At 29.2% G+C, this 115,343-nt stretch carries 123 protein-coding genes and 3 riboswitches; of the genes, 12 read left to right on the top strand and 111 right to left on the bottom strand.

From position 1 onward, the window contains the following. Positions 1-49: 49 nt before the first annotated feature. The 26 genes from GOQ27_RS10875 to GOQ27_RS10760 form a co-directional block, all read right to left on the bottom strand. Positions 50-472, bottom strand: coding sequence for a VOC family protein (locus GOQ27_RS10875; protein WP_203366891.1), 423 nt, complete (start codon positions 470-472; stop codon positions 50-52). A gap of 71 nt (positions 473-543) precedes the next feature. After that, the gene (locus GOQ27_RS10870) at positions 544-1,197 is read right to left on the bottom strand and encodes an HAD family hydrolase (RefSeq protein WP_203366890.1); all 654 of its coding nucleotides are present in this window, start codon (positions 1,195-1,197) and stop codon (positions 544-546) included. Between the two features lie 122 nt (positions 1,198-1,319). After that, on the bottom strand, positions 1,320-2,075 hold the full coding sequence (locus GOQ27_RS10865) for an alpha/beta hydrolase (RefSeq protein ID WP_203366889.1): 756 nt from the start codon (positions 2,073-2,075) through the stop codon (positions 1,320-1,322). A gap of 234 nt (positions 2,076-2,309) precedes the next feature. Then, positions 2,310-3,110: a lipoprotein gene (locus GOQ27_RS10860; RefSeq protein WP_203366888.1), complete on the bottom strand. Its 801-nt coding sequence runs from the start codon at positions 3,108-3,110 to the stop codon at positions 2,310-2,312. 141 nt (positions 3,111-3,251) lie between these two features. After that, a complete protein-coding gene (gene deoD / locus GOQ27_RS10855) occupies positions 3,252-3,965 on the bottom strand; it encodes a purine-nucleoside phosphorylase (protein WP_203366887.1) in 714 nt (237 codons plus the stop codon). 306 nt (positions 3,966-4,271) lie between these two features. Then, the gene (locus tag GOQ27_RS10850) at positions 4,272-5,618 is read right to left on the bottom strand and encodes a B12-binding domain-containing radical SAM protein (protein ID WP_203366886.1); all 1,347 of its coding nucleotides are present in this window, start codon (positions 5,616-5,618) and stop codon (positions 4,272-4,274) included. A 42-nt stretch (positions 5,619-5,660) separates the two neighbouring features. Further along, on the bottom strand, positions 5,661-5,873 hold the full coding sequence (locus GOQ27_RS10845) for a helix-turn-helix domain-containing protein (protein WP_203366885.1): 213 nt from the start codon (positions 5,871-5,873) through the stop codon (positions 5,661-5,663). Positions 5,874-5,883: 10 nt separating this feature from the next. Further along, positions 5,884-6,363, bottom strand: a complete 480-nt coding sequence (locus tag GOQ27_RS10840; protein ID WP_203366884.1) for a DUF2975 domain-containing protein — start codon at positions 6,361-6,363, stop codon at positions 5,884-5,886. Between the two features lie 250 nt (positions 6,364-6,613). Continuing rightward, positions 6,614-7,252 carry an LbetaH domain-containing protein gene (locus GOQ27_RS10835; protein ID WP_203366883.1) on the bottom strand — a complete coding sequence of 213 codons (639 nt, stop codon included), beginning with the start codon at positions 7,250-7,252 and terminating at the stop codon, positions 6,614-6,616. A gap of 239 nt (positions 7,253-7,491) precedes the next feature. Then, positions 7,492-9,573: an ABC transporter permease gene (locus tag GOQ27_RS10830; RefSeq protein ID WP_203366882.1), complete on the bottom strand. Its 2,082-nt coding sequence runs from the start codon at positions 9,571-9,573 to the stop codon at positions 7,492-7,494. Further along, positions 9,573-10,328: an ABC transporter ATP-binding protein gene (locus GOQ27_RS10825; protein ID WP_203366881.1), complete on the bottom strand. Its 756-nt coding sequence runs from the start codon at positions 10,326-10,328 to the stop codon at positions 9,573-9,575. Before GOQ27_RS10825 ends, GOQ27_RS10830 begins: the two co-directional genes overlap by 1 nt. A 138-nt stretch (positions 10,329-10,466) precedes the next feature. After that, on the bottom strand, positions 10,467-11,480 hold the full coding sequence (locus GOQ27_RS10820; RefSeq protein ID WP_203366880.1) for a sensor histidine kinase: 1,014 nt from the start codon (positions 11,478-11,480) through the stop codon (positions 10,467-10,469). Beyond that, positions 11,455-12,132 carry a response regulator transcription factor gene (locus GOQ27_RS10815; RefSeq protein WP_203366879.1) on the bottom strand — a complete coding sequence of 226 codons (678 nt, stop codon included), beginning with the start codon at positions 12,130-12,132 and terminating at the stop codon, positions 11,455-11,457. Before GOQ27_RS10815 ends, GOQ27_RS10820 begins: the two co-directional genes overlap by 26 nt. 408 nt (positions 12,133-12,540) lie before the next feature. Next, positions 12,541-13,707, bottom strand: coding sequence for a PQQ-dependent sugar dehydrogenase (locus tag GOQ27_RS10810; RefSeq protein WP_203366878.1), 1,167 nt, complete (start codon positions 13,705-13,707; stop codon positions 12,541-12,543). Between the two features lie 259 nt (positions 13,708-13,966). Continuing rightward, complete coding sequence (locus tag GOQ27_RS10805; RefSeq protein WP_203366877.1) at positions 13,967-14,716, bottom strand: nitroreductase family protein; 750 nt, start codon at positions 14,714-14,716, stop codon at positions 13,967-13,969. A gap of 178 nt (positions 14,717-14,894) precedes the next feature. Continuing rightward, positions 14,895-15,164, bottom strand: coding sequence for a CD3324 family protein (locus GOQ27_RS10800; RefSeq protein WP_203366876.1), 270 nt, complete (start codon positions 15,162-15,164; stop codon positions 14,895-14,897). Between the two features lie 349 nt (positions 15,165-15,513). Beyond that, the gene (locus GOQ27_RS10795) at positions 15,514-16,032 is read right to left on the bottom strand and encodes a VanZ family protein (protein WP_203366875.1); all 519 of its coding nucleotides are present in this window, start codon (positions 16,030-16,032) and stop codon (positions 15,514-15,516) included. Between the two features lie 46 nt (positions 16,033-16,078). Then, positions 16,079-16,456: a DUF6262 family protein gene (locus GOQ27_RS10790; RefSeq protein ID WP_203366874.1), complete on the bottom strand. Its 378-nt coding sequence runs from the start codon at positions 16,454-16,456 to the stop codon at positions 16,079-16,081. Beyond that, entirely contained in the window at positions 16,456-18,036 is a 1,581-nt protein-coding gene (locus GOQ27_RS10785; protein ID WP_350445903.1) for a tyrosine-type recombinase/integrase, read from the bottom strand. The genes GOQ27_RS10790 and GOQ27_RS10785 overlap by 1 nt, the downstream gene beginning before the upstream one ends. A 486-nt stretch (positions 18,037-18,522) precedes the next feature. Beyond that, on the bottom strand, positions 18,523-18,684 hold the full coding sequence (locus tag GOQ27_RS17630) for a hypothetical protein (protein ID WP_484477123.1): 162 nt from the start codon (positions 18,682-18,684) through the stop codon (positions 18,523-18,525). Between the two features lie 131 nt (positions 18,685-18,815). Then, the gene (locus tag GOQ27_RS17625; RefSeq protein ID WP_484477122.1) at positions 18,816-19,352 is read right to left on the bottom strand and encodes a tyrosine-type recombinase/integrase; all 537 of its coding nucleotides are present in this window, start codon (positions 19,350-19,352) and stop codon (positions 18,816-18,818) included. A 9-nt stretch (positions 19,353-19,361) separates the two neighbouring features. Continuing rightward, positions 19,362-19,541 (bottom strand): hypothetical protein, encoded by a 180-nt coding sequence (locus GOQ27_RS17620; RefSeq protein ID WP_484477121.1) that lies wholly within the window; start codon positions 19,539-19,541, stop codon positions 19,362-19,364. A gap of 290 nt (positions 19,542-19,831) precedes the next feature. Further along, positions 19,832-20,332, bottom strand: coding sequence for a GNAT family N-acetyltransferase (locus tag GOQ27_RS10775; protein WP_203366873.1), 501 nt, complete (start codon positions 20,330-20,332; stop codon positions 19,832-19,834). Positions 20,333-20,367: 35 nt separating this feature from the next. Continuing rightward, the gene (locus tag GOQ27_RS10770) at positions 20,368-21,189 is read right to left on the bottom strand and encodes a class I SAM-dependent methyltransferase (RefSeq protein WP_203366925.1); all 822 of its coding nucleotides are present in this window, start codon (positions 21,187-21,189) and stop codon (positions 20,368-20,370) included. A gap of 896 nt (positions 21,190-22,085) precedes the next feature. Then, positions 22,086-23,327, bottom strand: a complete 1,242-nt coding sequence (fliB, locus tag GOQ27_RS10765) for a flagellin lysine-N-methylase (RefSeq protein WP_203366872.1) — start codon at positions 23,325-23,327, stop codon at positions 22,086-22,088. 216 nt (positions 23,328-23,543) lie between these two features. Continuing rightward, complete coding sequence (locus GOQ27_RS10760; RefSeq protein ID WP_203366871.1) at positions 23,544-24,740, bottom strand: polysaccharide deacetylase family protein; 1,197 nt, start codon at positions 24,738-24,740, stop codon at positions 23,544-23,546. A gap of 211 nt (positions 24,741-24,951) precedes the next feature. On the opposite strand from GOQ27_RS10760, the gene GOQ27_RS10755 reads away from it, so the two are divergent. Next, a complete protein-coding gene (locus GOQ27_RS10755) occupies positions 24,952-25,401 on the top strand; it encodes a CBO0543 family protein (RefSeq protein ID WP_203366870.1) in 450 nt (149 codons plus the stop codon). Positions 25,402-25,466: 65 nt separating this feature from the next. Here the strand turns inward: GOQ27_RS10755 and GOQ27_RS10750 are convergent, their stop codons facing one another. The 38 genes from GOQ27_RS10750 to GOQ27_RS17510 all read right to left on the bottom strand — a co-directional run bounded on the left by GOQ27_RS10750 (position 25,467) and on the right by GOQ27_RS17510 (position 63,435). Next, entirely contained in the window at positions 25,467-26,126 is a 660-nt protein-coding gene (locus GOQ27_RS10750) for an HAD family hydrolase (RefSeq protein ID WP_203366869.1), read from the bottom strand. A gap of 6 nt (positions 26,127-26,132) precedes the next feature. Next, entirely contained in the window at positions 26,133-26,594 is a 462-nt protein-coding gene (gene ribH / locus GOQ27_RS10745; protein ID WP_203366868.1) for a 6,7-dimethyl-8-ribityllumazine synthase, read from the bottom strand. Continuing rightward, on the bottom strand, positions 26,595-27,806 hold the full coding sequence (locus GOQ27_RS10740) for a bifunctional 3,4-dihydroxy-2-butanone-4-phosphate synthase/GTP cyclohydrolase II (RefSeq protein WP_203366867.1): 1,212 nt from the start codon (positions 27,804-27,806) through the stop codon (positions 26,595-26,597). It lies immediately after the preceding gene. Positions 27,807-27,820: 14 nt separating this feature from the next. After that, positions 27,821-28,471, bottom strand: coding sequence for a riboflavin synthase (gene ribE, locus GOQ27_RS10735; protein ID WP_203366866.1), 651 nt, complete (start codon positions 28,469-28,471; stop codon positions 27,821-27,823). After that, complete coding sequence (gene ribD / locus GOQ27_RS10730; protein WP_203366865.1) at positions 28,472-29,572, bottom strand: bifunctional diaminohydroxyphosphoribosylaminopyrimidine deaminase/5-amino-6-(5-phosphoribosylamino)uracil reductase RibD; 1,101 nt, start codon at positions 29,570-29,572, stop codon at positions 28,472-28,474. It abuts the gene before it with no gap. Positions 29,573-29,756: 184 nt separating this feature from the next. Next, positions 29,757-29,878: riboswitch (FMN riboswitch) on the bottom strand. 89 nt (positions 29,879-29,967) lie between these two features. After that, entirely contained in the window at positions 29,968-30,759 is a 792-nt protein-coding gene (locus GOQ27_RS10725; protein WP_203366864.1) for an ABC transporter ATP-binding protein, read from the bottom strand. 19 nt (positions 30,760-30,778) lie between these two features. Further along, positions 30,779-32,854, bottom strand: a complete 2,076-nt coding sequence (locus GOQ27_RS10720; RefSeq protein WP_203366863.1) for an iron ABC transporter permease — start codon at positions 32,852-32,854, stop codon at positions 30,779-30,781. Further along, positions 32,851-33,834, bottom strand: coding sequence for an ABC transporter substrate-binding protein (locus GOQ27_RS10715; protein WP_203366862.1), 984 nt, complete (start codon positions 33,832-33,834; stop codon positions 32,851-32,853). The genes GOQ27_RS10720 and GOQ27_RS10715 overlap by 4 nt, the downstream gene beginning before the upstream one ends. Positions 33,835-33,974: 140 nt before the next feature. After that, complete coding sequence (locus GOQ27_RS10710) at positions 33,975-36,077, bottom strand: sensor histidine kinase (protein WP_203366861.1); 2,103 nt, start codon at positions 36,075-36,077, stop codon at positions 33,975-33,977. A 22-nt stretch (positions 36,078-36,099) separates the two neighbouring features. Then, on the bottom strand, positions 36,100-38,445 hold the full coding sequence (locus GOQ27_RS10705) for a putative bifunctional diguanylate cyclase/phosphodiesterase (protein ID WP_203366860.1): 2,346 nt from the start codon (positions 38,443-38,445) through the stop codon (positions 36,100-36,102). A gap of 695 nt (positions 38,446-39,140) precedes the next feature. Continuing rightward, the gene (locus GOQ27_RS10700) at positions 39,141-40,382 is read right to left on the bottom strand and encodes an ABC transporter permease (RefSeq protein WP_203366859.1); all 1,242 of its coding nucleotides are present in this window, start codon (positions 40,380-40,382) and stop codon (positions 39,141-39,143) included. After that, entirely contained in the window at positions 40,382-41,296 is a 915-nt protein-coding gene (locus tag GOQ27_RS10695) for an ABC transporter ATP-binding protein (protein WP_203366858.1), read from the bottom strand. The genes GOQ27_RS10700 and GOQ27_RS10695 overlap by 1 nt, the downstream gene beginning before the upstream one ends. Positions 41,297-41,375: 79 nt before the next feature. After that, positions 41,376-42,941 (bottom strand): MutS-related protein, encoded by a 1,566-nt coding sequence (locus GOQ27_RS10690; protein WP_203366857.1) that lies wholly within the window; start codon positions 42,939-42,941, stop codon positions 41,376-41,378. A gap of 142 nt (positions 42,942-43,083) precedes the next feature. Beyond that, complete coding sequence (locus GOQ27_RS10685) at positions 43,084-44,490, bottom strand: HAMP domain-containing sensor histidine kinase (protein WP_203366856.1); 1,407 nt, start codon at positions 44,488-44,490, stop codon at positions 43,084-43,086. 1 nt (position 44,491) lies between these two features. Beyond that, positions 44,492-45,220 (bottom strand): response regulator transcription factor, encoded by a 729-nt coding sequence (locus GOQ27_RS10680; RefSeq protein ID WP_203366855.1) that lies wholly within the window; start codon positions 45,218-45,220, stop codon positions 44,492-44,494. A gap of 54 nt (positions 45,221-45,274) precedes the next feature. After that, a complete protein-coding gene (locus tag GOQ27_RS10675; RefSeq protein ID WP_203366854.1) occupies positions 45,275-46,012 on the bottom strand; it encodes an ABC transporter permease in 738 nt (245 codons plus the stop codon). Positions 46,013-46,023: 11 nt separating this feature from the next. Next, positions 46,024-46,776, bottom strand: coding sequence for an ABC transporter permease (locus GOQ27_RS10670; RefSeq protein WP_203366853.1), 753 nt, complete (start codon positions 46,774-46,776; stop codon positions 46,024-46,026). Continuing rightward, a complete protein-coding gene (locus GOQ27_RS10665) occupies positions 46,754-47,680 on the bottom strand; it encodes an ABC transporter ATP-binding protein (RefSeq protein WP_203366852.1) in 927 nt (308 codons plus the stop codon). The genes GOQ27_RS10670 and GOQ27_RS10665 overlap by 23 nt, the downstream gene beginning before the upstream one ends. A gap of 177 nt (positions 47,681-47,857) precedes the next feature. After that, a complete protein-coding gene (locus GOQ27_RS10660) occupies positions 47,858-48,259 on the bottom strand; it encodes a PH domain-containing protein (protein WP_203366851.1) in 402 nt (133 codons plus the stop codon). 20 nt (positions 48,260-48,279) lie between these two features. Continuing rightward, positions 48,280-49,089, bottom strand: coding sequence for a GNAT family N-acetyltransferase (locus GOQ27_RS10655; RefSeq protein ID WP_203366850.1), 810 nt, complete (start codon positions 49,087-49,089; stop codon positions 48,280-48,282). After that, positions 49,076-49,210, bottom strand: a complete 135-nt coding sequence (locus GOQ27_RS17340) for a hypothetical protein (RefSeq protein WP_286673026.1) — start codon at positions 49,208-49,210, stop codon at positions 49,076-49,078. Before GOQ27_RS17340 ends, GOQ27_RS10655 begins: the two co-directional genes overlap by 14 nt. A gap of 691 nt (positions 49,211-49,901) precedes the next feature. Continuing rightward, positions 49,902-50,816 carry an alpha/beta hydrolase gene (locus GOQ27_RS10650; protein ID WP_203366849.1) on the bottom strand — a complete coding sequence of 305 codons (915 nt, stop codon included), beginning with the start codon at positions 50,814-50,816 and terminating at the stop codon, positions 49,902-49,904. Between the two features lie 50 nt (positions 50,817-50,866). Then, positions 50,867-51,244 carry a GNAT family N-acetyltransferase gene (locus GOQ27_RS10645; RefSeq protein ID WP_203366848.1) on the bottom strand — a complete coding sequence of 126 codons (378 nt, stop codon included), beginning with the start codon at positions 51,242-51,244 and terminating at the stop codon, positions 50,867-50,869. Positions 51,245-51,323: 79 nt separating this feature from the next. After that, entirely contained in the window at positions 51,324-52,289 is a 966-nt protein-coding gene (locus GOQ27_RS10640) for an MBL fold metallo-hydrolase (RefSeq protein WP_203366847.1), read from the bottom strand. A 58-nt stretch (positions 52,290-52,347) separates the two neighbouring features. Continuing rightward, positions 52,348-52,755, bottom strand: a complete 408-nt coding sequence (locus tag GOQ27_RS10635; protein WP_203366846.1) for a hypothetical protein — start codon at positions 52,753-52,755, stop codon at positions 52,348-52,350. Between the two features lie 142 nt (positions 52,756-52,897). After that, a complete protein-coding gene (locus tag GOQ27_RS10630) occupies positions 52,898-53,782 on the bottom strand; it encodes an alpha/beta hydrolase (protein ID WP_203366845.1) in 885 nt (294 codons plus the stop codon). Positions 53,783-53,897: 115 nt separating this feature from the next. Continuing rightward, on the bottom strand, positions 53,898-54,476 hold the full coding sequence (locus GOQ27_RS10625; protein WP_203366844.1) for a hypothetical protein: 579 nt from the start codon (positions 54,474-54,476) through the stop codon (positions 53,898-53,900). 155 nt (positions 54,477-54,631) lie between these two features. Next, complete coding sequence (locus GOQ27_RS10620; protein WP_203366843.1) at positions 54,632-55,219, bottom strand: hypothetical protein; 588 nt, start codon at positions 55,217-55,219, stop codon at positions 54,632-54,634. A 163-nt stretch (positions 55,220-55,382) separates the two neighbouring features. Then, a complete protein-coding gene (locus tag GOQ27_RS10615) occupies positions 55,383-55,922 on the bottom strand; it encodes a hypothetical protein (protein ID WP_203366842.1) in 540 nt (179 codons plus the stop codon). A 67-nt stretch (positions 55,923-55,989) separates the two neighbouring features. Further along, positions 55,990-56,688, bottom strand: a complete 699-nt coding sequence (locus tag GOQ27_RS10610; protein ID WP_203366841.1) for a GNAT family N-acetyltransferase — start codon at positions 56,686-56,688, stop codon at positions 55,990-55,992. 31 nt (positions 56,689-56,719) lie between these two features. Continuing rightward, the gene (locus tag GOQ27_RS10605; RefSeq protein ID WP_203366840.1) at positions 56,720-58,390 is read right to left on the bottom strand and encodes a tetratricopeptide repeat protein; all 1,671 of its coding nucleotides are present in this window, start codon (positions 58,388-58,390) and stop codon (positions 56,720-56,722) included. Between the two features lie 60 nt (positions 58,391-58,450). Next, positions 58,451-58,627 carry a hypothetical protein gene (locus GOQ27_RS10600; protein WP_203366932.1) on the bottom strand — a complete coding sequence of 59 codons (177 nt, stop codon included), beginning with the start codon at positions 58,625-58,627 and terminating at the stop codon, positions 58,451-58,453. Between the two features lie 29 nt (positions 58,628-58,656). Next, positions 58,657-59,367 (bottom strand): hypothetical protein, encoded by a 711-nt coding sequence (locus GOQ27_RS10595; RefSeq protein ID WP_203366839.1) that lies wholly within the window; start codon positions 59,365-59,367, stop codon positions 58,657-58,659. A gap of 120 nt (positions 59,368-59,487) precedes the next feature. Then, positions 59,488-60,075, bottom strand: coding sequence for a histidine phosphatase family protein (locus tag GOQ27_RS10590; protein ID WP_203366838.1), 588 nt, complete (start codon positions 60,073-60,075; stop codon positions 59,488-59,490). 27 nt (positions 60,076-60,102) lie between these two features. Then, on the bottom strand, positions 60,103-60,645 hold the full coding sequence (locus GOQ27_RS10585; protein WP_203366837.1) for a GNAT family N-acetyltransferase: 543 nt from the start codon (positions 60,643-60,645) through the stop codon (positions 60,103-60,105). 224 nt (positions 60,646-60,869) lie between these two features. Beyond that, entirely contained in the window at positions 60,870-61,340 is a 471-nt protein-coding gene (locus tag GOQ27_RS10580; protein ID WP_203366836.1) for a GNAT family N-acetyltransferase, read from the bottom strand. Between the two features lie 3 nt (positions 61,341-61,343). Beyond that, the gene (locus GOQ27_RS10575) at positions 61,344-61,877 is read right to left on the bottom strand and encodes a hypothetical protein (RefSeq protein WP_203366835.1); all 534 of its coding nucleotides are present in this window, start codon (positions 61,875-61,877) and stop codon (positions 61,344-61,346) included. A gap of 271 nt (positions 61,878-62,148) precedes the next feature. Further along, on the bottom strand, positions 62,149-63,435 hold the full coding sequence (locus tag GOQ27_RS17510; protein ID WP_203366834.1) for a murein hydrolase activator EnvC family protein: 1,287 nt from the start codon (positions 63,433-63,435) through the stop codon (positions 62,149-62,151). 534 nt (positions 63,436-63,969) lie between these two features. Here GOQ27_RS17510 and cooS point away from each other — a divergent pair. Next, entirely contained in the window at positions 63,970-66,105 is a 2,136-nt protein-coding gene (cooS, locus tag GOQ27_RS10565) for an anaerobic carbon-monoxide dehydrogenase catalytic subunit (protein WP_203366833.1), read from the top strand. A gap of 35 nt (positions 66,106-66,140) precedes the next feature. On the opposite strand, the gene GOQ27_RS10560 is transcribed toward cooS, so the two are convergent. The 16 genes from GOQ27_RS10560 to GOQ27_RS10485 form a co-directional block, all read right to left on the bottom strand. Further along, the gene (locus GOQ27_RS10560) at positions 66,141-67,541 is read right to left on the bottom strand and encodes a D-alanyl-D-alanine carboxypeptidase family protein (RefSeq protein WP_203366832.1); all 1,401 of its coding nucleotides are present in this window, start codon (positions 67,539-67,541) and stop codon (positions 66,141-66,143) included. 66 nt (positions 67,542-67,607) lie between these two features. Beyond that, positions 67,608-68,165, bottom strand: a complete 558-nt coding sequence (locus GOQ27_RS10555; RefSeq protein ID WP_203366831.1) for a DUF421 domain-containing protein — start codon at positions 68,163-68,165, stop codon at positions 67,608-67,610. Between the two features lie 78 nt (positions 68,166-68,243). After that, on the bottom strand, positions 68,244-68,456 hold the full coding sequence (locus tag GOQ27_RS10550; RefSeq protein WP_203366830.1) for an SHOCT domain-containing protein: 213 nt from the start codon (positions 68,454-68,456) through the stop codon (positions 68,244-68,246). A 49-nt stretch (positions 68,457-68,505) separates the two neighbouring features. Then, the gene (locus tag GOQ27_RS10545) at positions 68,506-69,018 is read right to left on the bottom strand and encodes a hypothetical protein (protein WP_203366829.1); all 513 of its coding nucleotides are present in this window, start codon (positions 69,016-69,018) and stop codon (positions 68,506-68,508) included. A 182-nt stretch (positions 69,019-69,200) separates the two neighbouring features. Continuing rightward, the gene (gene purD / locus GOQ27_RS10540; protein WP_203366828.1) at positions 69,201-70,457 is read right to left on the bottom strand and encodes a phosphoribosylamine--glycine ligase; all 1,257 of its coding nucleotides are present in this window, start codon (positions 70,455-70,457) and stop codon (positions 69,201-69,203) included. Between the two features lie 11 nt (positions 70,458-70,468). Further along, complete coding sequence (purH, locus tag GOQ27_RS10535) at positions 70,469-72,001, bottom strand: bifunctional phosphoribosylaminoimidazolecarboxamide formyltransferase/IMP cyclohydrolase (RefSeq protein WP_203366827.1); 1,533 nt, start codon at positions 71,999-72,001, stop codon at positions 70,469-70,471. 2 nt (positions 72,002-72,003) lie between these two features. Next, a complete protein-coding gene (purN, locus tag GOQ27_RS10530; protein ID WP_203366826.1) occupies positions 72,004-72,630 on the bottom strand; it encodes a phosphoribosylglycinamide formyltransferase in 627 nt (208 codons plus the stop codon). Further along, entirely contained in the window at positions 72,618-73,658 is a 1,041-nt protein-coding gene (gene purM / locus GOQ27_RS10525; protein WP_203366825.1) for a phosphoribosylformylglycinamidine cyclo-ligase, read from the bottom strand. Before purM ends, purN begins: the two co-directional genes overlap by 13 nt. Positions 73,659-73,670: 12 nt before the next feature. Continuing rightward, entirely contained in the window at positions 73,671-75,077 is a 1,407-nt protein-coding gene (gene purF, locus GOQ27_RS10520) for an amidophosphoribosyltransferase (RefSeq protein ID WP_203366824.1), read from the bottom strand. 15 nt (positions 75,078-75,092) lie between these two features. After that, positions 75,093-75,797 (bottom strand): phosphoribosylaminoimidazolesuccinocarboxamide synthase, encoded by a 705-nt coding sequence (gene purC / locus GOQ27_RS10515; protein WP_203366823.1) that lies wholly within the window; start codon positions 75,795-75,797, stop codon positions 75,093-75,095. 13 nt (positions 75,798-75,810) lie between these two features. Next, positions 75,811-76,305 carry a 5-(carboxyamino)imidazole ribonucleotide mutase gene (purE, locus tag GOQ27_RS10510; protein ID WP_203366822.1) on the bottom strand — a complete coding sequence of 165 codons (495 nt, stop codon included), beginning with the start codon at positions 76,303-76,305 and terminating at the stop codon, positions 75,811-75,813. Between the two features lie 13 nt (positions 76,306-76,318). Beyond that, positions 76,319-80,041 carry a phosphoribosylformylglycinamidine synthase gene (locus GOQ27_RS10505; RefSeq protein ID WP_203366821.1) on the bottom strand — a complete coding sequence of 1,241 codons (3,723 nt, stop codon included), beginning with the start codon at positions 80,039-80,041 and terminating at the stop codon, positions 76,319-76,321. Positions 80,042-80,168: 127 nt separating this feature from the next. Next, positions 80,169-80,270: riboswitch (purine riboswitch) on the bottom strand. 149 nt (positions 80,271-80,419) lie between these two features. Continuing rightward, a complete protein-coding gene (locus GOQ27_RS10500) occupies positions 80,420-80,629 on the bottom strand; it encodes a zinc ribbon domain-containing protein (protein WP_203366820.1) in 210 nt (69 codons plus the stop codon). Positions 80,630-80,759: 130 nt separating this feature from the next. After that, positions 80,760-81,536, bottom strand: coding sequence for a patatin-like phospholipase family protein (locus GOQ27_RS10495; RefSeq protein ID WP_203366819.1), 777 nt, complete (start codon positions 81,534-81,536; stop codon positions 80,760-80,762). Between the two features lie 88 nt (positions 81,537-81,624). Next, a complete protein-coding gene (locus GOQ27_RS10490) occupies positions 81,625-82,038 on the bottom strand; it encodes a nucleoside 2-deoxyribosyltransferase (RefSeq protein WP_203366818.1) in 414 nt (137 codons plus the stop codon). A gap of 113 nt (positions 82,039-82,151) precedes the next feature. Continuing rightward, positions 82,152-82,661: a GNAT family N-acetyltransferase gene (locus tag GOQ27_RS10485; protein ID WP_203366817.1), complete on the bottom strand. Its 510-nt coding sequence runs from the start codon at positions 82,659-82,661 to the stop codon at positions 82,152-82,154. 252 nt (positions 82,662-82,913) lie between these two features. On the opposite strand from GOQ27_RS10485, the gene GOQ27_RS10480 reads away from it, so the two are divergent. After that, positions 82,914-83,639: a phosphatase PAP2 family protein gene (locus GOQ27_RS10480; RefSeq protein WP_203366816.1), complete on the top strand. Its 726-nt coding sequence runs from the start codon at positions 82,914-82,916 to the stop codon at positions 83,637-83,639. 81 nt (positions 83,640-83,720) lie between these two features. On the opposite strand, the gene GOQ27_RS10475 is transcribed toward GOQ27_RS10480, so the two are convergent. From GOQ27_RS10475 to GOQ27_RS10460, 4 genes are all read right to left on the bottom strand, one after another. Beyond that, positions 83,721-83,987 carry an SHOCT domain-containing protein gene (locus GOQ27_RS10475; protein WP_203366815.1) on the bottom strand — a complete coding sequence of 89 codons (267 nt, stop codon included), beginning with the start codon at positions 83,985-83,987 and terminating at the stop codon, positions 83,721-83,723. A 15-nt stretch (positions 83,988-84,002) separates the two neighbouring features. Continuing rightward, positions 84,003-84,227, bottom strand: a complete 225-nt coding sequence (locus GOQ27_RS10470) for an SHOCT domain-containing protein (RefSeq protein WP_203366814.1) — start codon at positions 84,225-84,227, stop codon at positions 84,003-84,005. 63 nt (positions 84,228-84,290) lie between these two features. Continuing rightward, the gene (locus tag GOQ27_RS10465) at positions 84,291-84,920 is read right to left on the bottom strand and encodes a class I SAM-dependent methyltransferase (protein WP_203366813.1); all 630 of its coding nucleotides are present in this window, start codon (positions 84,918-84,920) and stop codon (positions 84,291-84,293) included. Positions 84,921-85,039: 119 nt separating this feature from the next. Continuing rightward, positions 85,040-85,975 carry a hypothetical protein gene (locus tag GOQ27_RS10460; protein ID WP_203366812.1) on the bottom strand — a complete coding sequence of 312 codons (936 nt, stop codon included), beginning with the start codon at positions 85,973-85,975 and terminating at the stop codon, positions 85,040-85,042. A gap of 284 nt (positions 85,976-86,259) precedes the next feature. Here GOQ27_RS10460 and msrA point away from each other — a divergent pair, with 284 nt between their 5' ends. Next, complete coding sequence (gene msrA, locus GOQ27_RS10455; RefSeq protein ID WP_203366811.1) at positions 86,260-86,736, top strand: peptide-methionine (S)-S-oxide reductase MsrA; 477 nt, start codon at positions 86,260-86,262, stop codon at positions 86,734-86,736. Between the two features lie 29 nt (positions 86,737-86,765). Here msrA and wrbA read toward each other — a convergent pair whose 3' ends face one another. From wrbA to GOQ27_RS10405, 10 genes are all read right to left on the bottom strand, one after another. Beyond that, positions 86,766-87,380, bottom strand: coding sequence for an NAD(P)H:quinone oxidoreductase (wrbA, locus tag GOQ27_RS10450; RefSeq protein ID WP_207751299.1), 615 nt, complete (start codon positions 87,378-87,380; stop codon positions 86,766-86,768). 44 nt (positions 87,381-87,424) lie between these two features. Continuing rightward, entirely contained in the window at positions 87,425-88,120 is a 696-nt protein-coding gene (locus GOQ27_RS10445) for a pirin family protein (RefSeq protein ID WP_203366810.1), read from the bottom strand. A gap of 116 nt (positions 88,121-88,236) precedes the next feature. Further along, positions 88,237-88,680: a MarR family winged helix-turn-helix transcriptional regulator gene (locus tag GOQ27_RS10440; protein ID WP_203366809.1), complete on the bottom strand. Its 444-nt coding sequence runs from the start codon at positions 88,678-88,680 to the stop codon at positions 88,237-88,239. Positions 88,681-88,725: 45 nt separating this feature from the next. Further along, complete coding sequence (locus GOQ27_RS10435) at positions 88,726-90,141, bottom strand: sensor histidine kinase (protein WP_203366808.1); 1,416 nt, start codon at positions 90,139-90,141, stop codon at positions 88,726-88,728. Between the two features lies 1 nt (position 90,142). Then, positions 90,143-90,826, bottom strand: coding sequence for a response regulator transcription factor (locus tag GOQ27_RS10430; protein WP_203366807.1), 684 nt, complete (start codon positions 90,824-90,826; stop codon positions 90,143-90,145). Positions 90,827-90,926: 100 nt separating this feature from the next. Next, positions 90,927-91,172 (bottom strand): SHOCT domain-containing protein, encoded by a 246-nt coding sequence (locus tag GOQ27_RS10425; protein WP_203366806.1) that lies wholly within the window; start codon positions 91,170-91,172, stop codon positions 90,927-90,929. A 169-nt stretch (positions 91,173-91,341) separates the two neighbouring features. Then, a complete protein-coding gene (locus tag GOQ27_RS10420) occupies positions 91,342-92,307 on the bottom strand; it encodes a polyprenyl synthetase family protein (protein WP_203366805.1) in 966 nt (321 codons plus the stop codon). A 32-nt stretch (positions 92,308-92,339) separates the two neighbouring features. After that, positions 92,340-92,855 carry a Gx transporter family protein gene (locus tag GOQ27_RS10415; protein WP_203366804.1) on the bottom strand — a complete coding sequence of 172 codons (516 nt, stop codon included), beginning with the start codon at positions 92,853-92,855 and terminating at the stop codon, positions 92,340-92,342. A gap of 11 nt (positions 92,856-92,866) precedes the next feature. Continuing rightward, complete coding sequence (locus tag GOQ27_RS10410; protein WP_203366803.1) at positions 92,867-93,244, bottom strand: NusG domain II-containing protein; 378 nt, start codon at positions 93,242-93,244, stop codon at positions 92,867-92,869. A gap of 132 nt (positions 93,245-93,376) precedes the next feature. Then, positions 93,377-95,206 carry an FAD-dependent oxidoreductase gene (locus tag GOQ27_RS10405; protein ID WP_203366802.1) on the bottom strand — a complete coding sequence of 610 codons (1,830 nt, stop codon included), beginning with the start codon at positions 95,204-95,206 and terminating at the stop codon, positions 93,377-93,379. Between the two features lie 376 nt (positions 95,207-95,582). Here GOQ27_RS10405 and GOQ27_RS10400 point away from each other — a divergent pair, with 376 nt between their 5' ends. Next, the gene (locus GOQ27_RS10400; protein WP_203366801.1) at positions 95,583-96,644 is read left to right on the top strand and encodes an FAD:protein FMN transferase; all 1,062 of its coding nucleotides are present in this window, start codon (positions 95,583-95,585) and stop codon (positions 96,642-96,644) included. A 35-nt stretch (positions 96,645-96,679) separates the two neighbouring features. Here GOQ27_RS10400 and GOQ27_RS10395 read toward each other — a convergent pair whose 3' ends face one another. The 3 genes from GOQ27_RS10395 to GOQ27_RS10385 form a co-directional block, all read right to left on the bottom strand. Then, entirely contained in the window at positions 96,680-97,045 is a 366-nt protein-coding gene (locus GOQ27_RS10395) for a DUF2680 domain-containing protein (RefSeq protein ID WP_203366800.1), read from the bottom strand. 98 nt (positions 97,046-97,143) lie between these two features. Further along, positions 97,144-98,250: a mechanosensitive ion channel family protein gene (locus tag GOQ27_RS10390; RefSeq protein ID WP_203366799.1), complete on the bottom strand. Its 1,107-nt coding sequence runs from the start codon at positions 98,248-98,250 to the stop codon at positions 97,144-97,146. Between the two features lie 117 nt (positions 98,251-98,367). Beyond that, on the bottom strand, positions 98,368-98,874 hold the full coding sequence (locus tag GOQ27_RS10385) for a type 1 glutamine amidotransferase domain-containing protein (RefSeq protein WP_350445902.1): 507 nt from the start codon (positions 98,872-98,874) through the stop codon (positions 98,368-98,370). 151 nt (positions 98,875-99,025) lie between these two features. Here GOQ27_RS10385 and GOQ27_RS10380 point away from each other — a divergent pair, with 151 nt between their 5' ends. Together GOQ27_RS10380 and GOQ27_RS10375 are read left to right on the top strand one after the other, a co-directional pair. After that, a complete protein-coding gene (locus GOQ27_RS10380) occupies positions 99,026-99,505 on the top strand; it encodes a hypothetical protein (protein WP_203366798.1) in 480 nt (159 codons plus the stop codon). A 130-nt stretch (positions 99,506-99,635) separates the two neighbouring features. Next, positions 99,636-100,913 (top strand): ArsB/NhaD family transporter, encoded by a 1,278-nt coding sequence (locus tag GOQ27_RS10375; protein WP_203366797.1) that lies wholly within the window; start codon positions 99,636-99,638, stop codon positions 100,911-100,913. A gap of 44 nt (positions 100,914-100,957) precedes the next feature. Here GOQ27_RS10375 and GOQ27_RS10370 read toward each other — a convergent pair whose 3' ends face one another. Then, entirely contained in the window at positions 100,958-101,605 is a 648-nt protein-coding gene (locus GOQ27_RS10370; protein ID WP_203366796.1) for an HAD family hydrolase, read from the bottom strand. Between the two features lie 57 nt (positions 101,606-101,662). Then, a riboswitch (Fluoride riboswitch) is annotated at positions 101,663-101,731 on the top strand. A 45-nt stretch (positions 101,732-101,776) separates the two neighbouring features. Between GOQ27_RS10370 and GOQ27_RS10365 the strand changes: the two genes are divergently transcribed. Next, positions 101,777-102,952, top strand: coding sequence for a cation:proton antiporter domain-containing protein (locus tag GOQ27_RS10365; protein ID WP_203366795.1), 1,176 nt, complete (start codon positions 101,777-101,779; stop codon positions 102,950-102,952). A gap of 85 nt (positions 102,953-103,037) precedes the next feature. Continuing rightward, entirely contained in the window at positions 103,038-103,529 is a 492-nt protein-coding gene (locus GOQ27_RS10360) for a superoxide dismutase family protein (protein ID WP_203366794.1), read from the top strand. Between the two features lie 71 nt (positions 103,530-103,600). Here the strand turns inward: GOQ27_RS10360 and GOQ27_RS10355 are convergent, their stop codons facing one another. Continuing rightward, entirely contained in the window at positions 103,601-104,458 is an 858-nt protein-coding gene (locus GOQ27_RS10355) for a DUF1002 domain-containing protein (RefSeq protein ID WP_203366793.1), read from the bottom strand. A gap of 192 nt (positions 104,459-104,650) precedes the next feature. On the opposite strand from GOQ27_RS10355, the gene GOQ27_RS10350 reads away from it, so the two are divergent. Next, positions 104,651-104,980, top strand: a complete 330-nt coding sequence (locus GOQ27_RS10350) for a hypothetical protein (protein WP_203366792.1) — start codon at positions 104,651-104,653, stop codon at positions 104,978-104,980. A gap of 42 nt (positions 104,981-105,022) precedes the next feature. Here GOQ27_RS10350 and ric read toward each other — a convergent pair whose 3' ends face one another. The 11 genes from ric to GOQ27_RS10295 all read right to left on the bottom strand — a co-directional run bounded on the left by ric (position 105,023) and on the right by GOQ27_RS10295 (position 113,289). Then, a complete protein-coding gene (ric, locus tag GOQ27_RS10345; protein ID WP_203366791.1) occupies positions 105,023-105,724 on the bottom strand; it encodes an iron-sulfur cluster repair di-iron protein in 702 nt (233 codons plus the stop codon). Positions 105,725-105,738: 14 nt separating this feature from the next. Beyond that, complete coding sequence (locus tag GOQ27_RS10340; RefSeq protein WP_203366790.1) at positions 105,739-106,488, bottom strand: DUF438 domain-containing protein; 750 nt, start codon at positions 106,486-106,488, stop codon at positions 105,739-105,741. Between the two features lie 13 nt (positions 106,489-106,501). Then, complete coding sequence (locus tag GOQ27_RS10335; RefSeq protein ID WP_203366789.1) at positions 106,502-107,731, bottom strand: FprA family A-type flavoprotein; 1,230 nt, start codon at positions 107,729-107,731, stop codon at positions 106,502-106,504. A 192-nt stretch (positions 107,732-107,923) separates the two neighbouring features. After that, entirely contained in the window at positions 107,924-108,481 is a 558-nt protein-coding gene (locus GOQ27_RS10330) for a GrpB family protein (RefSeq protein ID WP_203366788.1), read from the bottom strand. Continuing rightward, positions 108,481-109,113, bottom strand: a complete 633-nt coding sequence (locus tag GOQ27_RS10325; RefSeq protein WP_203366787.1) for a hypothetical protein — start codon at positions 109,111-109,113, stop codon at positions 108,481-108,483. The genes GOQ27_RS10330 and GOQ27_RS10325 overlap by 1 nt, the downstream gene beginning before the upstream one ends. Positions 109,114-109,145: 32 nt before the next feature. Then, positions 109,146-109,655 carry an HIT family protein gene (locus GOQ27_RS10320; RefSeq protein WP_203366786.1) on the bottom strand — a complete coding sequence of 170 codons (510 nt, stop codon included), beginning with the start codon at positions 109,653-109,655 and terminating at the stop codon, positions 109,146-109,148. 129 nt (positions 109,656-109,784) lie between these two features. Further along, entirely contained in the window at positions 109,785-110,633 is an 849-nt protein-coding gene (locus GOQ27_RS10315) for a P-loop NTPase family protein (RefSeq protein WP_203366785.1), read from the bottom strand. Positions 110,634-110,920: 287 nt separating this feature from the next. Continuing rightward, positions 110,921-111,796: an AraC family transcriptional regulator gene (locus GOQ27_RS10310; protein WP_286673027.1), complete on the bottom strand. Its 876-nt coding sequence runs from the start codon at positions 111,794-111,796 to the stop codon at positions 110,921-110,923. A 362-nt stretch (positions 111,797-112,158) separates the two neighbouring features. Beyond that, positions 112,159-112,314 carry a hypothetical protein gene (locus GOQ27_RS10305; RefSeq protein ID WP_203366783.1) on the bottom strand — a complete coding sequence of 52 codons (156 nt, stop codon included), beginning with the start codon at positions 112,312-112,314 and terminating at the stop codon, positions 112,159-112,161. Continuing rightward, positions 112,298-112,522 (bottom strand): hypothetical protein, encoded by a 225-nt coding sequence (locus GOQ27_RS10300; RefSeq protein ID WP_203366782.1) that lies wholly within the window; start codon positions 112,520-112,522, stop codon positions 112,298-112,300. The genes GOQ27_RS10305 and GOQ27_RS10300 overlap by 17 nt, the downstream gene beginning before the upstream one ends. Before the next feature lie 71 nt (positions 112,523-112,593). After that, entirely contained in the window at positions 112,594-113,289 is a 696-nt protein-coding gene (locus GOQ27_RS10295) for a cyclic nucleotide-binding domain-containing protein (RefSeq protein ID WP_203366781.1), read from the bottom strand. A 125-nt stretch (positions 113,290-113,414) separates the two neighbouring features. Between GOQ27_RS10295 and GOQ27_RS10290 the strand changes: the two genes are divergently transcribed. Both GOQ27_RS10290 and GOQ27_RS10285 read left to right on the top strand, forming a co-directional pair. Beyond that, complete coding sequence (locus GOQ27_RS10290; protein ID WP_203366780.1) at positions 113,415-113,840, top strand: DMT family transporter; 426 nt, start codon at positions 113,415-113,417, stop codon at positions 113,838-113,840. Positions 113,841-113,844: 4 nt separating this feature from the next. Then, entirely contained in the window at positions 113,845-114,309 is a 465-nt protein-coding gene (locus GOQ27_RS10285) for a DMT family transporter (protein WP_203366779.1), read from the top strand. A gap of 158 nt (positions 114,310-114,467) precedes the next feature. Here GOQ27_RS10285 and GOQ27_RS10280 read toward each other — a convergent pair whose 3' ends face one another. Beyond that, entirely contained in the window at positions 114,468-115,325 is an 858-nt protein-coding gene (locus GOQ27_RS10280; RefSeq protein ID WP_203366778.1) for a hypothetical protein, read from the bottom strand. Between the last annotated feature and the right edge of the window lie 18 nt (positions 115,326-115,343).

Here is a 115,343-nt window from a genome sequence, read left to right as displayed (position 1 = left end):
CTCATCTAGATTATCTAAATGTGCTATAATATTAATATTATTTTTAACTCTATTTCATTAGTTGAGAAATTGGATGATCTTCATTTAGTTGTAGTAGATCCCATAAGTTTCCATAAAGATCTTTAAACACAGCTACTAAACCATAATCTTGCTCTTTTGGTTCCCTCACAAATTCTATACCTTTTGAAATCATATCATTATAGTCTCTCCAAAAATCATCCGTGTTTAGAAATAAGAATACTCTTCCCCCTGTTTGATTCCCTATAAATTGCTCTTGTTCAGGTTTAGAAGCTCGCGCTAATAAAATTGTTGTACCCTTTGACTCCGGGGGTGATACTACTACCCACCTCTTATCTTGTTCTGGCTGATATGTATCTTCTATTAATGTGAAATTTAATACTTTGGTGTAAAATTCTATAGCTTCATCATAATCCTTTACTACCAAAGCTATATGTACAATTGATTGGATCATTTTCTATGCCCCTTTTAGATATATTCCTTATAACGTTATCTTCAAATTTCTATTTTCTTTGTATAATATCTTTATGAATAACTAATCAAATTTTCTTCCTTAAATATTTCTTCTATTGTACTTTCTATCTCATTAAAATCCTTTGCTATGTAATCAGCCTGATGAGGTTCATCCTTACCAAATCCATATGTCACTCCAATAGAAATGCCATCATTCTCCCTTGCTGCTTCTATATCACTTGTTCTGTCTCCAACCATGATAAACTTGTCAGCTCTATACTTATCCTTTATACGCCTTACTCTCTGTGATTTGGTGAATTTACTATCACTATAAGATATTTCTTCAAAAATTTCGGGTAAATTAAATTTTTTCGATATTTGCTTGATATATTCTTCATTTCCATTTGAACAGATACATAAAGTAAAACCTAGATTCTTTAATCGTATCAGACCTTCTAAAACCCCTTCGTACAATTCTCCATATTTTTCAACTTCTTCTTTCTCAAACCTTATTATATCTTTTTTTAATTTTTCAATAACATCTTTATCCTTTGTATTTATCAAAGAAATACAAGCTTCATCTAAGGTCACGCCAATTAATTTAAGAATTTCTGATTTATATCTATTTTTATATCCATTCTCCTCTAAAGCTCTGTTTATTGCCACTATATCAACTGTTTCAGTCCTAAAAAGTGTTCCATCTAAGTCAAATATAATTAATTTCATAGTTTTTCTCTCCTTTAATATATATGTTGAACTATTTATTTAAATTATCCTCATCCTTCTATATAGGTATACGCATTCATATATTCTAATTTTGTTTAATCTTTCATTTGACCTCCAATATATCAATTAAGATGCTTCTTATACCAATCAATAGTCAACACAACTAATATGCGAAAATGCTCAAGAAAACTATGATCTGCTCCATCAATAACTTTTAATTTTGAGTCATTTGAAAGTAATGTCATTGCTGATTTAGATCTTTCATAAAGCTGCTTTTCTTCTTCATCATTATTACCATGGATTATCAACACTGGGCAATTGACATCTCTCAATAGGTTCTCCTGATTAATCATCTCAAAATCTTTTAAAATTTGTTTATCTACTAAAACCTTTTTCCTTACTTCTTTTGGAGTATGCTCTGTTAAATATCCCTTTTCCTCTAATTCTTGCATTTGTTCTTTTGTATAAAATTCATCCCAATTATATTTCATAGGTCCAGTTAAAGCCCCTGATAAAACCATTGTTACTATTTCATTACTATAACACTTCAAACAAATAAGAGAACCAAGACTATGTCCATACAGGGCAATTCTTTCATACCCTTTAGATTTTACAAATTGAATAGCTGAATTCAAATCATCTACTTCTTTCTCCACAGTCAGAAAATCATCATCACTTTCTCCACAACCACTAAAATCAATTGCTAATGCATCATACCCAGCTTTGTTTAAAGCTTCTGCTAACTTGTCGAATCTACCCCTTGATGCCTTATTACTAGTAAATCCATGAGCCATTATAATTACTGTATTTGAATCAACACTATTTAAATTACCAACGATATTTAATCCTCTAGAGTTTTGAAAATTTACCTTATTCATAATATCTACCTCTTTTCTATAATGTAATGTTTCTACAAATTCATATGCATTCCTTCTTTTTACGGTTTTCTTATTGTTTTTAATATCAATACTGTAAATAAAGCATTATATGCTTTTTTATTATCTATTAAAAAAACAAGGATATATCAGCTCTAATACTGATACATCCTTGTTTTAAATACTCATAAATTATCCTCTATATAGATTGCTACCAAATTCATTCTCATATTCCTATTATTGAAAGTCCCTAATATCTTCATCTGCTATCTGGGACTGTACTCGATAGATAGTAACAGTTTTAGGTAATAAGTTCTCATCATATTCAATATCATAAAAATTAACCAATAAAGTATTTACTTCCCCATGAAAGATAATATAATCCATAATTTTATCACCAATATTATTGTACTTATAATTGAATGTCTTGATCTTCATACCTTCTTTCTTACTAATTCCTTTTATCAAAAGGTCATTTTTATAATGGTATGAAATCGACTCACTTTCCTCTCCCTCTGCATTAGTAATAATACCTTCCACCATCTTACCATCTTCATCTAGGTATGCTTTTGTGATAAAAGATATACTACCATCCGAATTATAATGTGTTCGGGTCTCAGTCTTATCTCCATAGGAATATTCTGTACGGGTTTCTAAACCACCTTTATGAACAGTCTTCTTTTTCATCAACAAATCATCTTCATAATAGTAGTAATTAGTAAATGATAGTTCGTCCTTTGAGTATGCTCTATCCTCAATTAGTTGATTATTTTCATATAGATACTCAATAAGTATTTCAGAATCATCATTTGTTGTGTTTTTTTCTATAATATTCTCATTCTCATCGTATGTATTTATAATCTTTGTGACTGATTTGATATCATAAGAAATTCTATCGATTTCTACTTTACCATCTTTTATGGTTTCTTTATATGTTGTTATCTCATCAATTGATGTATTTTCAACATTGGTGTTATTGCTTTGCTGACAACCTGTTAACATTAATAATACAACTAATCCTAATAATGACTTCTTCATGTTATATCCCCCCGTATAATATAATATATGACATAATTAGTAGAACATAACTGTTAGCTTGAAGATAAAGCATAACTGAAAATCATTAAAGACAAAAATAAGGAGAAGAAGTTAGTTAACTAACTTCTTCTCCTTATTTTTCTATTCTGCCATTTCTAAGGCAATCTTCATCATATTAGTAAATGCATTTTGTCGTTCTTCGGAAGTTGTTGCCTCTTGAGTTGTTAAGTTGTCAGAGACAGTAAGTAAACATGCTGCATTTTTCCCAAGCACTCTGGCATTGTGGAAAAGAGCAAAAGCTTCCATTTCTACTGCTACACAGCCATGCTTCTCATAAATTTCCTTATATTCTTCAAAATTTTCTCTATAAAACACATCTGAAGAATGAATTCTTTCTATATGCATCGGAATCTCTAACTCATTTGCATATTTTATAAGGCGCTGATTTAATTCAGGAGTGCCTTCAATAACATCACTTTCATAGCCATTTTGCACTTTAGCATAGCTAGATTCACTCCAGACATCCTTTGCTAAAATTACATCATACAGTTCTACCTTTGGAGTATAGCCTCCACAGGATCCGATTCTAATAATATTTTCTACATCGTAAAACTTATAGAGTTCATAGGAATAGATTCCTATACTGGGCATTCCCATACCACTTGCCATCACCGAAATTCTTCTTCCTTTGTAAGTTCCGGTATATCCTAAAACATTTCTTACGCTGTTAAACTGTTTTACATCCTCTAAAAATGTATCTGCTATAAACTTTGCTCGAAGGGGATCTCCAGGCATCAAAACAGTTTTTGCAATTTCATCCTTATTTTTTGCTTCAATATGTGGTGTTGGTTTCATTATATTTCCTCCTTTTATGATTTAATCTCCAAACCCTACTAATAAATTAACTCTAGGGTTAGAGAATTTAGTAATACTACTTAAATCCTCGTTGTAATTACAATTGTATCTATCTTTATCTATTTATTCAAGAATTATGTATCTAATAATTAAAAATTGGTTCTTTTGATGGTGATTACACTCATTTGTAATTGATTATTTAAATCTTAACATATCCTATATAGTTTTAAAACACACTTCTACTAAAGTAAAATCTCTATTAACCTTCATTGATTGAAGTATATCTTTACAATCAAAATCCACCACTTACCTTGTTTTATAAGCAAACCATCTAGCAACTCTCCCTATCCTTTCAAAGGAAACAATATTGCACAACAGTTCAGTTAGTCTTCCAAATTTCCTATAAAAAAAGTTAAAGGTCAAAAATGGAATCCATTGCTTTTTAGATTTTGGTAGCCTTTTCAATATATTTTTAAATGTATATAACTCTTTATATAGCCATATATAGCCATTATATAATTCTTTTGGAGTCATATTCTTTGGTTTATATACCACATGAGCAGTATTATAATTAGACAAATTAAAATCTACAATTCTATTTTCCTCTGATAATAATTCATATAGCTTTGTTCCAGGATAGGGTGTCATTATATGAGAAGTTACCGTTTCTATTTTATTTTTAATTATCCATTCTAATGTATTCTTAAATATAGATTCATCATCCTCGTCTAATCCAAATACAAAACTTGCATTTATCATTATTCCTCTTTTATGAATTTCATCTACAAGCTTCTCATATCTTTTTACACTATTTTGCACTTTATGAACACTTTCTATTGATTTACTATTTATACTTTCAAATCCTATAAAAAGACTTTGACAACCTGCTGCTTTCATTTCATCTAATAGTTCAGGCATGTCTACTATATTAGATGTAACCGCTGCATTCCATTTTAATTTAAGAGGCTTTATTTGCTTTAGTAATTCTTTTGTCCATTTAGGATTTCCAATAAAGTTATCATCAATAAACATTATATGTTTTGTTTTTAATACATTGATATCTCTAATTACATCGTCTATCGGTCTATTAATATAAGTTTTAAGAGAATTAGTGCAGCTATTATAGCAAAAATCACATTTAAAAGGACATCCCCTGCTTGTACTAATTATGTTTGCATATAAGTATTTTTTATTATCAATACTATCATATTTTGGTGATACTATTTCACTACCATCAATATTTCCTATATCAGAGTATATCTTCTTAAGTAAATTATTTTCTTTATCCTCAAGTATTTTTGTCCAAACTCTCTCAGCTATCCCAACACAAATTGCATCAAAACTATTAGAAGCTCTCTCTGGGTTTGCTGTAACATGTATACCTCCTGCTATTACTGTCACTCCACGTTTTTGGAACTCTCTTGATATCTCCATCGCTCTATTCATCACATCTACAGTAACGGTTATTGCTACTAAATCTACAGTTTCATCAAAGTCTATCTTTTCAACATTTTCATTCTCAATAATAACTTCATGCTCTTTTGGTGTAAGATTTGCTAAGGTTAATAAAGCTAGAGAAGGAGACATTCTTGTTTTTAACTTTGTATCCATTGGCCTTGGTAGCATTGTTGGTTGGATTAATTTAATTTTCATATACTATCTCCTCCGATAAACATTGCTGATGATTTAACGAATCTACTCTGTATCATTTCTGTATTCTAGAATATCCCCCGGTTGACACTCCAAAGCTTCACATATTCCCTCTAAAGTGGAAAATCTAATAGCTTTTGCTTTTCCATTTTTTAATATAGAAATGTTAGCCATTGTTATTCCAACTCTCTCCGAAAGTTCTGTAACGCTCATTTTCCTTTTAGCTAACATCACATCAATATTGATTATAATTGCCATGTTATTCACCTCATATCGTTAAGTCATTGTCATTTTTTATATCTATGGCATTTTTTAATATCTTTTGAAGTACAGCAGCGAATACTGCGATAACCATTGGTGCAAAAATAAAAGCCATTCCAATCAATATAACACCTGGTGCATCATCTACCTCACCTACTATATAGAAAAGCGGCATTCCAACTACATACAGGGCACTGATTGTAATTGCATATTTTTTTATATTATTTAAAGTTTTTACCGATAATTCTGAGAAAGCTTCGTTTTTATCAATATAGCTTAAAAGTTTAATCGCTTGATATAATGCAGCAAAAAATGGTATTGCTGACACATACATAATTGTTAAAATACCATATAGAATATAGGCCATTTTAATACTACTTTCTGCTGCATCCTTAGCTATCCAAGGTAATACAAATATACATAAAGCAAGAATTGGAACTCCAATAAGAATAACAGCAATCTTTAAAAAAAGTGTTTCTCGTTTCATAAAAAGCACCTCACTTATTTATTATTACTTTTATTTTAGCATGATTTTTATCGATTATCAATAAATGTTTATTAATTTTTATTATATTTTTATTGCTACTGCTTTTTAATTCAGAACGATAATCCGGTCAAGGTGAAATCTACCCTAACCGGATTATTAATATTCTATTCAATTTATTTCGTAAAATATCTATATAGAAGCGTCTCTTAATCCTACCCTAATAGTCTCATTTACCAATTTATCTAATCTCTTAATCATATAATTTTTGACCAAGTGATGTTTGACTATTATAGGTGTAAAGGAGCTCCATATATCCATTAACAGTTTCTGGATTTACAGATAAATGATCTCCAGGTACAGAAGGAAGTTTATCTGCTTCTTCCTGTTCAAATATGGTTTTACCTGGCTCCACATACCGGCCTTCAGCAATCTTTACTCCTCCAGTGATATTAGCACCATGCATAATTACACAATTTGGACCAATCTCCGCATCAAAAATGGATACATGTTGACCAATAAATGTATTCTTTCCTACTCTACAGGGACCATGTACTGCTGATCCATGGAGAATGCTAACCTCTCCATCAATATGGACAGACCATTTATATGCACCTACTTTAACATATTGATTTGGTTGACCATGAATTAGACAGTGGTCATGAATACTTGTGCCTGGGCCAATAAAAAACGGGCTACCATAATCAGCACGTATAATATTGTGAAAACCAATAAAAACAGGACCTTTTATAGTAACGTCTCCTAATACTACACTACCAAGTCCAATAAAAACATCAGATGAAATTCTAGGATAGCTAGAATGGTGTATATGTGAAGTAATTGGATTATAGGTAATCAACGGTATATTTTTATCAGGAATTGATTTATTCATAAGGTATACCTCCCACATATAGTATTAATCTTTCTCATACTCATAATATGAAATTTATACATTATTTGAACCTGTCTAATCATAATTGTACCTTTTAAAGAATCAAAAAAGTTTATAGAAGAAATACAAAAATACAATCACTACTTTCAATCTTTGATTAATATAAAAAAGCCAAGGATGATTGTATCCCTATAACGGCAGATTTTTCAAAACAGTAGTATGCATTTAATTTCCAGAAGTCACATAACTTCTTTTATATATTTTTTTCTACTTATGATATAAAATAAAATCTGAAACATTGATCCCCAAATTAAAATCATAAAGGCCTTTCTCATAAATAACTCTATTACTTCTGAGTTAGAGAATATGACATATAAGAAATATAGTCCCATTCCTCCGCCAATAAGGATTGGTATAAAGAATGTTATGGCTAACTCTTTACTAATCATAGTTTTAATTTCTTTTTCTGATACACCTATTCTAGTTAATGCAACTAGTCTTTCCTTCTCATTATCTGCATCTGATAGTACTTTATAGTATAAAACTACTCCATTAGCTATTACAAATAATAACCCTATAAATGTCAATGTAAATAATGCAACTCCCCTTCTGTCTAGCTGTAACTTTATAAGTTCTTCTTTATATACAGGTCTGTAGGACTCTATAGTACCCCTTTCATCCTCAAATGGGATGCTAAAAATATCAGTTTCATTCCAATATGAATCATCTAGACCATTAGCTTTTTTTAAATAGCTAAGTAATGCTTCAAAAGCTTTATCACTATTTTTTACATTCATTAGATGTAGCTTCTTTAATGAAGCATCACTTAAGCTTTCTTTTAATACTTCATAATCTTCATTGTCTAAAACAAGAGCACGACCAGAAGAATAAACTCTAGTCCCTAAATAATTTGTAAATTTTACACCATCTTTTTCTTTTATCATGCTTTTATCTAGATATAGGGATGTAGCATCTCCTGCAATATCTTTAAAGTCTTTTTTACTTATCTCAAAGTTATTTTTTGATGTTATATACTTAACTTTTTCCAATTGTTTTTCATTTATATTTATCAAAATAGATGTGGGGTATTCAAAGATCATTTTCGTCTCATCAGGTACCATTAAGAATAAAGCTGCTTTTGAATCTACATCTATATTAGTATTCATGTGTTGATTATAATTTTCTTCACTTATAACTGTTCCCCTAGAACTGCCTAAAGTTAATTCATCGCCTTCATCTCTAAACACTGGAACTTCTAAATACTCTAATACATTATACTTTTCTATCCTACCATTGTTCTCATCTATTATATTTGATATTTCTTCTTTTTCAACTCTATTATATTTACTATTTTCAACAAACATAATATCATAGGGATTATCAGCATTTATATCCTCTCTAGCTGTTGTATATAGTGAATAACTAAAACCTACAAAAAACATTGCTCCAGCAACTAGTAACGAAAGCATATATAAAACATTTTTATATGCCAAAAATCTATGTGATAAATTTGATAAAATCATTATGTTATTATTATATAACTTAGGAAATTTACTAAGGACATATTTGACTATTGAAATAAATGATCCGATTACCATGTATGGACATACTATTATCAAACCTATAAAAACGCCTATAATATAGGATTGTTCCTTAAAAATCTCCTTAAATAAAGCCTTTGGCAAATAATAAGTTGACACTATCAATATCATTAAAGAAATAGCGCCTATTAACATTCTAGCCTTTCCTACTTCCTTTTTTCTATGGACTTTTATGACATCTATTACTGATACTTTTCTTATAAATATCATATTAAATAAAAAGTTACCTAAGGATATAAGGGTAAAGACACCTATACTTAATAATATACTTTCATAATTAATCTCATATAGAATTGTAGTTCCCCCTAATATTTTATTTAATCCCATATAAAACAATCTTCCAAATAAAGTTCCACCTAAAATCCCTGTTATTAATGCTGCTATCATAATACCAATATTTTCTATAAATATTAGCTTTGTTAAGTCCTTTGCTGTCATACCTAAAGTAAGATATACTCCAAACTCTTTACCCCTATTTTTTAAGAAAGATACATTTGTATAAGTGATAAAAATTATTGAAAACAGTATTGTACCACCTAATGATACGATAACAGTATCATATAGTGATGATTTACCTATGTTATTTACTATTGTTGAATTAAAAATTAAACTACCATACATAAATAGCATTGCAACAATTAATGAATTAACAAAGTAAAAGGATATATACTTGTTAAAATTATAAATGAAGTTTTTTCGAACTATAGAAGAAAAGGTCATCAGTTTACTCCCCCTATAACACTTTGAACTTCTAAAATCTTATCAAAAAACTTCTTTCTATCGCCATGTGAATTGATTTCTATTTTGACTTTACCATCCTTTATAAAAATAACCCTTTTACAAAATGATGCTGCGAATGGATCATGAGTTACCATTAGTACTGTACTATTCATTTCATCATTCATCTTACTCATTATGCTCATTATATTAGTTGCTGATTTAGAATCAAGATTTCCTGTTGGTTCATCTGCAAAAATTATAGCTGGTTCATTAATTAAAGCTCTTGCTGCAGCGACTCTTTGCTTTTCCCCTCCTGAAATATGATAAGGGTACTTTTCCTTTAAACCTTCTATACTAAAAAAATTCATAAGTTTATTAACTCTATTTTCAATATCTTGTGGTCTTTTCTTATCTAGAATAAGGGTTAGTGCTATATTTTCTTGTAACGTTAAACTATCTAATAAGTTAAAATCCTGAAATATATAACCTAAATTCCTTCTTCTGAATAAAGCCATCTGATCCTTCTTCATACTACTAATATCTTTGTTGTTGATAAATACTTCCCCTGAAGTACATTTATCAACCCCGGAAAGAATATTTAAAAGTGTAGTCTTACCACTTCCACTGGGGCCCATTATTCCAACAAACTCTCCCTTGTTGACAGTAAGACTTATACCATCTAATGCTTTAACTTCCTTTGCTTCCTTATAGGCATTATATACCTTTGTTAAATTGTTTACCTTTAAAATCTCCATATCATACCCTCCTCATATACTAGAAATACAGTGCTAATATTTACACTAGTTTATATTCTTAGTATAAAAGGAAATCCATAATCTTCAAATGGATTTCCCTTACATAACCTTACATTCTTGAAAGGCTTTCTATTTAGTTTAGTAAATATCTTGCTTATTAAATATAATCTTAACTTGTGTTCCAACTCCAATCTCAGATTCTATTTCAACACTGTGTTCAAGCTTTTTTGCTATACTTCTTACCATATAAAGGCCAATCCCAGTTGCACTTCTTTCTTTTCTACCATTGACCCCAGTAAAAAATGGATCAAATACCCTTGATAAATCTTCTTTAGTTATACCTACACCTTCATCCTTAATAAATAGTTCTATTGTATCAATATTATTTTTTTCATATATTTCTATCTTATTTGCTTTTGCATTTTTTGAATATTTTATAGCATTAGATATTATTTGATCTAACATGTATCCACACCATTTTTTATCGGTGTAGACATAAGTTCTCTCATGTATATCTACCTTAGGGAAAACCCCCTTGTATATAAAATCCCTTTTCTTATTATTAACTACATCGTTTACAAGTTCCCTTAAATTACAAGAACTTGTAATATAATCCCTCGAGAAATCCTCTAATCTTAATACATTAAGAGCTTCTTCTAGATTCTTTTTAAGTATATTATTTTCTTCCTTTATATCATCAATATATTTATTATCTTTAGTATAGGGAGTGCTCTTTTCACAAGCTAGACTTATTACAGTTATTGAAGTTTTCATATTATGAATCCATTGGGAAAATAAATTATCTTTGTCATTTATAGATTGCTTTAATGTATGAATTTCCTTAAGATAATTTTGATGAATATCACTTATTGTATATAATATCTCTTTCTCATTGGAATTAACATCTACATTATTATAATCAGGGCTTACTATACTCTCTTTTAGCTTTTCTAAAAATCCTCTATATCTTATAGTAGCAATGATAAAATACGTTAATATTACAAATCCACTTAACATTAATGGATACACTACTTCGTTATTTTCATATAGTAAATTATAAAATAATACTATAAGGAGGGCATTTATTAGTAAAACAATTAACTCTATACTTTTTCTCCTTAATACCTTAATTATTAATTCCATTAAAGACATATCCTACCCCTCTTTTTGTTATAATAGCATTATCAATCCCTAAATTACTTAGTTTTTTCTTTACCCTAGTCATATTAACTGTTAAAGTATTATCATCAACAAAGGTAGTATCATCCCATAAAACCTCTAACAATTCTTCCCTTGTAATAACTTTTCCAATATTATTTAAAAGTATATTTAATATTCTGTACTCATTTTTTGTCAGATCTATAATTTTATCTTTATAGCTTAACTTCATACTTTCATGTCTTATAGATAACTCACCCTGTTCTTCATCCTCAGTTTCACTGTATTCACATACCCTTCTTAATAATGCATTTATTTTAGCAAGTAAAATCCCTATACTAAAAGGCTTAGTTATATAATCATCTGCTCCAATCTCCATTCCTCTAATCTGCTCACCTTCATCGCTTCTAGCAGATAGTATTATTACTGGGATATTATATAATTTTCTTATAATCTTTAAGAAGTAAAATCCATCGAATTTAGGTAAGTTGATATCTAAAACTATTAAATCAGGTTTAATTTCCTCTACTCTATCCATTACCTTGTCAAAATCATTAACTTCCTCAACATCATACTCATAGGCTTCTAAGTATTCCATTATATATTCTTTTAATTTTATATCATCTTCTATCAATAAAATAGTCATATTTTCCTCCTGTTGAATCTAATTCTATACATGATTCTATGATAAATTTTTTTAATTTAAATAGTGTAGAATTTTAAAAAAACCTACTTACTATATCCAATTATAACTTTTTGTATTAATTTCTTTTTTATTACTAAGTTCCTTATTTTCTTCATATATAGAAATGAATAATCTGTGAGTTTAAAAAGAAGTATATATAAGACATTTGTCTTATATATACTTCTTCAATTAATATCATTATTCCTCTATATTAACAGATAATTATCATATTTATTCTGTATTCTACTCATCATTTAGTTACATATTTATATTTTTTTATTTGAAAGAATACAAAATTCTCATCCTGGTTAATGGTCCTTATAGTAAAATTATAAAAAGCAAATACTACTAACCAAAAATGACCCAAGCTTATTCATCTGAGGCATTTAATATTGGTGTAACCTTTATGATCTTATCATCTCCTTCCATTGGAGTCCCTCTCCCATCTGTCTTATTTGTAGCTATATAAAAAGCATATTCATGATAAATTACAGTACGAATACGTCCCAAGTCCTGCAAAAGTCTTTCTTGCCTTATAAAGTTACCTTCATTATCTAAATCAACTCTCATGACCATACTTCCTCTAAGTCCAGCAATATATAAAGGAGTTTCTTCTATATTGCTCCAGGGAAGAAAAGTAATTCCAGAAGGAGCTAATGTGAAATCTGAATAGCATGCTATTGGATTCTCGTATTCTAATGATTCTTCGTCACAGGTAATTATAGGCCATCCATAATTTTTTCCTGGTTGTATTAAGTTGATTTCATCCTTCCTATTAGGACCATGATCACTAGCAAAAAGCTGACCACTCACTGGATGCCAAGCTAATCCTTGGGGATTTCGGAGTCCATAGGCAAACACCGGACTACTATCAAAAGGATTATCAGTAGGAATTGTACCATCTGGATTAATCCTAAGAATTTTTCCCGATAAGGTGTCTATATCCTGAGAAGAATTCTCTTGTTGAGCATCTCCAGTAGTAATATAAAGCTTATTATCCGGACCAAATTTTATCCTTCCTCCATTATGAAATTGAGAACCAGGTATCTTATCAAGAATTATTTGTTCATTATTAAGGGTGTTTTCCTCAAAAGTAAATCGAGATACCCTATTATAAATCTGATTTCCTTCAGCATAGGTATAGTAAAGATAAATAATGTTATTATTCTTAAAATCAGGACTTAAGTCCATCCCTAAAAGTCCACCCTCTCCTATATGCTCAACATTATGTATGTCATAAATTTCTCCCTCATCTAGTAATAACACCCGACCTGGTCTTTCTGTTATGAAAATTCTACCATCTGAGATAGGCACTATCTCCCAGGGTATCTCAAGATTCTCAGCTATTATTTCAGTTTTATACTTTAAATCTTCTGTTGAGCTCTCGGAAAGTTCTCCGGTTGCTTCATTGGTATCTTCATCCTCATTTTTACTTTCTTCAGCTGGTGTAGATTGAGGTGTCTCTACTTCTTCTATTTGACATGAAGTAAATAAAATAATTGGAAATATTAATAGCAATATGCAAGTTTTCTTCAAATTAATTCCTCCCAAATATTTAGTTATAAAAAAATATTTCAACTATAATATTTTTACCACCTATGAAATAGAGTAATCAAAATACCTATTATTCTTTTATAAAAATATATGATAAATAAATAGTTTGGAGCTTATTTATTTATCATATATTTAGGGTGTATGAACAATTCAAAAAGGAAATCCTCAAACTTAGTAATTAACCAGTTTGAGGATTTTATATTCTTTTGAAATACTCCCTTTTTTTCTCTGTAAATGCTACTTAATCATTTTTAGCAGACTCATAGCGTATATTAAACCCACAAGCTTCAAATTGTTCTAGTAACTCCTCAGGGGACTCAAGCCACTGACCTGCTTTACGAGATATATGTTCTGTCCACCCATAATTATCAAATGTATATAACTCTTTGCTACCATCTTTAATAGGAATCATATTATTCATATCTCGGTAATAATTTTGATTAATATAACCTTCATCCATTTCAGCTATGGCATTATCAATCATTTCATCTGTAAATTCAGGATACTGATCTTCAAAAAGACAATACTCCATTGGATAGCGAGGACGAGGAGTCGGATCTTCTGCTGGGTAACCCATAACTAACTGTACAAGAGGAAATACCTTGTTAGGAAGCTTATACTCTTCAACGATTTTTTTTGCATAGTAAGGAGTAGCACCTATGAAACAACTACCTAAACCTAAACTTTCGGCTGCCATTACCATATTACCTGCTGTATAGGCAGCATCTTGTATGCCCATAATTAGCATCGAAAGGTCATTTATGACAATGGTCCAGTTTCTTTTTTTCATAATCATTTCTAACTTATGTAGATCCACACAAATTGTAAATTGTAATGGTGCTCCAAAGGGGTGCTTATTTTTTCGATCCAATAAGATACTGTAGCATTGATAAGCAAAAGGAGCTTGTTGTCCAGATCTTACAATAGCTTGTATTATTTCATCTGTTGGCATATCCGACTTATATTTACGGATAGACTTTCTATTTAGCATTGATTGTAATATAGGATTATCCATATCAGTTCCTCCTAAGTATTTATATTATGAGCCTCTCTAATTCTATCTCAAAGTAATTATAGCATCCTATACATACTACTTAAAAGATAAATAACATCTCTGTATTATTTTTTATACAAAAAAAGCTACTACTCAAAAGAGTAGTAACTCTAATTTAACTGACTTTTGTATATATGATTTTTTTAATACTATTAACTGAAAGAAAAAACTCTTCAGCAAGCTCCTGAATTGTATGACCATTTTGATACTTATTAGATATTTGTTTATTTCTTTTTCTTATATATTCTCTGTGTCCTGAATTTTCTCCCCATTTCTTACGTTTTTCAGGGATAGATGGTATATATACATAGCCACCCTGGATATGTTTCTGAATTTCTCTTACTAATCTATCTGGTAATATTTTTTCAGCATTGATATAATTCATAAAAACTTCTCTCCTTAAAATTATATTTTATTATTAAGGATACAAAGTCTGTTTAGATAAATTTTTTTAGAAAGGCGATATTACTTATTTACCCCTACACAACTATCGCCAGTGTCATATCGACAGACTTTGCGTAGAGTTTTACTTCCTTTATACTTGTTAGTTTTACTATTCATTTTTCCCCACTCCTTTAAATATCTCGTGTATACTCTGACACAATACTGCATTTTACTTGTTATATACATAGACTACATGTAATCAATGTAGTCTATGATTTAATTAATTTTAGTTCGCATAATATGAAAATTGTGAAGCAAATGTCATCTTGAGTAATCAAAGTTTACAGCGATTATTTTTTTAATACTTTTAAAATTAGTGGCTTTAAAACAAGAAAAATAGTATATCCTACTAAGCCTCCAAATGTATTTGTAATTAAATCAGTAATATCAAATGAGCGAGATGATAAACCACCCCACCATGCACTCATTAATTGAGAAATTTCAATTACTAAACTAAAAAGAAATGTGGACATAATTATTTTCAAGATGCCCTGTCTCTTAATAATAGCATATAAAAAACCGAAAGGTATCATCATAACAATATTTAAAACAATTTCTCTAATTGCTCCGTTATAGTTTGACTTTAAATCTCTAAAAGGTATAAAATTTGCAGTTTGAAGAAACATATTATTTGTTCCATTTATTAGGGGTATTGTAAATGGCATTAGTGTAACGAATAGAACCATTGTAATATAAGCATACATTAGTGTATTAATTATAAGTATCTTTTTAGATTTTTCATTCCACCTTCTGTAAAAGAATAGAAAGTAAATTATTAATAATAACATAAAGTCAAAAAAGTACCTCATTTAAATCTCTCCTTTGTGTGTCATATTCTACTATTACGAACTACTGTTATTTTAAATTTTCATATAATTTACCTCTAATAATCTCTAATTGCTCTTTAAGTTTCTTGTTTTCTTCTTCTAATTCTTTAATTTTTTTATCTTTTGACATTATAATAATATCTTTTGCTTTAGCAGTTTTATCATATTTGGCTCTTTTATTCATAGTTTTACTCGTCTGTTTATCTCTAAGTTTTTCAATTCTTTTCTTAACTTCTTCGTTGTTATAAAGAAAAGTCTTGGAAACTCCACTTAAATTAGATACACTATTAAAGTTAATTTTTTCTTCATTCAAAGAAAGTTCTCTAATGGCTTTATCTAATTTTTCTAAAGTTAATTGTGTTTTCTGTTTTGCATATCTTTTAAGTCCTTCAGTATGGTCTGCCATTATAACTCCTCCCTTGACTTTCCATTTTTATGAACTAATTTATGTTCTTTAACTTTTCCCAATGTTTGCTCTAATATATTTAAATACTGTTTATTTTTCTCTGCCCAAAGTTCTCTGCCACATCTATCACTTATTTCGATTTGTTGCCTAACCTTTTCAATTTCTTCTTCATATTCAGGTATATTTTCAACCGTAGTACAGAAACTTGCACAGGTTAAACAATGGTTCATCTGTTGCTTACAAGGTAATTTAGAGGCTTTAAAGCATACTCCAAATGGAACTCTAACGGCATCTAAATTCTTTTTTACATATTCATATCTAATGAGATTTTCACCTTCGGTAGAAGATGTATCTACTTCAACAAGTTCATTAGTTGTAGTATCAACTTTAAACAATTCTAAGTCCTCTGTATTCTTCCATTTCTCATATAATACATTTTCCGATACAGTAGCATAATGAACTGTCATTTGTAAACTTTGATGTCCTAAAATCTGTTGTATAACGCTTATTCCCATACCTTGTTCTACATATTCTTTGGCTCTTGTATGTCTTAATGAATGAAGCCTAAAGTGGTATAATTTACCGTTAGCATCTCTAATATCTTTTTGAACTATTAGCCTCTTAATCGTTGCTAAAAGTGTGGCTTTCGCCAATGGTTTGCCTTTTAATTTACCTTCATAAGTATTGAATAAATGCTTCTTAGGATTATTTTCTTCTGTGCTTAGTTCTTTTGCTTTATCAATAGATTTTTGAATCATTTCTGCAACTTTATCTCTTATCGGAATTTTAAGTTGTGATATACCTGTTTTAGTTATTTCACCACAAAGGTAATAGTTATATTTCTCTTCTTTACTATTCCATATCTGCTCTAAGCAATTATCATATCTAAGGTTTAATATATCCGTACCTCTCCATCCAGTTTCACGAAGAAGAATATAAATAGGTATGAATTGTGGTCTATCTAAATCCATGATATTATTATCTAATTGTTTTAATATAGGTTCTGGAACAAACTTTGCTTTTTTTACTTCATCTTTGTTTAGTTCTCTTTTAGGAATGTCATCTTGAAATATTAAAAATGATACTTCTTTTTTTGGTGCTTTATCATATTGAGCCATTTGAATATATTCTAAAAATGTTCTAACAAAACTTATATACTTAGAGTTTTCCGTTTTATTTTTATCTTTTCTGTCATTTGACACATAGTATAAATATTTTTCTATATCATTTCTATTTAAATCTTCAATACAACCATCTTGATATTTATTTGAATAAAGATAATTAAAAAAATAACTTAAATATTTAAGTGTATTATTGCAAGTCATCCAACTTTTTTTAGTAATTATTGTTCTAAAATATCTTTTAACAGTTTCTCTATAATATAAAGGTATAGCAGTAAAATTAATTGAATTATAATTACCATGACTTGAACCACTTGCAGGTATTTTAGCACCTTTAATATTTTTTGAATACCATATATCTTTTTCAATTTCTTCTCTATCATCATAGAAATCTTTGATAAAGTCTATTGTTCCGAATACACTTGACATTTCGGCTGATTTAGATTTTGAGATACTCAATAAATAACTATTGTATTTGATATTAAATTCATTAATATTTATATCTTGAAGTGTCTTTAAAGTATTAAAATTTTTATTGAAAAATATAGATATATATATTAAAGAACTTCTAATCTTAGCAATATATGAGTTCTTTAAAAGTTTATTTTTAAAACTATAACATACATAAAACTTAAATTCGTTTTTTATATATTTATTATCAAAATCAGAAAAATCAACACTTGAATACCCAGATGTCCCAACTGTTATAGATTTAGCAATGAAAAACTCTTTTGCAAAATCCCATTTATCATTTTCTAATCAATATCTATTATCTTGACTAAGATATTCGATTATTTCATCCTACTTACTTTGCTTATTGCTTTTTATTATCTGTAAATCCTTCACTTTATTCATCCCCTTCGTTGTATATGTTTAAGTCTAAATTGGTTTGAGTTTTATTAAACTCTTTCGTTATTTCTTCGTCAGAAGGGTGTATATAAGTGTTTAAAGTAGTATAAATGTTTTTATGCCCTGCTCTAGTTCAGGTTGCCATCCTGCCATTCTTAATAAAGTTAATGAACTATGTCTAAACATATGTGGAGTAACATATATATCTGTCTTTTTCTTTAATGTTCTAAATAAATTATCTGTATCAGTATAATTCATAGGTTTATATTTATTGCTTCACTTAACTTAATGAATATATGATTAGTTTCAACTTCTTCTGTATGATAATCTGCTATATATTCCATAAATTTATCTGCTAAGTTTTGAGATATGTCTATTCTTCGAGGACTTTATACTGTCTTTATTTCAGCATTATTTTCAAGTTCACCTCTATCTTGTAAATCTATAACCATATCGCTTATATCAAAGTCCTCAATCCACAAAGATAAGGCTTCGCCTATTCTCATGCCAGTTTCATATAACAATGTTAATAGAAACCTATCTCTAAGGTTATTACAGGCTCTTATAAGTGTCCCTATTTCTTCTTTTGATAATGTCTTTGGCTTAGACTTAGGTACTTTCAGTTTTAATATGTTGCTCGTTACTTTCTTTTGCTCATGTGCTATTCCATACAAGAAACCTTTAAAGTTTCTACTTGGTGTAGCCACAAACTTCTTTAGTCTGTCAGAAATATTATTACTATATTCCTCGTGCCTTAGTATATAATCATAAAATGCCAATACAGTATTTACTATAATGTTTACTGTTCTTGGACTTCTTGCTGTTTGTACTTGGTGTGTAGGGATGACCTTTAGACTTTTATATGGATTTTGCAACCAATTCACAAATAATGCTAAATCATCAATAGTTACTTTTTGAAAATTCAACTCTCTTTGTTATAGGTACTCAAAGTATAGTTTTAAATGTTGGCAATACATTCTTAATGTATTTCTTGCATAATTAGTATTATCCTTAAACTTAATAAACTTTAGTATTGACTCTATAGGTAATCCATTATCATCTGCTACAAAGTATCTCTCTTTTCCTTCTTCTGTTTTTACTTTTACTACTTCCATAATTATATACACTCCCATAATTCTACTTTTCCATACGCTTAGTTTACTATAAATACTATAATTATTACAACTATATATTTAATATTCTAAGTATTATATATAATATAAAAGTATATTTAAACTACTATCTAATTACATACACTATATTCCTTATTATAAAAATTATATAAAAAATCACATTATTCTGTCAATGATTCGTCATCTTTCATCCCTATACTTATAAACTTTTCAATATCTTTTTCAATTTCTTATCTACAAATTATCTTACATATTCTCGCCTCCTAATACTACTATAAAGTGAGTTCAAAATACAGATCTTCATTCTTACTTCCTCCATGCCACTTCACACCTTTAAATATAAAACCTAATTTTATTAAAATATTTTCAGAAGATTTATTTGAAGGATCGATAAAAGCAACTATTGTATCCCTATTTAAATATTTTCTTGCATAATTCACACAAGCTATAGCTGCCTCAGTTGCGTATCCTTTTCCCCAGTATCCTTTTGCAAAGTGATAGACTAATTCTATATCTTCATTATTATCAGGAGGATTAAATCCACATACCCCTATTACTTCATTATTTTCTTTTAAAATTATTGCATAGGGAGAGTGTCCTTTTTCCTTTTGAAGATTTATGTAAAACTTGAGAGATTTCATCTCCTGTTCTCTATTCCCTGCTCCTCCACAATATTTCATAACTTCTTCATCTCCCCAGAAGCTCATTACAGAGTCAATATCTTCTATGTTTAAGGTTCTAAGGTATAACCTATCAGTTTCATAAATTTTCAAAATTACCCCTCCTAAAATAATCTATAATATTTATTTTATTTTTCAACCACAATACACATAGTTTTAGGTTCTTCACAATATGGCTTACCCGTTACATCTGAATATAATTCTATTTTACTAAAACCAGCTTTTTTGATTTCTGCAATTATAGTACTCTTTGTATATCCTTTAAACCAATTTCTTATTATATCTACCTTTCCAAACTTATCAATTATTGTATATTGATCTAATCTAATATCATCTTCATAAATAAAATGAGATTCTAGACATATATGTCTATCAGGTTTCCAATATCCACCTTTTTCACTTACATACCATGTATTATTCTCTTTCTTATCTTCAAATTCCTTTATAGTAAAAACATCAAATATAAATTTCCCTCCCTTCTTTAAGGAGTCATAAATTTTCTTTAATAAAATTTCTCTATTATCACTGGACAATACTCCATAGTCACAGTAAATCAATGTCACTAAATCGAATTCATTTTTATAATTAATATCTAAATAATTTTTATAAAGATAATTTATATCTTGATTCCTTTCCTTAGCATAATTAATTGATCTCTTGGCAAAATCTATACCAGTAACCTGATATCCTTTTTCAAAAAATCTTTCAGCATAAAGACCAGGTCCACATCCTAAATCTAAAAGTGTTTTATATTTTGATGATGGCACTATATTGGAAATCCACTCTACTGATTCCAGGATAAAATCATTTTTTCTACTAGCTGCATCCCATTGAGGATTCAAATGAGCCTCTAACATTCCTTTTGAAATATGTTCATCATCCCAAAACTTACAGGTGTTGGATGCATACAATTCTGGTTTCTTTAGATATTTAAATAATCCATTTAACATTATTTTCACTTTCCTCTTTTCCTATTTTTATTTAGCAATATAATTATGAAAAAAAGCATATAAAAAAGGAGCTATAGACTTTAATCTACGGCCCCTAATAACAGGTACAAACTATGCCGCGAGATAAAGGATTAAAATCTAAATTGAAATTTAGGTATAACAATTAACTGTTAAAAATAACAGTGTTGTTCTCCTATTAAATTCAATTTAAGACTTTACCCTTCATCTCCGCGCTTCACTTATGTTATTTGATTTGCTAACATCAAGTGTTGCCGGATAGCATTCCACCTTTCATAATCAATATTACTATAATTGGATAATATATTAAATTGATAATTATGTCAATATTCAAAAAGAATAAAAGGTTTTTTTGTTACGTATTTTATGTTAATCATAACCTCTCTCTTTTTCTTGCTTTCTCAACATTATTTCCTAGGAAATTATTCTTTTGTATATTTTTTGATATTATAAACAAAAAATATGTTATTCAAAACGAGCCTTTATAAGCATTTATTGAAGCAGAGTATGATAATATAGGGATTTGTTATGATTAAATAAATTTAGATGACTATAATATCAGAGTAATATTTGTCAAAATATGATTTGCTTTTCATCAAATTTTTTAAAGTTAAGTAAAATCCGAGAGTGAATTTAATACATGATAGATTAAGATAATTATTTTATCTCTTATTCAAACTATTATGTAATCATTTTTGAATATATTTACTTATAGATCTTCTAATTTTTTACCTGTAAGGAGTTACAGTAATTCTTCCGACAATTTTATATTCATGACACCATGCGTAGATTCTATTACTCTAATAATATCATCTCCATCTTTTCCCGTGGTGGTTAGATCATATATAAGATCTACTCTATTTTCTATTATCCATAGATTAATCTACATAAAGTGTTATCAACTTATTAAGTTCAACTAATTTTTCTTTTTCTAAATATTTAATCACGGACTGCCAATAGGTCTTATCTTGTATAAAAGTTTTTGTTAATGACTGAATAAGTTTAAGTGCTAAATCATCATTCATTCCTTTATGATAAGTAGCTAGTCCTATTAAATTTAATTTAAGCAACCCATAAATGACACATAGTTTCAAGTATGAATTCCAAATGTTATTTAAGTTAAAGAGTTCACTACTGTAAATAAAAACATGATTAACAAGATAATTTTCTAAAATATAGGATTTTTCCTCTAAGTAAGGTTTTAGATATTTTTCATAATTTATCTTATAATGGTTTTCTAAGTTCTTATCTTTTACTTCGGAAAACACATCCAATACTTGCATCAAGCACTCTATATATCTCTTAGAAAAGAAACTTACACTGTCTCCTTCTTTAAACTTCATTGAAAGTATAGTATTTAAATGGTGGAACTGATAGTTATTTTTAAATTGAAATTCTTTTTTTGTAGATTTTAATTTTTCTACATCATGGAGAATATTTACCTCTTTAATCTTAGATAGTGATTCTTCATTATACTTTCTTGAAAAATCAATATCACTTACTATTTCATTCAAGAAATAACCTATAAATTCTAACCTTTCACTTAACTTAATGGATCGTGTTTGTAAGATATTAATAATTTGGGTTCTTATTTCTTTAATCATTTCTACTTGCTCCAAGTCTTTAGTAAGAGGGGAAACTACATATAAATCATCAAATTCTATGATATCTCTAATCTCCTCAAGTTCAATTCCTTTGTCATTTAATAAAGCTAGTTCAGCAGCAACGGAACAAGACAATTCTAATCCTCGTTCTATTTCATCCTCCATTAATACAATTGCTCTAGGATAACTTTTACAGGTTTTTGATAAACTATTTTCCCCCATATTGATGAAAATCTCACAGAGATTATGCTGATTTAAAAATGGACACATCATTTCACTATTAAGGTTAACAATTGCAAAGTCATCGCCATTCATAGATTTTTCGTTTCTAGAAAGACCTTTTTCTACAATCTTTTTGATTACTTCATTTTCACTATTGATGTATTTTTTGTATGTATTTTTATCAATAATTATTTTCCATCTTTCACAACAACTTTCTTCACATTTTATTGGATTACACCGAAACTTATCACAATACTTAGGTTGTAATATTTTATGCTCTTTATTACTCTTCATATAATTAAGCACTCCCTCTATTTAAATTATAAATATTTTAACTTTCTCTTCTAACTCTTTATTTTTCTTGATTATTTTTTCTACTGAAGTAAATACTCTAGTTTATTGATTTCTCCATTCCAATTTACATTACCTTTATTTATTTATAAAAGTAAAATCATTTTTAAAGATACATATAAGTAAATGCCTTCCAAATATAAATTTAGAAGGCATTTTTTATTCTAGATTATTTAATTCTACTATTTCTTCTACTGTTATGTTATATCTTTTTGAAATACTATATAAAGTATCTCCTTTTTTAACTATATATATTTTATCTTTTATATCAGTATTAGTTGTCTTTTTTAACATTTCATTTACTGTAGTTAAGGTATATCCCCTTGACTTTAGTCCTTCTATTATTTCCGGTAATGCCTCCACTGTTTTTTGATGTCCTATATGCATTAGTATTATCCCTTTGTGGTTTGCATTATTTAAAACTCTATCTATAATATATTGAGTAGTAACCTTGTTACCCCTTATTTCTTCTGCCCAGTCATGGGTATCTATACTCCACATGACGGCATAAGAATAACCTTCTTCACCTAATACTTTTAAAACTCTATCATCATATTCACCAAAGGGAGGTCTGAATAGATAAGATTTTTTATTAACGTTTTCTTTAATTATTCTAGCAGTTTCTCTTATCTCATTTCTAATTTGTTCTTCACTCATTTCTCTCATATGTGGGTGAGTTAGTGAATGATTCTCTATTATATGTCCTTTTCTTATTATTTCTTTAGCTAAATCTGTATGATCTTTAACCCAATATCCTCTTAAGAAAAAAGTAGATTTTACATTGTATTTATCTAAGACATTTAATATATCTATAGTAGGTTCATATATCCAACCTGCATCAAATGTCAATGCTATTTGTTTATCATAGATTGTGTTTATACCACTACTTACAACTTTAGCTGGTTGATTTGTAGTTGCTTGTCCACTACCGGGAATATTTAATTTTTGACCTACATATATAACTATATCTTTTTCTTTAGGTTCAGAGTGAGTTGGATTTTCTAATTCTTCTTCCTTATTTGGTTCATCTTCTTGAGAGTTATCCGACTCTTGTTTATCTGTGTATTCTTTAGGATTATTTGCGGTTAATTCTTCTTTAGAGGTTTCTATATTATTTTCTTTTTCATCTTCAATTTCAGTGTCTAAGTTTGGATTAGTAATATCTGCTGATTCTTCACCGGGATGTTTATCATCTTTTACTGTATCTATAGTTTCAGATTCTATTGGATCAATATTTTCTTTATTTAGAAAAGTAGATAATATATTGGCTTTTAATGCTATGGATATTATCAAAACCACTAATATTATAAATATAATTGATACTACACCAATTATAATTTTTTTCTTACTATCCATCAGTTTCATCTCCTTTATAATATGATATTCATATATAAAGAACTTTGATAAAACATCTATATTACAGTTATACCCACGTCTTACTAGATTAAGGTTAAGTTTATATTACAACTAATTGAATCACTATGAAGAATAAAAATATTTTTATATAAACTTACTTATACTAATTAATAGAAATAATATTATTTATTAAAGAAAGGAAGCTTGAGGAATGGTTTTTAACTATGTATTTGGATTAGGATTTAGTTGGATTTTAATGTATTTAATATATAGGAAGGATAAAAAGGTAGTATTATTTATTTTTCCTTTTTCTAGCCTTATAGCTCATACCGTTAATGCTTTTGGCTTTTATTTAAAATTCTGGACTCTTACACCCGTTAAATGGCACAGTTTCGCTGCTTTACCCTTTGACTTAGGCTATTTTTCTTTGATAGGAGTATTTTTTATCTACCTGGCCAGAAACCATAAAAAATTATCTCCTTTTTTAATCTTAATAATACTTTCTTTGATTGCAACAGCTTTAGAAGCTGTATTTCTTCTTTCCGGAAAAATAATTTATTATCCAAGGTGGAATCTACTTTTCACATTCTTCTCATATTTAATACCTTATGGAATAGTTTATGGATATTATACTCATATCAAGATATATATAAAGGATTAATTCTATTACTTTAAACAATAAATTAACTCCTCCTTATATAAGGAGGAGTTAATTTATCTATGCAATTACAATATATTTCTTAATTCTTTTATATTATCTATTCTCACATCAGCATCATCTAATTCACTAGGTTGATGAAAACCATAGTTACAACCTATGGTTAAAATACTATTTTTCTTCCCCGCTTCTATATCTTGAAATCTATCCCCTATCATCACCATATCGTTAGGATATTTTTTCTTTAATTTAGATAGGATTTCATATTTAGGAATATACTCATATTCTTCAGAACAAGCCATTTCAACAAAGTACTCATCGAGTCCAAAGGTTTGTCTTGCCTTATCTCTATAACTTATACTACAGTTGCTTAAAAATACTAAATTATATCCCTTCTCTGTTAAATATCTCAAAGTTTCTATTGCTTCTTGGTAAAGTACTGCTTCTCCATTATTTATTTGACGGAGCATTTCTTTACCTATCATTTTGCTTGCTTTAGCTATGATATTTGGATCAAGATTTGGCATGAACTCTTTCCACATTACTTTACTGCTAAACCCTAACCAATAGGAAATTTCGTCATCATTCCATACTTTTTCTGGTGCTACACCTTCATTTACCAAATAACTATATGCTTTTCTAAAGGCATTTCCATAAATTTTTATACTATTATGAATTGTACCATCATAGTCTAAAAATATAGTTTTGACATTTTCAAACATATTCATCTTACCCTATATTTCTCTTAATAAATTTGCCATTTCTATAGCTGTAAGAGCTGCATCAGATCCTTTATTACCTGCTTTTGTTCCAGCTCTTTCGATAGCCTGTTCAATAGTATCAGTTGTAAGTACTCCAAATACTACTGGTAATTCTGTTTCTAAAGATACACTGGCTATGCCTTTTGTTACTTCACTAGATACATAATCAAAATGTGGAGTAGCTCCTCTAATAACAGCACCTACGCATATAACCCCATCATATTTTTTTGATTTAGCTAATTTTTTTGCTACTAAAGGCATTTCAAACGCTCCTGGCACCCATACTACTTCTATATCATTTTCTGATACACCGTGACGCTTAAAAGTATCTATAGCTCCAGATAGTAATTTACTTCCTATAAATTCATTAAATCTCCCAACAACTATAGAAAATTTTAAACCTTTAGCTATTAAATTTCCCTCATATGTTTTCATTTACTTTTCCTCCTTAAAATTTAGCATGTGTCCCATTTTTTTCTTTTTAGTTTTTAAATAATATTCATTTCTTTCATTATGATTCATTTGTATCGGTACTCTTTTAACCACTTCTATACCATAGCCACTTATTCCAGATAGTTTTTTAGGGTTATTGGTCATAAGTTCTACTTTTTTAACCCCTAAATCTGATAATATTTGGGCACCGATACCATAGTCTCTCATATCCTCTGGAAATCCTAAAGCTATATTAGCTTCTACTGTATCCATACCCTGGTCTTGTAGAGCATAAGCTTTGATTTTATTGATTAAACCTATACCTCTACCTTCTTGTCGCATGTAAAGTAATATTCCTCTACCTTCATTTTCAATTTTCTTCATAGCTAAATCAAACTGATCTCCGCAATCACATCTAAGAGATCCAAAGGCATCTCCAGTTAAGCATTCTGAATGAACCCTTACTAATACGGGTTCTCCATCAGATACATCTCCTTTAACTAGGGCTACATGATGCTCACCATTAAGCTTATTAACATAACCTACTATTTTAAAATCTCCATATTTTAAAGGCATAGTGGCCTCTGTGGCTCTTTTTACTAAGGATTCATTTTCTCTTCTATATGCTATTAAATCTGCTATAGTTATTATTTTTAAATTATGTTCCTTTACATATTCCATAAGCTGAGGTACTCTAGCCATTGTTCCATCATCATTCATAATTTCGCATATGACTCCTGCAGGATATAAATCAGCCATCTTAGCCAAATCTACTGCTGCTTCAGTATGTCCCGCCCTCTTTAATACTCCTCCTTTTTTTGCTACTAGAGGGAATATGTGACCAGGTCTATTAAAGCCCTTTGCTGTTGCATCAGTATCTATTAACTTTTGTACAGTCATAGATCTTTCTCCTGCTGAAATTCCAGTGGTAGTTTCTATAGAATCTACTGATACCGTAAAGGCTGTCTCCTTTGGATCTGTGTTTACAGATACCATAGGGTGTATATCTAATTCACTTAACCTTTCCTTGGTCATGGGAGTACATATAAGACCTCTACCATATTTGGCCATGAAATTTATCGCCTCAGGAGTAGCCTTCTCAGCAGCCATAAGTAAATCTCCTTCATTTTCTCTGTCTTCATCATCTACTACTACTATCATTTTTCCTGCTTTAATATCTTCAATTGCTTCCTCTATTGTATTAAATTTATACATTATTGCACCCTCCTTTATACAAATCCATTTTCTCTTAAGAAATTCATATCTATATTATTTTTAGGTTCATCTACTTTTCCAAAGGTCATAAATCTTTCAATATATTTTCCAACCATATCACACTCTAGATTTACTTCATCACCAACTTTTTTACTTAACAAAGTGGTTTCTTCTTTAGTTAATGGTATAATTGATACCTTAAAAACATTGCCCTCTACTAAAGCAACAGTTAAACTGGTACCATCAATAGCTATAGATCCTTTATTTATTATATATTTCATCACTTCTGAAGAGGACTCTATTGAAACCCAAGTAGCGTTATCTTCTTCCTCTAATGCTTTAACAACTCCTACTCCATCAATATGACCAGAGACAATGTGTCCTCCAAATCTATCTCCTAGTTTCATTGCTCTTTCAAGATTAACTTTACTACCAGATTTTATATTCTTTAGATTGCTACGTCTCATTGTTTCAGGCATAATATCTATAGTAAAGCTACTTTTGTCAAAATCTATAACTGTAAGACACACTCCATTAGTACTTATACTATCTCCTAGCTTTACATCATCTATGATTTTTTTAGCTTTTATTGTTATTTGAGCTGATTTCATACCCTTAACAACTCTATCAACTATACCTATCTCTTCTATAAGTCCTGTAAACATTTATCCACCTTCCTTCCCTAAGTAACCTTCAATTATGATATCTTCACTAAATCTTGCTATAGTCATATTTTTAAGAATAAATGCTTCTTCTATCTTTTCCCTACCTTTACCACCTACTGGAGTCTTAGCATCTTTACCTCCTATTATCTTAGGGGCTATAAATGATAATACTTTATCTACAATACCTTGTTCTAAAGCACTATAGTTTAGAGTAGAACCTCCTTCTAAGAGAACACTGTCTATTTTCATTTTTCCTAATTGAAACATCAAATTGTCTAAATCTACTCTTTCATTTTTTAAAGGTGTAATGATAACTTCTGCACCTTTTTCTTTAATTGCTTTCATTTTTTCTTTATCTATTTTTTCTGTGGTGGCTATAATTGTCTTAGCCTTTGACTTTATATTTAACACCTTAGCATCTAAGGGTATCCTTCCATTGGTATCTACAATTACTCTTATTGGGTCTACTCCACCATCATCAAGCCTTGTAGTTAACTGAGGATCATCTGATAGTACAGTACCAATTCCAACCATTATAGCAGAGACCCTATGCCTTATCTGATGTACATAATGCCTTGATACTTCATTAGTAATCCACTTTGAATCTCCAGTACTAGATGCAATTTTACCGTCTAATGTCATTGCTGTCTTTAGAATACAGAAGGGCTTATTTTCAGTTATATATTTAATGAAAATTTCATTTACTTTCTTGATTTCATCTTCTAAAATTCCTACCTTAACTTCTATCCCATTATTCCTTAAAATTTCAATTCCCTTACCTGCAACCAATGGATTGGGATCTCTCATTCCAATTACAACTTTTGAAATACCTTTTTCCACAATATTGTTTGCACAGGGAGGTGTTTTTCCGAAATGGGAGCAGGGTTCTAATGTCACATACATTGTAGCCCCTTGAATATCTTCTTTAGCATTTGCAAAGGCATTTACCTCAGCATGGGGGCCTCCATAAAGTTCATGAAATCCTTCTCCAATTATCTTATCTTCTTTAACTATTACAGCACCTACTAAAGGATTTGGATTAGTATAACCCTTGCCTTTTTTTGAGAGTTCTATGGCACTTTTCATATACTTTATATCCATACACTCACTCCTAATTTGATTTTACAAAAAATCACGTATTTTATTATATCCTTTACAATATTTATTAATTATATTTTTACCCTTTTGGCAAAAATTAAAGCTCTGAAGGTAACCCTTCAGAGCTTGATAACAATAATAGTAGTATAAATATACCTATATAATGATAGATGTATACTTATATCCTATGTATCTTCTTCCATCCAGACTTTACTGTCGGTCTTGGAATCTCACCAAGTCAACCATATTTTCATATGGCTCGCGGACTTTACCGCCGGTCGGGAATTTCACCCTGCCCTGAAGATTATATTCACTTTTATGTTTAAAATATATCATTCTTCCTAGAATCCTGTCAAGTAAAGATTTTTGACTAGACTCTTTAATTTAAGTTTTAATTTCTATATAGCAATTCCACCGCTATAGGGAATACACATTGGTGTATCATATAATGGATCTTTCATTATTTCACATTCCATTCCAAAGACTTCTTTTACTAATTCTTTATTTATTATTTTCTTTGGACTTCCTTGGTTGTATATCTTTCCGTCTTTCACAGCTATTATATGGTCAGCATATCTACAGGTTAAATTCAAATCATGAAGTACAATTACTATAGTTCTTTTTTGCTTTCTATTAAGTTTATATAGTAAGTCTAATATCTCTATTTGATGAGTCATATCTAAATAAGTAGTAGGCTCATCCAATAGAATCATATCAGTTCCTTGAGCTAATACCATAGCTATCCATGCCCTTTGTCTTTGACCTCCAGATAGAGAGTCTACTGGTCTATCTGCAAGTTCTTCGATTTGTGTATCTTTTAGGGCTTGTTTCACCATTCTATTATCTTCATCATTAAATTTATGCATCCAGTTTTGATAAGGATATCGTCCTTGCTTTACTAATTCTTCTACTGTTATCCCTTCCGGGGTTATAGGTCCTTGGGGTAATATAGATAGCCTTTTAGCAATCTTTTTAGTTGGCCACTTTGTTATTTTAGTACCATCTAGTACTATATTACCCTCTCTTGGTTTCATCAATCTAGCAAAGGATCTAAGTAAAGTAGATTTACCACATCCATTACTCCCAATAAATATACTTATTTCCCCTTCAGGGATATCTAAATCTATACTATTGATTACTTTTTTGCTTCCATAACTTAATGTAAGATCTTTTGCTTTTAAGCCGCTCATAATTAGCCTCCTTTTAAAATCATCTTATCTTTTTTGAATTTCTCATAAGCCAAATAAAGTAAGGAGCTCCTAATATGGCAACAATTAATCCAGATGGTATCTCCTTAGGAATAAATATTGTTCTTCCGATAAGATCAGCAAAAACTAGTAACATACCTCCTAATAAAGATGTCAACACTACTAACTTTCGATGATTTGAATTAGTTAACATTCTAGCTCCATGGGGTGCCAGTAAACCTACAAAACCAACAGTTCCTACTATAGATACTGCAGAAGCTGCTAAAGATACTCCAATTAAAGAAATAAATAACCTAGTTTTTTTCACTTGTATACCTAAACTACTAGCCATATCATCTCCTAAAGCTAAGGTATCTAGTTGAGGTGCTATGATCCAAGCAATAGGTATTAAAATTAGTGGCCATGCTATAAGATTTCCTAATTCAGCCCAGCCTTTAGCATAGGTACTTCCAGCTAACCATGTTAATGCAACTGTAACTCCCAATTTAGCCGTACTTACTAATATCTGAATCCCAGCAGAACAAAAAGCAGATACCGCTATTCCTATTAAAGCTAACATGGAGGGTTTAAAATTAGATCTCCAGGCTATTAAATATATAATACTAGAAGCGATCAATGCCCCTGAAAAAGCTGCTAAAGGCAATAATTCTATTGGTTGATCTGGCCAAAAAAGTAAAAATATAAGAGCTCCTAATCCAGCTCCAGGACTTACCCCTAATATAGACGGGTCCCCTAGAGGATTTCTTAAAACTCCTTGAAGTAATAGTCCACTTACAGCTAATGCTCCTCCTGCTAATAAAGCTACTATTATCCTTGGTAATCTGACATTTAATATAATATTTTTGGAAAAATCATTTCCATTTCCTATTAATACTTTTATAACTTCAACTATTTTAATATTTGAAGCTCCCATTGATAATCCAAATAGTACAAATATAATTATTAATCCTATCAGTGCAATTAGTATTTTATAATAGCTATAATCAAATAAATTTGTTCCTACACTAGTTTTAGAGGAATTATTTGTTTGATTTTGTTTTTTCCCTATTCTATAAGCTAACCAAATGAGCCAGGGTGCCCCTATCATAGCAGTAAAGGAACCTACCGGAAGCTCTCCTGCCTTCCCAAATAACCCCCTTGCTAGAACATCTGCACCTAATAATATGATTCCTCCCCATAGAAATGAAGCAGATAATAGAATTCTATGCTTTTTAAATCCCATTAGTTTTATTAAATGGGGAGCAATTATGCCTACAAAACCTATTGGTCCTATTACACTTACAGTTATAGCAGAAAGAAATACTGCTAAAGCTAATCCAGTAAATCTTATCAGTAAAACCTTTTGTCCTAATGAAGTGGCAATATCATCTCCTAATTCTAATAAGTCAAACTTATGACTCATTATTATAGAAATAGCCAGGGCTAACATTATCCATCCAAAAGAAAATTGTATTCCGTTCCAATCATTTTGGATAAGTGTTCCTGATCCCCACAAAAATAATCCTGCTGTTTCATTTTCAAAAAATAATTGCAATGTTCCTGTAATTGAAGCTAATACTAATGAAATAGCTGTTCCTGCAAGGGTCATCTGAATAGGAGTAGATCTTGGGCCTCCTGAGATTAAATATACCCCTATAGCTGCTAGTACTCCTCCGACTAATGAAGGCACTAATGAATATCCCGCAAAAATACTGGGAGAGAAAACAGCTACAACTATAACCATCAAATAAGAACCTGCATTTATTCCTAATGTAGTAGCGGAAGATAGAGGATTTCTAGTAAGACTTTGTAAAAGGGCACCAGAGGTAGCTAGTGCCCCGCCACCAATGATGCCTATCACTGATCTTGGAAGTCTCATTTGTCTTACAAGATGATGTTCTAAAATATCCTTAGGAAAAAATATAGCCTCATATATTACTGAGAAACTTAAATCTACTCTTCCTTGGGATACGTGAAGTATTAAAAGAGATATTAATATTAATATTCCTCCTCCATATATAAAGAGAAGTTTAATACTCTGAGGAAATTCCTTCCCTAGGATATTATAAATATTTTTATATCTCCTTTTTTCTATCATTTAATAAGAACCTCTAAAACTTTATCCACTACTACCTCTGCGGATAATGGCCCACCAAATACCCAAGTGTCTCCACCTAATGAATATGTTCTATCTTCTTCAACAAAACTTAGTTTATTCCATACTGGATTGTCTTTTAATTGATTATCAAACACATTATCATCCTCTTGTACAATATAGATGAAATTAGCATCTTGAACTGGAATTAAATCTTCTACTGTTGCTGTAGCAAAACCATATAGTTCAAAATTATCAGTCTCAAAGCTATTATTTAATCCTAATCTAGAGAATATTTCTACTGCCATTGAATTATCTGTAAATAATCTAATAGTTGGTACATCTTGAGAGCTATAAGCTTGGGATAATACATAGTCTTTTGTTTCTAAGTCTGATTCTTCTATTTCTTTTTTAGCTTCTTCATATTTTTTATCTAACTGCTCTAACACCTCTTTAGCTTCTTCTTCTTTCTCTACTACTTCTGCGATTTTATTAAATGTATCTTCCATCTCTTCATATTGAGTATATTCTCCTTCTTCTGGATAAGGATTAAATGCTAAAGTTGGAGCAATATCGTTTAATTTATCATATATAGCTTCATGTCTAAATCCTGCTGTAATTATCAAATCTGGATTTAAACTTGCAATAGTTTCTAGATTAGGTTCTTGTCTAGTTCCTACATCTACTACATCATCATCTAAATTTACATCTACATTAACCCAATTATTATATCCTTCTATATCAGCAACACCTGAAGGCTGGATACCTAAAGCTAAAAGATCTTCAGCATATACCCATTCTAAAACTACAATATTCTTTGGAGTTTCTTCAATATCAGTTGTTCCTAATTGATGTTCAATAGTTTTAATATCTTTACTGCCCTCTTCCTTAGGTTCAGGTGTATCTTGACTTTCATTACTACACCCTACAAATACTAACATTATAAGTACTAATATAGCTAAAACTTTAAAATTATTTTTCAAATTACTTCCTCCTTTGTATATATGATAATGATAGTTATTATCAATTATAGATTATATAAGAGGTCTTCTTTTTTGTCAATTGTAATTTTATATTACAAAAACCACCCAATAATAATTGGATGGCCTTTAAAGCTTTTTTATCAATAGTATATATCAGAAAACTCTATATTCATTTTTTCTACTAAATTATTATCTTCTGAATGATAGCTATTGTCTTCTATTGTAATTTTATCATTCTTAATAGGTATTTTAATAAAAAAAGTAGTGCCTACTCCTACTTCACTGTCTACTGTGATTTTTCCTTCATGCATTTCAACAAAGGACTTTACTAAGGATAATCCGATACCGCTACCTTCACTTCTTCTATTTAAAAGGGCATCTACCTGTCTAAAACGATCAAAGATAATATTTATCTTATCCTTCGATATTCCAATTCCTGTATCTTTAACTTTTAATATAAGGTTATCTAAATCCTTTTCAATATCAATAAATATACTTCCACAAGGATCGGTGAATTTGATGGAATTAGATATTAAGTTTAATAGTATTCTCTCTATTTTATCCACATCACAATCCATTACAATTTCTTCAACCTGGGTATCAAATATAATATCTAAACCATTACTTTTAGCAAAGTCAGCAACAGATAGTACAATATTCTCCACTACGTTCACAATGTCATAGGATCGGGGATTAAATTGCATATAATTTGCATCTACTCTAGAAATATCAACTAGATTATTTACTAATTTTAATAAGCGATATGAGTTTTGTTTAATAATCTTTATATGCTGAGGATTTAACTTCTTTACTTCTTCAAAGTTATATTTTTCTAATAGCTGAGCTACTCCCAGTATTAAATTAATTGGAGTCTTAAATTCATGGGAAAGATTACAGAAAAATTCTGTTTTAATCTCATCGTTTTCAATAGTCTCTTTAAGCAATCTTTCATTTTCTTTTAAGAGCTTTCTAAGAGTCCTGCCTGTTTCTTTCATCTCGGTTATATCTCTTGCAATTATATATACTCCTGTAACCTTCTCATCAATTATTATAGGGACTGTTTGTATATCTAAAATCACCTTTTGTCCCTTTTTATGAAAGGCAATAGATTCAAACATTCTTGAATTACCTTTTATTGTATCACTAAATTCTCTTACAACTTTTTCAAGCTCCTCCTGAGGCACAAATTCAGTAAAGTATCTTCCAATAAGTTCTTCCGCTGTATAGCCTGTCATTTCTTTAACTCTTGTATTAACCATTATAATATTACCTTGTAGATCTAAGGAAAAAACAAAGTCCACATTATAATCATATAAACTCTTATAAAATTGTTCATTCTGTTCTAACTTATATTCTAATTTCTTCAAATGAGTAATATCTTGTCCAATATTAAAATGGTGTTTTTTACCATTTATCGTGATAGGAAATTTATTAAAAATCAACGTCTTCAATTCTCCATTAATACAAAATTTCTTTTCCATATAAGTATTTATACTATTTTCTATAAAATTAATTTTTTGACTATTCATAAGAGAATCAGGATAAAAATCCCATATCTTCTTTCCAACAATATCCTTTTCTTTTACTTCCAAAAAATCTAGTGCAGCTTTATTAAAATCAATAAAACCTCCTTCTATATCTGTTAATATTATAGGATTAATTGAATTTTTAAATAGCTTTTCATAGTATGTATTTTTATTTTCTAATGATTTGAATTTATCTTCTTTGTCTAAAGCACTACCTAATATATCTCTTAATTTTCCCAATAAATACAAGTCAATAATATTCCATCTTTTCTGCTTATTTTCATAATCAAAACCTATAAATCCAATTGTTGTGTTATTATTTTTTATAGGAAATATAAGGGTAGATTTTACCTTGTTTTTCTTTAATAGTAAACTATCTTGATAAGCTTCTGTAGGTAGTTTTTTAATGTTATTAATTTTTAGTTTTTCATGCTTAGTAATCTGGCTTATAACCCAGGAAATTGATGAAGTTTTTATAATTTTAAATATATTAATTTGAGATTCTATATCATCATTACACCATTCATAGCAATTATTCACATAATTTCTATCTTCATTGAAGAGAAAAATATATATTCTACTAGCCTTTTTAAATTTTCCTATATCTTCAAGAGCAGAATTAATTGATTTATTTAAATCACTTATACCTATAAATTTATTTGATATATTTAGTATCAACTCTAAGAATTTTTTTAACTCTTTATATTTATTAAACATATATACCTCCCCATATAAAACTTTAAGCTAGAACTTTCTTAATTAAATATTTTTCTTCAATAATCTTAGGAGGCATGGGTTTATCAATAACATATCCTTGAACCATATCACATTCTAAATATTTTAAAATCTCCACCTGTTTCTCCAATTCTACTCCTTCAGCTATCAGTTTTAAGTCTAAGTTTCTAGCAATAGTGATGATTCCTTTTAAAATTGATAGGTCATAGGTATTATTTAATAGTCCATCTATAAATTCTTTATCAATCTTAATTACATCAACAGGTAACTTTTTAAGATAGGCCAAGGATGAATAGCTTGTACCAAAATCATCTATTGAAATAGTAATACCCATTTTTTTAATATCCTGTAATTTTTCAATATTATAATTACCATTTATATATACATCTTCAGTTATCTCTAACTCTAAGTACTTAGGATCTATATCTATATCATTGATAATATTAGATATAACATTTATAAAATCATCCTGAAATATCTGTTTTGGAGATATATTAACCGCTACTTTTACAAACCACCCTTTCTCATGCCATTCTTTTATTTGCATACATGCTTGGGTTAAGACCCAAGTCCCAATAGGCATGATCAGTCCTGTCTCTTCTGCAAGAGTAATAAATTCTTTTGGTGGAATATATCCTTTCATAGGATGTTTCCATCTTATTAAAGCTTCAACTGAAGTAATTTTATTTGTTCTTAGATCAAATTGAGGTTGATAGTGTAATAGGAATTGTTTTTCTTCTAAGGCTTTCAATATATCTTTTTGTAAGTTAACCTTTTCCATAAGATTATCATTCATATTATCCTCATATATACAAAAAGCTCTTTTACCTCTTTTTTTTGCTTCATACATCGCTACATTAGCTGTTTTAAATAATATACTTTCCTCTACTCCATGGAGAGGATATACAGATACTCCAATACTTAAAGTTAATTGAATTTTATGCCCATCAATAAAAATAGGCTTATATATTATTTTTTGTAATTTTCCTATTAAATTTTCAATTGATTTCATTTTTGTAAAGTTAGTAGACAGTAAAATAAATTCATCTCCACTAATTCTAAAAATCTGACAATTCTTGTTTCTCTCTATAACACTCTTAAATCTATTAGATACTTTTCTTAAGAGTTTATCTCCTCCTGCATGTCCTAATAAGTCATTCGTATATTTAAAATTATCTAGATTAATAAAAAATACTCCTACTAGCTCACCTTTCCTTTTTGCTTCTACTAAAGCCTTATTAATTTCATTTGTTAAAGCTCTACGATTAGGTATCCCTGTTAAGCTATCATGATAGTCAATATACTCTAACTTAGAGTTTTTATCAACAAGTTCCTCTGTTCTTCGAAGTACTTTTTCTTCTAAATTATATTGTTTTTTTTCTAAATCTTTAATTAATTTATTTCTTTCTACCTCAATTATAATTTGACGAATTACCATTAAAATTATAACTATTCCGCCACCTATCATAATAGGAAAATCATTAGGCCATTTTATAATGCCTATTATTATTATAGTTAATATACTTATGTATGGTATCATAATAGAATATAAATTGAATATCCTTTTCACCTTTGTTAATTTATACTCCACTTCTTTATGTTCCTGTTTATATAGACTTGATAATCCTGCTAAAATTATGCTTGTCCCCCATATCAAATCCATAAATACAGGGAGATAATATCCTAAGATATCAGTATAATAATACAGAAAATTTGTTATTATGTGTACAGTTACACTAATTATACCTAAAATAAATCCTTTGTTTATTTTTACCAATTTTCCAGTGAATAACAAAGTGGTAAGAGTATGTATACCAGATATCTGTATAGCAGTAAATATAAGTGGTAGTAATAGTTGTTGTTCTAGTTCAAAGGAAACAACAGATTTATCCAGTATATAAATCCAACCAATAGTAACTATAACTGTACATACAATTAGATTATCAGTAAATAACTGTAGAATATAATTATTATTTTTATGTTTGCGAATTAATCTAATAAATACTATAGTATATAATAAAATATCTAATATAAAAATATAATGAGAAATTAATAATGTAAAGGGATTATTATTTTCATAATTAAAATCATAATTAATAATATTAAAAGATATACCACAAGCATATAAAAATGTTCCAATACCCATTATCAACCAAAAACTTTTCATATTACCATTTACTTTTTTATAGCCTCTAAAAATGAAAAAACATGCTATTATAGGGGCAACAATAAATAAAGACTTCCGAATGGTATTAATTAGATCTATATTATATTTTGCAATCCAAAATAAAAATACATATAGAAAAACAAAAATGGATGTAGCTAAAATACCGGTTCTTACTTTTTGCATTTATTCTTCACACCTTTAAGTATATTTTATAAATTTATCTGTCCATTCTTTATTAGTCAATATAGATAGTATAATTAAAATATTATAATTTAAGTATAAGTTTAAAGTCTATATTATATTATTCGAAGAGAGTGAACTGAATTTTAAAGGCTTGTTATGCACTTAGTTATTTTGTTTTGATTTAAAGTTCTTATCATATTTAAAATACCCTCACGAAAAGAAATTATATCATATCCTTAATGCAGAAAAATGTTTTAATTTGTAGAAAAGCCAAAGTATTTTAAATATTTCATTGATACTTATATTGTATATTAAAACTCACGTTTAATTAATGTTTTTTACCATTAATATAACTATTTTATGTTCCTTAGACAGTAGTCATATTTTTATTATGTATAATCATAAAAAAATAAAAGAAGCTTTTCAGCTTCTTTTATTTTATATTGTGTATTAGTATTTTCCGTATCCACCATAAGAATTAGTGAATAATACAACTAGTAATAAAAAGAAGAATAACAATTCACTGTTATCTCCAAATCCTCCAAGTAAACCTCTACGTCCAGACATTAATACTCCTCCTTCTAATCTCATAATATAGCTTAATAAATATAAGCTTAATAATAATATATGAATTAGAAGTTTAAGTGTTCCTAAATGGTTTTATATTATTGATTATATTCCTTCATATTAAGTTATTAATTTTTTAATAACTTAATAGCATCTTTTAGTTTAACTCTATTACCATACATTAAAGTTCCCATTCTATATATCATTGCTGCGAATATCCCTACTAATATAGTAGATATCAATAAGATACCAAGAGATATAATTATCTCTAGTGTAGATACACTTCCCATTGATATTCTTACGAACATGGACATAAAGGAACTAAAGGGAATAAAAGAAGCAATTTTTAACAATATTCCTTCTGTATTTTGCATTCCCATCATGGATACAAAGAAAACTCCAATAAATAGTAATGTTATAGGGGTAGCACTAGAACTTACATCTTCTGTTCTTGAAACTAAAGCCCCTAAAGCTCCATATATAAATGCATAGAACAGATAACCTAATATACCAAAGGCAGCAAAATTGAGTATTACCTCTGAAGGTATATCAAAAACAAAATCAAGCTTATTATTCCATGCCTCAGCATTTAGTCTATACGTTACAGTTGCAGTAAGCAGAATAAGCCCAAATTGTATAACTCCTGCCAGTGCTCCTCCTAGAACTTTACCAAATATTAGATTTCTAGTTTTAGTGCTAGTAACTAAAACCTCCATAGTTCTATTACTTTTTTCACTGGCAACGGATGTGGCTATCAACTGACCATAAAGTATAATCATAAAATATAATCCAAATACCAATATATAAGTATAAAGATAATTACTCACACTATCTTTTCCTAACACTTTTGTTTCAGATTGAACATTAGGATATATTAAATCCTCCACTTGACTGTACTCTATTCCTCTTTCATTTAATTCACTTACTCTAAAGGTTTTCTTCAATGCCTCTTCAAAGGGCATTTGACTCATATCAGACATTTCATTATTTTTTACTACGTATTTATATTCAGTAGGACCTTCTACTATATATCCTGCTTCAAATTCTCCTGAATTAATCTTTTCCTCAAGAGTCTCTATACTATCTACCTCGTTTAATTGACCAATAAAAAAGTTTTCTTTTAATATTTCTACATTAGTAATACTGTTATTTTTATTAACGTATCCATATACATTATTACTTTGCTCTTGTTGCTGTTCACTTGAATTACCTTCTCCTTTTTCATCTGAGGCAAAGAATGTATCTCTAATGGTAGGTATAGATAATCCAATTATTAAAGCCAAACAAATTATTACAGTAGAGATTATAAATGCTTTCTTTTTTAAGAATCCCATTAGTTCAAATTTAAATACAGTAAAAAAATCTCTCATTATTTCTCACCTACCTTTTCAACAAATATATCTTCTAATTTTGGTTCATAGGTAGAGAACTGATCAATATCTATGTCCTTTTCTACTATAGATCTTAAAAAATCATTTTTTGAGTTATTTCCTAATAATTCAATAATCAAAAAGTCTTTTCGCATTTCTATAACTCTCGCTATTTGACTTAAGTCTTTTTGAATAATACTTTTTAGATCATCTAAGGACAATTCATCTGAACTTATGGTTAATCTATTTTTACCATATTCCTTTTTTATATCCTTTAGATTTCCAGTAAGAACTATATTTCCTTTATTTATTAACGCTATCTCTTCACAAAATTCCTCTACATATCCCATTTGATGACTGGAGAATATAAGTAGTTTATTTTCTTTGATCATTTCATTGATTATATCCTTTAATATTTGTGAATTTACAGGATCTAGTCCACTAAAGGGTTCATCCAATATAACAATATCAGGATTAGTTAAAAATGTTTCTGCTAATTGTACCTTTTGTTGATTTCCTTTAGATAAAGTCTCTAATTTTTTATCTTTATATTCCTCAACACCTAATCTATTTAACCAGTAAAGAGCATTTTCTTTACTATTTTTGCTAGATAATCCTCTAAGTTGACCAAGATAAATTAACTGCTCTAATACTTTTTTCTTAGGATATAACCCTCTTTCTTCTGGTAAATATCCTATATGATGATTTTGTCTTATGAATTTATTACCGTCTAGAAGAACCTCTCCTTTATTAGCTTCAAATAAATTCATGATAATTCTTATAGTAGTAGTTTTTCCAGCTCCATTTCTACCTAATAACCCCAAAGCTCTACCACTTTCTACAGAAAATGATATTCCATGCAACACTTCAGTGTTAGTAAAGCTTTTATATAAATTTTTTACTTCTAGTTTCATGTAAGTCTCCTTCCCCTTCAAATATTTGACAATTAATTAACAAAACCTTTTAAACTACTCTATTCGATAAAATTTCTCTTTATCCTTCATTTTCTAATAACCTTTTATCAATTCTATGTAATAAATCCTCGGGATAATTGATATATTTAAGTATTTTTACAGCATTCCTAGTGGGAGATACACCCTTTCTTAGCTTATAGTCAAAAACCATTCCTGCATCTGTCATATTCTCCATGAAATAATATCTTATATAACCACTTATTAAAGGAATCAAATTTAAATCATGGGTTGCAACTATGGTAAATGCCCCATTTTCTTCTAAATAATTTAATATCTCTGCTGCAGCATTTATCCTTTCTACCGGATTAGTTCCTTTAAAAATTTCATCAATCAGAGCCAATGTAGTTACTTCCTCACCTCTAGTATTTATCATTTTTAATATAGCTTCTGCCTCAGCAAAATAATAGCTTTTTCCCTCGCCTATATTATCCTGTAGGCTAATTGAGCTCACTATCTTATAAAAGCTAGATTTATATTCATTTGCCAACACAGTATATATAGTTTGAGCCAGTAAAGCATTTACTCCAATAGTTCTTAAAAAAGTAGATTTACCACTCATATTAGATCCTGTTAGAATCATTCCTCCTTCTTCAAAGGATATAGAGTTAGCTACTGGATTTTCTAGTAAAGGGTGGATTAATCCCTCGGTTTCTAATACTTTTTTATCCTTTATAAATATAGGTTCACTATAATAACTTAAGTTTTCTCTATATAATGAAATAGAAATATATGCATCTATCTCCCCTATTAAATTGTATAATTTTATAATATCTTCTTTATATTTATTCACATCATCAACTATTGAGTAATAGTTTCTTTCTTTTACTAGGAATAAGATATTAATATAATCTGCGATAACATCTAGCCCTTCTACTTTTGAAATAATTCCTGATTTTCTTCCTATCATTTTTATTTTATTATAGATTGTTTTTAGCTCAAAATGATAATTAGGCAATTCATTATGAATGATTGAAAGCAAACTTCCACTAATTTTTATCATATTCCCTGTATATTGTATTGCCTCGATTTTATCTCCAATTTTCCTTCCTGCTGCATAGTGTAAGAACATATTCATACCACTTATTACGACTAATGTAGCTATTAGAACATCTCTATAGCCAGGTATAATAAAGATTAGTGCTATATTTACTACTGATATTAAAGCAAATAAATTATATATTACTTTTAAAATAAAATCAGAATGTAATCTTTCTTTTAATACAAATATAACGTCATCATCAGTTCTATCTAGTTTAATTAATTCTTCATGAATTTTTGTTCTAAGCTCTTTATTTTTATTAAAGATAGCTATAATCTTTCCTCGTTCTTCTAATAATTTTTTATCTATTAAGGGAGTTCTCAATATTTTATATAATGTCTGTTCTCCTGGGGTAGTCAGGGTTCTATCTAATTGAGAATATACTTTATCTATATTAAGATCATCCCAGGTACTATCATCTATGTAATTATCCTTTTCTTTATATTTATCAAATAAAGACCTTATAAGCTTAAATTTTCTTTTCCTATTGATATCATAGATAACCTTCTTTTTATTGAAAAAAATACTCTTTATATTTTCTATCATGTCTTACCTACTTTCTTTAATGCTTCACTTATCTGATGCATTTTAAATAATTATTCTTCTAAATATATTTCTATAAAGAGATAATAATACCCTTCTATTTTTTTGCATACTTCCTAATAAATAAACAATACTAAAGCTAGTCTTATTTAAAATGAATTCTAATCATTGTACCCTTTTCTAGTTTACTTATTACTTCTATATTACCCCCTTGGTGCTCAATAATTTCTTTTGCTATTGCCATTCCTAGACCTGACCCTTTATGAGCCTCCCCTGTATTAGTTCCTCTATAATATCTATCAAAAAGTTTATCTAAATCTTCCTTGTATATTCCCTTTCCATTATCCTCTATCTCAATAATTATATCTTTTTCTTCCTTTATTCTTACTTGAATATTAGTGTCCTCTGGGTTGTGAATTAAAGCATTATATATGAGATTGGTAAAGGCCCTTTGAAGAAGTAGATAATCCCCTTTAAATATAATCTCTTCCTTTATTGGTTGGTAGTCTATATGTCTATTCTCATACTGAGGATTATTCAATATACTTATAATAGTTTCTCGAAGAATATGGACTAAGTTTTCTTCCTTCTCTTTTATATTAGTATTATCTTTATTAAGTTCATAGGTAAGTTTTAAATCCTCTACTAGATTACTTATATAGTTGGATTTATCTTTTATCACCTGAGCATACTTTTTAGCTTCCTCTTTTGATATATCATAATCCGTATCTAATAATACTTCTGAATAACCTCTAATAGAAGATAATGGAGTCTTGATATCATGGGTTATATTAGTAATCCATTCTTCCCTCATTTTTTCAGTTTTTTCTCTTTCTATTTCATTTCTACCTAAAGTTATAGATAAAGTATTTAAACTATCATAAACTTCATTATATACTCCTTTAGACTTATACTTTTCATCAAATTTACCTCTAGATAAATTTTGAATTCCTTCTATAATACCTAATATAGGTTTAGTTAAAAAAGAACTAAATATATATCCTATTATCAGAGCAATTATACTAATAACTATTAAAGAAGTAAAAAACATCTTGAAAATATCTGATATTATGGTTTCAGGAGTATATATAAATTGAACTTTTGAAATCTTTTCGCTAGGATATCCCATTATATAACTTAACTCTTTACCTTCTCTATTAATTATTCCTACAAATATAGTATAGCCTCCTACTGACCCAGGATATTTATGGTAAAATATTAATTTGCCTGGGGTATAATGGGCAGGGGCTTCCTCAGGTTTAAATCTACTATATATCTCAGTACCATTCTCATCTAAAATCTGTATCCAATTATCATGCTTTTTTAAATCTTCTATTTGACTTTCTTGTATGAATATATCTCCATTTTCATATTCTATATTTTCTCCAAATTCTAAAGTAAAATCAGGGCCTCGTCTCTCAGAGGCTATGTTCGAAGAATTCATATTATAGTTGTTTATACGAAAAAGATTAATTATTAGAAATGCAAACAAAGAGATAGTTATTGTAACTATTATCGCAATTAGAAACCTCCCAGTTATTTTCCACTTCATACTAATCTCTCCCTATAGACAGCTTGTATCCTAATCCTTTAATGGTCTTAATATACTTAGGATCACTAGGATTATCCTCTAGTTTTTCTCTTAGGTGTCTTATATGGACCATAATTGTATTATCATAGCCTATATATTCATCACCCCATACATTTTCACATATTTTATTTTTACTTAGTATCTGATTAGGATGTCTAGCAAGAAATAGAAGAATACCATATTCCTTAGCTGTTAAGGATATCAGTCTGCTACCTTTAAATACTTCTCCCGTTTCAGAATCTAATTTAATATCATCAAAGTGATATTGCTTTTTATTATCTAACTTATTTTCTATATTAAAGTATTCATTTCTTCTAAAATGGGCTTTAATTCTAAAGGCTACTTCTTTAGGACTAAAGGGCTTTGTTACATAATCATCTCCCCCTAATCCTAACCCTAAAAGTTTATCTAAGTCATCCGTTTTAGCTGATAAGAATATGATTGGTACTATGCTATAGTCCCTTATTTGCCTACATACTTCATAACCATCTATATCCGGTAGCATAATATCAAGAATTATTATATCAGGGTTCTCTTCTCTACCTAGCTTTACACCTTCAATTCCATTAGATGCTTTAAATATCCTTTGAAAGCCCTCCTTCATAAGAACTGTTTCTAAAAGATTCAATATTTCTATCTCATCATCTATTATTAATATTTTCTTTTGAGATATATCCTGAACATTAATCATATAATCACCTTCTAATTAAGTTTCTTTAATTATACTACAATTTACCATTACATATTATATTATATCCTTGCTCCTAAACTTATAAAGTCCTACACCTATAATTGAAATAAAACTCAAGATGCTAACACCATACATTATTCCATATCTTAAAGTTTGTTCTGCTGATGTGACGAAGTTTGGCATCATAGTAAGTACAGGATAAGTCCAAGGATAAAAAATCCAATATTTAGTTGAATTTGCAATCAATATAGTTGGCAAGGTAAAAATCGCTCCTACCCCTAAAGGAACTCCTACATTCTTAAATTTAAAACTAATATAAAATTGTATTGCTATTATAGGTAGTGAAGATATAAATGCTAATAGAGGTCTCAGAACTATAATATCTAAAGGGATGGAACCTTTTCCCCCTAGTATTATTCCTGATATCAATATACCGATCAAAAATACTACTAAATTATATAGTACCGCTATACATCCTAATATTAATTTCGATATATATACATCTTCTCTCCTTATGGGTAGAGATAATAATTGCTTCCACCCATTATTACTATGTTCGATTCTAGTTATGATAGCAAAAATTATTGTGATAAATATTGGTAATATAAGCATCCCATACATTAATGTACTACCAGAGAAGAGAGCACCCCATAAATCAATTTCCTCCTGTCCTTTAATATTTTTAGCAAAGCTAAATCCTTGTATTACTGCTAAAATAGGAAAAAATGTAGCTACTAGAAATATATTTGATCTTTTAATTTTCATAAATTCTATCTTTAAATTATTAAACATTATAATCCTCCTTATAATATATCTTTTTTATTAAAGGATAAAATTCCTACTACAGATATAAGTATCATAGAAATAATTCCACCATATAAAGCTATTGAGGAATTACCAACATTCAAATTATTGATATAATAAGTATAAGTATAGGGAATTAACTTTGCTAGATCAGGGTTTTTACTTAGTACCCCAGGAGCTACTATTATTCCTAAAAAACCAATAACAACTGGTATAATAACATTTTTAGTATGGGAACTTAAAAAGTTATGAAGGGCTACTACTCCTAATATGGCAACATATTGATATAAAATATATTCTCCGTATAATCTATAATTAATTGCTTCAGGAAATCCAATTACTTTTCCAACTAAAACTAATCCTAAAGAATTTAATGCTATCATAATAAAACTAAAAATAACTATTGTTATAAGCTTTGATATATAGACTTCCCATCTCCTTACTGGTAATGTCAAGAGCTTCTTCCAATTATCTTCTTCAAATTCTGTATAATGAATTATAGTAGCAATAACAGCTATAAAAAGTGGTAGGAATATCCCCCATCCTAATACTCGATGGTTTTCTCTAAGTAAAATATCCCAGGAAGTAAATCCTAGTTCCTGCCCCTTTACATATAAATAATCATGATATCTTATATACATATCCAAAAACATTGCCATAGTAGTACCTAAAGGTATACCTAATATCATAAGCCATATAAACCCTCGTCGCTGTTTACTTAATTCAGTCTTAATTAATATTGGTAATTTCATCTTGATTCTCCTTCCTAGTTATATCAAGGAATATATCTTCTAAGTTGCTTTTATCTTCACTAATATGATAGACCTCAAAGTTATTTATCACTAGTTCTTTAGTTAATATAGATGGACTAGAAAATTCTTTTATATAAATGTATTTATCTCTTTCTTCTACTTGATATCCTCTTTTTAGTAAATGGTCTATTGCTTCCTTTTTAGGCTCAGCTCCTATCTTAATTTGTGCTAAACTTCTTTTTTGTAACTCCTCTAGACTTCCTTGAAAGATTAAATTCCCCTTATTGATTATACCTACATCTGTGGCCATCAATTCTATTTCACTTAGTATATGACTTGACACCACTACAGTTATTCCTAATTTTTCAGGCAAGCCTTTAATTAAAGCTCTAATTTCTCTTATACCTGCTGGATCCAATCCATTGGTAGGTTCATCTAAAATTAGTAATTCAGGATTTCCTATTAATGCCTGTGCAATACCTAGTCGTTGCTTCATTCCCATTGAAAACTTCTTTACTTTTTTATCCTTAACTTCTAGTAATCCTACAATATTTAGTACTCTTTCAATTTCAGATTTCTCTACATTTAAGATTTCTCGAATTATATTTAAATTTTCATAAGCTGTTAAGTGTGCATAATATGAAGGATTCTCTACCATTGATCCTACTTTTTTTAATATATCTAATCTATCTTTATCTATAGATTTATCAAATAATTTTGCTTTTCCTTCCGTAGGACTTATTAGACCTAAAAGCATACGGATAGTTGTGGATTTACCAGCTCCATTAGGTCCTAAAAAGCCATATATTCCTCCTTGGGGAATCTTTAAGTTAATGCTATTTACTGCTGCAAATCCATCAAATTTCTTAGTAAGATTATCAGTTTCAATTAAGTATTTCTTCAAAATAATTACCTCCTTAGATTTCTTAATATAAGTATAAGTTTCCCACCTTAAGCAGGCTTTCAGATAACCTTAAGTTATCCTTAAGATTTAAATTTATAAAAGAATCCCCAGAGAGAATTCTCTCTGGGGATTCTTTTATAAAAATTTAAGCTTTATACTAGAATCTCACCTTTAAAACTATAATTCTATACTGATATTTGGATTTTTCTCCTTTAAAACCTCTGCAAATTTCATTTTATCCTTTGGTGAGATTATAGCTAAAAGTCTATTAGCACTTTTTAGTTCTATTCTATCTAAAGATAATGCTGGAGACGATATAGGATTATTTGTTTTCTTTATTAATTCTATGTCTTTAATATTTACTTTTGATCTAAATGGGCCACACTTAATTCTTATCATTTCATCTTCAATGTAATACCCTGTACCAAACCAAAGCCAAGCAGCAAATAAAAATGATAATATCATAATAATACTAACCATAGTTATTCCTAAATCCACCAATATAAATAGAGTGGTAAATCCTATAATTCCAAAAATCGCTACACCTAACCATAAATCTCTTTTTGAAGGAAAATACATATTAATCACCTCTTAAATTTTTATAACTCTACAAATAACACTTCATAATCAGTTATATGATTATAGTTAGATTTCTCAGCTGTTTTAACTGAACCTTCATTCCAGCTCCAACTATCCCAATAAAGATCTAAACTTAATTCATTAGCTCTTCCAGCCATTTTTGTTGCCATAATAGTTGCATACCCTTTTCTTTGGTATTCTTCAATAGTCTCCACTCCACATCCACAACTACTCTCACTCATATATTCTGCTGTGCACCATCCGGCAATGGTATTATCATTTACTATAGTACAATAACCAAAACCTTCATTTAGAAATGCCTCTTTAGTTCCCCACATGCCTCTTATTTCATCTATTAACTCTGATATATTTTCTAGGGAATCATTATTAAGAATATCTTTAGTTATTTCTATTATTTTTACAGAAGGATCTAAGATGATATTAGTATTTAATTTACCACTATGTTTATATAAATGCCTTTGAAATACTCTAGGTTCGTTATTATTAAATAGTTCAATCAAAAAATCCTTCCATACAGGAGATGAGTAATATAGCTTGCCAATTTCTAACTTTTTCTTATCATCCTTATATATGATCTCTTTTCTAATAAACTCAATAGCTTTTTTCTTTTCATCTGCCGTAGCATTATTTTCTCCAAAGTAGAAAGTATTTTTAGTATCCCATATCACCATTATGGATGGATTTACTTCATCATCTATATATACTTCACATGGTGTGTTTCCCTCAATCATAGATTGAAACACATATTTAACTTCCAGTTTATTTTCAAAAATATTAAATATAGCTTTATTTGGATTAACTTTTATCAACACATGACCTCCTCAATTGATTCTGCTTCATATATTCTGCTTGCCTAATAAAAATATCTGATATATCATAACTATTAAATTTATGTAGAGTTATATTATTAGTTTTTATAATTTTTCTCATTTTGATCAACCCCTTTGACTATTACTTATTTCTATATTCTAGCTATTTTGTTTAAAAACCTTTTAAAAACAAGAAAAGGATTAAGAATATTCTTAATCCTTTTCTTGTTTTTAATTTTATCTAACAAACTTTTTTATAAAAACTTTTAATTAAAGTAAAACCAAATAGTATTTGTAACAAAGTAATACTTATATTGAAATGTTCTATTATTGTTTTTATTAAATAAATATTAGTATATTTAAAGTATATAAATTCCACTAAGGATAGTAGAAATATAGGCAATGTTAAAAATCCTATCCTCCCTAAATCCAGCATCCATTCCCCTCTCTTTTTTCTCTCATTTAAGATATATTCTAAACCTATTAACATCCCAAATGAAGCATTAAATATAATATGATACAAATAATAAGACCAGGGGAAATAAAGGATATGGGTGAAATTTTCTTGTTGGATTAAACTTGTAATATAATAGGATACTTGAAATCTTAATATAAAATATAAAGTGAAACTAAATACAATAAACAAATATTTCTTATAACTATACTTCATAAATATACATCTCCTTTTGTAGTCACATATATAATATATATTTAGAAGCTTGTCATAAAATTACTATTCTATAGAACTTGTACAATTTTTTTATTTCCAAAACAATTCCCCGACTACTAAATAATATAGTCGGGGATACATATTAAATCTTTACCGAATGTTTAATGTTTTCTTTCAAAAATTCTATTGTGGCATTATAAGCTTCTTTGGTACAATCTCTTTTATAGAAATTAATAAATGCATGTTGTGCTTCTTTTGTGGTTTTATCAAATATTAATTTACTATATTGTATTCCTTTTCTATCAAGTTCCTCTATCATTTCAGCGGTCTGACTATAAAGCCAATCTACTTTACCTGCTGTTATAAATACTGGCGGAAAGTCTTTTGTAATATGATCTATAGGCGATATTTGATCTATATACTGAGACTCTTCTGGTTTCTTTGTACCTATATAGCTTTTAACCATAATTTTGATAGCGGGAAACCCAGTATCTATTAATGTATCAAAATTATATGCACCATAATATAGTATTAGACCAAGGAGCTGTTCTTTTACTATAGGCGTTTCTATGTTATAACTCTTTCTTAAATTTTCATTAGTTAGAATACATGATACCAAACTTGATAGATGAGCTCCTCCTGAATCCCCACCTAAAAAAATCTGATTGATATCTCCATTATAATCTGTATAATTCTCTTTAACCCATTTGATTGCATCAATTACATCTATAACTTGACTTGGATGTTGATTTTTAGGTCCTAATCTATAATTTATATTAAAAACTAAAAACCCTTCATTTGCAATAGTTTGGCATAATTTTGTATAGTTCCCCTTATTCCCTATAGTCCATCCTCCACCATGAATATATATCATTATAGGTAGTTTCTCTGTATTACCTTCTGGAAAATGGATATCTAATTTATTATATTTACTCTTAAAAGAGTATTCTCTATTTCTTACACTATATACATCTTTAGGTAAATCATTATTGTAATAAAATTTTCTTCCTATTAGGTCAAATCCATTTAAAATCCCTTTGAATAAAATTGTTTTCACTTTATCCTCTCTCTCCTATACTTTTTAAGATATTCTCTGCTAAAAGGTTTTTATAAAGGTATCCACATAGCATTTGAATTATCTTCAAATCCACATTTTTCATAAAAGGCTCTTTTCCCTTCTGTATATGTGAGGAAAAAGTAAGTTCCTTTAAACTCTTCTACTAATGATTCAACCATCCTTTTGGCTATACCCCTTCCTTGATACTCTGGTTTAACTACCACATCATATATTCCTGTATAATAGTAATTGTCAGAAATTGCTCTAGAAAATCCTAGTAATTCATCTTCATAATAAGCCATTATATAATAAGAATTTTTAAAAGCTGGTACAATTATATCTTTATTTTTATTCCATCCTACACTTTTAAATACTTCAATTATTTCTTCAGCATTGAGTTCTCCATTAATGACATATTTAACATTCATATTTATCACCCCTTATAAATACATATCTAACCAATTTATAGCTTCTTCTATCATACTAATAGTTTTATCTTGCTGAAAATTAGAAGTCTATACATTTTGACTTATTGTTAGCTTCCTTATTTCTTTCTATAAGAAATTGTATATTCCAATTAAAGGATAAGGTTCTCCACTCTCTAAACTCAGGAGAAATTTCATCCAATGAGTATTGTTTTTCTTCTGAATAATTATTTTTTTCTACTAACTCTAAAAGTTCTTCTATATATTTTATTTCCAAATATACATCTTCTATTGTAGCGAGAGGTCCATGCCCCGGTACAAAGTATTTAATATCCTTTTTGGATATATCTCTAAGAATAGTAAGAAACTCTTCAGGATTTCCATGGCCTAACCAAGGGTGACTTTTCGCAAATAATAAATCTCCCATAAAATATATTTTTTCTTCTGGGATATATGCTATTGCATCTCCTTTAGAATGACCTATATCGAATGTCTTTAATTGTAAATTTCTCTTTGTTCCATATAATATAATTTCATCTTCAAATGTTATCTCTGGTATCCAAATATCTAATTCCGGTCTTGAAAAGTTGCTTAGGAAAAATAATTCATTTTTTAAATTCATAATTGCCCCTTCGTCTTTCTCTTTGATTAGAGCTTCTTCAAGTTCCTTAACTCTATCTATATACATGCTTTTTTCTGCTTTTAGTTCATTTTTAAATTTAATTAATTCATCTCTTACTTGTGGCGAACTCATCAAGATTCCTTTGTCTTTAAATAGTTGATTTCCAACTATGTGATCACCATGACTATGGCTATTGATGATATAAGAAGGCTCCTTGCCTGTTAATTCTATACTAGCTTTTTTAAGGTCTTTGGCTGCATCCATATTTAAGAAAGTATCAAATATTACTGTATGCTTACCTAAGTCTATTATTCCTGCATTACTACCAGTTTTCCCTATTCCTTTTTCTAGTACAGCATATACTCCTTCTGCTATTTCTATAATATTAAAATACTCAGATTTAAAATTCACTTCTTTTGCGTTCATATTATTTCCCCCTGTTTTTTACTTTTAATTAATATATAAACAGATATAATTGAAAATATTAATAAAGGAATATTCCCATTAAGATAAATATAATTGAAAAAATAAATACACTTATATTCAATTGCTTGAACTTTCTCTTATTGTTTAAGGTAGAATCTACAAATTCTCTAAATTTATCGTAATTAAAAATTAAATTAAATATCTTTATTAAGGTTAAAGAAACTAATATTGCTATTATCCAGCTATATTTAATGTCCATATTAAACACTTGATACCAGGTATATCCTACAATTATTAAACTTATAACACTTACAATATAGATCCATTTAGGCTTTTCTTTTGCGTAAGCTTTATCCAATTCCCAGTCTATCCATTTCTTCCCGTAACGAATCATCAAAATTCTACTTCCAATTCCTACAAATGCCCAGGCAAAACATAATGTACTGAAATAATTTAAATCTTCCATAAAGTCCTCCTTGAATAATTTTCTTTTTATATCATTATGTTCTAAAGAAAATAAAAATTAATATTATTAAATGATTTAAATTATAAAAATATGATTAATTCTTAATATTCAGTATATTCAAGATAAAGAATTACACCTATTTTTATTTAAACCAATTAATTATCTCTTTTACTATTATTTCTGGCTTATCCCAATGAAGCATATGAGTTGTATTATCAATTTTTTTAACTTTTGCATTGGTCTCTTGTCTAAATTCATTACTTAATGTATTTCTTATATTTAACCAAGACTCTGGTAAAGTACTTTGTAATAAAAGGATGTTATTTGATAGATTGTCCCAGATTTCCTTTGTTGGATTTTTGGACATAGATAAAATAGCTCTTCTTGCTGTATTTCCACTGGCTCTAAATTTCTGTTTACCGTCTTCCTTCTTCATAAGATCTCTTGAAGATACCTCTTTGAGGGGGGACCATTTCATGTATGCACCTTTTTCTACTTTTATAAAATCCTCCCATGTATCAAATACGTACTCATCAAAATCTTTTATATAGTATTCTATTTCCTCCTCTAGGGAACAAGAGGATCTACCTTTTAATTTCCCTTCATCATACAGGTTGGAAGCTATACTATATAATCGATCTTTAATATAATATCCCCCATCTAAAAGCAATAATTTTATTACTTTCTCAGGGTATCTTGCTGCATAGTGAAGAGTAATATCCCCCCCCCAAGAATGAGCTAGCAAAAAGAAGCTATCTTTTTGTAGAGTTTTTATAACTTTATCAACCCAAAGCACTAAATTAGGAATCTCATATTCTTCATCAGATTCAAAAGTTGATGTTTCTCCATGTCCAGGTAAATCAATAGAATAGATATGGTATTTATTCTTCAATGCTTCACCTAACTCTAAAAAGCTTAAACTAGTGCTTCCAAGACCATGTAAACAGATGATAGTAGGATTATCATTATTTCCCCACTCATGAATTCTTACATTATTTCCAGTAATATCTATGTTAATTTCATTCATATTTTCACCTAATTTCTTAAGTATTTGAAACTAATTAATAACTTCTACAATTTAACACTAATACCTCTTTTTTATCTTTTAACCAGCAAAGTAATCATCTCGATTTGTATACTATTTACTCATTGATATTTAGGACATCCGTTTTCAATGTAATTATTGGATTATCATATTTAGATAATCCTATTATTTCATATTCTCCAGTCTTGAAATCATCCTCATAATTGAACCATAAAGTAAAACTATCAGTTCTAACTATCTTAGTATCATATTCTTTATCCCTCTCAACATCAATAATCTTGATTTTTTCTATGTCTGGATGATTTACAACCCCTTGAAACATTGGAAAGGGTGTATTTCTGATCATAGGAAAAGAAGAGGCGTGTACTCCACCTAATCTGTAAGCTGTATCATTTGGATCTCCAAATACACCTCCATATACATACTGCCATCTACCAAATATAGTTTTTTTCATATAGTGGACCTGCAGGTCCTTATCATCTTTATTGTCATTAAAAAAGACTATAGCTCCTTTGTCTGTATTTTCTTTATGTATTACATTGATCTCTTCCTTAGATCTATTTAAAGCTTCTTCTAATGTTTTATAACTTGATATTATCATTCCATTATCTTTTAATATACTTACCACCGATATTAATAGCATAATTAGCAATATATATACCATTGGTTTTTTCATAGATTCACCTCTTTAGGCTATAATATATTATTTATACTCTTTATATGTATAATTCTTCACTAAATTTCTATTTCCTGCGAATTTTATAAACTTATAAAAGACCTCCGATGGAAATCCATCGAAGGTCTAAAGGGGAAGTTAAGATATCTATAGCATTAATTAATTAAATACTCAAAAATTTGTTCAGATTGATATTTCGTTATTATTTCATCTTCTACTAATTTTTCTAATATTGTACTTAATCTACTTCTTCTATATGTTATTTTATCTTTTATTTTTAATTTAATTTGATTATACTGTGCTTCAGTGATTTTTCCTTCATCTAATTTCTGGTCTAAGGTCTCATCTAAATTTTCAATTTTGTATTTTAGATTAAACTTTCCTTTAACTTTTTTATTGTCTATTTTGGTTACTATATTATTGTATTGATCTTTAGTAATTTCCTCTTTTTCTATTTTTTCTTTTACTTTATCTTTCTTCTCTTGAATAATTTCATCTCTATATTCAGTCAATTTTTCAGCTATATTAGTTGCCTGATCTTTTGAAACTATATTTTTTTCTACTATCTCTTCTAATTTATCTTCTAATCTATTTTCTCTAACTTCATAATTAAAATCTACTTGATAAACTGGTTTCTCATCTATTGATCCTGTTTCATTTGTTGCCGATGTGAAATTTACCATAGAGAATAGCATTGTGCCTATTACTGCACCATTTACTGCCTTCTTAGTTTTTTTATTCATTTAATTCCTCCTCTTTATTATTTATTACATTTTTAGTTTACTCTTGTTATGTGATGCTTTTGTGAGGAATATCCTAAATACTATTAATGAAATGATATTATATGATTTGATAGTTTAATCCTTAAAAAGAGTAAACCTTATCTTAAGATAAGGTTTACTCTTTTTAAATTTTTAATTTATTTGATGCTATATTCATCAGAATTAACATAAATATGAACGATATCAAAGAAAGTATTATTATAGGAATAAATAATATCGCAAGTAAAAATGGCACACGTACAATTAGGACTGTTAGTACTAAAAGATTAGTTACAAAGTATAACTTCCATCTATTTAAAGCTTTAGTCTCAAGATCATTATCTTCAATCCTTCTAGCTTCTTCAGATATTCCTATACAAATATTATATATCATCATAAGATTAAGTATGGTAGCAGCTACACCTATTAATAATATTAATATGCTGTATGAATTAAAAGTAAATTCATTTAGTGGAACTGTCACTTCATATATACTAAAAACAGATAATAAAATCAAAGGTATAGCAAATCTTTTTGCTTTATCAAAATGTTCATTTCTCTCATATAGCATATTTAATCCCTGATAAAATAAAATATATCCTATAATATCTGGTAAGATATCAAATCCACTCAATCTAAAATCAAAGAAAAAAATAAATCCCCAAAACAATTTTTTATATCCCATTCACCTATCCCCCATTAATGATTTTAATAATTATTATATATATACTAAATTGAAGACTATAATAGTATTATTTTGATATTATTATTTCATCTGATATTTTATCAAATCCTAAAGATTCAGGTATTTTTTGAGATATATAATTATGTTCTTCTACTAAATAAATAGGTAATATCTCCTTTTCAATACACCAGTTTATACATCCTTTTACCACTTCTTTTCCATATCCCTTTCCACGATAACAGTCCATAGTCATTACTACAATATTTCCGGCCCCTGCTCTTATTTCAGATATAAATCCTATTGAAGCTATTTTATTAGACTCTTCAACTATAAACTGTCTTCCCTCTTCAAATATCTTTTTCTTTCTCCTTTTGTATTCTTCAAAATTAAAATTCTCACAAAATTCTAATCTGTCAACATCTTGTGAAGTCATTCTCTGGCTAATAGTAGATCTGTTATTATTACTGGGATATACATATCTATGCATTTTTCTTTTCTTATAACTAGGATTATTTATAAGAAATTTCTTTAAAATATCATCTAGAGAACTTATTTCATCATTAGATATATCTATAAGTTCATTGTAATATTTTGGAGATACTGATAATATAGGCTGTCCAAAATACTTAGTTTGAATTATAGGATAAAAGTATTTGTTATTTAGAGCTAGATCCCTATATTTACTCTTAAAGATCCTTTTGTCTTTATTAAATTCACTTATATCTACTCCCATAAATTCTTGATAATGTTTATCTAATGGATTCATTAAATCCCCCTCCCTAATATGAAGTGGTCTTTTATAACCTTCCTTCTAGATCTTCTTTCATTTTAATTAGCTCCTCTTTAGCAGGACCTTGATAGTCAGGATTTTCTTTTAGTATGTTGTCTATTATTCCCATTTTAAGGTTATCATGAAAAAGGATATCATCTTTTAAAAATTTTAAATAGCCTAAATATTTTTCTTCCATACCAGATAAATCTTTTAGCTTATTATATTCATTTAAAGCTTTTTGTAAATACTTAGGTTCATCTGAAATTTTTATTCCTTTTTCTAGTGTATCTATACCTTTATCCAAGTTGGTAATTAGCATTATATTCGATAAAAACATATAACTCTGACTGTTTTTGGGTTCTAGTTTTACTGATTCTTGCAAGGCATCTTGAGCTTTATTAAAATCATTGGTATAAGTATAGGAAAGTCCTAATTGATACCATGCTAAGCTATTTGAAGGATCAACTTGTATTGCTAATTTTAATACTCTAATAGTTTCTTTATATTTTTTTTGAGATAAATATAATTGAGCTACTTTCATAATAGGCTTAGGATCCATTGGATGTTCTTTAATATATTCTTCTAGCCCTTGAATTTTTTCCTCTTTAATAGTTACCTCCGGAAAGTATGAGACTCGAGGATAATTCTCCCAATCATTAGCATGAAAATTCCTTAGTATTGATTCATACTCTTCAATACTTTTCCCTGAGAAAGTTTTAAATGCTTCTTCAAAAGACATTTCTTTTGTTTTTAATAATATATCCTTAATTATCCCCTCGCCTTTTTCTGTTACTAGATAATATATAGCTCTATTACTTTGTTCATAAGCTTGATTCTTTCTCCAATCTTTTGAAGAAGATATGGTTGAAAAAGGAACTATTTCTTTTAACTCTGTATTCATTACTTTTTTAAAAACTTCCTCTTCCATTGTGGTTGCTACTCCTTCTTCGAACCAATGAGGCATAGAATCGCTACTTATATCATTTTGAATTCTAAACATATGAGAAATATAATGACTATATTCATGGCGTAAAATTTCTTCAAAATTATAATTTAAATTAGTATTAAAAACATCATAATATGCATCTTCTACAGGTATTGTTATTTGTTTAAGGTCTTCATAATAATATCCCCCAGTCCACTCATCTACTAACAAATCTTTTCTAAAGGTCTCTTCATCTGTTAATTTAATAGTTAATTCTTGACGTTCTACCTGTCCAAATACCTTTTCAGTATCTTCTTGAATCTCATCAATGTATACATTTATAAGATCTAATGCAGATTCTACATCTTTTCTGTATAATATTTTTATATTCTCCCTTTCATACTCTTGATAAGGCTCTCTTGATTTAGCTGTCTCTTGGGGCTTTCTTGTAAGGGAATTTAAAGTCTCATGGGAAGTTCCTGCTAACTTTTCCTTATACAATTTGGATACTCCAAGGGATGTCCCCCCTAAAGCAAATAGAACAGTTATTAATATAGTCATTCCTAGTTTGTTTTTATAAAAGAGAATGCCTTTATTTTTTATTCCCATTCTAATAATAGTGTATATAATTAATATTCCTAATAATATATTAAATACTATAGCTACCCTGTATAAATTATTAATATCTATATATGTTGCTGCTAGCATATATACTAAAGCTAATCCTAAATAAATTCCCATAGTTATAAATATCTTATTTACCACTTTCATCTCTAGTACCCCCATCAATCAATATTTTTCCACTTAAAAACTAACTGTCCTAATATAATTTCATTTCTTTACTTCTTCATTCTTATTAATATAGATATCTAATGCCTTGATTCCTCTTCTGGATACCTTTACTATTAATACAAATAAGTAAATACCACCTGCTAGCATTCCTATAAGAATTAAAATATTTATTAGAAATATTGAGTTAGCCATTGAGGCAGGACTTGTTAAATCCATACTTTACACTCCTTTAAAATTTTATTTTATTAATTAGAATTCTCTAACTTAAAACTTTGAATCTCTCCTTTATAGTACTCTAATTTAACAGACTTAGAGTAATCCTCGTTTACAAAAATCAATTCTATAGGAGCCTTTCGAGTTTTCGATGAACTAAATTCTAGCTCTTCCATCTTCTCTAAATCATATCCTTTTTTTAAAGCATATTCTTTTGCGATTCTTATAGGTTTAGAATCTAAATCTAATTTATCTGATAATATGAAATTTCCAATTCCTAATACTATAATGAATGCTATTGCTACTACAGTTAGCTTTCCATAATTCCTTTTACTCTCAGTAACTATTCCTATTATCCCCAAAGAAAATATATATTCTAAATTATTTATAGCATTAAGTAATAAAACATTTATAGCATTAGCTAAAACATATATAGATAATATGCTTATGAGTACAATAGCATAGTTGATATCATTCTTTTTTTCCACCCAAAATTCTAATAAATACATACCTCCAAAGAGTATGAGGATAAGCCAGGAAGCTATAAACCAATCTACCGATGTATCTGTTACTAAATATGTGTAATAGAAAATTACTAATATTCCAGGCAAGATTATAAAAAGAAATTTTAGTAATCTGTATATGATATTTTTTTTATCTATTTTATTAATTTTCACTAAAATCCATAATATAATAGAACTAACTACAATTATACTCCCTAATACAACTAATGGTGTCCACATATTTCCCCCTCCTTCTTATGATTATTTCTCCATCAAACTATTAATACCTTCTATTTCTTCAATTTTCTTCAAATAAATGAACCTCATATGAATTCATATGAGGTTCATTTATTTGTTTTGTTATTTAATCACTATAGTATTGCCATTCATTTCTGTTTCTACTATACTGATTACTTCATCATTTTCATTATACTTAATTGATATTATAGCAGGCATCTTTATCTTTCTCCAAAATCTATAGTCACATTTCTTTTCATAATGATTTAGCATTACACCTAAGAAAGTACCATGGGTACCTATCACTATTCTCTTACCTCTATTATCTCTGATAATAGACTCTATTGATTTTAATCCCCTTTCCCTTACTTCTCTAAGGGACTCTCCTTTATTAAGCTTATAGTCAAAGTCCTTCCATTGGTTATTAGCGAAAGAATCAAAATCATCAATAAATACATCAGATATTTTTCTTTCTCTAAGATTTTCAATTATATTAATTTCCATCCCTTTGAAATCAGCATAGGGTTTAATAGTATCAATGGCCCTTTTAAAAGGACTAGAATAAATCAAATCAATTTCTTTCTTCTTTAATATATTTAATACATCCTGCCTTTGATTTTCCCCTTCTTTAGATAAAGCTCTCTTTCTATCATCAGGAGTATAATTTACTTTTGCATGTCTTACCATTATAAGTTCTGTAATTTTTTTCATGTTTATTCTCCTTACTATGTTTATTAATTAAACTTCCTCTGCTAATATTCCATATCTATATGAATCATTCCATACAGGTTTATCATAAGAGTCTCTGTTAAAGAATACATTTTGTAAAAAATGAGCCTCTCTTCTCATATTTAGACGTTCTAAAAGTTTCCATGAAGCTATATTCTTTACATTCACTCCTGCCACAATTCTATGGGCATCACAATCTTCAAAGGCATATTGAAGTATTCTTTTACATGCTTCTGTAGCATATCCTTTATGATAATATTTAGGATTAAATACATATCCTAATGCCCAAGTCATAAATTTCTTAGGATCTGTTTGTTGAAAATATATATGACCTATCATCTTATCATTCTCCTTAAGACATACTGCCCAAAAACTACTGTCATCCTCTGCCTCATATCTCTCAATACTTTCTTTTATGCATTCTTCTTTTGTGAATACCCCATATGGTTCATATCTAACTACTTCTTCAATAGATAAATACTCATATAAGTCCTTCCAATCATCTGGTAGAAATCTCCTTAATACTAATCTTTCCGTGATCATTTCAACCATTATCCATTATCCCCCTTATGACTTAATCTTCCTCAATATTTAAGGCTACAACTCCCTCCAATATAGCCATAATTAATCCTACCATTCCTAAAATTCAAAGAATGCAAAGTAAAATAACTTGCTTACTACACTTATTCTTCAAAACATTACTGTTACCCTGCTTACTTATTTATATTTATTTAATAAAAAAAGATAACTATATTCATAGCTATCTTCAAATCCTTTTATAAATCTATGCTTAGCCTTATCATATCTGTACATTGAATTCCATTTTCATATATTTCTTCTTCATAATTTCTAATAAAAAAGTCTCTATCTATACCTACAATTCTAAATCCACATTTTTGATATAGGCCAAGTTGTCCTAAACTAGAGTTTCCTGTACCAATTTCTAAAGTTTTCATTCCTAATTGTCTAACTCTTTCAATAGCATCTAATACTATAGTTTTCCCTATTCCTTTTCCTTGATAATTCTCATTAACAGCAATATTGACTAATTCCATTGTATGAGGTCTAGTATATATTAAGACATATACTCCAACTATATCTTTTTCTTTTATAGCCAGATAGCATTTTCCTCTTTTAATATAATCCTCTACGATTTTTCGAGAAGGATCTGCAAGAAGTAACAAATCATGAGGTGCCTTTTCATCTTTTTCTAATTCTCTAATTAATATTTCTTTATCCAACTTCATTATTTATATCTCCCATGTATTTAACTTTCTATTTAAATATTCTTCTACCTTTTCTCTATCTTCTATAGGTATTTTAAAAAATATCTTTCTTTCATCTGAACCAAAAACTTTTTTATCAAATTTGTTTGTTCTAATTAAAAGCTTCAATATGTAATATTCCTTATTTCTTTTCTTTTTAATTTTATCATTCCATTCATAATTCAATACCTTTTTCCATTTTACTTGTGCATTATGAGTTATTATTCCATACTCATTTATTAAGTTTCTTCTTAATCCAGATATTAAATGAAGTATCGCTACTGTAAAAAAAGGTATGGAGTCCGTAATCTCTCTCAATTCATTATTATTAAATTCCCTTATACTATCTGTGGGTAAATACATAACTGCTATTAAAAACCACATTACTGAAAAATAAGCATTATAATGGATTTCCTTTATAGACTTAACTACTACTTCATATTTTCTTCTAATATACTCTTCTCTAATAATTATGATAAATATCAAAAGAAATAATATTCCCAAGATTACATCCCACATATCACAATCCCCCTTTACTATCTTAAATCTCATTATATTATCAAATACCATATTTTTCAATTAATTATAATCTGAATATTTCATAATATTAATAGAATTTTCTAAATATATACTTTATAATCTAAGTATAGAAACCAAAGGGGTATTACAATGGGTACTTTAGAAATAGGTGAATTTTAAGAGGAGCCAAATAGCTCCTCTTATTCTTATCTTTTAAAATATTTGACCTGAAAAAACAAGCACTATATAGTGCTTGTTTTAAAAGTTTCATTTATCTTAAATAATTCATTGGATTTCTATGCTTTCCATTTACTCTAATTTCAAAGTGAAGATGAGGTCCTGTAGAAGCTCCAGTACTTCCTACTCTTGCTATGGCTTGTCCTTGTTTTACGTATTGATTCTTACTAACTAATAAAGATGAATTATGGGCATATAAGGATGATGTTCCGTTATCATGAGCAATTATAACATAGTTACCATAACCTCTATATTTATTGTTTACTACAGTAATGACAATACCATCTCTTACAGCCACTACTGTTCTTCCACTTGGTGCTCCAATATCTATACCTGTATGCATTTTCCATACTTTAGAGATTGGATGTAATCTATTTCCATAAGAAGATGTAATTCTACCAGAAGTAGGCCATACATAACCTGTACTCTTTTCCACAACAGGTTCTACAGGTTTAGGTTCAACTGGAGTTGGTGGTGTTTGAGCTTCAGTACCTTCCTGATTATTTTTCTTAGCCTCTTCTGCCTTGCGCTTAGCTTCTTCCTCTGCTTTACGTTTAGCTTCTTCTGCTGCTTTTTTTCTTGCCTCTTCTAATTTTCTTTGAGCCTCTGCTTCTAATCTTTGTATATCTTTTTCTATTTTATTAGATTCATTTATTAATTCTTGATATTGACTCTCGCTCAATTGAATAGTTTGGTCTAGTTCTTTAGATAACTCATTTTTTTGTCTTGAGGCTACTTCCAATTCTCTTTTTTTATTTTTTAATTGTACAGTTGATAACTTAAGTTGTTTTTCTTGAGATGTTAATTTATCTTTCTTTGATTCTAAGACCTTCTTTTGTTTTTCCATTGATTCTAATAATTCATGATCTTTATCAGTAACTTTTTTTATAGTATCAAAGGTTTGTAAAAAATCCCCTATACTTTCAGTTGATAAAAGTATATGTAAATAGCTCACGTTATTGCCAGTTTTGTACATAGCTCTAAGTCTTTTATTTACTAACTCATTTTTTTCTTCAATTTCTTTTTGAGCTTTATCAATCTCTTTTTTACTTTTTTCTATTTCTGTTTTTGTATTATTTATATTAATTTGAATTGTTTCAAGTTCATTATTTGTGTTATTTATTTTAGAGTTTAATTCTTTTATTTCAGTTTCTACATTCTTTTTTTCATCTTTAGTAACTTCTATATTACCTTTCACTTCATCCATCTTTTGGTTTGTCTCATTTAGATCGTCTTTTTTACTTTCTATATCCCCATATACGAATGGTACATTAAGAAATAAAATTAAGCATAGTGATGCAGACACTCTTCTTAAATTCACTCATATTCCCCCTTAATTATAGATAGATATCCTTAAACATCTATTAATTCGACATCGAACAGTTTATATACTATAGTGAATCTCCATATAAATCCACTAAATGATGAATTTTTACAGAAAAATAATATTTCATATTTATTACTTTATACTATTTTTTCAAATAATATGTTACCTAACGGATACAAATATATATTAACATTTATCCTATACCTATTATATTATTATTAGGTAATTTTAGCAAATGATAAAATATTATGTCATATATTAAGTATAGCAGGGTTTTCTTGTAAAAATAGCCCTTTTCCCCTACTAAAAAATTAAATTAAAAAACCTATATTTTTTTAGGAACAAAGCACTAAATATTACACCTATATTACAAAAGTATGATTTTTTTCTTTTAGTAATATAGGTGTAATTTATATTTTTCTTCTATTCATTTTAACTTCTTCTACTTTCACCATTTTTTATGTATAAAAATAGACCTTAATATATACACTAATCAAAGCAGTAATTTATGTATAAGGAGGTAGTTTTATGTCAGATAAAGACATCAATAAATCTTATGAACGTAGTGCTGAGAGAATGAGAGGTGATAAAAAAACTTTAGGATCTCAATTAACAAATAAGGATTTTAATGATCCTACTATTCATGGAGATATACATAATGATATGGAAATAGATTATAATTCAATTGAGAAGTCTCCATCTATGGAAGATGTACATAAATGGCAAAGGGAACATATAAAAAAGGATGACCAAGGAAAAGATGGATACCCTTTAAATGTAATCATTGACCCTGCCATGCGAGAAATGTATCAAGCAGTAAATAAAGCAGGTATGACAAATGTTTTTGATAGATTCTCTGAACAGCAACCTATTCAATGTAAATTTTGTGTAGAAGGTCTATCTTGCCAATTATGTGCTAATGGCCCTTGTAGAATAAGTCCTAAATCTCCTAGAGGAACTTGCGGAGTTGATGCCCATACTATGGTAGCTAGAAACTTCGTATACAGACATGTTACTATAGGGACTTCAGCAAACATATTCCATGCCCACCAAGCAGCCAGAACTCTAAAAGCAGCTGGTGAACATCCTGAAAGTGGACTTAAAATTAGAGATCCAGAAAAACTTAAGAAGTATTCAGATATGGCTGGTCTAGATGCAAATAAACCAATAAATGAATTAGCAGTAGATTTTGCTAATTGGGTTATGAACGATATCCACAGTCCTTATGATATTCCTTCAAAGGCAGTTGAAGCTTTTGCTCCAACTAGGAGAAAAGAGTTATGGAAAAAACTTGGTTTATTCCCTGGGGGAGGATATAGTGAAGTTGCCTATGCACAAACTAGCTGTATGACAAATTTCAGGTCAGATCCAGTAGAATTTTTATTAAATAGTGTTAGACAAGGAGTAGCTAATGAGTATCAAGGCTTATTCCTTCTAGATATAATCCAAGAAATATTGATGGGTACTCAAGAAATAGCTCATAAGAAGCAAAATATGGGATTATTAAAAGATAATATGATTAATATTATAACTAATGGTCATATGCCTCTATTAGCCCATGTAGCAATCGACCTTGCTTCTACTGATGAATGGCAACAAAAAGCTAAGGATGCAGGAGCCGAAGGTATGCAAATTCTTGGCCATGTTTGTGAAGGTCAACAGCTTATCAATTATGAAGGAACTCATAATCAAAAAGGCTATGGTGGTCAAGAAGGAGAATGGCTATCTCAAGAGTATCTACTTGCCACAGGTGTAGTTGACTTATTTATGTTTGATTACAATTGTACTGTACCTACAATGCCATTATATGCAGAGAAATTTGGTACAAAATTATTAAGTACTCACCCTGTTATCAAATTACAAGGAACAGAGACATTGGATTTTGTTCCAGAAAAAATGAAAGAACAAGCATCTAAAGCCCTAGAAATGGCTATTGAATCCTATAAAAAACGTAAAGCTTCTAATAAAAAAACATATATACCTCCACATGTTTCTGATACTATGGTAGGATTTAGTACAGAGTCTGTGAAAAATGCTTTGGGTGGAAGCTTTGACCCTCTAATTGAACAATTAGCTAATGGTAATATAAGAGGAATAGCAACAATAGTAGGATGTACTACAGCTAGATATGGTCAAGGAGGTAGTAATATATTCAAGATTACTAAAGGATTAATTGAAAATAATATCCTTGTGTTATCCGGAGGCTGTACATCTGCTGTAATGCAATATACAGGCTTAACTGATCCAAAGGCTGCAGATGAATGTGGAGAAGGTTTAAAAGCAGTTTGTAAACAATTAGGAATTCCTCCAGTGCTTACTTATGGTGCATGTGTAGATATCGGTAAGATGACCCATACTGCAAAGGAATTAGCCGATGCTTTAGATGTTGATACCAACAAACTTCCATTGGTTATTGGTGCCCCTGAATATCTTGAACAAAAGGCAGTAGCAGATGCTTGTACTGCTGTGGCTTTAGGATGGCTAGTTCATGTAGCTCCTGTACCATCTATAACAGGAAGTGATTTAGTAGTCAAAACATTGACAGAAACCACTGAAACATTAGGCCTTGGAAAAGTAGTTGTAGAAATGGATGCAGAAAAAACAATACAAATCTATATTGATCATATCGAAAAGAAAAGAAAAGAGTTAGGTTTAACCACATAAATAGACTTTTAAAGGAGTAGACAAGAGTCTACTCCTTACTTTATATTCATATATTCTTCTAAAGTTAATTCCTTATCATCTATTTCTTTTGCTATATCTTTACCTACATATCTTATATGCCAGGGTTCATACTGATACCCAGTAACCCTCTCTTTCCCTTTAGGATAGCGGATAATGAATCCAAATTTATAACTATTTTCTTTGAGCCACTTTCCTTCTTTAGTTTCACCAAAATTTTGTGAAAGTCTGAATCCTACTGATTCACTGGTTATATCCATGGCTAATCCAGTCTGATGTTCACTTTCTCCAGCTTTTGCACTAAATCTATTTGCTTCTGTCATTCCCCTAGTCATTGTTTTTATACCAAATATTTGTCTTTGTCTATCATAGGATCTATATCCCGATTGAGCATAAAGAATTACCCCTTCTTTTTTAGCTGATATAAACAATTCTTTTAAAGCACTAGCAGAATCATGTCTTAATAGCTTTTTCTCATCATATTCTTCAAATGTAAACCTTACACTAGGTATAACTAAATTTTCTGGTTCATAATCAAAAGGTAAACTATACTCTTTATTTACTACTACTAATGTATTGCTAAAGTTATTTACTATTCTATGGTCTGACAATATAGCTTTTATTAGATATTCTCTAGTATTAGGACCATATACTCCATCATTCATTAACTTATAATATTGACTTTGGAAGTCTTTAATAGCCCATTCTGTTGTTTTATCGTATTCTCCACTTTCCTTTATAATGTATCCTAAAGTATTTAATGCTCTCTGCACCCTTTTTACATCTTCACCATTATGTCCTAACCTAATAATCCCCGGAGATAATTTATGAATAGTTTGAAGTATATCAGATGATGGAATATATATTTCGTCTCCAGGATATATCATATTACTCACTAATTTATTATGAATTCTTAATTCTTCTACACTTATATTATATTTAGCAGAAATTTCATATAAAGTATCTCCATATTTTACAATATAAATACCCTTTAAGTTTTGAGGAATTATTAATTTTTGTCCAGGATATATCATATTGTTACTAAGATTATTTATTTCCTTCAGTTCTCCTATATCTACACCAAATTTATTTGCTATTTTATATAATGTATCCCCTGATTTAACAATATAAGCTTCATCCTGTTGTATTTGAGCTTTTTCTACATTAGAACTAGCCTCTGCTTGCATGCTACTAAATGGAAGAGATGCTATAAGTAAGGGTCCCAACATAACCTTTACTGTTTTGAACTTAATATTTGGCATATTATTTTTAACATAATTTAATATACCTTCTTCAAATCTTTCTGATTTATTTTCCTCTAGTCCATTAAACTCCTTAGCAAATTCACTTAAATCACCTTCTAAATAGAGGATCAATGTACTGTCACTCTCTATTTTATAACCTATAAAATTATACACATAAACACCACCTACAACTCAGATAATGTTAATATTCTGCCCTTTATAAATGAATTTTATCTAATGCTATTTCAATTTTTTATTATCTTTATTAGTATATTTAATCTCATCAAATATATTTGATGAATTATCCATATTGATATTTCCACTTATGAGCTTTTCAAATTCACCTATAGTTAAAGGCTTATATTCTCTTTTTAACTCATATCCTAACTGGCCATTTGGTTCTATTGTAGCATATTTAATTTGATTAAATCCTGATATACCTTTTTCTCTTAATCTCATTTCCAACTGATCTGCTGTCATTCTAAGTTTTTTTAGGTTACCTACCTGTATTTCTCCATTCTCTATTACAATAAGAGATTTACCTGTGATTAATTTTTCCATAAAATTCATCTTAATTTGTAAGATTTCAAGAATTATTGTAAATGATATAAATATCCCAGCGATTATTACCGTCCTTAATACACTTTTTTCTGCAATAGGTTGAACAATTAATGATCCAATAGAGATCATAATTACCGTATGAGAAATTGTCATTTGAGATATTGATTTTCTTCCTGAAATCCTAAGAAATACTACTCCAGCCGTCAATAATATTATTGCTTTATATACAAAACTCATATTTCATCCTCCTAAGTATAAATAGTGTATGGAGGATTATTTCTTTTATTCAAAAAAATAAAGACTCTTAAAGAGTCCTTATAATATATCTCTATTTTTTATTCTATGATATTCTTCTTGAGTTATTTCTCCTTTTTCTAGCTTCTCATCTAATGATTTATCAAACTTATCTTTATCTCCTCTATACTTATAAAAATTTCTCACAGAAAAAATCAACACAAAGACAAAAATCATAGGCCATAATATATTAATTATTATATTTAATAGGGATGATTCAAAAAAATTTATCATATTAACCTCCTAATAAATATCTATTTTTAGTTGATCTATACCCTTGAATCTATTCTACTAAAGAAGAATACTTGTTTTTTCCTGTAAGTTTTTCAGTGGATTTAAAATTATCCTTTGGTTTATCACTAAATAAAAAAGAATCTAAATCATGTAATATTCTATGGGCATATATTATCATTTCCCTATCTTTTTTTATCTCACCCTTTTTTAATAATTTTGATGCTATTATTAAATCGTTTTTTAATTCTCTGTCTGCTATACTTTGTGCAGCATCTTCTAATTTAACTCCTAATCTTTTAAATTGATTATAATCTTTAGGTTTTCTATTCCACCCTATTGAATTATTTAATTTATCATGAGAAGTACTTATCAACATAGAAATGTCTTCAATATCGTTATCTTCCTTTAAATTCATTAACACTTCCTGTTGTTTATCAAGATTCTCTTGCAATTCTTCCTCTGTATATTTATCACTACTGGTCAATTTATCTTTTAAATATGTACAACCAGATATATTTAACAACATAATTAACACTAAAGTTATTATTATAGTTCTTTTCAATATGATTCCTCCCATATTATTGTATTAAATACCAAATACTAGTGTAACCAATAATAATAATAATCAAACAACCCCAGTTCCTTTAAAATCGAGTCAACATTACTTCCTTTTTTTATATATTCTACATATATATGAGAAATCCTTTGAAATAATATGTAATATTAAAAAGAAGATAGCATTTGCTATCTTCCAATATCTTTTCTATACTGTTTTCCTTTATATTTTATCTTTTCTAAATCTTTATATACTATTTCTATAGCATCTTCAATATTATCACCTAAACCGGTAATTCCTATTACTCTACCTCCATTAGTATATGTTTTCCCATTTTTGTTTATTGTTCCACTATGGAATCCTATAGAATTATCCAAGGAATTTAGCCCTTTAATTTCTTTGTATTTTTCATATTTTAATGGATATCCTTCCGATGCTAGAATCACACATATAGAAGATTTATTAGACCATTCTATATCTTGTTTATCTAAATTTCCCTCCAATACTGAATCTATTATATCTACTATATCTGTTTTTAATCTAGGCATTAGAGCCTGAGTTTCAGGGTCACCAAATCTTACATTGAATTCTAAAACTTTTGGAACACCCTCCACTATCATAATCCCAATAAATAATATTCCTTTATATTCTATTTCTTCTTTTTTAAAGCCCTTAATAATATTATCTAGGATTGTGGATTTCACTTTCATAGATATTTCTTCCGTATAGTATTTATTAGGAGAGTAAGTTCCCATTCCTCCAGTATTAGGACCTAAATCATTATCATAAGCCTTTTTATAATCTTTTACACTTTCTAAAGGAGTAATAGTATTCCCATCACATAAACATAATACCGATGCTTCTATTCCATCTAAATACTCTTCTATTATAATTTTATTCCCTGAGTCTCCAAATATTTTATCCTTCATAATACTATCCAATCCATGAACTGCTTCAATCTTATTTTTGGCAATTATTACACCTTTTCCTGCTGCTAGTCCATCAGCTTTTAATACTAGAGGATAGTGAAATGTATTTAAATCTTCAATATATTCTAATGCCTTTTGATAATTCTTCACTTCTTTATATGCTGCAGTAGGAATATTATATTTTATCATGAAATTTTTAGAAAAAACTTTACTTCCCTCTAAGAGAGATGCTTTCTTATTAGGACCGAATACCTTTAAATTTTCTTCATTAAATCTATCTACTATACCATTTACTAAAGGTTGCTCTGGTCCAACAATTGTTAATTCAATATTGTTATTCTTGACAAAATCTATAATCTTTTCAGTATCACTTAAATCAATATCTGATATCTTAGCTATTTCACTTATTCCACTGTTTCCAGGTATAGAGTATATAGTATTTATCTTAGGACTTTGAGATAATTTCCATATAAGAGCATGTTCTCTTCCACCACTACCAATTACTAATACATTCATACTAATCCCCCCTAGTGTTTAAAGTGTCTCATACTAGTAAATACCATGGCTATTCCATACTTATTTGCCATATCTATGGATTCTTGATCTTTTATTGAGCCTCCTGGTTGAATTATTGCTGTTATGCCTGCTTTGGCTGCTGTTTCAACAGAATCTGAAAATGGAAAAAATGCATCTGATGCCATTACAGCACCTTTTGTAGATTGGTTTGAATATCTTATTGCGTTTTCTAGGGACCATATTCTACTAACTTGTCCTGGACCAACCCCTAGGGTTTGTTCATCTTTAGCGATAACTATTCCATTAGATTTAATATGCTTACATACTTTCCAAGAAAATATCATATCATTCATTTCATTTTCAGTAGGTATACGTTCAGTTACTACTTTTAAATCTTCATTTATTAGTTTATTATCTTTATCTTGAACTAATAACCCTCCAGTGACTCTTTTTATATCAAGCCCGTTATCTTTGTCCGTTATATCTTTCAATTTTAATATTCTTATATTTTTCTTTTGTTTCAATATCTCTAGTGCATCCTCATCATAATCAGGAGCTATTACTATTTCTACAAAAATCTTATTTATCTCTTTAGCTACTTTTATATCTATAGTTCTATTAGCTGCAATAATCCCTCCAAATATTGACTTAGGATCAGCTTCATAGGCCTTTATATATGCATCATAAATATCATATCCTTCTCCTACACCACAAGGATTCGTATGCTTTACTGCTATAACTGTAGGATTATCAAACTCTTTTAGGGTTTCTATTGCCCCATTAGTATCATTTATATTGTTAAAGGATAAATCTTTTCCGTGTAGTTTTATAGCATTAATTAAAGATCCTTTAGTTTTAGTAATTTCTTTATAAAAGGCTGCCTTTTGATGAGGATTCTCCCCATATCTCAGATCTTCAATCTTTTCATATGTTAATGTTAGATCATCAGGGAATTCTTGTGGAACGTCATTGGATAAGTAATTGTTGATAAGAGTATCATATTTAGAAGTATGACAAAAAACTTTTTTAGCTAGTGTGTATCTTAAATCAGAGTTAGTATCTCCATTATCCTTTATGTGGGATAAAACTTTTTCATAGTCTTTTGGGTCTACTATCACAGTTACATCTCTATAGTTTTTTGCAGCAGATCTTAGCATCGTAGGCCCACCAATATCTATATTCTCTATGGCATCTTCTATAGTAGTATTTTCTTTTAATATTGTTTCCTTAAAAGGATAGAGATTTACCACTACCAGATCTATAGTTTCTATTTGTAAATTACTTAGTTGTTCCATATGATCATTATTATCTCTTATAGCTAATATACCTCCATGGACCATAGGATGAAGGGTCTTTAATCTTCCATCTAAACACTCTGGAAATTTAGTTATTTCATCTATAGAAATTACTTCTATACTATTCTCTTCTAGTTTTTTGTATGTTCCTCCAGTAGATATAATCTGTACCCCCATTTTTACTAATTCCCTTGCAAATTCTACTATACCTTCTTTATTAGATACACTAATTAAAGCTCTTTTTATCATAATTAGTCCCTCCTTTTTACTATCCTTCCTTCAATAACAAGCTTATTTTCTGCAAACAATTTTATTGCTTTAGGTAGTATCTCGTGTTCTATCCCTAATACTCTTTTAGATAAACTATCTACCGTATCTTCATCAAAAACCTTTACTGCTTCTTGTATAATAACAGGTCCTGTATCAGTATCTTCATCAACAAAATGGACTGTTGCTCCCGTTATTTTGACTCCATAGTCTAATACAGCTTTGTGGACAAATGAACCATAATATCCTTTCCCACTAAAAGAAGGAATTAACGAAGGATGTATATTTATAATCTTATTTTTATATTTTCTAACGATACTTGTATCTACTATACTCATATACCCTGCTAATACTATAAGGTCAATTTCCTTTAACTCTAACACTTCTAAAATTTTATCTACTCTACTTTCATTGTCAGAATAATTACTTTTTCCTATATATACTGAGGGTATACTTCTTTCTTTTGACCGCTCTAGTCCTTTAGCATCTTTCCTATCAGATATAACTAAAGCCACTTCTCCCTTAATCTCTTCTCTATTAATACTGTCTAATATAGCTTCTAAATTACTGCCCCTACCAGAAATAAAAACTGCTATTTTTATTCCTGCCATAATTTTACTCCTGAATGAGTATCTACTACTTCACCGATTATATATGCCTTTTCATCTATGGCTTTCATCTCATCTAATACAATATCTGATTCATCTTTAGAAACTACAATAATATATCCTATGCCCATATTAAATGTTCTAAACATTTCATCTCTATGGATATTCCCTAATTTCTGTATTAATTTAAAAATTTCAGGTCTATCCCAACTTGATAAGTCTATATCTACTCCTAACCCCTTGGGTATTATCCGTGGTATATTCTCATAAAATCCTCCTCCAGTTATATGAGCCATACCTTTAATATCAAATTTTTCACTAAGTCTAGAAACTATATCCCAATATATCTTGGTTGGAGTCAAAAGGACCTCCCCTAATGTACTGCCTAATTCTTGAATGAAGGTATCATGGGTCCACATTAATTTTTCAAAAAACAATTTTCTAACTAAAGAATAACCATTGCTATGAATTCCACTAGAAGGTAATCCAATGATTATATCCCCAGTTTTTATATTTCTACCGTCTATCAACTTTTCTCTATCCACTACTCCTACTGCAAAGCCTGATAAATCATATTCCTTACCTTTATATAGCCCTGGCATCTCTGCTGTTTCTCCTCCAATTAAAGAGCAACTAGCTAGTTTACATCCATTTGCTATCCCTTTAACTACCTCTGCTACCTTTTCTCCTTCAAGGTTTCCTGTAGCAAAATAATCTAAGAAAAATAATGGTTTTGCTCCATGACATAATATATCATTTACACACATGGCTACTAAATCTTCTCCAATAGTATCATGCTTATCCATCATTAATGCTAACAATAGTTTGGTCCCTACTCCATCTGTTCCTGAAACTAAAACAGGATTATTAATTCCTGTAAGATCTAGATTAAATAATCCTCCAAAGCCTCCTATAGTAGATATCACATCCTTTGAAAATGTTTCTGTTATATGAGACTTCATAAGATTTATGGCTTTATTTCCTTCATCTATATTTACACCCGAGTCACTATATGTTAATCTATCTGTCATATCTCCACCCCCCTATTTTTCCATAGAAAACTTACATAATGTATCAGGAACTTCCATTGGATAGTCACCTTTAAAGCAAGCTGTACAGATATTATCTTTAAGTCCTATAGACTTGATAAGCCCCTCTTCACTTAAAAATGCAATACTATCACAAGCAATTCTTTGTCTAATTTCCTCTAATGAGTACTCTGAAGCTATAAGATGTTTTCTCTCCGGGGTATCTATCCCAAAATAGCAGGAATATTTAACTGGCGGAGAACTCACTCTCACATGAATCTCTTTAGCTCCTGCTTTTTTTAACATAGATATTATCTTTTTACTTGTAGTACCCCTTACTATTGAATCATCTACTAATATTATTCGTTTCCCTTCTACATTCTCTCTTAATACACTTAATTTTAATTTCACTAATAATTCTCTCATATCTTGAGAGGGTTCTATAAATGATCTACCTAGATACTTATTCTTAATTAATCCTTCTCTAAAGGGGATTCCTGATTCTTCAGAATATCCTATAGCAGCTAATGTACCTGAATCTGGGACAGACATAATTAAATCTGCTTCCACTGGAGCTTCCTTAGATAATATTTTTCCTGCTTCTATCCTACTCTTATATACACTTCGACCATCTAATATACTATCTGGTCTAGAAAAGTATACAAATTCAAAAGAGCAGAGGGCTTTCTTTTTTTCATTTGAAAAGGTAATTGAGTTTATTCCATTGTCATCTATTATTACTATTTCTCCTGGCTCTACATCTCTTATATATTCTGCTCCTATTACATTAAAGGCACAACTCTCAGATGATAATACATAACCATCGTCTAATTTACCTATAGCTAAAGGTCTTAATCCATTAGGATCCCTTACTCCTATAAGTTTATCTTCGTATATTAAATTTAATGCATAAGCTCCTTTTATACTTTTCATTGTTCTTATTAAAGATTCTTCTAATCCATAACTGTAATTTTTGGCAATCAAAGTGGCAATTACCTCCGTATCAATAGAGGTTTGAAAAATATAGCCCTGTTTCTCCATCTCTTTTCTTATTTTAGGAGCATTTATTAGATTTCCATTATGAGCTAAGGCTATTGAACCACCTATATATTGAACAACTAGAGGTTGAGCATTGATCACATGACTATCTCCAGTAGTGGAATATCTAACATGACCTATACCTATATTTCCTTCTAACCTCTTTAATATTTTCTCATTGAATACTTCTCTAACAAGACCCATTTCTTTATAATAGTTCATTCTTTTATCCTTACACACAGCAATCCCAGCACTTTCTTGTCCTCTATGCTGCAAAGATATAAGACCAAAATAAATTCGTTGTGATATATCTTCTATAGATTTTGAATAAATACCAAAGACTCCACATTCTTCTTTTAGCTTATCTGAAGATATTCTATACATATCTAAGACCCCCAACTAATTATTTAATCTTCCTAATACTTCTTTATATGCATCTTCTACATTCCCTAAATCTCTTCTAAATCTATCTTTATCGAGCTTTTCTTTGCTATTTTTATCCCATAGTCTACATGTGTCTGGAGAAATTTCATCTGCTAATATTACTTCTCCCTTATGGATACCAAATTCTAATTTAAAGTCGATCAAATCAATATTTTTCTCTCCAAAATATTTAGTTAATATTTCATTTATTTTAAAGGCATAGTTCTTGATTTTTTCTACTTGATTTGGTGTGGCTAAATCTATTGCCTCTATGTGATATTCATTTATCATTGGATCTCCTAAGTCATCATCTTTATAACAAAACTCTAAGACTGTATTTTTCATTTTTGTTCCTTCTTCTAGTCCAAGTCTTTTTGCTAAGGAACCTGCTGCAACATTTCTAACGATTACTTCTAGGGGTAAAATATCCACATCTTTAACTATCATCTCTCTATCATTTAATAACTCAATAAAATGAGTAGGGATATCCCTTTCTTCTAAAACTTTGAATAGTAAGGCTGACATTTTATTGTTTATTACACCCTTTTGTAAAATCGTTCCCTTTTTCTCTCCATTAAAAGCTGTAGCATCGTCTTTATATTCGATAATATATGCGTTAGAATCATCAGTTTTATATACTTTTTTTGCTTTACCCTCATATAGCATATCTAATTTTTTCATAATAGATTTCCCCCTATTCATCTCTACTTATTTTAGTTATTCTTTTATCCTTTTCTTCCACTTCTTTAATCATTATCTCTCTATAAGCTTTAAGCTTTTCCTTTAACTCTGGATATTTAACCGATAATATTTGAATAGCTAATAAAGCTGCATTTTCGCCTCCATTTATAGCTACAGTAGCTACTGGTACTCCTTTTGGCATTTGAACTATCGATAGTAAAGAATCCATCCCATCCATAGTAGATGACTTTATTGGTAATCCTATCACCGGCAAAATGGATATCCCAGCTAATATCCCTGGTAGATGAGCAGCTTTTCCTGCTGCAGCTATAATTAATTCAAATCCATTCTTTTCTGCATTATTTGCGAATTCTATAGCTTTAAATGGAGTTCTATGGGCTGATATTACTCTTGTTTCAACTTCTACTCCAAAGTCCTTTAATATTCTCACACCCTTACCTACTATTGGATAATCTGAGTCACTGCCCATTATTATTGCTATTTTCATATATACCTCCTCCTTATTTATAATAATTTATTCCTGATTGGAATATCTTCTGATCATAATTCCCTGGATTATTTTTATACAATCCCTTACCCACTCTCTCAGAATGTCCCATTTTTCCAAAGACCCTACCATTAGGGCTAGTAATGCCTTCTATATTCAAGGTTGAACCATTGGGATTAAAATCTAAATATTGAGTAGCTATTTGACCAGTGGAGATAAGTTTCTCTAGCATCTTTTCTGATACTACAAATCTACCTTCCCCATGGGATATAGGTATTTTGTGAACATCTCCTATATTCACTTCATTTAGCCATGGAGATAAATTAGATACTACTTTTGTTTTTACAATAGTTGATATATGTCCTATTTCATTATTAAAGGTTAAAGTAGGAGATTCTTCATTAATATCAATTATTTCCCCCTGGGGTAGCAATCCTAATTTTATTAGTGCTTGAAATCCATTACATATTCCTAAAATAAGACCATCTCTATTTTCTAGTAGATTAGAAATGCTTTCTTTTATATATGGATTTCTAAATATTGTTGCAATAAATTTCCCTGAACCTTCTGGTTCATCCCCTGCACTAAATCCTCCAGGTAATGCTATAATTTGAGATCTTTCAATTATTTTCTTCATGCTTCTGATAGATTCTCTTATTGTTATAGCACTTTGATTATTAAATACAAAAGTCTCTACTTCTCCTCCAGACCTTTCAAAAGCTCTTATCATATCATATTCACAATTAGTGCCCGGGAATATTGGTATGAACACCTTTGGATTAACTATGTTTATTGATCTTTTTATTAAATTTCCTTTAGTGTATTTTATATCTAAAGCATGGGTTATTTTTTTACCTTTAATCGGAAATATCTTTTTTAATGGTTCTTGTAATGCTAAAATTACTTCATCTAATGCTATATCTACTTCACCATATTTTATAATAGGATTTTTAATTGTCTTACCAATAACTCTATGTCTTATATCCTTTAATTTTTCTAAATCATTCTCATTCATTTCAACTAAAAGAGAACAGTAGTCAGGTTTAAATAAGTCTACTTCTCCTATAAATTCAACTCCTATTTTATTTCCAATAGCCATTTTTGTTACAGACTCAGTAATTCCTCCGTGACCAATAGTATGAGTTGCCAAAACCTTTCCTTCTTTAATTAATTCATTTAACCTTCTATAACTCTTTCTAAGTTGTTTGAATTTTGGTATATCCATCTCATCTTTTTCTACTTCTAATAAAACTACTCTACTCCCTACCTTTTTAAATTCTTGACTGATAATATCCTCTACATCTGAGGGAGCTACAGCAAAGGATACTAATGTAGGAGGTACATTTAAATTTTTAAATGTGCCAGACATGCTATCTTTTCCACCTATTGCGGGAATATTTAATTCTTTTTGAACCTTCAAAGCTCCTAATAAAGCTCCAAAGGGTTTTCCCCATTTTTCAGGATTAGTACCTAGTTTTTCAAAATATTCTTGTAGTGTAAGGCGTATACCGTCTAATTCTCCTCCTAAAGCTACTATTTTTGCTATAGAGTGTAATACCGAATACATAGCCCCATGAAAAGGACTCCATTTTGCTATTTTAGGATTATACCCATAAGTCATGATTGTACAAGTTCTAGTATCTCCCTTTAATACTGGAATTTTAGCTACCATACCTTCAGCTTCCGTAAGTCCATATTTCCCTCCATAGGGTAAAACAACTGTAGATGCTCCTATTGTACTATCAAAATTTTCTTTTAATCCTTTTTGATCAGCTATATTTAGATCTTTTAATGTATTAATCCAATCAGCTTTTATATCTATTACATCTTGTATTCTTGTATAACTATTAAAGTAATTTTCAATTTGACTTGGATTCCTTACAAATACGCTAGTTCTTTGAGTTATGCCATTTGTATCTAGAAATGATCTATCTAAATCTACTATTTTCTTTCCCTTCCATTCCATGATTAGACGATTGTTATCAGTTATTTCTGCTACAATTGTAGCCTGTAAATTTTCTTGTTGAGCTAGGTGAATAAATCTATTTGCATTCTTACTATCTACCACCACAGCCATCCTTTCTTGAGACTCTGATATAGCTAATTCTGTACCATCTAATCCTTTATACTTTTTAGGGATCTTATCCAAGTTTATATTAATACTGGGGGCTAATTCACCAATTGCAACGGCTACTCCTCCTGCTCCAAAGTCGTTAGATTTCTTTATCAACGTAGATACTTGACTATTTCTAAATAATCTTTGTATCTTTCTCTCCTCAGGAGGGTTCCCCTTCTGTACTTCTGATCCACATTTAGATAATGAAGTTTCATCATGTTTCTTTGATGACCCTGTAGCTCCTCCACATCCATCTCTTCCCGTTTTACCTCCTAATAAAATAACTACATCTCCTAGTTGAGGAGATTTTCTTATAACATTTTTTTTAGGAGTTGCAGCTATAACTGCTCCTATCTCCATTCTCTTGGCGATAAATCCTTCATCATATACTTCTGATACTTGTCCTGTAGCTAATCCTATCTGATTTCCATAGGAGCTAAATCCTTTTGCTGCTTCAGTAGTTATCTTTATTTGAGGAAGTTTACCTTTGGTGGTTCTAGATATGTCTATCCTAGGATCACCACTGCCAGTTATCCTCATTCCTTGATATACATAACTTCTCCCGGATAAAGGATCTCTAATTGCACCTCCAAGACAAGTAGCAGCTCCTCCAAAAGGTTCTATTTCTGTTGGATGATTGTGAGTTTCATTTTTAAACATCACTAACCACTTTTCTATCTGTCCATCAACATCTACATCAACCTCTATACTGGCTGCATTTATTTCCTCTGATATCTCTAAATCATCTAAAATACCTCTTTTTCTCATCTCTTTCATAGCAATAGTAGCAATATCCATGAGGGTTATATCCCTATCCTCATTTCCGTATACAAAATTTCTAGATTTCAGATAATCAATATATGAATCTTTAATAGACTGATTATAATAACCCTCTTCAATCTTGACTTCATCAATATTTGTCATGAAAGTAGTATGTCTGCAGTGATCAGACCAATAAGTATCTAGTACTCTTACCTCTGTTATTGTAGGATTTCTATTCTCTCGATTTTTAAAATATTCCCTTACAAAATCTATGTCATCATCGCTCATTACTAAATTAAAATTTCTTTTGATATCCTTAGCTTTAAGCTGTTCTCTATCTATAAATCCTTCTAATGTCATTACCTCAAAAGGTTCTTCATATTTAATATCTATACTCTCAGGTTTCTCTAAGGTTGCCTCTCTAGAATCCACAGGGTTAATAATATATTTCTTTATCTTATCTATCTCTTTCTTTGATGTTCCTTTTAATACAATAATTTTAGCTGTGTTTATAATGGGAGTGCTATCTTCCTTTAATATTTGAATACATTGTATAGCAGAATCTGCCCTTTGATCATATTGTCCTGGTATATATTCTACTCCAAAAGCTATTTCATCATTTTCTATAGGAAAGTCTTCTTCAAATAATATATCTACATTGGGCTCTGAAAATATTGTTGTTTTACTTTTTTGATAAAGATCATTTTCTATACCTTCGATATCATATCTATTAAGAATTCTAAGATCCTTTACTGTTTTTAGTCCTAAATTTTCTTTTAGTGTACCTAATAATTCCTTAGCTGGACTATTAAAATCTTTTCTTTTTTCTACATAAATTCTTCTTATAATAGCATCCATCCCCTTTATGATAACTTTTTTAGAAAATAAAAAAGCCCGAACTAAAAAATCTCTCCTAAAGGGAAATTTCTTAGTTCAGGCTTTTATTCCTGAAGATAACTCTATAAAGGCACTGAATATACAGCACCCTAACTAAAATTTCACCCATAGTCAGATGATTTACGGTCATCTGGTAGAGACTCTCGGACCTTATTTCCGATATTATATGGATCCTCTATTCACTTTTCATTTTCATAATAACAAAGACTATTATATAAGTCAAGAACTTTTATGAATTATATTTTATTATACATCTATATAGTTTGCATTATTACGCATTATATTTTCATTAATTTTAATATAATTCGTAATATAAGAGGCTATGTATAAACATAACCTCTAACCGCCAAAGAATAAATCAAATATATTACTTAAATCACTAGTTTTTGCCTTATAAATTTCTGTAAACTTACATTTTGAACATGTTACTGTTGAAAATCTCTCACTTTGAACATCAAAAAGCTTTGACAATGTACCTCCAGTTGCTTGAAATTGACCTGTTTCATAACCTCTAGTACCACATTTTGGACATTCCCATCCTCCATTCATACAAACCCCTCCTTACTGTATCAAGATAATTGATAACATTATATCACATTATATTGAGTCTTGAGACCTAATATTCTTCTACATTCATTTTCACAACTTATTCTAACTAAAATCAATAGAGTTATATATTTTATAATTTAATGTTTTTTGCAATTTCATATCCTTCTATAAAAAGCTTTTTACAAAATTCTTGTTCAAATCGTAGAGTATCTCCAGGTTCAAAGTCAATTGTAGGTTCGATAATAATCAAATCTTCCTTATCATAGTTTTCTAATATATATTCTGGGGGCTGATAGTTTTTCACAAAAGGAATAATGAAAAGCTTATCCACCTTTTTATCTATAAACTTATCTAAAAAGTTATTGTTTAGTATTCCACCGTCTAAATTATATCCATCATACTTTCCCTCTACTAATTCAGCTTTAAATTGTTCAAAAGCTATTTTAGAATTAAAGTTCTTCATAGCTTCTTGTAAAGATATATTTGTCTGTCCTATATAAGGTAATAACGAACTATATTTTATTACTTCTAACCCTTCATCCTTCGATATTTTAGAGATATTAACTTGAATTTCTTTAGGCACTCCATTTCTTATTGCTATGTAATTTACATAAAAATCTTTTACATCTTTACTTCTTCCATCAAGATTGTATAATTGATTTATTAGTGATTTGTTTTCTATGACTTTGTCCTTAATAATCTGGTCTTTTAATGCATCTTCATCCACTGTAATCCAAGTTTTCTTCATAGTTTCTATTTTTTCTGTATAGACAAAATAGCCATTAATTGCACCTATAGATGTGCCAGAAATAACATTGAACTCTATACCCCTCTTCTTTAATCCATAGAGCACACCAGCTTGAAATGCACCTTTAGCACCGCCACCTTGTAAATATAATCCATTCATACTTATCACTCCAATACTTTATCCATTCTGTTAACTACCTTTAGTAAATATATAATCTTAAATCTATCATACCTCTTTTTAAAGTTTTCTACATATCTAAAACTCTTCTAATATTATCAACTTTAAATATTTTATTTAATTGTTGAATATTCTTGTATAGTATAACTTTTTTTGATATACCTTTTAATGTATTAGAAATATCCGATGTCTCTTCAGCTATAGTTATTATTGGTATTCCATTTGCATATGCATAACCTGCTTCAATGCCTAATCCTACTCCTTTTTCTGTTAAATCAATTAATACAAAATTGCTAGATTTAATTTGTTCAAAGGTGATTTTCATTAATTCTTTTGGTTGAAAAATTTTTTCTCCCCAATTTTCAGCATCTCTGGTTATACAAATAGTTTTAATTCTATTATTAGACAATAGTGTGGATATACGGTCTATTTTATCTCGATTTCTATTATCTTCATAAAATTTAATAGCTAGATAAGCTTTCATTTAACTTCTCCTGTCCTTAAGATAGTAATTCCTTATGTATATAATTAGATTATCCTATTATTGTATCTGAGCCACTTGATTAGATACAATCTTTTTGTTATGCTTTTTTTCCTTTATATAAAAATACTGTATTTATACAGATTTTCATTTTCCTCTTCATCAAAAACTCTTCCTAATAATTTACCATTATTTTTTTCTATTATTTTTTTTGAAATCATATTATCTATGTTACAAGTCACTATTGCTTCTACTATTCCTATTTTTTTAGCTTCTTTTAAAGCTAATTTAAGAATTTCACTACCATAACCTTTATTTCGATAACTTGGTGATATATCATAACCTATATGTCCAGCATACTCAACTTCTTGGTGTCTAACTCTCACTACACCTATCACTTCATCTCTATGGATTAACCAAAATGATGATGTCATGACTTCACCTTGAGGTAAGTCTATACCTTTAGAGTAATTGATTAACTCATTTAAATATTCATTAAAATTCTGTCTTCCTTTTTTATACTTATTGAAATAGTACTCATCTCCTGCCTTTTTATATGCTAATACATAATCCTCGAAACTTCTTTGATATTTTATATCTGGTTTAGCTAAAAACAAATCTCTCATCAATCATCCTCCATTTTAATATATTACTATTATTGAACATTAAAATAACAATTTGAATATTCTATATACATTTCTCTTTTCATTTCTATAAATCCTCTATTTTTTTATCTTCTAAATATATATTATAAAATTTATTTCATTATAGTATGTAGTACTGTAGAGCCAATTATGGTTTAGTGCTTTTCTACCGAGTAGACAGATAATAAGGATATTTTTAGAGTAGAGTAATTATATTTTGAAAGGGGAGATATATTGATAAAAGATGAAAAAGAGATAAAGAGACAAGTAATACCAGTGTTACTCTTATTAATTGGATTTGGAGGAGCTGGATTATTCTTTTCTGTATTTACAGAAATCGCTGAAAATATAGCAAGCAAAGAACTTCAAGTCTTTGATGATGCAATTATTAATTTCTTTTTATCCATTGAATCTAAATGGATAGATCAATTTATGTTCTTAATAACAGAAATGGGTTCAGTTTGGTTCTTGACTTTATTATCAATCATAACAGTGCTTATTCTATGGTTTAAAAAAAGAGATATATGGGCAATCCTTTTTTTCATTATTGCAATGGTTGGAGGGGGTCTTATTATAAAGGGTCTAAAATATTATTATCAAAGATCAAGGCCATCTATTATCCCCCATATAGATGCGGTTGGATTTAGCTTTCCTAGTGGTCATGCCATGGGTTCATTAATTTTTTATGGTTTTATGATTTATTTTATCTTTAGAAGTAAACTTTCCAAAATAATTAAATGGAGTTTGTCTTTTTTTGCAACTATACTTTTTATTCTTATTGGTATTAGTAGGATTTATCTTGGAGCCCATTATCCCAGTGATGTGATTGCAGGTCAAATGTCTGGAGCAATTTGGTTAATTGTCACTATTATGGCCTTAGAGGGAGTTAAATGGCAAAGACGAAATCATTTCAAACCAATTGAAGGAATTCGTAATATTCTTATGAAAATTTTTAAGTAAAACTTGGATTAATTTGATATAACTAATATAGACATTAAATACACCTAGAAATATTACTAGGTGTATTTAATGTCTATATATTTACGATTTTAAATTATTCAATCTTCTTTGATACTCAGTCTCATCTATTTCTCCCTTAGCATATCTTTCTTTTAGTATATCTATTGCTCTAAAAGAATTAGAATTAACATTGGATTTATTACCGTTTTTTACAAATAGTTTTGCTATTATTATAACTGCTCCTATTATCAGTAGTGTTCTAACTAATTGAAATACCATAACCCAAACTCCTAAGTTACTTCCAAAACCAAATGGACCTCCAAACCCATCCATAAATCCATGCATCATATACACTCACTCCTTTTAATCTCTTAGCATATCCTTCTTACGATTATACTCTTCGTCAGATATTTCACCTTTTGCGTATCTTTCATTTAAAACATCTAATGCATCATTTCTTTTATTAAAATTAGATGTATGTTCCCCGTTATTATTAATATATTTAAAAGCAAAATATACAATTAATGCTATAATTATAAAACCCAAGAAACCTCCTCCTCCCATCATTCCAAATCCTCTATGCATCATAAGTATTCCTCCTTTATTTCTATATTTATAGTATAATATTTAACTTTGAAGAAAATATGAATTTTAATTCTTTTTATTTCTTATTTTAATAAGTTTTACAATATCTCTCCAAATATCTTCTATCTGAATTTCACCTTCACTATATCCTGCTCTTTGTAAGTTTTCCATGGTTTTTCTATTAATATTAGCTCCCCAAATATATAATGGTATGGGATTTATGATATCCATAGCTTTTCCTATTATTTTATCTTCACTTCTCATATGCTCTAACATAATAATTTTCCCATTAGGTTTACATACTCTTCTAATTTCCTTTAAACCTTTTATAGGATCTGGAACAGAACAAAATACACAACTAGTTATAACCGTGTCAAACATATTATCTTCAAAGGTCATATTCTGTGCATCCATTTGAATAATATCCACATTAGGATAAGAATTAGCCCTTTCATTAGCCCTTTGAACCATATTCTCACTAAAATCAATTCCTATAACATCAATATCTTTAGGATAATATGGTATGTTCTTTCCAGTCCCAATTCCAACTTCTAATATTTTCTTTCCTTCTATTTCCTCGATAAGTTTGCCTCTCCATTTTTCTCCTAGCATTGATTCCATAGGTTTTTCCATAATATCATATATCTTAGAAACTCTATTATATCTTTTTCTGATTTTATCAGTTTCAGAATTCATAGTTTTCCTCCTTAGTATTTATAAGTATATATACCCGGTACTCTAATAATTAATATATGCAACAACAATAAAATAAACCCTTAAAGATTAATCTCTAAGGGTTTAAAGTCTATTTATATTTATTTTTTAGCTCCATCTAATGCTTTTTCAGCTAAATCAAAGAATTCTTTTACGTGGATTGATACTCCTGTTAATGCGTCTGTATGACCTTCATCATCAGTGTACTCTATAGCAGTTGGATCTTGCTCTTCTAAAAGAAAAGCTTCAGCTACATTAGCTTGAACATGCCATTCTGATTGAGCTTCACCATTTTCTACCATTCCATATTCTCCTGCTTCAGATACAACATCTTTTGTCTTCTCATTACCTTTATCGTCTTTAGGTGCATCTTTGTGTAATCCATCCCAGTCGGCAGCAACTATATATCCATTTATAACTGTAATATCAGCAGTATACTTCCATCCTGACTTCTCATCAAACGCTTCTTCTTCAGCTCTATAGTTACCATCTTTATATGATCCCTCACCTACAGGTCCTTTTTCTAAAGCTTTTTCAGCTAAATCAAAGAATTCTTTAACGTGAATTGATACTCCTGATATAGCATCTGTGTGTCCTTCATCACTAGAATATTCTATAGCTGTTGGATCTTGTTTTTCTAATAAGTATTCTTCAGCTTTTACAGATTGCTCATGCCATTCTGCTTGAGCATCACCAAATTCCACCATTCCATATTCTCCAGATTCAGATCTAGTAATCTTATCTGTACCCCCATCTTTGTGAGCTCCATTCCACTCAGCGTCAGTAATCTTTCCATCTTCTACTTTTAGTGTTACAACATATTTCCATCCACTATTTTCTGAGAATCCATCTTCTTGGGCAAAGTAAATACCATCTTCATAATTACCCTCTGTAGAAGTTTTTTCCTCATCAGTCGTTTCCTCTTGTTCCGTATCTGTATCTGTGGATGTAGGCTCCTCATCTCCCCCACAACCAACTAATAAGCCAGCTGATACAAATAGAGCAAGTCCTAATGATAAAAATTTCTTCATTGACATTAAAATTCCCCCTCATTCAATTTTAATTAGTGTATCTCTTATGATTATAATTTAACGATATTTTTTTGTCAATAGTATCTTGAAATATGTAACAAGTCCTAAAAATCCTATGTTAGATTGTTATATTTTTTTATTACTATTTATATATATTAAATGACTATATACATATATGACATTTTTTTATTATAATTTGTTATATTAGGGATATTAATAATATATTGAAAATAATTCTTTATACTGGTATGATAATCTTATAATAAATAGATAGCTTAGGAGATGGTATAATGAAGAAGATTGTATTAGCTGGTGGCTGTTTCTGGGGTGTAGAAGAATATATGAGTAGGATAGATGGAGTTTTAGATATTAAAGTAGGCTATGCTAATGGTAAAATAGAAGATCCATCTTATGAACAGGTATGTACAGGATTAACAGGACATGCAGAGGCTTGCTATATAGAATATGATGAAAATATTATCCAATTATCACAGTTATTAGATAAGTTTTGGAATATAATTAACCCAACTATAGAAAATAGACAAGGACCAGATAGAGGTACTCAGTATAGGACAGGAATTTACTTCATTGATAAGCAAGATAAGGATACTATATTAAACTCTAAAGATAAAGAACAACAAAAATATCAAGATAATATTGTTACTGAAGTAGAACCTTTAAAAACATTTTACGATGCAGAAGAATATCATCAAAAATATCTAAAAAAGAATCCCAATGGATACTGTCATATAGATTTATCAATTTAAAAAGGTAAGGCTTAAGCCTTACCTTTTATTTATTCAACCAATTTTTTAGCTATTTTAGCTATATGCTTACCTTGATATTTCGCTCCTTCTAAATCAATATCAGTAGGTTGTAGTTTCCCATCTCCCCCTGATACTGTACTAGCTCCATAAGGAGATCCTCCCGAAATTTTCTCAACACTAGATAATCCTTCATAAGAATATGGCAATCCACTTATTATCATACCTTGATGTAATAAAACATTATTAAAGCTTAATATAGTTGATTCTTGCCCTCCATGTTGAGTAGCTGTAGATGTGAATACTCCTCCAACTTTTCCTATTAGTGCTCCTTCTGACCATAAACCACCTGTACTATCTAAGAAAGTCTTCATTTGAGCTGACATATTTCCAAATCTTGTAGGGGTACCAAATACTATAGCATCAGCATCTTTTAAATCATCTAAGGTTACTTCAGGAACTTCCTTTTCCATATTTTTTATTATTTCTAGGCAACCCATTTTTTCTAGTACTTCGTCGGGGAGTGTTTCTTTTACCCTTGTTATTTTAACCTCGGTACCTTCTATTTCTTTAGCTCCTTTAGCAACAGATTCAGCTAATTTTTGTGTATGTCCATACATTGAGTGATATACAATTAACATTTTCATAATCAATACTCTCCTTTCAATATCTTGTCTACATTCCTATAAATCTATTTTTTTATTTTTATCAATAGTATGTGAGATTTATCTATAGCTTTAATGTTTAGTTTCTCATTAAATATCTCCATAGCATCTCTAGTATTTAAACCTACCCCATTGATATCTGACTTTCCTTCTATTTGCACCAAATAAGCTTGATGTTTATTATCTATTTCTATTTTAATTTGATTATCCTTATCTAGACTTGTTACATATATATCTGCATCTTGATTTATTTTCACTGGTGCAGTTCCTTGTTTTGATGATACCATATGGAGCCATTTATTTTTTCTTTCATTCCACTGAAAACTAAAATCTCCATAATTTGGTTCATAACTAGATTTATCTGGTTTAATCCATATTTGAAGGAACCTCAAAGTTGTATCTCCTTTATTATGCTCACTATGATATACCCCCTTTCCAGCACTCATATACTGAATATCTCCTCTTCTTATAGTGCTATCATTTTGCATGCTATCTCCGTGGGTAAGTTCTCCCTCAACAACATAGGAAATTATCTCCATATCTTTATGAGGATGAAGATCAAATCCCGTATCAGAATCTACCAAATCATCATTTAATACTCTTAACACTCCAAGCCCCATTCTATTAGGATCATAGTACTCTGCAAAAGAAAAATGATGTATACTTCTTAACCAGTCATGTTCACCTCTACCCATTGTAGCGTTCTCTATTTTATTTATCATGATATCATCCCTTCCATTTTATATAATACCCGGCACATTTCGAACTAATCATTAGTTATTAATTTACTATATAGTTTATTACTAATTAGTATTATGATGTCTTAAAATAGAGTAGATTAATCTACTCTATTTAACTTTCTTAATAATTTTATTAATTGATTTTTTTCTTCTTCAGAAAAAACACTAAATATATCATTAATATTTTCTACATGGCTCGGAAATATTTTATCCATTAATTCTTTTCCTTTTTCAGTTATACTAATAAGGGTAGCTCTTCTATCAGTAGGATCAGGATATCTTCTAATAAGATTCTCTTTTTCTAGATTATCTATAACTACAGTCATATTTCCACCAGTTGACAATGTTTTATCTATTATATCCCTAATTCTTAGATCTCCTTTATGGTATAAAACTTCTAGTACTCCAAATTGAGATACAGTAAGTCCTCCTTTTTTTATGGTTTTATACTCTTGTTTATGCACTTTTTGAGTTGCCCTTGTTAATTTTATTAATACTTTTAAATTTAAGTCATTTTCTTTTCCATAAGTTTTATTATTCATATTATAATATTACTACTAATTAGTTTTATTGTCAACTATATATTACTAATTAGTAGTATATAGAGGAATATATACAGTGAATACAGTTTTTTTACCTATTTCACTATTAACCTTAACCTGACCATTATGTGCATTCACTAATTCCTTTACAATTGATAAGCCTAATCCAGAACCACCTTTATCTCTATTTCTAGATTTATCAGTTCTATAAAGTCTTTCAAATATATAGGGTAAATCTTCTTTAGAAATTCCTTCTCCAGTATTAGATATTTGAAAAACTCCATAATCGTTTTCTTTAAATATTTCTATATCAATCCTTCCATTATTATTAGTAAACTTAATTCCATTAGAAAATAAATTTATTATAACTTGTTTTAGCCTATATTCATCTCCTAATACATATATATTTTGTTCTAAATTCTTTACTAAGGTTATGTTCTTTCTTAAATACTCTATTTCAAAGCCTTCATTTACTTCTTGCACTATTTTTTCAAAATCAAGTTTTTCTAAATTAAGAGATATATTATGCTCTTTTATATTATTTAAGAACTTAATTTGCTCTACTAAAAGTATTAATCTATCTACTTCTTTCTGAAAAACTAATAACCTTTCATCATTCAATTCCCATATTCCATCTTGTATAGCCTCTATATGACTTTTTAAAATAGCTAAGGGTGTTCTTAGCTCATGAGAAATATCTGAAGTAAGCTGTTTTCTTAATATATTCTCAGAATTTAAAGATTCTTTTAGATAATTAATTGAAGAGGTTAGTTGATTTATCTCAGTTATCTTACTTCTAGTCTTAACTGATGTATCTAAATTACCTTTACTAAGTTCATTAGTAGTTTCTTTTACATCAATAATAGGTTTAGAAATAAATCTAGAAAAGTATATACCTAATATAATTGCTACTACTATGGATATAATTGCAGCATAAAGTATTGATTGATTTATACCCTTAGTGAATTCAACTTCTTGACTTCCCACTACTAGAGAATTATAATATCCTATCTGTAGTGTACCTATATTCTCACCATTTGCTTCTAAAGATATATTATCTACTTTATAATTATCTCCTGTACTATTTTCAAAATTAGAATTACGGCCCCTCATCATACCCATGCCCATACCTTTGCCCATCATATGATCATTGATAAAGGATTTGTTCATTTTCTTTGATAATATAATATCCCCTTTGTTATCACGGATTAATAAGTCAAATCCTTCTACCATTGGAGATAATTCTATATTATCTTTTGTTTTTTCAGTCCATTTATCTACTTTATAACTTTCTTCAATAAAATTTATAACTTCTTCTATTCTGTTTTCTTTTTCTTTACTTAGATACTCATCAAACTTACTAAACAAAGTAATATTTGATATAACTCCAATTGTAATAACTGATATCAGTGCTGCAATTATCATTAATATAGTTATCCTAGTCCTTAAATGATTAATCATATTAATCCTCCCTGAATTTATATCCAACCCCATAAACTGTTTTAATGTACTTATTTTCTTTATCTTCAATCTTATGCCTTAAATTTTTAACATGGGCATCAATTGTTCTATCATATCCTTCATAGTCATAACCTAATATTTTTATTATTAAATTCTCCCTACTAAACACCTTAGATGGGTTTTGCGAAAATAATTTTAATAAATCAAATTCAGTAGGAGTTAAATCTATTATCTTACCTGATTTTGTCACTTCTCTACTATTTAAATCTATAGACAGATTCCCTTTATCAATTTGAATAATGTCAGCCTTTATAAATTCTTCACTACTTCTTCGTAGAATAGCTCTTATTCTTGCTAGTAGTTCCTTTGGACTAAAGGGTTTGACTATATAATCATCTGCTCCAATATCTAATCCATATATTCTATCCTCTTCCATAGATTTTGCAGTTAACATGATAACTGGTATTTGAGACCTTAATCTTATTTTCTTACATATTTCTTCACCAGATATATCCGGCAACATCAAGTCTAGTATAGCAAAGTCAATGTTTTCTTGATTCAATATATCAATAGCATCCTTTCCGTTGTATGCCGGGTAAATATTATATCCTTCTTTTTGTAAATATGCTTTTATTACATCTACTATTTCTTTTTGGTCATCTACTACTAAGAAATTTTTTGCCATATTACCACCTCATTTATAATATATCACAAAGGAAAGCTTCATGAGATGCTTTTCAATTGATAGGTATGAGACATTAATAAAATCCAGCCTAGGCTGGATTCTATTTCGTAACACCATTTAATATTTTTTGATACTCTTCTTCTGATATCTTACCTGCTGTATATCTTCTTCTTAATTCTGTGACTGCATATATAATATCGTTACTTTGATTTGCGGAGGATACTTTAGTGAGCATAACTTTTTGTACAGTATAAATCAGAGCTGCAAACGAAATAGTTATCAATCCAGCTTTTAAGATAGTAATAGGAAGTAATAATTCAATAAAAATCCATTTGATAATATTCATATCTATCATCTCCTTATACTATCTATACCCCTATATTCAATTTTTAGTCATTTCATCTATTTTTTTATCTTTTTCGACCTTACTTTCCATTTAATTCTCTTATGAAAAATTATACCTTACAAATATGAAGAAAATATGAAAAGCTGAGGAATTATCCTCAGCTTTGATATTAATATTCTCTTTTTAATAATTTTTCAGTAATTTCATATATAATTTCTTTGCTTTCACAATTTGGTAGTGAATCTATTATAGAAAAGGCTCTCTCAGTATATCTTACAGCTAATTTTTTAGCTCTAGTTAAACCATTTGATGACCTGATAATATTTATGATTTCTATAACATCATCATCTGTTACATCTTCTTTTTCTATTAATATTTCAAGCCTTTTATTATCTTCTAATAAAGCAAATATTAATGGTAATGTAAAGAAGCCTTGTTTTAGATCATTTTTTATACTTTTTCCTAGGGTTTCTTCTTCTGCTGTATAATCTAATATATCATCTATTATTTGAAAGGCCATACCTATATTGTATCCAATCTTTCCTAATGCTTTAGACATCTTCTCATCACATTCAGATTCCTTTGCACCAATATGAAAACTCATGGCAAAAAGAGATGCTGTTTTGCCAGATACTATCTTTAAGTATCTTTTTAAAGATACATCACTTCTGAACCTAAAATAATATTGTCTTATTTCACCCATGCATATATGAGTTATAGCTTTAGAAATTTTCCTCATATTTTCCATAGAATAGTCCTCAGATAACATCATAAAACATTTCGAGAATAGATAATCTCCCATATATACTGCATAATCTTTTCCATATCGTGATTGAATCGTTGTTTGTCCTCTTCTTAGTTTAGACTCATCTATAATATCATCATGAATTAATGTAGCCATATGAAGCATCTCTATAATAGCAGCTAAATTCTGATGTTTATCTTTTTCATATTTACCAAATTTAGAAGAGAGTAATAAAAATGCTGGCCTTAACATTTTTCCACCAGAATCTATTAAATCTAATAAAGGCTTTTCAATATATTTCTCATTGGTTTTGACATTTTTCTTCATTATTTCTTTTACATCCTCTAATTCTCTTTGCAATTGAGGATATTTATCCCAAAATGAATTCATTTTATCACCCTTGATGTTTTCTTTTATATCTTCTAACTAATTTTAAATAATCCAGTCATTTTTAAAAACTTTAAAATATAATTTACTGTTATACCTACAAATAAGCCTGTAGCAACAGCCGATATTAATAAAGCGGGTAAATATATAACTATATTTAGATTGTGAATCACAAAAGCAGCCATTAATATTTGTCCAATATTATGAAATACTGCTCCTACAATACTTAATCCTATAACACTTACTTTTTCTCTTGCTATTCTTTTTATTAAATACATAATGAAGAAGCTTAATAATCCTCCTGAAATACTAAATAAAAATCCAGAAACATTTCCTCCTAATAAATTAGCCATCAACGTCCTTAATACTACCACAGTGAGAGTTTCTTTAAATCCAAATAAATATAGAGATACTAATGTAATAATATTGGCAAGTCCTAGTTTAGCTCCTGGTATACCAAAATTAAAAGGTATCATTCTCTCTACTAAATGAAGAACCAATGCTTGTGCCACTAATAATGAAATTATAACTAGTTTTTGTGTTTTAGACATAGTTCTCCCCCTTAGTATGATGTATCATCTATAGTACTTTCTTTCTCTCCCTTTATTTCTACCACAACTTTATTAGGAAGACATACAAGCATCTCTCCGGGCTCATTAATAAACCCATCACTTACACAGTATTTATCAGGACAATCTGCATCTATAATATTAACACCATTATTATATAGTTTAATGATATTTGTACCTAATTCAGTATTTATGACTACTTCTTCGTCTATATCCTCAGTTAACTCATAACTATTATATAATTCACCATCTATATATATTTCAGCCTTTTTATTATTGAAATCATTATCTCTACCATATTGCAGATATAGAAATCCTAATAATGATACTAAAAGAACTACAATAATAATTATACCATCTAATTTTTTCATATATATTCCTCTTTCCAACCTTAGTATGCTACTATAGTTTATCAAGTTTTATACTTTTCAGCAAATAAGATTTTTAGATATATGCTAAAATAAAGTCCTTTCGAAGTTTGTTCTCCGAAAGGACATATATAACTAATCTATATATAGATAAGTCTTTCTTGCAAAAGGTGTCTTTGACCACCATTTTTTTAGAACTGGCATCACATAATAATCTAAACCAAATGTTCTACCCGCTCCACCTATTAAAGCTATACCTGCTGCTAAGAACCATAACATTTCTGTAGGTGCCATTCCAGAAGTCCATATCATAATACCCATTACTACTGAAACTATCGCTGCAAGAGCTGTAAATAAACCTACTATTAATAATCCTCCTACTACTACTTCAGCTATAACCATTCCTGTTTGGAATATAGTGGCTAATACAGTGAATTCTCCATCTGCTGTATAGAAGAATGCTTCCATAAACCAATCCATAATATTTTGAATAAACTCAGGAACTGGTAATGCTTCACCCCATTGTGATGCTGCCTCTGCTCCTTCTTCTGCTGCTTGAGTTGCTCCAGAAGTAGCTGCTGTTGGTGGAGCTGGTATCAAGAATATATTAGAAGGATCTTCTATTACCTTTCCTATCTTGTTTAATCCCTCGTCTAACCATTTATATCCAACAAAAATTCTTAATGGAACTAACCAAAAATTAGGACTTCTAAAGGAGAAGTGTCCACCTAATATAGAACGGTTATCTTTTATAGTAAAGAATTGATGCATGATGTATGACCAGATTAAATTAAATCCACCTACTCCAAATAGATAGTGAATATTTACTATATGCTTCATCATCATTGCAATAAATCCTGACATTGATGTATTTCCTAGATGAGCAACTGCATATCTTCCACCTATTGATACCATAAATCCATGATAATTTGATTTAAAAGCCTCATAGGATTTATTTTCCATATCAGCTTCTATATTATCTACTGCAGTTTCTGCAGTCTGTAAAGCTGTCTCAACTATTTGAGGTATAGGACCTTCATTTTCTTCTTCAAAATATGAATTATCTCCTATAACATAAACATTACTATAATCTACTGATTGCATATACTCGTTAGTTTGAATACGTCCTCTTTTACCTAGTGTAAGACCAATATTGGCTGCAAAGCTACTACCTTGTACTCCAGCAGTCCATATTAATGTATTCGTTTTTATCTTTTCTCCATTCTTTAAAGTTACAGAATGAGGTGTAACTTTAGTTATTAAAGATTGAGTAAGAATTTCTACTCCTAGTTTATTAAGTCTTCTTTCTGATTTAGCTATAAGCTTATCATTCAATATAGGAAGGATCTTTGGTAGGCCTTCTACAATTTTTAATGATACTTCTTTTGGATTAATGTTATACTCTCGACAAAGTCTCTTCTGCCATTCAGCAATTTCACCGATAGTTTCTACACCAGTAAACCCTGCTCCAGCTACTACAAAAGTAAGCATTTGTCTTCTTTTATTTTCATTACTTTCTGTACTTGCCTGCTCGAACATATGATGTATGTGCTGTTTAATTTTAACTGCATCATCATATGACCATATTGTAAAACTATTTTCTTCAGCACCTTCTACTCCAAAATATGCTGGCTCACTTCCAGAACCTAGTATAAGATAATCATATCCATATTCAGCATTTTCAGAAACAAGTTTTTGACCATCAAAATCTATTTTGTCAATTTTGTCTGTAACAACATCAACTTTTTTCTTGCCAAATATCTTTTCTAGATTCACCTTTACTCCATGTTCCTCTATTCTTCTACCTGCTACCTCATGTAAATCAGTAAGAAGCGTGTGGTATGGGTTTTTATCAATTAAAGTAACTTCTACTTCATCATTTTTCTTGAATTTTTTATGAAGTAGCTTTGCTGAGTGTACACCACCATATCCAGCACCTAGAATTACTATCCTTTTTTTACTCATAATGTGCCCCCTTATTCTATACTATTTGTCCACCCTTAGCGGACTTGTTTTGTCAAAAACATAACTATATTAACTATAATTATACCAGTAAATAAAAAAATAAATGTGATACGTGTCATATTTTTGACTAAGCTTTGTTAATAATGTAACTTATATATTTACACTATTCGTATAATATTATAACATACTTTTTTTATTAATCCATAGTTTTTCTATCATTTTACAAGGTCATTCCACATAATGGTAAACGATACTTAAAACTCTGATGTATTAGTCATATATTTCTTATATTTATTTTTAGTTTATATAAAAAACATTATATTCAAATATATGTTATAATTATCACGAGAATTAATATTAAATGGAGGATAGATGAATGATAAATTATAAAAAATATGCTTTTCTTTTACTTATATTGTTTTCAATATTGATTACTGGTTGTTCAGAAGATGGAAATGGAAATATTGCTCCTAAGTCATCAGAGCCAGTATCTGAAAATGGATTTTATTTAGGAACAATTATAAATATATCTATTTATGATGAGGCTCCTGAAGGAATATTTGAAAAAGTATTTAATAGGATTGAAGAAATAGAAAATAAAATGAGTTTGAATATAGAAGACAGCGAGATAAATAAAATTAATTATAATGCAGGAAAAGATTCTGTTAAGGTTTCTCAAGATACTTATAACGTTATAGAAAGAGGTAAGTTTTATTCTGATAAAACTGAAGGTCATTTTGATATAACCATTGGCCCTTTGGTAGAACTTTGGCAAATAGGCACCGAAAATGCTAGAGTTCCAACTAAAGAGGAAATTGAAAATAATCTTCCCCTTGTAGATTATCAAAATGTAGTATTAGATAATGAAAATAAGAGTATTTATCTAGATAAGGAAGATATGATTCTAGATTTAGGCGGGATAGCTAAAGGTTATGCTGCTGATGAGGTAGCTAAGATATTAAAAGAAAATAATATAAATCATGCTATAGTAAACTTAGGTGGGAACGTCTTAGCTTTAGGAGGTAAACCAGATGGATCTAACTGGAAAATAGGTGTACAAAACCCTTATGAACCTAGAGGTAAACATGTAGCCATAGTTAGTGTTAAGGATAAGACAGTTGTATCTTCTGGAGTTTATGAGAGAAACTTTGAAGAAGATGGAAAGCTTTATCATCATATATTAGATCCCTTTACAGGGTATCCTATAGAAAATAGTCTTCAAAGTGTAACAATAGTTGCTGACGAATCATTTGATGCAGATGGTCTTTCTACAGGAATATTCGCATTAGGATTAGAGAGAGGCATGAATCTAGTAGAAAATACTGATGGTGTAGACGCTATCTTTATAACTAATGAAAAGCAAGTTTATCTGTCTTCAGAGTTAATAGACAAAATTGAACTTACAAATAATGATTTTACATTATCAGATAATAAATAGGCGGCGAATATATTCGCCGCCTTATTTTATATTAATTATTGTACTGGTGATTGTTGTACGTCTGATTGCCAATATCCGCAACCTCCGCCGAAACCTCTTCCAGGTCCTCTTCCTTGGGATCTTCCAAACCCTTTACCAGCACCCATTCCTGGACCATAGTTTTCTTCAGGAAAACCATTCTCTGTATGATATGTTTCCATATCTTCTAAATGTTCAAGATATTCGTTAGCTTCCTCTTGTGTTATTGTTCCATCTTCTACTGCATTTTCTATTCTATCTTTTCTCCAATCCAACATACCTTTAAACCAATCAGGTAAGTTCCCATCACTTCCAGCAAAGGCTATTGCTCCTACTGAAAGAATCAGTACTGATACAAGTAAAACTCCTACTAATTTCTTCATAATCAATTCCTCCTATTAATTTTATTTATTTTGTAATTTAATTATAGAAAAAATTTATGAAGAGATTATGAAGATATATTTTTATTTTATAAATAACATTATGATTGTTTATGATGCTCATTTGTATTCAAGTTATCCTCAAAATAAATACTAGTGCTTGGGAATGCCACTTCTACATTCTCTTCTTCTAATATATCCATTATTTTAAAATTTACATTTTCCTTTACAGATAAATACTCTTGGTAGTCAGAAGTTTTGGCATAATACTGAATAAGTATATCCAAACTGCTAGTATTGAACACTTCAAAATTAGAGAGTATTATCTCATTGTCAACATCAGGATGCTCTACTAGCATGTCATTTATTTTTTTTACTACCATTTGAATCTTATCTGATGATGTAGAGTATACAATTCCTAGATAAAATCTGACTCTTCTAATACCCCTTCTTGAAAAATTAGTTATAGCTTCTTCAGACATTTTTGAGTTTGGAATTGAAACTATAGCCTTCTCAAAAGTCCTTACCTTTGTACTTCTAAAATTGATATTTTCTACTACCCCTTCTACCCCTGAGGCTACTATCCAATCACCAATATCAAAGGGCTTATCCATAAGTATAGCTATGCCACCAAATACATTAGCTAAAGTATCTTTAGCTGCCATAGCAATAGCTATACCTCCTATTCCTAAACCAGCCACAAAAGCACTAATACTATATCCAAACTCCTCTGCAATAATAGCTATAGATATAGCAATTATAATTATTCTAATAACCTTCGATATAAAAGGCTTTAATATTTTTTGACTTCTAAAGTTTAATTTAGTTCCTAGTTTATCATAAAGTACCTCATAGGTTCCTGCTAAATTATATAATCCCCATGTAATCAACACTATTATTGATACTCTAAATAATAGTGTAATATTATCTTCTGTTCCTTTTGAAAAAGGTAAGTATATAAGTGCAATATATAGTCCTAATAATATAACTAACACTCTAACAGGCTTTTTAAAGGCGATTAACATATCATCATCCAGTCCTGTCTTTGATTTTTTTGCAAAAATATCACCTACTTTAAAAATCATTCTAGTAATTATTGAACTTGATATTAAAAATAACATAAATATCCCTAAAGCTATTCCTAACTCTATTAAAGATGGTACAAAATATTTATCATATAAATTTATTCCTGCGTTTATTATCTCCATAGTACTTCCTCCTAAAATTCTAGATCTTGTTTAATAATTAGTATATATATTTTATATTATACTATCAATACTTACAAAAAATTACCCCAACTGTATATAGTCGGGGTAATTAATACACTATTTAAGTTTATTTATAATCTCTTTTGTAAAAGCAATTAAATCATCAGGCTGTCTTGATGTAATAAGATTTCCTTCAACTACCACTTCTTTATCTATATAATTTGCTCCTGCGTTAACTAAATCATCTTTAATAGTATGATATCCTGTTATGTCTTTGCCCTTAATATCACAAGTAGATGCAATCATCCATGGTCCATGACAAACTGCTGCTATTAATTTATTATCTTTATTCATATTTCTAACAAAATCCTTAGTAGCTTCACAAGCTCTCATTCGATCAGGTGAATATCCTCCTGGTATCACTACTGCATCATAGTCTTCTACCTTTATGTCTTTAGATGCTAACTCACTCTGAGTTGGTACTCCATGTTTTCCAGTATATTCTTTATCCTTATCTGTACCAACTAGATCTACCTTAAATCCAGCTTCTTTTAATCTATATAAAGGCCAAAGAAGCTCGATATCTTCATATAGGTTTTCTACTAATAAAGCAATTTTTTTCACAGATATAACCTCCTCATTTTTTCTTACATATTTTACTTACCCTCATTTATTACCATTATTCAAAATATGATAGCAAGCCTCACCCTAGGTTTTCATTATAATATCTGTGGTATAATATAATATAAAATATAAAAAAGCAGGAGGTAATTTTATGCGTAAATATATGATGGCAGAAGTTGAAAAACATCAAACTATATTCTCTCAATTGGGAGCACAGGTCCATGTAATGAACTCTTTATTATGTTATATAACTTTTGATATTGATGGAACAGAAGTATCTTATGTATATAATGTAAATAAAAAAGATAAGTATTTTCTTCAACGAATAGAACCTTATCCAGAACCAGCTGGAACATTTAATAATGAAGATGAATTAATCGATATAATAAAAATTGACATTGAACAATTCAAAAATGCTAAAAATTCTCATGTCTTTAGTGATTTTGTAGAGATTAACAAATCTTTAAGTCAAACGGTTAGAAACTTTGAAGATTTATATCTATATTATAATGTTCCCCATGATACTATGGACAATATAAAAGAAAAATTAGATGATATACGAACAATGATAAAAGAAGCTAAAGATTCTTCTGAAAGAGTGTATAATAAAAAAGATCCTGATACAATATAACTTTGTTATTTCCACTACTATTAAGTTTTATTTATATACAAAAAATACTTAGACATTCTCTTGTTTTTTTTGTATTATTAGATAGTACGACCTAATACAATTGAATATTAAAAATAAGGAGATGTTTTAAATGACTTTAGATTCTGGAGTTTATATTGCAGTATCTATATTTATACTGACTTATATCTTTATTATATCTGAAAAGATTAATAGAACTGCTATTGCTCTTTTTGGAGCATCTCTACTTATAGGTCTTAGAGTTATCAGTCAAGATTTTGCCTTTGAGGCTATTGACTTTAACACCATAGGTTTATTAATAGGAATGATGGTTATGGTTTCTATTATTAAAAGAACAGGAGTCTTTCAGTATGTAGCTATTAAAGCAGCTAAAAAAGCTAAGGGTGAACCTTTTAGAATAATAATAACTCTATCTGTTATTACAGCTATATCCTCTGCTTTATTAGATAATGTTACTACAGTATTGTTAATAGTCCCTGTTACTTTAGTGATTACAGAAACATTAGAGACTAATCCACTTCCCTTTTTAATCCCAGAAATCCTTGCATCAAATATTGGTGGAACTGCTACTTTAATTGGAGATCCTCCAAATATCATGATTGGTAGTGCTACAAAGTTAGGATTTATGGATTTTGCTTTAAACCTTGGACCTATTATAATAGTTATACTAGGAGTTACACTAGTAATTTTCAAATTCTTGTATGGTAAATCAATCGTCGTTGATCAAAATCTTAAAGATAAGCTAATGGCTTTTGATGAGAATAAATCCATTAGGGACTATCCCCTACTTAAGAAAAGCTTATTCGTATTAGGTCTAACAATGATAGGATTTATACTACATCAGTATATCCACCTAGAGTCAGCAACGGTGGCATTAATAGGTGCATCACTCTTACTGATTATAAGTAAAAAGGACCCAGAAGATATTTTATTAGAAGTAGAATGGTCCACTATATTCTTCTTTGCTGGATTATTTGTTCTAGTAGGAGGATTAGAAAAAGTTGGAGTTATTGAGCATTTAGCATCAGGAGTATTAGGTTTCACTAAAGGAAACTTAATGTTGACAACCCTTATGATATTATGGGTTTCAGCCTTTGCATCAGCTTTTATTGATAATATTCCTTTTGTTGCTACAATGATCCCCCTTATAAAAAGTATTGGTGCTATGTCAACAATTAGTATCGGTCCCCTATGGTGGGCTCTAGCATTAGGAGCTTGTCTTGGCGGAAATGGTAGCTTGGTTGGTGCGTCTGCTAATGTAATCGTCGCAGGATTTTTACAAAAAACTGATAATAAATTATCATTTATAAGTTTTTTAAAAGTAGGATTTCCAATAATGGTTCTATCTGTATTTATATCTAGTGTATATTTAGTATTATTTTATGTTTAGTAGAGAAAAAATCCCATTTGTACTTTGTACAAATGGGATTTTTATTATATTAATTTTGATAATTCTATTTCATCAAAAGACTTTATGATTTTATCTGCCATAGATAAATCTTGATTTGAGGTTTCATCCCCTTTATATCCTATTACTTTAATATTTGCTGCTATTGCTGCTTTTACTCCATTTGTTGAATCTTCTATAACTAAGGCTTCTTTATTGTCTACTCCCAGTTTATCTAAAGCAAATAGAAATATATCTGGATCTGGTTTACTATTCTCTACATAATCTCCACTTATTAAAAATTGAAAATAGTCTCTTATATCTAGTGTATCAATAATTTTCTCTATCCAAGAAACAGGAGATGAAGATGCTACTACCATTTTAATACCATTTTCGTCTAAAGCTTTTATTAATTCTATAACTCCTGGTACTGATTTTACATTTTTAGAATTTTGTATATGCTGTAAATATTTTTCTCTATTTTCTGTTACTAAATCCTCTACAGATTTATTTAAGTTATATCTTTCCTTTAATTCTCCCCACATATAATAGGAGTTTGTCCCTACAAATTCATCAATATCTTCTTTAACAATTTTCACTCCATTATCTTTCATATACTCAATTTCTACCTTTACTAACTCTGGCTCACTATCTACTATTACTCCATCCATATCAAATATAACTGCTTTAATCATTCTATCACCCTTTACTTTTCATAATATTATAAGTATAATATTATCATAGATTATGCATAATATATAGGCGATGGAGCTCGCCTTTGAGTATTACATATAAATGTAATTGATGGCTCCTACTTAAGGTATAGCTTTGAGTAGGAGTCTTTTTATATTTAAGGAGGAGTAAATATGGCACTTAGTTTTGCACTTATTATTATTTTTGGTTTATTGGCAAATAAACTTTTTGAAAGATTAAAACTTCCTGGATTATTAGGAATGCTTTTAGTCGGGATTATAATAGGACCTTATGTTCTAAATATACTAAACAAGGATATATTATTAATCTCTGGGGATTTAAGAAAGATAGCTTTAATAGTAATATTACTCAGAGCAGGTCTCGGAATAAAGAAGGAAACATTAAATAAAATAGGAATTCCTGCTATAAAGATGAGTTTTATACCTGGACTACTTGAAGGATTTATTTTGATACTCATTACAATAAAAGCCTTTAATCTTTCCTTTAATGAAGCAGGTATACTAGCTTTTATTATTGCTGCCGTTTCTCCTGCCGTAGTAGTACCTTCAATGCTTACTTTGATTGAGAGAGGAAAAGGTGAAAATAAAGGAATACCTACATTGATTCTTGCCAGTGCTTCTATTGATGATGTTTTCGCTATAACTATTTATTCTACTTTTTTAAGTATGTATACTACAAATAATATAAGTATATTTAGACAGTTAATAAATATACCCATATCAATAATCTTAGGGATTATACTAGGACTTATAATTGGATTGATAATTACCAATATATTTAAAACCCATCATATTAGAGATACCAAGAAAACATTGATATTATTAGGAACAGCTATTATATTTACTAGCCTAGAAGATCCGGTTAAAAATTTCGTACCTATCGCTACATTACTAGGAGTTATGACTATGGGTTTCATACTACTAGAAAAATATCCAGTAGTAGCCAATAGACTTTCAACCAAGCTAAATAAGGTATGGATACTAGCTGAGATAGTATTGTTTGTATTAGTAGGAGCAGAAGTAAATATATTTGTAGCTATGGACTCTGGATTATTAGGTATATTAGTTATAGCTATTGGGCTAATTGGAAGATCTATCGGAGTATTTTTATCCCTTATTGGAACGGACTTAAATTATAAAGAAAGACTCTTTTGTATCATAGCCTATACTCCCAAAGCTACAGTTCAAGCAGCTATAGGAGCAGTACCCTTAAGTATGGGAGTAGAAAATGGTGAGTTAATTCTTGCAATGGCTGTGTTAGCTATTATCATTACTGCACCTTTAGGAGCTATTGGGATAAAATTTGCTGGAGAAAAATACTTGACGTAAGTTAATTTTTAGAAATAAAAGAAATCTTTACATAACTTTCATCATAGTATATATTATAAAAGTACTTTGATGAGGTGATTAATATATGTATTATGATTTTGCAGTAGCTGAGATATATGGAGGTCCTCTTAGTCCAGAACTTAAGGGATATGTGAGATTTCAAAAGGTATATGGTGGAGTTGTTGTATGTGCTACTATTTATGGTCTACCGGAATATGATCCTGCCAATGGAAATGATGAACCTATAGGTCCCTTTGGTTTTCATATTCATGAAGGAGAAACTTGTGCTATAGGAGATGTTGATGATCCTTTCCAAGCAGCTAAAGGTCATTATAATCCTAACAACCTACCCCATGGTAACCATCCGGGAGATTTTCCTGTTTTAATTGCTAGTAATGGATATGCTCAAATGTGTTTTTTTACAGATAAGTTTAATATTAAAGAAATTTTAGGTAAGACAATTATAATCCATCAAAACCCTGATGATTACAGGTCCCAACCTGCTGGAAATGCTGGCAAGAGACTAGGCTGTGGGATAATAAGACCAATGTATGATAAAAAAAATAGAACTTGGTGATAAGATCCTTCGCTATGCTCAGGATGACATAAAAAATCACTTTTACCTTTCAGTAAAAGTGATTTTTTATGTCAATTAAACAAACTATTAAAGAAATCCTTTATTGCATTTAATATTTTTGCAAAAAATGATTGAGCTTCTGGATTCTCATCGATTATCTTATTAATCCTATCTCCTAGACCTTTTAATTGTGTCTTTATCTCATCTAAATTCAAGTCTAAACCTGCTATATTTTTCATAAGTTTAGATATCTCATCTATTTGGTCTTGAGTAAGATTTATATTTAATTCTTTAGATTTATCTTCTACTACTTCTTTTATCTCATTGATATTAGTTATATTATTATTTATAATATATATCTTGATTTCGTTTATCAAATTAGTTGCTTCTTCTTTTCCTATTTCCTTTCCAAGCTCTGAAGTCTTTGCTAATTCTTCACTTGCAACTTCCTTAGCTGTTTCAGATATATCCTCTCCAGACATGTCTTCGAAGGCCTTGATTATTCCTGTAAGGGCTGCTGTACCAGTTACTTTCATAGGACTATTAACTCGGACTTTTGCATCCTTTACACCTACTGTTACTAGTGCATTTTCATACATATCATCAGTTACCCAAGTTATATTGTTACTTTCTACTTCTATACCTTCTCCCTCTTCAAGCTTTTGTACATATACTGAGGATAATGCCCTAGTACCTATTATCTTTAAGTCTATATGCTCTCCAAAATATTTTCTTTCTTCCTCATTAGTCACTTCTATAATTCTCACATCTTCTGTGACACCAAAATAATTCTTCATTTCTGTTTTTTGTGCTTCAGTCAGATCTTGCCCTAAACTAACTACCTCTTCTCCAGCAACAGCATCTCCAAATGCTACCCCCGAAACAAGAAAAGTTACTATTATTACTATTGATATTATTTTTTTACTCATATAAACCCTCCTTAGGATTCAATATTTTAACTACACTATTATACCATATTTTTCAAAAATATTAACATTACAAACTATACACAAATGTATTGATTTATAAATAACTGTAATTTATTTGTAATATATTTTTTCTGAAAATTTCGACTTAATCATGATATAATTGTAATATAATACCAAAAGGAGGCTTTAATTATGAAAAAGTATGGTAAGTTTATTGGTTTTCTTGCACTGGTTTTAATCGAATTAATTTTCTATTTAACTATGAAGGATACAAATTTAGATTTTTTCTTTCTTGTCTGGACTTTTATTTGGTTAGTTATGTTAGTTTATGGATTTGTAAATATATTTCAAGAGGGAAAATCATTATCCAATGGTAACCCTCTAGGACATCCCCGGGACTTTCTAATGGCTGCTAATGTGAAAACTAATACTTCCTCCAAAGCTATCAACACCTTCGGAACTGTTGCATTAGTTTTATTCTTATTCATTTTAAACTTAACAGGATACTTTATATTTATGTAACAGGATAAAAAGAGATGGTGAATCTCTCACCATCTCTTTTCTTTACTTAAGTCTATTAAATAATATATTGTTTTCTAAATGAATGTGTTGGAATAAGTCTTTTTCTATTGCTTCTATTTTTTCATAAGTTACTCTGTAGGTATTACATCCATCTTCAGGTACTTTGAACCCTTTTGTTAATTTTCTCATATCTTTTAGGATATCTCCTGCTACATCGTGCTCTGATTCTGTTTCTTCTAGAACTTTCAATGCTTTTTCTAAAGTTTTTTCTGAAGGATTATTTTCATACTCTTTTATTAGAGGGAATAATACTTCTTCTTCCTTTATTAGATGCTCAGCTATCTCTGTTTTTAATTGATTAAATAATTTGTGCAACTCTACTAATACATCTCCATGGGAAAGATAATGTACTTGTAGTATCTTTGATACAAATCTTTCTGTCACAGGCATCTCTTCTTTCATGAAAGCATGATGCTTATTTACTATATAGTCTATCAGATTAGACATGCTTTCTTGTTGCCAATCAACATCCTTATCCATGCTCTTTTGCATCTCTTGATATTCTGTATTAAGTTTATCTAATAATTCATTTTCATCTATATTTTTCTCTGCTATAGCTACTTCTAACTTCCTGTCTCCACCACAGCAAAAGTCTATTTCATATTCCATAAATATATTTGTAGCTTTTGGAAATATTGTTGCTATCTCACCTATTGGTTGATCTTTTTTTATTATTTTTTCCATTATTATAGCCTCCTTTACATATTAGGGGTAAAGCTGCAGTATCCTATATCATCACATCTGTTTCTCATTTCATCCCAAGCATCTATCTGATCAATTGATTCTAATGCTGTGGGATATAATATATAGTTTTCTTTATATATATGATCTCTAAGATTAAATACTATATATTTGGATACTTCATCTAATTTAGATTTAAACTCTCCAAACTCCATATATTCTACTCCATGGGATAAATCCTTTAATAAATGCTTTCTTTCTCTTAATTCATCATGCTCCATTTTCATTATTCTAGTAGGACCTGTTATATCTCTTTTTTCCATTTCTAAGAATAATACATCTTCTTCTCTTTGATGATGCTTCTCTGCACTTAATATATTTAATGATAACTCTTTTAATCTCTTAAATTCATCACTATTTTTATCATATCTATCCATATCTTGTATTCTTAGATTTAGACTATCTAATTCTGTTAAGAAACCTAATATTTCATCATGTTCTGCTATAAGGGTATAAAGTACATGCCCTTCATCTATTTTCATTTTAAGTTTATCTAATTCATCCTTTAATACTTCCATATGAATATCGCATAGATGTCTCAAATCTTCTGGTTTCATACCCTTTTCTATAAGCTTTTGCTCTGCCATTGATAGCTCTAAGGGATTAATATCCTTAACTAACTCCAATGCTTCTTGTCGTAACTCTTCTGTTATCTGTTCTGTATTAAGTCTTTCTAATATATTTGACAATTTATCTATTTTATTCATATTACACCCTCCTTTAACCTACTAATATATCTTTGATTACTCTTGCAGATATCTTTAATCTTTCAATACCATTCTCATCCGGATTAAACTTTACTCTTATAGGGAATTGTAAGTCTGACATTCCTGTAGTCTTTATGATATATGAGCTGCTTACTAGGCTTATATCAGTATCAGCTAGATAATCATTTATTACCTCAACTGCTTCTCCACTCCAACCATAAGAACCAAAGGCTACTCCTACTTTTCCTTCTAGTTTCATGTATTTAAGCATTTTTAGTACTTTTTCCATTCCACCTACCATATCAGCATATCTAGTGGAACTTCCAAAGAATATAGCATCAGATTCTTTAATTGCTTCTCTTACTGCATCCATATCTACATCATCTTTTATCTTCATTGTATTTGTTTCTATTCCAGCTTCTTTCAGTTCCTCAGCAATATGATTAGCTATTTTCTTTGTATTTCCTGTCATTGTAGAGTATAGTACTAGAGCTTTCTTGTCTTTATTTGGTTTACTCATTTCATCATACATATCAATATATTTTTGTGGATTATCTCTTAATATATATCCATGGGATGGAGCGATGGTATCTATTTCTATATTTCTTAGCTTCTCAATCATATCTTGAACATATGGTCTATGGGGATGCATGATCAAGCTGTAATACACTTTAAAATCTTCAGTAATATCTTCTGGAGCCAAGTCATTAAATAACTCCTCTGTAGCAATATGAGTACTGAATATATCACAAGGATATAATACTTTATCCTCTACTGCATAAGTTATCATTGTTTCTTCTGTGTGAAGATATGGTGTTTCAAAGAATTTAAGAGTCTTTCCTCCAATATCTAATGTATCTCCGTCTTTTATAATTAAAAACTCTTTATTATGAAGCTTATACATTTCCTTAAGCTCTCTAGCTCCTAACTCAGTTGTAACTATAACAGCATCTTTAGCTTTATTAGCTAATGCTGGTAGTCCTCCAGAGTGATCTGGTTCTACGTGATTTATTACTATATATTGAATTTTTTCTGGCTCTATATATTCACTTAATGTTTGAACAAAATTTCTTCCAAAACTAATATCTACTGTATCTATAACTGTTGGTTTCTCTGTATCTAAAAAGTAACTATTATATGTTGTACCTTTTTCTAAAGTAAGTCTATGGAAGGGCACCTTTCTATCATCAACATATCCTACCCAGTGTGAATCCTTAGCAACTAATCTATTATTATTATTCATTATATATTCCTCCTTGAAATGTTTTTTCTTTATCTGTTAATTACATTATAAGGGGAATATAAATATAATACTGTGATTATAATCAATATCCGATAAAAATACTCGGAATTAATTTTATACATAAAAAAATCTACAGATGATTCATCTGTAGACCCTTATCTATTAGATTAGATTCCCTTCAATACTTAAATTCTATTTACTGTTTATCTTTTCAATTCTCTCCAACTCTTCTAATTTCATTCCTTCTGATTCTAATATTGTAGTAATAAGTTTAGTTTTACCATCAATGTACGAGTCAATATCATTAGGATATTTATCTGCTAATTCTTGCTTTAATTCTCCATATAATTTAACTGATTCTTTATTCTTTCTCAAATGTTCTCTCAATAATAGATGATTTATAAGGTTTTCACTACCATTCATACAAACATATAAATGATGTTCCATCCAATTTATATTAGGATTATCTGGATTATATCTTAAAGCCTCTCTTCCTTCTACTCCTAAATTTCCTATATGATTATATCCAATACTTTCAAGTAATTTTATCGTTTCCTTAGAATCTTCTTCATCTCGGACAATAATATCGATATCTAAAATTGGTTTAGCCCATAGACCTTCCACTGATGTACTGCCCACATGTTCAATTTCCACATTTATATCCTTAAGTAATTTTTCATAAAAAGATTTAGCTTTATCAAATTCTTCTTTCCATTTAGGATTATATGGTTCAACTACTATTTTTCTCATTATTTAGATGCCCCCCAATACCAATGTTCTTTTTTCTTTTTTATTTCTTTAAAATCTCCATTAAAATGATCTGATGATAATTCACTATTATCTGAAATATAAGCAAACCCTGAAAAATTATCTAATACACCTCTGTATGTATAGAAGAAAACTTTAAGTCTACCTTTATCTCTTTCAACTACTATTTCTCCTCCACCTTTTGATAGATGTTCATATTCTTCAGGAAGTTTGATTAAGCTATCATTATGATAAACATTTGCCTTTAATTCTCCAGATTTGACCATTGAAACTATTTCTTCTCTTTCATCAATATTTAATTTAAAATCAAAATACAGCATAATGCCAGTAAAAGGAATAGTAAGAACTATAATGAATGTGACTAGATTAATACCTAATGGTATAAATGCTTTATATTTTAATTTATGTGCCTTAAGCCCAAAATATATTATGGATAAAATAGATATCACCAAGAATATAACACCAACACCTAATTCTATAATTGGAAATAAAAATACTGTAAATATATCTATTAATGTCCATTTGAATATATTTATTAAAAGAAGTAAAACACTACTTAATATTGAAAAAGATATAATTAATATTCCAGAAAATTCATGGTTATTTTCAACCATTTTATTAACACTCCCATAATTCATTTAAACCTTCAATATAGCATAATTCCTTTTAATTTATTTTTGTAAAGTTCTGCTGTTTTATGATAATCCATAATAATTCCTTCTTCTCTAACAAAATTTCCATAGCCTATGGGTTCCCCTTTTAATCTAGGGAAAAGTTGAAAATGCAAATGGTTTCTCTTACCATCACATATGGTACACATATATACTTTTTCCGCACCTAAAATTTCTTTATGAAGTTTAATTATTGCATCTGATATTTTTAATATATGTATTCCTAATTCAATTGGCATTTCAGAAATATCTTCATAGTGTTCCCTTGCCACAATAATTGTCTGTCCAGTTGCTCTTGGGTATCTTTCAAATTGGCACCTCACCATTTCATCCTCATAGATAATTAAACCATCATCAGGGAATAAATCTCCTGTTTTAAAGTTATAACATCCGAAGCATATGCCTTTCTCTTGCAATTCTTTTATTTTCTCAAATCTTTTGTCTCGCGCTTTCTCCTCGCTTTCAGATAATTGTTTAACGTACAATTTAACTCCCCCTCCTCATTTTTCTTGCCCCAACTGCCACTATAATATTGTGATGGTGATGGCATGTAACCTTTCTAGATTTTAGAACGTCTCTGAACTGAACTTTAGAGCTTTTCTTCATATCCAATCCTAGTTCTTTAAGAAGTTATCAATATTTCTAACAATTTCTTTCTTTATTTTATTGTAATCATATGAAGAATTATCTAATTTTATATGATCCATATCTAATGCATCTAAAAGTTCTAATTCTAATGTCTTTCTTGATTTAAGTACTTCAATAGTTCCTTCTAACCCTTGCATATTATTCTCTTTTCCAAATCCTCTCTTTGTATAATAATACATAAATCCATCTGACCATGAGGCAGGTCTTTCTTCAACAACTTTTCTAAATGCCTTCTCTATATTATTCTGATTAACATATATTAAAACGGGGTTTAATGGTTCTATAATCCTTTTTAGTTTTTGTATATAGTTTATAGTTATTTCCTTTGGACTATTGTCTCGTAACAAACTAACTGTTATTGGATTTTGAATAAAACAACACTCGAAAATATACACATTTTTATCTTTTAAAGCACTCTCCACAAAGCTCGTCCATCTTTCTAAAATCAATTGTATATGTCTATCTAATGTTATTTCATATATATCATATTCTATTATCTTATTAAGTAGTTCATTTGGGAATTTACTACCTATTTCTTTTTTTATTTTATCATATGCTAAAAAATAATTATTTTCTTTTTGTACCATATATTGGTCAATAAAATCCAAATGTTTCTTAAATTTACTTCTAAGTTCATTAAATTCTTTATATGTCATGCAAGCCATACCTTCATAATCCGCAGGGTGGTTTAAATTCCCTTCCCTAAAAGTCTGGTGTTCTATTCCTAGGTCATTTAATATTTCATCTGTTATCTTAGCTATTGTTGATTTACCCGAACCTGGTAAACCTTCTATTAATATCAATTGTGTTGCCATGTATTTTCCCCCATTCTTTTTAAGAACCCAAAGCAATACTCCATAATGAGTAAGTCAATGTTACCTAACGTTTCATATTTGCGATGCCTTCGATCTTTACATGGAAATCGTTCATGGCTGTGAGACTGTGAACGCCTAATACAACGACTCGGTTAGCAAGAAGGTGTGGGCGTGAATGCTACCAAAACACGCCCTAGTAACCTCTTGCGCAAACATTTTGTTAGATGATGTTGACTCATTCAGCACTAAAGTATAACTCAAATTACCTTTGCCTAGCTATTATTGAATTATTTCTTCACAATTGGATACCACAACTCTATATATCCACATTCTGGTGTCCCACCGTAAATTTCAAAATTAGCACCTTCTGCTCTTTCATAATTTGCAGTTGGCAACCATTCAGTATAAAATCTTTTCTGTAAATTAGATAATATAGAATAAAAATCATCATCCCACTTGAACTTTTCTGAAGGAAATATTGCATAAGTCTGTGCAGGGATATTCACTACTTTATAGCCGTTGGTATTACTACTTTCTGATACAAATGAGCAAAGCATATACGAGAAAGTATTCTTTTCCGTCTTACAATAATTTTCTACTCCATGAATTCTGCATAAATTTTGAGTAATAAAATCTGGTAAATCACCTGAATTTTCATGTAAGCGTTCATATTCTCCGTTTTGGTGACATTTCTGCCATAGCTCTGCTGGACTTAAATAACCTTCTTCTCCTGTTAATGATGCGATTGTTTCGATACCAAAAATATCGAAAGCCTCTTTTGTTTCAATTCTGTAATCCATCTCTTTCTCTCCTTTAATTGAAATTTGAAAGGAGATTTTAGGATAAGCCTTCAACTGTACTCCTGGTTTTCTTGCTTCAGTTGGCGTTAATCCATGAAGTGTCGTGAATGCCCTTGCAAATGATGTAGCTGAGTTATATCCGTATTTTGTAGATATATCAATAACTCTTAAATTTGTGTTTTGTAATTCCAACGCTGCTTGTGTCAATCTTCTTCGTCTAATATATTCAGCTAGAGTAGTGTCTGTTATAAATGAAAACATACGTTGGAAATTATATGATGAACAGCAGGCTTTTTGAGCAACTTTATTGAAATCAATTTCGTAGATTAAGTTATTTTCAATATAATCAATTGCTGAGTTCATCTTTGAAAGCCAATCCATATTACTCCCTCCTTCAATTAAAGATTAACATTAATAAAATATTAACTCGTATCTTTTTATGCACAATTTTGCACTTTAATAATAGTTATATATAACCTTTATAATATCTTCATCTTTTTTATATTTTTCACCCAAAAGAAATGCTCCGAAATGAATGAGTCAATTTTACCTAACAATATATTCCCAATCCTATAGTTCATATTTCATTACTACATATAGGTATTCCCGAACTCTGTTTCGGTAATATATAATTATCTCTGATTAAGTTATCCTTTAATATTTTAATTCTATATATTTCACTAAAATCCTTTTTTTACAAAAAATCTGATATCTTTAACTAGATATCAGATTAATATATTACTAGGTTGTTTTTTTATTATAAATTTTACGAAAAAATCTATTGGTGTACCATACTTTTTTGCATATCCTTTTGGTATATAGGGTGAATCTGGATCATTAACTCCACATCCATCACCCATATATTCATATTTTAATTTCAATCGTAACCCTATAAAAATCATCATCTTGTTTAATAGTTGGTTCTGAAAACTTTTCATTGTCCCTTTGTCTTTCAATTTTATTTATATAACCACTTAATAGGTAATGTTTTGAGTTATTCTTAATAATTTTAAATAAAGTAAATGTTAAAGTTATAATAATAATGATAAATAGTAATCCCCAAACTATATTCTTTTCATAAATAAACAATTTGTATCCTCCCATTTTAATTTATGCAAGACGAGATATTACTAGAATACATATAGGTATCTTTCTGCTTATTAATCATATATATCTCCTGCTAATTCTTTTAATAAATCTCTATTTAGAATTGTTATTGATCCTTTATTTCTTTTTATAATTCTTTTTTCACATAATGTATTTATTGTTCTTAATAAATGCCTATAACTAACTCCCAACAACTCTGCCATTTCTGTCAATTTACAAGTAAAAAATTCATCTATATTAGTATTAGCACTATCATTTGGTGCAATAGCTAGCAAATAGCTAGCTAATCTATTTTCAACAGAATATAAAAGATTAATGGAACTCACCTTAGAAATCCTATCTAATTTATATCCTAAAACTTTGCATACATATTTCAAAAATTTTGTATCACTGGTGATCTCTTTTCTTAATTCATTCATTGGAATACCTAAACATATGGTTTTTTCTAAGGCTTGTACGTTTGAAGTAGCAACATCAATATCAATAAATTCAACATCGCCAATCACTACCAATGGATTATAAAATGTTAATAAAAGTGATCTCCCATTTTCCAGCAACTTATATACTTTGGCTTTACCTTCTACTAAAAAATAAAAATAATCTAATCTTTCTTGTTCTCTACAAATGTGTTCATTTTTATCAAATAATATTAGTTCCATACTAGGTGTCATGTCTTTTTCAAAAATATCTTGAATATTATACTTTTCAATGTAATATTCAAGTTTATTTAGGTCAGTTATCTGTTTCATTTATCTTGCACCTCCCACTTAGAGTAAAAACCATTTATAAATATGACATTTGTCATATTTATCTCAAGTACTTATATGATACTATTAGTTTTGCAATAAAACAAATTGGAGAATGGAGGACTTTTATGTATAAATTATCAGCTTCTTTTATAGGAATATTAATTGCACTTATGGTCACATTTAATGGTATATTAGCTAAAAAAACAGGAGATTATGTATCAATATTAATGATCCATATAATAGGACTTATAGCTATAAGCTTAATTCTAATAATAAAAAATAAAAGAATTAACTTGAAAAAGGATATCCCTATTTATTTTTTTAGTGGTGGAGCCATTGGTGTGATTATGATATTTTTCAATAATATATCCTTCAATAATTTAGGTGTATCACTAACATTGTCTCTGGGCCTATTCGGTCAATCAATTACAGCAGTAATTATAGATCATTTTGGACTACTAGGAATGTCTAAACATACATTTAATAAGAAAAAGACAACAGGATTTATTTTGATATTTATAGGAATATTTATAATGATAATAGGAGGTTAAAATTATGATATATATTATACTTGCATTTATAACTGGTGGTTTAGTTATTTTATCCATGATACTTAATTCAGGATTAGCCAAGAGAATAGGTGTGTTCCAAGGTACCTTTATAAACTTTATTGTAGGTTTATCATTCATTAGTTTAGCTCTATTAACAACTAATAATTCTATGGATTTCTCATTTAATAATTTATCTACCGTTCCATTTTGGGCTTATTTAGGTGGAGCAATTGGAGTTTTAGTAGTGGCTACAACAAATACTATAATACCTAAAATTCCAACTATTTATTCAACTCTACTCATTTTTATTGGACAACTTTTAGCCGCATCAATTATAGACTATTTTACAGGTCATTTAGTTTCGAAATGGAAAATCATTGGAGGATTATTTATCGTTTCTGGACTTTTATATAATTCATATATTGATAAAAGCCAAAAAGATCAAAATCAATTACTTGATTTACCCTAAATACTTAGATTTTAAAAGCTTTTGATTTTATTTCATATAAGGTTTTGGAGTAGCAATGTCTCTGATCCGGACCCTCAGAGCCTTTCTTCATAGGTAGTGCTCCGCACCCAGTGAAGAGATGTCTGCTCATTTTATCTTAACTGTAGTGGTTATTCTCGTTATTCTTCTATGTATATGCTTTGAAAAAATCTACCTTGTCCATCTATGTAATTAGGTTTTTCAAAAAAACCTCTTCCTACTAGATACTCATTTATATTCCCAAACACTTGATGCCATAGTTCATTTGCTACCTCTTTTATATCTACTTCATGTTTTATCGCTGACAAATCTTTAAAATCATTGTTAAGCTCTTTAAATATACTATAGACTTCATCTTCAATTATAAATAATATATATTTAGAAATCTCTTTTAAAATATTAATATCATTATTATAAAAAACGGGTACATTAAAGTAAATTTCTGATTTGTTATCTTCTTTGAGATACCCCAATTCTTTTAAAAAATAAAATCTTTTCTTTTCTATTTCGGATAACTCGTTGACATGAACATCCTCATTTAGCAATCGTTTTATTAATATTGAGCAATCCTCTGCTAATACTTGATTTTGCTGCTCTAATAACTTTATATAACTAAGGTTTAATCTTTCATTACCAGTAACACTTTTTAAATTTGCATAGACTTGCCTAAAGAACCTATAAAGATCCTTTCTATTTCCATTACCGTCTCCAAAACTATTAAATCTAATATTTTTAACCTTATAATTATTGCTACTACACAATAAGTTGTCGCTAAAGTTAAATACTTTTTCACTTTCTTCAAAACCTATCAGTATATAGTCTCTTCCTCCAGGTTGCTTTTTTGAAATTTTAAATGTTTCATTAGAGCCAAAATAATCAATAGCAGTTCCATCAAATATGTAATCACCAATAATATGATATAATAATCGATTCTCACTAAAATGTTCATATACATTTAGTTTTGATACTAATTTACATAACTTGTCTTTTTTATCCATAATTAAATCCCCGATTTT

This window comes from Anaeromonas frigoriresistens (assembly GCF_016820655.1).
In the GTDB taxonomy this organism is placed as follows: Bacteria; Bacillota; Clostridia; order Tissierellales; family SIT17; genus Anaeromonas; species Anaeromonas frigoriresistens.
The sequence above is the reverse complement of the archived record's forward strand: the minus strand, read 5'-3'. Positions and strand labels throughout refer to the sequence as shown.

Bases quoted from the DNA above. Each gene is read 5' to 3' on its own strand.
- GOQ27_RS10875 (WP_203366891.1), bottom strand. From the start codon at position 472: ATGATCCAATCAATTGTACATATAGCTTTGGTAGTAAAGGATTATGAT.
- GOQ27_RS10870 (WP_203366890.1), bottom strand. From the start codon at position 1,197: ATGAAATTAATTATATTTGACTTAGATGGAACACTTTTTAGGACTGAA.
- GOQ27_RS10865 (WP_203366889.1), bottom strand. From the start codon at position 2,075: ATGAATAAGGTAAATTTTCAAAACTCTAGAGGATTAAATATCGTTGGT.
- GOQ27_RS10860 (WP_203366888.1), bottom strand. From the start codon at position 3,110: ATGAAGAAGTCATTATTAGGATTAGTTGTATTATTAATGTTAACAGGT.
- deoD (WP_203366887.1), bottom strand. From the start codon at position 3,965: ATGAAACCAACACCACATATTGAAGCAAAAAATAAGGATGAAATTGCA.
- GOQ27_RS10850 (WP_203366886.1), bottom strand. From the start codon at position 5,618: ATGAAAATTAAATTAATCCAACCAACAATGCTACCAAGGCCAATGGAT.
- GOQ27_RS10845 (WP_203366885.1), bottom strand. From the start codon at position 5,873: ATGGCAATTATAATCAATATTGATGTGATGTTAGCTAAAAGGAAAATG.
- GOQ27_RS10840 (WP_203366884.1), bottom strand. From the start codon at position 6,363: ATGAAACGAGAAACACTTTTTTTAAAGATTGCTGTTATTCTTATTGGA.
- GOQ27_RS10835 (WP_203366883.1), bottom strand. From the start codon at position 7,252: ATGAATAAATCAATTCCTGATAAAAATATACCGTTGATTACCTATAAT.
- GOQ27_RS10830 (WP_203366882.1), bottom strand. From the start codon at position 9,573: ATGACCTTTTCTTCTATAGTTCGAAAAAACTTCATTTATAATTTTAAC.
- GOQ27_RS10825 (WP_203366881.1), bottom strand. From the start codon at position 10,328: ATGGAGATTTTAAAGGTAAACAATTTAACAAAGGTATATAATGCCTAT.
- GOQ27_RS10820 (WP_203366880.1), bottom strand. From the start codon at position 11,480: ATGTCTTTAATGGAATTAATAATTAAGGTATTAAGGAGAAAAAGTATA.
- GOQ27_RS10815 (WP_203366879.1), bottom strand. From the start codon at position 12,132: ATGACTATTTTATTGATAGAAGATGATATAAAATTAAAAGAATATATA.
- GOQ27_RS10805 (WP_203366877.1), bottom strand. From the start codon at position 14,716: ATGCTAAATAGAAAGTCTATCCGTAAATATAAGTCGGATATGCCAACA.
- GOQ27_RS10800 (WP_203366876.1), bottom strand. From the start codon at position 15,164: ATGAATTATATCAATGCTGAAAAAATATTACCAGATAGATTAGTAAGA.
- GOQ27_RS10795 (WP_203366875.1), bottom strand. From the start codon at position 16,032: ATGAGGTACTTTTTTGACTTTATGTTATTATTAATAATTTACTTTCTA.
- GOQ27_RS10790 (WP_203366874.1), bottom strand. From the start codon at position 16,456: ATGGCAGACCATACTGAAGGACTTAAAAGATATGCAAAACAGAAAACA.
- GOQ27_RS17630 (WP_484477123.1), bottom strand. From the start codon at position 18,684: ATGAATTATACTGATACAGATAATTTATTTAGAACATTAAAGAAAAAG.
- GOQ27_RS17620 (WP_484477121.1), bottom strand. From the start codon at position 19,541: ATGGAAGTAGTAAAAGTAAAAACAGAAGAAGGAAAAGAGAGATACTTT.
- GOQ27_RS10770 (WP_203366925.1), bottom strand. From the start codon at position 21,189: ATGTTAAATGGATTATTTAAATATCTAAAGAAACCAGAATTGTATGCA.
- fliB (WP_203366872.1), bottom strand. From the start codon at position 23,327: ATGAAGAGTAATAAAGAGCATAAAATATTACAACCTAAGTATTGTGAT.
- GOQ27_RS10760 (WP_203366871.1), bottom strand. From the start codon at position 24,740: ATGGATAGTAAGAAAAAAATTATAATTGGTGTAGTATCAATTATATTT.
- GOQ27_RS10755 (WP_203366870.1), top strand. From the start codon at position 24,952: ATGGTTTTTAACTATGTATTTGGATTAGGATTTAGTTGGATTTTAATG.
- GOQ27_RS10750 (WP_203366869.1), bottom strand. From the start codon at position 26,126: ATGAATATGTTTGAAAATGTCAAAACTATATTTTTAGACTATGATGGT.
- ribH (WP_203366868.1), bottom strand. From the start codon at position 26,594: ATGAAAACATATGAGGGAAATTTAATAGCTAAAGGTTTAAAATTTTCT.
- GOQ27_RS10740 (WP_203366867.1), bottom strand. From the start codon at position 27,806: ATGTATAAATTTAATACAATAGAGGAAGCAATTGAAGATATTAAAGCA.
- ribE (WP_203366866.1), bottom strand. From the start codon at position 28,471: ATGTTTACAGGACTTATAGAAGAGATAGGTATAGTTGATAGAGTTGTT.
- ribD (WP_203366865.1), bottom strand. From the start codon at position 29,572: ATGGATATAAAGTATATGAAAAGTGCCATAGAACTCTCAAAAAAAGGC.
- GOQ27_RS10725 (WP_203366864.1), bottom strand. From the start codon at position 30,759: ATGAGCGGCTTAAAAGCAAAAGATCTTACATTAAGTTATGGAAGCAAA.
- GOQ27_RS10720 (WP_203366863.1), bottom strand. From the start codon at position 32,854: ATGATAGAAAAAAGGAGATATAAAAATATTTATAATATCCTAGGGAAG.
- GOQ27_RS10710 (WP_203366861.1), bottom strand. From the start codon at position 36,077: ATGTTTAATAAATATAAAGAGTTAAAAAAATTCTTAGAGTTGATACTA.
- GOQ27_RS10705 (WP_203366860.1), bottom strand. From the start codon at position 38,445: ATGCAAAAAGTAAGAACCGGTATTTTAGCTACATCCATTTTTGTTTTT.
- GOQ27_RS10700 (WP_203366859.1), bottom strand. From the start codon at position 40,382: ATGAGAGATTTTTTTACTGTATTTAAATTTGAACTAATGGGATTCTTA.
- GOQ27_RS10695 (WP_203366858.1), bottom strand. From the start codon at position 41,296: ATGAAACTAGAAGTAAAAAATTTATATAAAAGCTTTACTAACACTGAA.
- GOQ27_RS10690 (WP_203366857.1), bottom strand. From the start codon at position 42,941: ATGATAGAAAATATAAAGAGTATTTTTTTCAATAAAAAGAAGGTTATC.
- GOQ27_RS10685 (WP_203366856.1), bottom strand. From the start codon at position 44,490: ATGAAGTGGAAAATAACTGGGAGGTTTCTAATTGCGATAATAGTTACA.
- GOQ27_RS10680 (WP_203366855.1), bottom strand. From the start codon at position 45,220: ATGATTAATGTTCAGGATATATCTCAAAAGAAAATATTAATAATAGAT.
- GOQ27_RS10675 (WP_203366854.1), bottom strand. From the start codon at position 46,012: ATGTTTAATAATTTAAAGATAGAATTTATGAAAATTAAAAGATCAAAT.
- GOQ27_RS10670 (WP_203366853.1), bottom strand. From the start codon at position 46,776: ATGAAATTACCAATATTAATTAAGACTGAATTAAGTAAACAGCGACGA.
- GOQ27_RS10660 (WP_203366851.1), bottom strand. From the start codon at position 48,259: ATGTATTTTCCTTCAAAAAGAGATTTATGGTTAGGTGTAGCGATTTTT.
- GOQ27_RS17340 (WP_286673026.1), bottom strand. From the start codon at position 49,210: ATGAGAAAAATTATAAAAACTAATAATATAACTCTACATAAATTTAAT.
- GOQ27_RS10645 (WP_203366848.1), bottom strand. From the start codon at position 51,244: ATGAATGTTAAATATGTCATTAATGGAGAACTCAATGCTGAAGAAATA.
- GOQ27_RS10640 (WP_203366847.1), bottom strand. From the start codon at position 52,289: ATGAACGCAAAAGAAGTGAATTTTAAATCTGAGTATTTTAATATTATA.
- GOQ27_RS10635 (WP_203366846.1), bottom strand. From the start codon at position 52,755: ATGGAAGATTTAAATTATTTCAGTACATTATGTTTTGCCTGGGCATTT.
- GOQ27_RS10630 (WP_203366845.1), bottom strand. From the start codon at position 53,782: ATGAATGAAATTAACATAGATATTACTGGAAATAATGTAAGAATTCAT.
- GOQ27_RS10625 (WP_203366844.1), bottom strand. From the start codon at position 54,476: ATGAAAAAACCAATGGTATATATATTGCTAATTATGCTATTAATATCG.
- GOQ27_RS10620 (WP_203366843.1), bottom strand. From the start codon at position 55,219: ATGAATAAAAAAACTAAGAAGGCAGTAAATGGTGCAGTAATAGGCACA.
- GOQ27_RS10615 (WP_203366842.1), bottom strand. From the start codon at position 55,922: ATGGGATATAAAAAATTGTTTTGGGGATTTATTTTTTTCTTTGATTTT.
- GOQ27_RS10610 (WP_203366841.1), bottom strand. From the start codon at position 56,688: ATGAATCCATTAGATAAACATTATCAAGAATTTATGGGAGTAGATATA.
- GOQ27_RS10605 (WP_203366840.1), bottom strand. From the start codon at position 58,390: ATGAAAGTGGTAAATAAGATATTTATAACTATGGGAATTTATTTAGGA.
- GOQ27_RS10600 (WP_203366932.1), bottom strand. From the start codon at position 58,627: ATGGATTTAACAAGTCCTGCCTCAATGGCTAACTCAATATTTCTAATA.
- GOQ27_RS10595 (WP_203366839.1), bottom strand. From the start codon at position 59,367: ATGTGGACACCATTAGTTGTATTAGGGAGTATAATTGTAGTTAGTTCT.
- GOQ27_RS10590 (WP_203366838.1), bottom strand. From the start codon at position 60,075: ATGAAAAAAATTACAGAACTTATAATGGTAAGACATGCAAAAGTAAAT.
- GOQ27_RS10585 (WP_203366837.1), bottom strand. From the start codon at position 60,645: ATGGTTGAAATGATCACGGAAAGATTAGTATTAAGGAGATTTCTACCA.
- GOQ27_RS10580 (WP_203366836.1), bottom strand. From the start codon at position 61,340: ATGAAGTTGGATAAAGAAATATTAATTAGAGAATTAGAAAAAGATGAA.
- GOQ27_RS10575 (WP_203366835.1), bottom strand. From the start codon at position 61,877: ATGTGGGATGTAATCTTGGGAATATTATTTCTTTTGATATTTATCATA.
- cooS (WP_203366833.1), top strand. From the start codon at position 63,970: ATGTCAGATAAAGACATCAATAAATCTTATGAACGTAGTGCTGAGAGA.
- GOQ27_RS10555 (WP_203366831.1), bottom strand. From the start codon at position 68,165: ATGAGTTTTGTATATAAAGCAATAATATTATTGACGGCTGGAGTAGTA.
- GOQ27_RS10550 (WP_203366830.1), bottom strand. From the start codon at position 68,456: ATGATAAATTTTTTTGAATCATCCCTATTAAATATAATAATTAATATA.
- purD (WP_203366828.1), bottom strand. From the start codon at position 70,457: ATGAATGTATTAGTAATTGGTAGTGGTGGAAGAGAACATGCTCTTATA.
- purH (WP_203366827.1), bottom strand. From the start codon at position 72,001: ATGATAAAAAGAGCTTTAATTAGTGTATCTAATAAAGAAGGTATAGTA.
- purN (WP_203366826.1), bottom strand. From the start codon at position 72,630: ATGGCAGGAATAAAAATAGCAGTTTTTATTTCTGGTAGGGGCAGTAAT.
- purM (WP_203366825.1), bottom strand. From the start codon at position 73,658: ATGACAGATAGATTAACATATAGTGACTCGGGTGTAAATATAGATGAA.
- purF (WP_203366824.1), bottom strand. From the start codon at position 75,077: ATGTATAGAATATCTTCAGATAAGCTAAAAGAAGAATGTGGAGTCTTT.
- purC (WP_203366823.1), bottom strand. From the start codon at position 75,797: ATGAAAAAATTAGATATGCTATATGAGGGTAAAGCAAAAAAAGTATAT.
- purE (WP_203366822.1), bottom strand. From the start codon at position 76,305: ATGAAAATAGCAATAATAATGGGCAGTGACTCAGATTATCCAATAGTA.
- GOQ27_RS10505 (WP_203366821.1), bottom strand. From the start codon at position 80,041: ATGGATGCTATTATAAGAAGAATTTATGTAGAAAAAAGAAAAGATTTT.
- GOQ27_RS10500 (WP_203366820.1), bottom strand. From the start codon at position 80,629: ATGAATGGAGGATGGGAATGTCCAAAATGTGGTACTAGAGGTTATGAA.
- GOQ27_RS10495 (WP_203366819.1), bottom strand. From the start codon at position 81,536: ATGAATGGATTATATTTACAAGGTGGCGGTGCTAAAGGTGCATTTCAA.
- GOQ27_RS10490 (WP_203366818.1), bottom strand. From the start codon at position 82,038: ATGAAAGCTTATCTAGCTATTAAATTTTATGAAGATAATAGAAATCGA.
- GOQ27_RS10485 (WP_203366817.1), bottom strand. From the start codon at position 82,661: ATGAGAGATTTGTTTTTAGCTAAACCAGATATAAAATATCAAAGAAGT.
- GOQ27_RS10475 (WP_203366815.1), bottom strand. From the start codon at position 83,987: ATGATGCATGGATTTATGGATGGGTTTGGAGGTCCATTTGGTTTTGGA.
- GOQ27_RS10470 (WP_203366814.1), bottom strand. From the start codon at position 84,227: ATGATGCATAGAGGATTTGGAATGATGGGAGGAGGAGGTTTCTTGGGT.
- GOQ27_RS10465 (WP_203366813.1), bottom strand. From the start codon at position 84,920: ATGAATTCTGAAACTGATAAAATCAGAAAAAGATATAATAGAGTTTCT.
- GOQ27_RS10460 (WP_203366812.1), bottom strand. From the start codon at position 85,975: ATGTCAATGAAGAAATTTTTATCATTAGGACTTGCTCTATTTGTATCA.
- msrA (WP_203366811.1), top strand. From the start codon at position 86,260: ATGAAGAAGATTGTATTAGCTGGTGGCTGTTTCTGGGGTGTAGAAGAA.
- wrbA (WP_207751299.1), bottom strand. From the start codon at position 87,380: ATGAAAATGTTAATTGTATATCACTCAATGTATGGACATACACAAAAA.
- GOQ27_RS10445 (WP_203366810.1), bottom strand. From the start codon at position 88,120: ATGATAAATAAAATAGAGAACGCTACAATGGGTAGAGGTGAACATGAC.
- GOQ27_RS10440 (WP_203366809.1), bottom strand. From the start codon at position 88,680: ATGAATAATAAAACTTATGGAAAAGAAAATGACTTAAATTTAAAAGTA.
- GOQ27_RS10435 (WP_203366808.1), bottom strand. From the start codon at position 90,141: ATGATTAATCATTTAAGGACTAGGATAACTATATTAATGATAATTGCA.
- GOQ27_RS10430 (WP_203366807.1), bottom strand. From the start codon at position 90,826: ATGGCAAAAAATTTCTTAGTAGTAGATGACCAAAAAGAAATAGTAGAT.
- GOQ27_RS10425 (WP_203366806.1), bottom strand. From the start codon at position 91,172: ATGAATATTATCAAATGGATTTTTATTGAATTATTACTTCCTATTACT.
- GOQ27_RS10420 (WP_203366805.1), bottom strand. From the start codon at position 92,307: ATGAATTCATTTTGGGATAAATATCCTCAATTGCAAAGAGAATTAGAG.
- GOQ27_RS10415 (WP_203366804.1), bottom strand. From the start codon at position 92,855: ATGTCTAAAACACAAAAACTAGTTATAATTTCATTATTAGTGGCACAA.
- GOQ27_RS10410 (WP_203366803.1), bottom strand. From the start codon at position 93,244: ATGAAAAAATTAGATGGTATAATTATTATTGTAGTTCTTTTAGTATCA.
- GOQ27_RS10405 (WP_203366802.1), bottom strand. From the start codon at position 95,206: ATGAGTAAAAAAAGGATAGTAATTCTAGGTGCTGGATATGGTGGTGTA.
- GOQ27_RS10400 (WP_203366801.1), top strand. From the start codon at position 95,583: ATGATAAATTATAAAAAATATGCTTTTCTTTTACTTATATTGTTTTCA.
- GOQ27_RS10395 (WP_203366800.1), bottom strand. From the start codon at position 97,045: ATGAAGAAATTAGTAGGAGTTTTACTTGTATCAGTACTGATTCTTTCA.
- GOQ27_RS10390 (WP_203366799.1), bottom strand. From the start codon at position 98,250: ATGGAGATAATAAACGCAGGAATAAATTTATATGATAAATATTTTGTA.
- GOQ27_RS10380 (WP_203366798.1), top strand. From the start codon at position 99,026: ATGCGTAAATATATGATGGCAGAAGTTGAAAAACATCAAACTATATTC.
- GOQ27_RS10375 (WP_203366797.1), top strand. From the start codon at position 99,636: ATGACTTTAGATTCTGGAGTTTATATTGCAGTATCTATATTTATACTG.
- GOQ27_RS10370 (WP_203366796.1), bottom strand. From the start codon at position 101,605: ATGATTAAAGCAGTTATATTTGATATGGATGGAGTAATAGTAGATAGT.
- GOQ27_RS10365 (WP_203366795.1), top strand. From the start codon at position 101,777: ATGGCACTTAGTTTTGCACTTATTATTATTTTTGGTTTATTGGCAAAT.
- GOQ27_RS10360 (WP_203366794.1), top strand. From the start codon at position 103,038: ATGTATTATGATTTTGCAGTAGCTGAGATATATGGAGGTCCTCTTAGT.
- GOQ27_RS10355 (WP_203366793.1), bottom strand. From the start codon at position 104,458: ATGAGTAAAAAAATAATATCAATAGTAATAATAGTAACTTTTCTTGTT.
- GOQ27_RS10350 (WP_203366792.1), top strand. From the start codon at position 104,651: ATGAAAAAGTATGGTAAGTTTATTGGTTTTCTTGCACTGGTTTTAATC.
- ric (WP_203366791.1), bottom strand. From the start codon at position 105,724: ATGGAAAAAATAATAAAAAAAGATCAACCAATAGGTGAGATAGCAACA.
- GOQ27_RS10340 (WP_203366790.1), bottom strand. From the start codon at position 106,488: ATGAATAAAATAGATAAATTGTCAAATATATTAGAAAGACTTAATACA.
- GOQ27_RS10335 (WP_203366789.1), bottom strand. From the start codon at position 107,731: ATGAATAATAATAATAGATTAGTTGCTAAGGATTCACACTGGGTAGGA.
- GOQ27_RS10330 (WP_203366788.1), bottom strand. From the start codon at position 108,481: ATGAGAAAAATAGTAGTTGAACCATATAATCCTAAATGGAAAGAAGAA.
- GOQ27_RS10325 (WP_203366787.1), bottom strand. From the start codon at position 109,113: ATGGTTGAAAATAACCATGAATTTTCTGGAATATTAATTATATCTTTT.
- GOQ27_RS10315 (WP_203366785.1), bottom strand. From the start codon at position 110,633: ATGGCAACACAATTGATATTAATAGAAGGTTTACCAGGTTCGGGTAAA.
- GOQ27_RS10310 (WP_286673027.1), bottom strand. From the start codon at position 111,796: ATGAACTCAGCAATTGATTATATTGAAAATAACTTAATCTACGAAATT.
- GOQ27_RS10295 (WP_203366781.1), bottom strand. From the start codon at position 113,289: ATGAAACAGATAACTGACCTAAATAAACTTGAATATTACATTGAAAAG.
- GOQ27_RS10290 (WP_203366780.1), top strand. From the start codon at position 113,415: ATGTATAAATTATCAGCTTCTTTTATAGGAATATTAATTGCACTTATG.
- GOQ27_RS10285 (WP_203366779.1), top strand. From the start codon at position 113,845: ATGATATATATTATACTTGCATTTATAACTGGTGGTTTAGTTATTTTA.
- GOQ27_RS10280 (WP_203366778.1), bottom strand. From the start codon at position 115,325: ATGGATAAAAAAGACAAGTTATGTAAATTAGTATCAAAACTAAATGTA.